This is a genomic window from Sphaerisporangium corydalis (genome assembly GCF_025506355.1).
Lineage (GTDB): Bacteria > Actinomycetota > Actinomycetes > Streptosporangiales > Streptosporangiaceae > Sphaerisporangium > Sphaerisporangium corydalis.
The window spans coordinates 1-108,927 of record NZ_JANZYP010000025.1; the positions used below are offsets into that span (position 1 = coordinate 1).

100 protein-coding genes and 2 riboswitches are annotated in these 108,927 nt (G+C 71.4%); of the genes, 49 read left to right on the forward strand and 51 right to left on the reverse strand.

Annotated features, from left to right (window positions below; all coding sequences use genetic code 11):
* Positions 1-381: 381 nt before the first annotated feature.
* Positions 382-2,673: a hypothetical protein gene (locus NYZ98_RS18620; protein ID WP_262844079.1), complete on the reverse strand. Its 2,292-nt coding sequence runs from the start codon at positions 2,671-2,673 to the stop codon at positions 382-384.
* Positions 2,674-3,058: 385 nt separating this feature from the next.
* Between NYZ98_RS18620 and NYZ98_RS18625 the strand changes: the two genes are divergently transcribed.
* Positions 3,059-5,149 carry an ATP-dependent DNA helicase gene (locus tag NYZ98_RS18625; protein ID WP_316249580.1) on the forward strand — a complete coding sequence of 697 codons (2,091 nt, stop codon included), beginning with the start codon at positions 3,059-3,061 and terminating at the stop codon, positions 5,147-5,149.
* A gap of 93 nt (positions 5,150-5,242) precedes the next feature.
* On the opposite strand, the gene NYZ98_RS18630 is transcribed toward NYZ98_RS18625, so the two are convergent.
* The 9 genes from NYZ98_RS18630 to NYZ98_RS18670 all read right to left on the reverse strand — a co-directional run bounded on the left by NYZ98_RS18630 (position 5,243) and on the right by NYZ98_RS18670 (position 12,848).
* The gene (locus tag NYZ98_RS18630) at positions 5,243-6,004 is read right to left on the reverse strand and encodes an SGNH/GDSL hydrolase family protein (RefSeq protein ID WP_262844080.1); all 762 of its coding nucleotides are present in this window, start codon (positions 6,002-6,004) and stop codon (positions 5,243-5,245) included.
* Complete coding sequence (gene aroQ, locus NYZ98_RS18635) at positions 6,001-6,465, reverse strand: type II 3-dehydroquinate dehydratase (RefSeq protein WP_262844081.1); 465 nt, start codon at positions 6,463-6,465, stop codon at positions 6,001-6,003. Before aroQ ends, NYZ98_RS18630 begins: the two co-directional genes overlap by 4 nt.
* Positions 6,462-7,535, reverse strand: coding sequence for a 3-dehydroquinate synthase (aroB, locus tag NYZ98_RS18640; protein WP_262844082.1), 1,074 nt, complete (start codon positions 7,533-7,535; stop codon positions 6,462-6,464). The genes aroQ and aroB overlap by 4 nt, the downstream gene beginning before the upstream one ends.
* Before the next feature lie 37 nt (positions 7,536-7,572).
* Positions 7,573-8,079, reverse strand: coding sequence for a shikimate kinase (locus tag NYZ98_RS18645; RefSeq protein ID WP_262844083.1), 507 nt, complete (start codon positions 8,077-8,079; stop codon positions 7,573-7,575).
* Positions 8,076-9,254 carry a chorismate synthase gene (aroC, locus tag NYZ98_RS18650; protein WP_262844084.1) on the reverse strand — a complete coding sequence of 393 codons (1,179 nt, stop codon included), beginning with the start codon at positions 9,252-9,254 and terminating at the stop codon, positions 8,076-8,078. Before aroC ends, NYZ98_RS18645 begins: the two co-directional genes overlap by 4 nt.
* A gap of 72 nt (positions 9,255-9,326) precedes the next feature.
* On the reverse strand, positions 9,327-10,013 hold the full coding sequence (locus NYZ98_RS18655; RefSeq protein ID WP_262844085.1) for a prepilin peptidase: 687 nt from the start codon (positions 10,011-10,013) through the stop codon (positions 9,327-9,329).
* Between the two features lie 33 nt (positions 10,014-10,046).
* A complete protein-coding gene (locus NYZ98_RS18660) occupies positions 10,047-10,622 on the reverse strand; it encodes an SseB family protein (protein ID WP_262844086.1) in 576 nt (191 codons plus the stop codon).
* Positions 10,623-10,706: 84 nt separating this feature from the next.
* Entirely contained in the window at positions 10,707-11,813 is a 1,107-nt protein-coding gene (bar, locus tag NYZ98_RS18665; RefSeq protein ID WP_262844087.1) for a barbiturase, read from the reverse strand.
* Positions 11,814-11,939: 126 nt separating this feature from the next.
* Positions 11,940-12,848, reverse strand: a complete 909-nt coding sequence (locus tag NYZ98_RS18670; protein ID WP_262844088.1) for a carbamate kinase — start codon at positions 12,846-12,848, stop codon at positions 11,940-11,942.
* Positions 12,849-13,086: 238 nt separating this feature from the next.
* On the opposite strand from NYZ98_RS18670, the gene NYZ98_RS18675 reads away from it, so the two are divergent.
* Positions 13,087-13,428, forward strand: a complete 342-nt coding sequence (locus NYZ98_RS18675) for a hypothetical protein (RefSeq protein ID WP_262844089.1) — start codon at positions 13,087-13,089, stop codon at positions 13,426-13,428.
* Here the strand turns inward: NYZ98_RS18675 and NYZ98_RS18680 are convergent.
* Positions 13,389-14,378: a DUF418 domain-containing protein gene (locus NYZ98_RS18680; protein WP_262844090.1), complete on the reverse strand. Its 990-nt coding sequence runs from the start codon at positions 14,376-14,378 to the stop codon at positions 13,389-13,391. The genes NYZ98_RS18675 and NYZ98_RS18680 overlap by 40 nt on opposite strands.
* 136 nt (positions 14,379-14,514) lie before the next feature.
* Here NYZ98_RS18680 and NYZ98_RS18685 point away from each other — a divergent pair, with 136 nt between their 5' ends.
* From NYZ98_RS18685 to NYZ98_RS18710, 6 genes are read left to right on the forward strand one after another with little or no spacing between them, the layout of a single operon-like run.
* Positions 14,515-15,702, forward strand: coding sequence for a pyridoxal phosphate-dependent aminotransferase (locus NYZ98_RS18685; protein ID WP_262844091.1), 1,188 nt, complete (start codon positions 14,515-14,517; stop codon positions 15,700-15,702).
* 59 nt (positions 15,703-15,761) lie between these two features.
* Entirely contained in the window at positions 15,762-15,965 is a 204-nt protein-coding gene (locus tag NYZ98_RS18690) for a ribbon-helix-helix domain-containing protein (RefSeq protein WP_262844092.1), read from the forward strand.
* Positions 15,962-16,342, forward strand: a complete 381-nt coding sequence (locus NYZ98_RS18695) for a type II toxin-antitoxin system death-on-curing family toxin (RefSeq protein WP_262844093.1) — start codon at positions 15,962-15,964, stop codon at positions 16,340-16,342. Before NYZ98_RS18690 ends, NYZ98_RS18695 begins: the two co-directional genes overlap by 4 nt.
* Positions 16,343-16,391: 49 nt before the next feature.
* Positions 16,392-17,213 carry a carbon-nitrogen hydrolase family protein gene (locus tag NYZ98_RS18700; protein WP_262844094.1) on the forward strand — a complete coding sequence of 274 codons (822 nt, stop codon included), beginning with the start codon at positions 16,392-16,394 and terminating at the stop codon, positions 17,211-17,213.
* A gap of 37 nt (positions 17,214-17,250) precedes the next feature.
* Positions 17,251-17,682, forward strand: coding sequence for a hypothetical protein (locus tag NYZ98_RS18705; RefSeq protein WP_262844095.1), 432 nt, complete (start codon positions 17,251-17,253; stop codon positions 17,680-17,682).
* Positions 17,679-18,107 (forward strand): hypothetical protein, encoded by a 429-nt coding sequence (locus tag NYZ98_RS18710; RefSeq protein WP_262844096.1) that lies wholly within the window; start codon positions 17,679-17,681, stop codon positions 18,105-18,107. Before NYZ98_RS18705 ends, NYZ98_RS18710 begins: the two co-directional genes overlap by 4 nt.
* Before the next feature lie 76 nt (positions 18,108-18,183).
* Here the strand turns inward: NYZ98_RS18710 and NYZ98_RS18715 are convergent, their stop codons facing one another.
* The 3 genes from NYZ98_RS18715 to NYZ98_RS18725 all read right to left on the reverse strand — a co-directional run bounded on the left by NYZ98_RS18715 (position 18,184) and on the right by NYZ98_RS18725 (position 21,267).
* On the reverse strand, positions 18,184-19,740 hold the full coding sequence (locus tag NYZ98_RS18715; RefSeq protein ID WP_262844097.1) for an acetyl-CoA carboxylase carboxyltransferase subunit alpha/beta: 1,557 nt from the start codon (positions 19,738-19,740) through the stop codon (positions 18,184-18,186).
* A 61-nt stretch (positions 19,741-19,801) separates the two neighbouring features.
* Positions 19,802-20,959 (reverse strand): CaiB/BaiF CoA transferase family protein, encoded by a 1,158-nt coding sequence (locus tag NYZ98_RS18720; RefSeq protein WP_262844098.1) that lies wholly within the window; start codon positions 20,957-20,959, stop codon positions 19,802-19,804.
* Between the two features lie 164 nt (positions 20,960-21,123).
* A complete protein-coding gene (locus NYZ98_RS18725; RefSeq protein WP_262844099.1) occupies positions 21,124-21,267 on the reverse strand; it encodes a hypothetical protein in 144 nt (47 codons plus the stop codon).
* 302 nt (positions 21,268-21,569) lie between these two features.
* On the opposite strand from NYZ98_RS18725, the gene NYZ98_RS18730 reads away from it, so the two are divergent.
* Positions 21,570-22,448, forward strand: coding sequence for a DUF2786 domain-containing protein (locus NYZ98_RS18730; protein WP_262844174.1), 879 nt, complete (start codon positions 21,570-21,572; stop codon positions 22,446-22,448).
* Positions 22,449-22,660: 212 nt separating this feature from the next.
* On the opposite strand, the gene NYZ98_RS18735 is transcribed toward NYZ98_RS18730, so the two are convergent.
* Positions 22,661-22,948: an SHOCT domain-containing protein gene (locus NYZ98_RS18735; RefSeq protein ID WP_262844100.1), complete on the reverse strand. Its 288-nt coding sequence runs from the start codon at positions 22,946-22,948 to the stop codon at positions 22,661-22,663.
* 431 nt (positions 22,949-23,379) lie between these two features.
* Between NYZ98_RS18735 and NYZ98_RS18740 the strand changes: the two genes are divergently transcribed.
* Positions 23,380-25,281 carry a DUF6571 family protein gene (locus NYZ98_RS18740; RefSeq protein ID WP_262844101.1) on the forward strand — a complete coding sequence of 634 codons (1,902 nt, stop codon included), beginning with the start codon at positions 23,380-23,382 and terminating at the stop codon, positions 25,279-25,281.
* Positions 25,282-25,868: 587 nt separating this feature from the next.
* The gene (locus NYZ98_RS18745) at positions 25,869-26,171 is read left to right on the forward strand and encodes a hypothetical protein (protein ID WP_262844102.1); all 303 of its coding nucleotides are present in this window, start codon (positions 25,869-25,871) and stop codon (positions 26,169-26,171) included.
* Between the two features lie 69 nt (positions 26,172-26,240).
* On the opposite strand, the gene NYZ98_RS18750 is transcribed toward NYZ98_RS18745, so the two are convergent.
* The 4 genes from NYZ98_RS18750 to pip all read right to left on the reverse strand — a co-directional run bounded on the left by NYZ98_RS18750 (position 26,241) and on the right by pip (position 29,903).
* Positions 26,241-26,660 (reverse strand): hypothetical protein, encoded by a 420-nt coding sequence (locus NYZ98_RS18750; RefSeq protein ID WP_262844103.1) that lies wholly within the window; start codon positions 26,658-26,660, stop codon positions 26,241-26,243.
* Between the two features lie 167 nt (positions 26,661-26,827).
* Positions 26,828-27,976: a DUF418 domain-containing protein gene (locus NYZ98_RS18755; RefSeq protein ID WP_262844104.1), complete on the reverse strand. Its 1,149-nt coding sequence runs from the start codon at positions 27,974-27,976 to the stop codon at positions 26,828-26,830.
* Between the two features lie 349 nt (positions 27,977-28,325).
* Entirely contained in the window at positions 28,326-28,811 is a 486-nt protein-coding gene (locus NYZ98_RS18760) for a hypothetical protein (RefSeq protein WP_262844105.1), read from the reverse strand.
* A 132-nt stretch (positions 28,812-28,943) separates the two neighbouring features.
* Entirely contained in the window at positions 28,944-29,903 is a 960-nt protein-coding gene (gene pip / locus NYZ98_RS18765; protein ID WP_262844106.1) for a prolyl aminopeptidase, read from the reverse strand.
* Positions 29,904-30,094: 191 nt separating this feature from the next.
* Here pip and NYZ98_RS18770 point away from each other — a divergent pair, with 191 nt between their 5' ends.
* Both NYZ98_RS18770 and NYZ98_RS18775 read left to right on the forward strand, forming a co-directional pair.
* A complete protein-coding gene (locus NYZ98_RS18770; protein WP_262844107.1) occupies positions 30,095-32,350 on the forward strand; it encodes a glycoside hydrolase domain-containing protein in 2,256 nt (751 codons plus the stop codon).
* Positions 32,351-32,532: 182 nt separating this feature from the next.
* A complete protein-coding gene (locus NYZ98_RS18775; protein ID WP_262844108.1) occupies positions 32,533-33,147 on the forward strand; it encodes a TIGR03086 family metal-binding protein in 615 nt (204 codons plus the stop codon).
* Positions 33,148-33,216: 69 nt separating this feature from the next.
* On the opposite strand, the gene NYZ98_RS18780 is transcribed toward NYZ98_RS18775, so the two are convergent.
* Together NYZ98_RS18780 and NYZ98_RS18785 are read right to left on the reverse strand one after the other, a co-directional pair.
* On the reverse strand, positions 33,217-35,208 hold the full coding sequence (locus NYZ98_RS18780; protein ID WP_262844109.1) for a hydantoinase B/oxoprolinase family protein: 1,992 nt from the start codon (positions 35,206-35,208) through the stop codon (positions 33,217-33,219).
* Complete coding sequence (locus NYZ98_RS18785) at positions 35,205-37,403, reverse strand: hydantoinase/oxoprolinase family protein (RefSeq protein WP_262844110.1); 2,199 nt, start codon at positions 37,401-37,403, stop codon at positions 35,205-35,207. The genes NYZ98_RS18780 and NYZ98_RS18785 overlap by 4 nt, the downstream gene beginning before the upstream one ends.
* A 169-nt stretch (positions 37,404-37,572) precedes the next feature.
* Here NYZ98_RS18785 and NYZ98_RS18790 point away from each other — a divergent pair, with 169 nt between their 5' ends.
* Together NYZ98_RS18790 and NYZ98_RS18795 are read left to right on the forward strand one after the other, a co-directional pair.
* Positions 37,573-38,817 carry a YncE family protein gene (locus NYZ98_RS18790; RefSeq protein ID WP_262844111.1) on the forward strand — a complete coding sequence of 415 codons (1,245 nt, stop codon included), beginning with the start codon at positions 37,573-37,575 and terminating at the stop codon, positions 38,815-38,817.
* Between the two features lie 69 nt (positions 38,818-38,886).
* On the forward strand, positions 38,887-39,552 hold the full coding sequence (locus NYZ98_RS18795; protein ID WP_262844112.1) for a thymidine kinase: 666 nt from the start codon (positions 38,887-38,889) through the stop codon (positions 39,550-39,552).
* Positions 39,553-39,627: 75 nt separating this feature from the next.
* Here NYZ98_RS18795 and NYZ98_RS18800 read toward each other — a convergent pair whose 3' ends face one another.
* Positions 39,628-40,530, reverse strand: coding sequence for a serine/threonine-protein kinase (locus NYZ98_RS18800; RefSeq protein ID WP_262844113.1), 903 nt, complete (start codon positions 40,528-40,530; stop codon positions 39,628-39,630).
* A 72-nt stretch (positions 40,531-40,602) separates the two neighbouring features.
* On the reverse strand, positions 40,603-41,286 hold the full coding sequence (locus NYZ98_RS18805) for an SRPBCC family protein (protein ID WP_262844114.1): 684 nt from the start codon (positions 41,284-41,286) through the stop codon (positions 40,603-40,605).
* A 283-nt stretch (positions 41,287-41,569) separates the two neighbouring features.
* On the opposite strand from NYZ98_RS18805, the gene NYZ98_RS18810 reads away from it, so the two are divergent.
* A complete protein-coding gene (locus NYZ98_RS18810) occupies positions 41,570-44,464 on the forward strand; it encodes an AfsR/SARP family transcriptional regulator (protein WP_262844115.1) in 2,895 nt (964 codons plus the stop codon).
* Between the two features lie 132 nt (positions 44,465-44,596).
* Here the strand turns inward: NYZ98_RS18810 and NYZ98_RS18815 are convergent, their stop codons facing one another.
* The 3 genes from NYZ98_RS18815 to NYZ98_RS18825 are packed head-to-tail and all read right to left on the reverse strand — an operon-like array spanning position 44,597 to position 47,332.
* Positions 44,597-45,781 (reverse strand): tetratricopeptide repeat protein, encoded by a 1,185-nt coding sequence (locus NYZ98_RS18815; protein WP_262844116.1) that lies wholly within the window; start codon positions 45,779-45,781, stop codon positions 44,597-44,599.
* 11 nt (positions 45,782-45,792) lie between these two features.
* Entirely contained in the window at positions 45,793-46,524 is a 732-nt protein-coding gene (locus NYZ98_RS18820; RefSeq protein ID WP_262844117.1) for a hypothetical protein, read from the reverse strand.
* A gap of 58 nt (positions 46,525-46,582) precedes the next feature.
* A complete protein-coding gene (locus tag NYZ98_RS18825) occupies positions 46,583-47,332 on the reverse strand; it encodes a Crp/Fnr family transcriptional regulator (RefSeq protein ID WP_262844118.1) in 750 nt (249 codons plus the stop codon).
* A 296-nt stretch (positions 47,333-47,628) separates the two neighbouring features.
* Between NYZ98_RS18825 and NYZ98_RS18830 the strand changes: the two genes are divergently transcribed.
* The 3 genes from NYZ98_RS18830 to cydB all read left to right on the forward strand — a co-directional run bounded on the left by NYZ98_RS18830 (position 47,629) and on the right by cydB (position 51,320).
* The gene (locus NYZ98_RS18830; protein WP_262844119.1) at positions 47,629-48,645 is read left to right on the forward strand and encodes a polysaccharide deacetylase family protein; all 1,017 of its coding nucleotides are present in this window, start codon (positions 47,629-47,631) and stop codon (positions 48,643-48,645) included.
* 171 nt (positions 48,646-48,816) lie between these two features.
* Positions 48,817-50,304 (forward strand): cytochrome ubiquinol oxidase subunit I, encoded by a 1,488-nt coding sequence (locus NYZ98_RS18835; protein ID WP_262844120.1) that lies wholly within the window; start codon positions 48,817-48,819, stop codon positions 50,302-50,304.
* Between the two features lie 11 nt (positions 50,305-50,315).
* Entirely contained in the window at positions 50,316-51,320 is a 1,005-nt protein-coding gene (gene cydB, locus NYZ98_RS18840) for a cytochrome d ubiquinol oxidase subunit II (protein ID WP_262844121.1), read from the forward strand.
* A 136-nt stretch (positions 51,321-51,456) separates the two neighbouring features.
* Here cydB and NYZ98_RS18845 read toward each other — a convergent pair whose 3' ends face one another.
* The 5 genes from NYZ98_RS18845 to NYZ98_RS18865 form a co-directional block, all read right to left on the reverse strand.
* The gene (locus tag NYZ98_RS18845) at positions 51,457-51,894 is read right to left on the reverse strand and encodes a peptidase inhibitor family I36 protein (RefSeq protein WP_262844122.1); all 438 of its coding nucleotides are present in this window, start codon (positions 51,892-51,894) and stop codon (positions 51,457-51,459) included.
* Between the two features lie 206 nt (positions 51,895-52,100).
* The gene (cutA, locus tag NYZ98_RS18850) at positions 52,101-54,491 is read right to left on the reverse strand and encodes an aerobic carbon-monoxide dehydrogenase large subunit (RefSeq protein WP_262844123.1); all 2,391 of its coding nucleotides are present in this window, start codon (positions 54,489-54,491) and stop codon (positions 52,101-52,103) included.
* Entirely contained in the window at positions 54,488-54,976 is a 489-nt protein-coding gene (locus NYZ98_RS18855; RefSeq protein ID WP_262844124.1) for a (2Fe-2S)-binding protein, read from the reverse strand. The genes cutA and NYZ98_RS18855 overlap by 4 nt, the downstream gene beginning before the upstream one ends.
* 24 nt (positions 54,977-55,000) lie before the next feature.
* Complete coding sequence (locus NYZ98_RS18860) at positions 55,001-55,900, reverse strand: FAD binding domain-containing protein (RefSeq protein WP_262844125.1); 900 nt, start codon at positions 55,898-55,900, stop codon at positions 55,001-55,003.
* A complete protein-coding gene (locus NYZ98_RS18865; RefSeq protein ID WP_262844126.1) occupies positions 55,897-57,273 on the reverse strand; it encodes a uracil-xanthine permease family protein in 1,377 nt (458 codons plus the stop codon). The genes NYZ98_RS18860 and NYZ98_RS18865 overlap by 4 nt, the downstream gene beginning before the upstream one ends.
* Before the next feature lie 1,043 nt (positions 57,274-58,316).
* On the opposite strand from NYZ98_RS18865, the gene NYZ98_RS18870 reads away from it, so the two are divergent.
* Positions 58,317-59,153 carry a helix-turn-helix domain-containing protein gene (locus NYZ98_RS18870; protein WP_262844127.1) on the forward strand — a complete coding sequence of 279 codons (837 nt, stop codon included), beginning with the start codon at positions 58,317-58,319 and terminating at the stop codon, positions 59,151-59,153.
* The gene (locus tag NYZ98_RS18875) at positions 59,144-59,350 is read left to right on the forward strand and encodes a DUF397 domain-containing protein (RefSeq protein ID WP_262844128.1); all 207 of its coding nucleotides are present in this window, start codon (positions 59,144-59,146) and stop codon (positions 59,348-59,350) included. Before NYZ98_RS18870 ends, NYZ98_RS18875 begins: the two co-directional genes overlap by 10 nt.
* Before the next feature lie 168 nt (positions 59,351-59,518).
* Here the strand turns inward: NYZ98_RS18875 and NYZ98_RS18880 are convergent, their stop codons facing one another.
* The 8 genes from NYZ98_RS18880 to NYZ98_RS18915 all read right to left on the reverse strand — a co-directional run bounded on the left by NYZ98_RS18880 (position 59,519) and on the right by NYZ98_RS18915 (position 66,107).
* Entirely contained in the window at positions 59,519-59,770 is a 252-nt protein-coding gene (locus tag NYZ98_RS18880) for a ribbon-helix-helix domain-containing protein (protein WP_262844129.1), read from the reverse strand.
* A gap of 134 nt (positions 59,771-59,904) precedes the next feature.
* A complete protein-coding gene (locus NYZ98_RS18885) occupies positions 59,905-60,357 on the reverse strand; it encodes a hypothetical protein (protein ID WP_262844130.1) in 453 nt (150 codons plus the stop codon).
* A 431-nt stretch (positions 60,358-60,788) separates the two neighbouring features.
* Entirely contained in the window at positions 60,789-61,169 is a 381-nt protein-coding gene (locus tag NYZ98_RS18890; protein WP_262844131.1) for a hypothetical protein, read from the reverse strand.
* A 59-nt stretch (positions 61,170-61,228) separates the two neighbouring features.
* The gene (locus NYZ98_RS18895) at positions 61,229-62,095 is read right to left on the reverse strand and encodes a DUF5753 domain-containing protein (protein WP_262844132.1); all 867 of its coding nucleotides are present in this window, start codon (positions 62,093-62,095) and stop codon (positions 61,229-61,231) included.
* 8 nt (positions 62,096-62,103) lie between these two features.
* The gene (locus NYZ98_RS18900; protein ID WP_262844133.1) at positions 62,104-62,553 is read right to left on the reverse strand and encodes a DUF6879 family protein; all 450 of its coding nucleotides are present in this window, start codon (positions 62,551-62,553) and stop codon (positions 62,104-62,106) included.
* A gap of 40 nt (positions 62,554-62,593) precedes the next feature.
* Positions 62,594-62,839: a hypothetical protein gene (locus tag NYZ98_RS18905; RefSeq protein WP_262844134.1), complete on the reverse strand. Its 246-nt coding sequence runs from the start codon at positions 62,837-62,839 to the stop codon at positions 62,594-62,596.
* A 357-nt stretch (positions 62,840-63,196) separates the two neighbouring features.
* Complete coding sequence (locus NYZ98_RS18910) at positions 63,197-64,168, reverse strand: DUF389 domain-containing protein (RefSeq protein WP_262844135.1); 972 nt, start codon at positions 64,166-64,168, stop codon at positions 63,197-63,199.
* Positions 64,169-64,541: 373 nt separating this feature from the next.
* A complete protein-coding gene (locus NYZ98_RS18915) occupies positions 64,542-66,107 on the reverse strand; it encodes a PucR family transcriptional regulator (protein WP_262844136.1) in 1,566 nt (521 codons plus the stop codon).
* 154 nt (positions 66,108-66,261) lie between these two features.
* On the opposite strand from NYZ98_RS18915, the gene NYZ98_RS18920 reads away from it, so the two are divergent.
* From NYZ98_RS18920 to NYZ98_RS18935, 4 genes are all read left to right on the forward strand, one after another.
* Positions 66,262-67,158, forward strand: coding sequence for a DUF2877 domain-containing protein (locus tag NYZ98_RS18920; RefSeq protein WP_262844137.1), 897 nt, complete (start codon positions 66,262-66,264; stop codon positions 67,156-67,158).
* A gap of 86 nt (positions 67,159-67,244) precedes the next feature.
* A complete protein-coding gene (locus NYZ98_RS18925) occupies positions 67,245-68,627 on the forward strand; it encodes an FdrA family protein (protein ID WP_262844138.1) in 1,383 nt (460 codons plus the stop codon).
* Between the two features lie 8 nt (positions 68,628-68,635).
* On the forward strand, positions 68,636-70,006 hold the full coding sequence (locus NYZ98_RS18930; RefSeq protein ID WP_262844139.1) for a YlbE family protein: 1,371 nt from the start codon (positions 68,636-68,638) through the stop codon (positions 70,004-70,006).
* A gap of 226 nt (positions 70,007-70,232) precedes the next feature.
* Complete coding sequence (locus tag NYZ98_RS18935; protein ID WP_262844140.1) at positions 70,233-72,767, forward strand: protein kinase domain-containing protein; 2,535 nt, start codon at positions 70,233-70,235, stop codon at positions 72,765-72,767.
* Here NYZ98_RS18935 and NYZ98_RS18940 read toward each other — a convergent pair whose 3' ends face one another.
* Together NYZ98_RS18940 and NYZ98_RS18945 are read right to left on the reverse strand one after the other, a co-directional pair.
* Positions 72,768-74,336, reverse strand: coding sequence for a metallophosphoesterase family protein (locus NYZ98_RS18940; protein WP_262844141.1), 1,569 nt, complete (start codon positions 74,334-74,336; stop codon positions 72,768-72,770).
* An 80-nt stretch (positions 74,337-74,416) separates the two neighbouring features.
* Positions 74,417-76,030 carry an FAD-binding oxidoreductase gene (locus tag NYZ98_RS18945; protein WP_262844175.1) on the reverse strand — a complete coding sequence of 538 codons (1,614 nt, stop codon included), beginning with the start codon at positions 76,028-76,030 and terminating at the stop codon, positions 74,417-74,419.
* A 97-nt stretch (positions 76,031-76,127) separates the two neighbouring features.
* Here NYZ98_RS18945 and NYZ98_RS18950 point away from each other — a divergent pair, with 97 nt between their 5' ends.
* From NYZ98_RS18950 to NYZ98_RS18960, 3 genes are all read left to right on the forward strand, one after another.
* Positions 76,128-77,663, forward strand: a complete 1,536-nt coding sequence (locus tag NYZ98_RS18950) for a glycerol-3-phosphate dehydrogenase/oxidase (RefSeq protein WP_262844142.1) — start codon at positions 76,128-76,130, stop codon at positions 77,661-77,663.
* Positions 77,664-77,850: 187 nt separating this feature from the next.
* Positions 77,851-78,705, forward strand: a complete 855-nt coding sequence (locus NYZ98_RS18955) for a sucrase ferredoxin (protein ID WP_262844143.1) — start codon at positions 77,851-77,853, stop codon at positions 78,703-78,705.
* Between the two features lie 112 nt (positions 78,706-78,817).
* The gene (locus NYZ98_RS18960; RefSeq protein ID WP_093171423.1) at positions 78,818-79,129 is read left to right on the forward strand and encodes a WhiB family transcriptional regulator; all 312 of its coding nucleotides are present in this window, start codon (positions 78,818-78,820) and stop codon (positions 79,127-79,129) included.
* 154 nt (positions 79,130-79,283) lie between these two features.
* Here NYZ98_RS18960 and NYZ98_RS18965 read toward each other — a convergent pair whose 3' ends face one another.
* The 5 genes from NYZ98_RS18965 to NYZ98_RS18985 all read right to left on the reverse strand — a co-directional run bounded on the left by NYZ98_RS18965 (position 79,284) and on the right by NYZ98_RS18985 (position 84,757).
* Positions 79,284-79,940 carry a phosphoribosyltransferase gene (locus NYZ98_RS18965; RefSeq protein ID WP_262844144.1) on the reverse strand — a complete coding sequence of 219 codons (657 nt, stop codon included), beginning with the start codon at positions 79,938-79,940 and terminating at the stop codon, positions 79,284-79,286.
* A gap of 145 nt (positions 79,941-80,085) precedes the next feature.
* A complete protein-coding gene (rsgA, locus tag NYZ98_RS18970) occupies positions 80,086-81,186 on the reverse strand; it encodes a ribosome small subunit-dependent GTPase A (RefSeq protein ID WP_262844145.1) in 1,101 nt (366 codons plus the stop codon).
* Between the two features lie 220 nt (positions 81,187-81,406).
* On the reverse strand, positions 81,407-82,660 hold the full coding sequence (gene glyA, locus NYZ98_RS18975; protein ID WP_262844146.1) for a serine hydroxymethyltransferase: 1,254 nt from the start codon (positions 82,658-82,660) through the stop codon (positions 81,407-81,409).
* A 23-nt stretch (positions 82,661-82,683) separates the two neighbouring features.
* A riboswitch (ZMP/ZTP riboswitch) is annotated at positions 82,684-82,764 on the reverse strand.
* On the reverse strand, positions 82,763-83,773 hold the full coding sequence (locus NYZ98_RS18980) for a YihY/virulence factor BrkB family protein (protein ID WP_262844147.1): 1,011 nt from the start codon (positions 83,771-83,773) through the stop codon (positions 82,763-82,765). (Overlaps the previous riboswitch by 2 nt.)
* A 171-nt stretch (positions 83,774-83,944) precedes the next feature.
* Entirely contained in the window at positions 83,945-84,757 is an 813-nt protein-coding gene (locus NYZ98_RS18985; protein WP_262844148.1) for a TIGR03084 family metal-binding protein, read from the reverse strand.
* Positions 84,758-84,838: 81 nt separating this feature from the next.
* Here NYZ98_RS18985 and NYZ98_RS18990 point away from each other — a divergent pair, with 81 nt between their 5' ends.
* The 8 genes from NYZ98_RS18990 (at position 84,839) to NYZ98_RS19025 (ending at position 91,613) form a co-directional block, all read left to right on the forward strand.
* Positions 84,839-84,964, forward strand: a complete 126-nt coding sequence (locus tag NYZ98_RS18990; RefSeq protein WP_262844149.1) for a hypothetical protein — start codon at positions 84,839-84,841, stop codon at positions 84,962-84,964.
* 295 nt (positions 84,965-85,259) lie between these two features.
* On the forward strand, positions 85,260-86,942 hold the full coding sequence (locus NYZ98_RS18995; RefSeq protein ID WP_262844150.1) for a nitrite/sulfite reductase: 1,683 nt from the start codon (positions 85,260-85,262) through the stop codon (positions 86,940-86,942).
* 34 nt (positions 86,943-86,976) lie between these two features.
* The gene (locus NYZ98_RS19000; protein WP_262844151.1) at positions 86,977-87,120 is read left to right on the forward strand and encodes a DpnI domain-containing protein; all 144 of its coding nucleotides are present in this window, start codon (positions 86,977-86,979) and stop codon (positions 87,118-87,120) included.
* 75 nt (positions 87,121-87,195) lie between these two features.
* A complete protein-coding gene (locus tag NYZ98_RS19005) occupies positions 87,196-87,924 on the forward strand; it encodes a phosphoadenylyl-sulfate reductase (RefSeq protein ID WP_262844152.1) in 729 nt (242 codons plus the stop codon).
* Positions 87,925-88,049: 125 nt separating this feature from the next.
* Complete coding sequence (locus NYZ98_RS19010; RefSeq protein WP_262844153.1) at positions 88,050-88,946, forward strand: sirohydrochlorin chelatase; 897 nt, start codon at positions 88,050-88,052, stop codon at positions 88,944-88,946.
* Positions 88,947-89,081: 135 nt separating this feature from the next.
* Positions 89,082-89,405, forward strand: a complete 324-nt coding sequence (locus NYZ98_RS19015) for an ATP-binding protein (protein ID WP_262844154.1) — start codon at positions 89,082-89,084, stop codon at positions 89,403-89,405.
* A gap of 564 nt (positions 89,406-89,969) precedes the next feature.
* Complete coding sequence (locus NYZ98_RS19020) at positions 89,970-90,746, forward strand: class I SAM-dependent methyltransferase (protein ID WP_262844155.1); 777 nt, start codon at positions 89,970-89,972, stop codon at positions 90,744-90,746.
* Positions 90,747-90,845: 99 nt separating this feature from the next.
* A complete protein-coding gene (locus NYZ98_RS19025; RefSeq protein WP_262844156.1) occupies positions 90,846-91,613 on the forward strand; it encodes a hypothetical protein in 768 nt (255 codons plus the stop codon).
* 139 nt (positions 91,614-91,752) lie between these two features.
* On the opposite strand, the gene NYZ98_RS19030 is transcribed toward NYZ98_RS19025, so the two are convergent.
* Entirely contained in the window at positions 91,753-92,052 is a 300-nt protein-coding gene (locus NYZ98_RS19030) for a helix-turn-helix domain-containing protein (protein WP_262844157.1), read from the reverse strand.
* A 261-nt stretch (positions 92,053-92,313) separates the two neighbouring features.
* Here NYZ98_RS19030 and NYZ98_RS19035 point away from each other — a divergent pair, with 261 nt between their 5' ends.
* From NYZ98_RS19035 to NYZ98_RS19045, 3 genes are read left to right on the forward strand one after another with little or no spacing between them, the layout of a single operon-like run.
* Entirely contained in the window at positions 92,314-93,195 is an 882-nt protein-coding gene (locus NYZ98_RS19035; RefSeq protein WP_262844176.1) for an SPFH domain-containing protein, read from the forward strand.
* Positions 93,192-93,434: a hypothetical protein gene (locus NYZ98_RS19040; RefSeq protein ID WP_262844158.1), complete on the forward strand. Its 243-nt coding sequence runs from the start codon at positions 93,192-93,194 to the stop codon at positions 93,432-93,434. Before NYZ98_RS19035 ends, NYZ98_RS19040 begins: the two co-directional genes overlap by 4 nt.
* A 9-nt stretch (positions 93,435-93,443) precedes the next feature.
* On the forward strand, positions 93,444-94,067 hold the full coding sequence (locus NYZ98_RS19045) for a GOLPH3/VPS74 family protein (protein ID WP_262844177.1): 624 nt from the start codon (positions 93,444-93,446) through the stop codon (positions 94,065-94,067).
* Between the two features lie 76 nt (positions 94,068-94,143).
* Here NYZ98_RS19045 and NYZ98_RS19050 read toward each other — a convergent pair whose 3' ends face one another.
* The 3 genes from NYZ98_RS19050 to NYZ98_RS19060 form a co-directional block, all read right to left on the reverse strand.
* Positions 94,144-95,004: a DUF1707 SHOCT-like domain-containing protein gene (locus NYZ98_RS19050; protein ID WP_262844159.1), complete on the reverse strand. Its 861-nt coding sequence runs from the start codon at positions 95,002-95,004 to the stop codon at positions 94,144-94,146.
* Positions 95,005-95,085: 81 nt separating this feature from the next.
* Positions 95,086-96,033, reverse strand: coding sequence for a maleylpyruvate isomerase N-terminal domain-containing protein (locus NYZ98_RS19055; RefSeq protein WP_262844160.1), 948 nt, complete (start codon positions 96,031-96,033; stop codon positions 95,086-95,088).
* A 2-nt stretch (positions 96,034-96,035) separates the two neighbouring features.
* Positions 96,036-96,563 carry a sigma-70 family RNA polymerase sigma factor gene (locus tag NYZ98_RS19060; protein WP_262844161.1) on the reverse strand — a complete coding sequence of 176 codons (528 nt, stop codon included), beginning with the start codon at positions 96,561-96,563 and terminating at the stop codon, positions 96,036-96,038.
* 111 nt (positions 96,564-96,674) lie between these two features.
* On the opposite strand from NYZ98_RS19060, the gene NYZ98_RS19065 reads away from it, so the two are divergent.
* The 3 genes from NYZ98_RS19065 to NYZ98_RS19075 all read left to right on the forward strand — a co-directional run bounded on the left by NYZ98_RS19065 (position 96,675) and on the right by NYZ98_RS19075 (position 99,314).
* A complete protein-coding gene (locus NYZ98_RS19065; protein WP_262844162.1) occupies positions 96,675-98,357 on the forward strand; it encodes an acyl-CoA dehydrogenase family protein in 1,683 nt (560 codons plus the stop codon).
* 145 nt (positions 98,358-98,502) lie between these two features.
* Complete coding sequence (locus NYZ98_RS19070) at positions 98,503-98,838, forward strand: ArsR/SmtB family transcription factor (RefSeq protein WP_262844163.1); 336 nt, start codon at positions 98,503-98,505, stop codon at positions 98,836-98,838.
* The gene (locus NYZ98_RS19075; RefSeq protein ID WP_262844164.1) at positions 98,838-99,314 is read left to right on the forward strand and encodes an SRPBCC domain-containing protein; all 477 of its coding nucleotides are present in this window, start codon (positions 98,838-98,840) and stop codon (positions 99,312-99,314) included. Before NYZ98_RS19070 ends, NYZ98_RS19075 begins: the two co-directional genes overlap by 1 nt.
* A gap of 25 nt (positions 99,315-99,339) precedes the next feature.
* Here the strand turns inward: NYZ98_RS19075 and NYZ98_RS19080 are convergent, their stop codons facing one another.
* Positions 99,340-100,218 carry a LysR family transcriptional regulator gene (locus NYZ98_RS19080; RefSeq protein WP_262844165.1) on the reverse strand — a complete coding sequence of 293 codons (879 nt, stop codon included), beginning with the start codon at positions 100,216-100,218 and terminating at the stop codon, positions 99,340-99,342.
* Positions 100,219-100,387: 169 nt separating this feature from the next.
* Positions 100,388-100,489, forward strand: a riboswitch (guanidine-I (ykkC/yxkD leader).
* A 48-nt stretch (positions 100,490-100,537) separates the two neighbouring features.
* Here NYZ98_RS19080 and NYZ98_RS19085 point away from each other — a divergent pair.
* The 7 genes from NYZ98_RS19085 (at position 100,538) to NYZ98_RS19115 (ending at position 108,927) form a co-directional block, all read left to right on the forward strand.
* The gene (locus NYZ98_RS19085; protein WP_262844166.1) at positions 100,538-101,683 is read left to right on the forward strand and encodes an agmatinase family protein; all 1,146 of its coding nucleotides are present in this window, start codon (positions 100,538-100,540) and stop codon (positions 101,681-101,683) included.
* Positions 101,680-102,672, forward strand: a complete 993-nt coding sequence (locus NYZ98_RS19090; protein ID WP_262844167.1) for an ABC transporter substrate-binding protein — start codon at positions 101,680-101,682, stop codon at positions 102,670-102,672. Before NYZ98_RS19085 ends, NYZ98_RS19090 begins: the two co-directional genes overlap by 4 nt.
* Positions 102,673-102,712: 40 nt before the next feature.
* On the forward strand, positions 102,713-103,567 hold the full coding sequence (locus tag NYZ98_RS19095; RefSeq protein WP_262844168.1) for an ABC transporter permease: 855 nt from the start codon (positions 102,713-102,715) through the stop codon (positions 103,565-103,567).
* Entirely contained in the window at positions 103,564-104,331 is a 768-nt protein-coding gene (locus NYZ98_RS19100) for an ABC transporter ATP-binding protein (RefSeq protein ID WP_262844169.1), read from the forward strand. The genes NYZ98_RS19095 and NYZ98_RS19100 overlap by 4 nt, the downstream gene beginning before the upstream one ends.
* A gap of 40 nt (positions 104,332-104,371) precedes the next feature.
* Complete coding sequence (locus NYZ98_RS19105) at positions 104,372-104,800, forward strand: OsmC family protein (protein ID WP_262844170.1); 429 nt, start codon at positions 104,372-104,374, stop codon at positions 104,798-104,800.
* A 352-nt stretch (positions 104,801-105,152) separates the two neighbouring features.
* Positions 105,153-107,276, forward strand: a complete 2,124-nt coding sequence (gene glgX / locus NYZ98_RS19110; protein WP_262844171.1) for a glycogen debranching protein GlgX — start codon at positions 105,153-105,155, stop codon at positions 107,274-107,276.
* 205 nt (positions 107,277-107,481) lie between these two features.
* Entirely contained in the window at positions 107,482-108,927 is a 1,446-nt protein-coding gene (locus NYZ98_RS19115) for a S8 family peptidase (protein WP_262844172.1), read from the forward strand.

The window sequence follows — 108,927 nt, forward strand, 5'->3', positions numbered from 1 at the left end:
CCCTCAACACCGCCCCCCAACCCCACCCCACCCCAAAACCACCCTGAACCCCGACTCGCCACGACCACCCTGAACCCCTGGGCACCCCGCAGCACCAAGCGGACACCGCCCCACAGCACGCTGGAACCGGCCCTACGACGCTCCCGCCCCGTCCCCACGCTGCGCCATCCGCCCAAGCCGCCTTGCGCCACCATCCGCCCAAGCCCGCTTTGCGCCACCCGGCTCGTGCCGGGACGGCCCGGTACGTCCCACCCGCCACAGGGCTTTCATAAGGGCGCCGCGACGGTGGGAAGTAGGACGGCGAAATCGGCGCCCTGTGCGGCGGGTCAGGGGGCCGGGGTCACCACTCGCGGTTGTGCGGGAGTGGGGGTGGGGTGGGGGTTACCAGTCGCGGTTGTGGTCGCGGGAGCGGGGGCGGCGGCCGTCGTCGGCGTGCTGGCGGTCCTCGGGGCGGACCCGCTCACCCGTGCTGTACATCGGGTCGTTGACGTACGGGCGGGAGAGCTGGGGGTCGGTGGAGTCCGGGGGCCGGGGGGCCAGCGAGCCGAGGCCCAGCGGGTCGGAGGGGTCCACCGCGGCTGGGCGCGTCGCCTGCTGCCAGTCGTATCCCGAGGGCTCCTCGCGGTACGCCTGGCCGGGGCGGCCCGCGGACGGGGACCCGAAGGGCAGGGAGTCGTTGACGATCATGTTCTCTCTCGGCACGGCATCCCCGTGCTCACCGGCGTAGCGGGCCCCGCCGTACTCCGGCAGGGGCGGGTACTCCGGCGTGGAGCCGTAGCTCGGCGGAGCCGAGTAGTCCAGCGCGGGCGTGCCACCGTACTCGGCGGGCGCGAAGGGATCGCCCGGCCGTCCGTAACCGCCGGACACCGAACCGAAATCACCACCGCCAGGCACCGCACCGAACTCGCCACCGCCAGGCACCGCACCGAAGTCTGCGCCACCGGGCACCTGGCCGAACTCACCACCGGGCACCGGACCGAACTCGCCACCGGGGACGGACCCGAACTCACCACGAGAAGCGGACCCGAAGTCGCCACCAGGGACGGACCCGAACTCGCCACCAGAGACGGACCCGAAGTCGCCACCAGAGACGGACCCGAAGTCGCCACCGGGGACGGACCCGAACTCACCGCCAGGAGCGGACCCGAATTCGCCACCAGGGGCGGGACCGAACTCGGCGCCGCCGGGGACAGGACCGGCGCCGGGGGCTCCGTAGCCTTCCCTCGGCGCGTACTCGCCCCGCGAACCGGGCGAGCCAGGCGGGAAGCCGCCGGGCATGCCGAAATCGCCCTTCGGCGCGAACTCAGAGGAGGTGCCGTAGTCACCCCTCGGGCCGGGCTTCGACCGGCTGGACTTCGGCGGGCCGAACTCGGAGGGGGCGAAGTCGGACGCGGTGTAGTCCGCCGGGGTGCCGTAGTCGGCCTGCGGCCCGAACCGTCCCGGGGACCCGGGCGGCGTCCCGTACTCGCCCTGCGGCCCCTGCTCGCTCTGAGAGCCGTACCCGTTCTCCCCCTGGGGACCGTATCCGTTCTCCCCCTGAGGCCCGTACCCTTTCGGCCCCTGCTCGCCCTGGGGGCCGTACCCGTTGGGGACCCGCTGGCCGGTCCTCGGCCCGAGCTCGTCCTGGGGGCCGTATCCGCCGCGAGGCGTGAGGCCGGCCGGCGGCTCGAAGTCGCCGCGGGGCGCGTAGTCGTTCGCGGGACCTCGGCCGGCGACCTGGGCCTGCTCGCCGAGCGCCGCGTACCCGCCGGTGAGCGTGAAGCCCTCCGGGGGGGTGTAGTCGGGGTGGACGCCGTAGTCGCCGGCGGCCTGCGGGCCCGCGGCGGGCACCGGGACCGGGATCTGCTGGCCGGCGGGGGGAACCTGCTGGGGGGCCTGCTGCGGGACCAGGCCGAGCGCCGGAAGGCCCGCCTGCGCGGCGAACTCGGGCGGCACGGTGTAGTCAGGTCGTACGGAATAGTCCGGCTGGGCCGGGAAGTCAGGCTGCGCCGGGAAGTCGGGCCGCGCGCCACGGCTCTGCCGGGAGGGCCGGCCCTGCCGCGCGGCGAGGTCACCCTGGGGAATGGGCCGCCCGGCGAGATCTCCCTGGGGGACGGGCCGCCCGGGGTGGTCGCCTTGGGGGACGGGCCGCCCGGCGAGGTCGCCCTGCGGGAGGTCGAGGTCGGCGGGACGGGCGCGGGAGGCGACCAGCTTGTCGGCGGCCGGTACGGCGCCGCGCGCGACCAGCACGTCGTTGGGGCTCAGGGCGGCGGGGGGGACCGCGGCCCGGTCGTCGTGCGCGTACGCCCCGGCGGCGGCGCGTCCGGGAAGCGCCTGCTCGTCGGGGTAGTCGGGGTAGTCGCCCTCGTCGTCGGAGGCGCCGGCCGGGCGGGCGTACTGCCCCGTGCCCGGATAGTCGGGGTATTCGGGATACTCCGGCTGTTCGGCGTCGTCGGCGTACTCCTCCTCCCCCTCGGCGTACTCGCCGCCGGCCTCCGCGTATCCCACGTCCAGGGTGTCGAGGAGGCGGCCGACGTCGTCCATCGGCATGCGGAAACTGGCGGAGCACATCTCGCCCCGCCAGAGGCTGAGGACCAGGGTGCCCTCGTGCCAGGTGACCCGGAGAACACGCTCCTGGCCACGGGCGTCGAAGAACACCTCACCGAACGATGGCAGTGGGACAACTTCCGACATGGCAGACATCGTGCTTTAACCAGCCTTTATTCGTCCACTCGACCTCAGAAACCCTACCGAACCGTGCACGTCATCGTCATGGCAGATCCCATAGGTCACTCCTGACGCGCTGCCCTCCGGCGGGCAGGCGGTTGGTAGATCATCGTTGACCCCCCCGGGACCTGGCCACGCCAGTCTGCCACGCGAACCGCCGCGCGGGTTCCGGAATGCCGAGATGAACCCGGAACGCACCGCGCGCCGTCTGGCCGCTCCGGGCGCGGCGACCCCCCGGGGGCCGGTAGCGTTCCGTGTCGTGCTCGACGACTCTCTCAGTGCCTCCGACGACGTCCTGGACGACACCGACGGCACCGCCGGCGAAAGCGACCCCTCCGGCGACGAGGAGGAGATCCTCGAAGAGGAGGACGATCTCCCGGAGGTGGAGGAGCTGCTGAGCGCCGCCGTCGCGGGGGTGGGCGGGACCGAGCGCCCCGGGCAGGTGACGATGGCGCGTGCCGTGCGGCACGCCATCGACAACGACGAGCACGTCGCCGTCCAGGCCGGCACCGGCACCGGCAAGTCCCTGGCGTACCTGGTGCCCGCGATCCGCCACGCGATCGAGTCGGACAGCGCCGTCGTGGTCTCCACCGCCACCATCGCCCTCCAGCGCCAGCTCGTCGACCGCGACCTCCCCCGGCTGTCCGAGGCCCTCGCCGAGTCCCTTCCCCATGAACCACTGTTCGCCATCCTCAAGGGAAGGCGAAACTATCTTTGTCGCTACAAAGTGACGGCCGCGTGGCCCGAGGAAGAGGACGACCAGCTTTTCGACCCCCGCGAGGTCAGCGCCACCGGCCGCATGATCCAGCGCATCCAGGACTGGGCCGACGAGACCGAGACCGGCGACCGCGACGAGCTGGTCCCGGGGGTCAGCGAGCAGGCGTGGCGGCAGTTCTCGGTCAGCGCCAAGGAGTGCCTCGGCGCGCAGCGGTGCCCGAGCGGCTCCGAGTGCTTCGCCGAGCAGGCCAGGGAGCGCGCGGGGCGCGTGGACGTGGTCGTCACCAACCACGCCCTGCTCGCCATCGACGCCATGGAGGACTTCACGGTCCTGCCCGACCATGACGTGGTCGTGGTCGACGAGGCCCACGAGCTCGTCGACCGCGTGACCAGCGTGGTCACCGACGAGCTGTCGGAGGCTGCCGTCGCCTCGGCCGTGCGCCGCGTCGCCCGCCTCATCGAGCAGCGCGTCGCCGACCGCCTGCAGGAGGCCGGCGAGGACCTCAAGGCGCTGCTCGCCGCCGCGCCGCCCGGCCGGCTCGACCAGCTCCCCCAGGTGCTCGGGGACACGCTCTCGGTCCTGCGCGACGCCGCGTTCGGGTGCATCACCGCGCTCGGCCCGCGCGGCGACAACCGGAGCGGCGGCAGGAACGACGACCCGGAGAGCGCCGGGCAGCGCAAGGCGGCCTTCACGGCGCTGGACGACGTCCACGACACCGCCGTGCGGATCCTGGAGGCCTTCGGGGACGGCGCCGAGGTCGACCGGGCCGAGGTCGTGTGGCTGGACGGCGCGACCGACCGGCGGCCCGCGCAACTGAAGGTGGCGCCGCTGAGCGTCGGCGGCATGCTCCGCGACAAGCTGTTCGCCGACCGCACCGTCATCCTCACCAGCGCCACGCTGGCCCTCGGCGGCACGTTCGACGGCATGGCCCGCCAGTGGGGCCTCGGCCCGGCCCGCCCGCCCGGAGAGCCCCAGGGCCAGGACGACGCGTCCGGCCAGGCCGCCCCCGGCGCCGCCGTCCAGCAGGGGCCTCCCCGGGCCGAGAAGACGCCCAAGCCGTGGACGGGCCTGGACGTCGGCTCGCCGTTCGACCACGCGCGCAGCGGCATCCTGTACATCGCCAAGCACCTTCCCCAGCCGGGGCGCGACGGCCTTCCCAAGGAGTACGTCGACGAGATCGCCGAACTGATCGAGGCGGCCGGCGGGCGCACGCTCGGGCTGTTCTCCTCCATGCGCGCCGCGAAGGCCGCGACCGAGGCGCTGCGCGAGCGCATCGACACTCCGCTGCTGTGCCAGGGCGACGACTCCACCTCGCTGCTGGTCAAGCAGTTCGCCGAGGACCCGGCGACCTGCCTGTTCGGCACGCTCTCGCTCTGGCAGGGGGTCGACGTGCCCGGCCCATCGCTCAGCCTGGTGATCATCGACCGCATCCCGTTCCCCCGGCCCGACGACCCGCTGGCCTCGGCGCGGCAGCGGCACGTCGCCGCGAAGGGCGGCAACGGCTTCATGGCGGTGGCCGCCACGCACGCCGCGCTGCTCCTCGCGCAGGGGGCGGGCAGGCTGCTGCGCGGCCAGTCCGACAAGGGCGTGGTCGCGGTCCTGGACCCCCGGCTCGCGACGGCCCGCTACGGGAGCTTCCTCAAGGACTCCCTGCCCCCCTTCTGGACCACCACCGACCCCGCCAAGGTCCGCGCCGCCCTCCGCCGCCTCACCACCGCCCCCTGACCCACCCGCAAGGGCACACCGCATCCGCGGCTCCGGATGCTCGGGGTCGGCGGCGTCACGCGAGGACCCGCCGCGCAGGCGGCGGGCGCCCGGTCAGGCGTAGGGCTTCAGGTCGGGGCGTTTGGGGTCGACGGCGTCGCCGGAGGATCTGCCGGTGAGGCGGCGGCCCACCCAGGGCAGGAAGTGCTCGCGGAGCCACAGCCGGTCCTCGCGGAGCTTCACCGCGCGCCCGACCCGGTCGCGGGCCGGCCAGGTGTGGCGCCACTGGTCCTGCGACGGAACCCCGAGCACCTCGCACACCTTCGCGGCGACCAGGCGGTGCCCCACGTCGTTCATGTGGAGCCGGTCCTCGCTCCAGGCCCGCCAGTCGCGGATGGGCTGCATCGACCACTGGTCGACCACGTGGCAGCCGTACAGGTCGGCGATCGACCGCACGTGCAGGTAGAACACCGCGAACCGCCCGCGGAACCGGCGCATCAGCGGCATGTCCCGGGGGTCCACCCCGGTGAACAGCACCACGTCCGCCCCGGTGCCCCGCAGGTCCCGCACGGCGCGCGCGAACGTCTTGGCCATGCGGTCGGGGTCGGTGCCGGGGCGCAGCAGGTCGTTGCCCCCGGCGCAGAAGCTCACCAGGTCGGGCTTCAGCTCGATCGCCGCCGGCACCTGGTGCTCCACGATCTGGTCGAGCAGCTTGCCGCGCACCGCGAGGTTGGCGTACCGGAAGCCGGGCTCCAGCTCCGCGAGCCGCTCGGCGACCCGGTCGGCCCAGCCCCGGTAGTGCCCGTCCCGGCCGGGGTCGTTGAGCCCTTCGGTGAAGCTGTCGCCGAGCGCGACGTAGGAACCGTACGCCCTCACCGGCCGTCCTCCGCGATGGCACGCAGCGCCAGCTCGTACGACCGCAGGCCGAACCCCGCGATCGTGCCGGAGGCGACGGCGGCGACCACCGAGACCAGGCGGAACTCCTCGCGCGCGGCGGGGTTGGAGATGTGCACCTCGATCAGCGGCGCCGTGCGCTGGGCGATGGCGTCGCGCAGCGCGTACGAGTAGTGGGTGAAGGCGGCGGGGTTGAGCACGACGGGGATCGACCCGTCGGCGGCCTCGTGGAGCCAGGACACCAGCTCGGACTCGTCGTCGGTCTGCCGGACGTCGACCGCCAGGCCGAGCTCGCCGCCGAAGCGGTGGCACAGCGCGACGAGGTCGTCGAAGCTCGCCGTGCCGTACACGGAGGGCTCCCGGGTGCCGAGCCGCGCCAGGTTCGGCCCGTTGAACACGAACACCCGTCTCGGCGCGCCCTCGTCCTTGGTCACATCGGTCATCGCGCGACCTCTCGGTAGGCGGCTTCGAGCAGCTCTTCTGGGGGGTCCTCCAGGCGGGCGACCTTGCCGATGTCGTCCAGGACCACGAATCGCTGGCTGGCGCCGCGGTTCTTCTTGTCGACCCGCATGTGCTCGCGCAGCTCGGGCCATGCCTCCAGGCGGTAGGCCGTCGGGAGGCCGACCGAGGTGAGGATCGACCGCGTGCGCTCCACGAGGCCGAGGCCCGCGTGGCCGGACAGCCGGGACAGCTCCGCGGCGTAGACCATGCCGATCGCCACGGCCTCGCCGTGGCGCATGTGGTAGGACTCGACGCGCTCGATCGCGTGGGCCAGGGTGTGGCCGTAGTTGAGGATCTCCCGCACGCCGGACTCGCGCAGGTCGGCGCCCACGACGTCCGCCTTGATCTGGATCTTCCGTTCGATCAGCGCCCGGGTGTGCCGGCCCTCGGGGACCCGGGCGCCCTCGGGGTCGTCCTCGACGAGGAGCAGGATCGTCGGGTCGGCGATGAACCCGCCCTTGATGATCTCGGCGAGCCCCGCCACGTAGTCGTCACGGGGCACCGAGACCAGGGTGGCGAGGTCGCACAGGACCCCGGCGGGCGGGTGGAACATGCCGACGAGGTTCTTGCCCTCGGGGGTGTTGATGCCGGTCTTGCCGCCCACCGCCGCGTCGACCATGCCGAGCAGGGTGGTGGGCACCTGGACGACCTTGACGCCGCGCAGCCAGGTGGCCGCGACGAAACCGGCCAGGTCGGTGGTCGCGCCCCCGCCGACGCCGACCACGGCGTCCGAGCGGGTCACGCCGTACCGGCCGAACGCCGACCACAGCTCGGCGGCCACCTCGACCGACTTGGCCCGCTCCCCGTCGGGGACGGGAAGCGCCACGACGGTGTGACCGGCCGCCTCCAGCACGCCGCACACCGGCCGGGAGATCTCCGGGAGGCTCGCCGGATGGACCACCGCCACCGTGCGGACGTCGTCCCCCAGCAACCCGGGCAGCTCACCGAGCACCCCGGCCCCGACGACGACGTCGTACGGCCGCTCCCCCTTGACCCGGATCCGGCTGGTCACCGAAGCCCCTCCACTTCGCTGACGAGTGTTCGTGGGTTCACGCCGGCAGGTCCTTCGCGATGTCGTCGGCGATCTCCTCGGGCGCGCGCCCGTCGGTGATCGCGATGATCGAGGAGAGCCGCTCGTAGACGGGGCGGCGTTCCTCCATGAGCTTCTTGAGCCGGCTGCGCGGGTTGAGCACCAGCAGCGGGCGCGCCTGGGCCAGGCCCACGCGCTGCACCGCGTCCGACAGCCCCACCTGCAGGTAGACCACGACGTGCCCGGCCAGCAGTTCCTGGGTCTCCGCCGCGAGAATGGCCCCGCCGCCCAGCGCGAGCACCCCTTCGTGCTCGGCGAGCGCCCGGCGCACGGCCGCCGCCTCCAGCTCGCGGAACCGCTCCTCGCCGTCGTCGAGGAAGATGTCGGCGACCGGCTTGCCGGCCACGGCCTCCACGTCGGCGTCGGTGTCGCGGAAGCCCGTGCCGAGCCGCTGGGCCAGCAGGCGCCCGACGGAGGACTTGCCCGACCCCGGCGGGCCGATCAGCACAGCTCTGGGAGTGGTCACTTGATCACCATCGAGGAGAGGTAGCCGGAAAGGTTGCGGGCGACCTCCTCCACGGAGTCGCCGCCGAACTTCTCGACGGCCGCGTCGGCGAGCACCAGCGCGACCATCGCCTCAGCGACGATACCGGCGGCCGGGACCGCGCACACATCGGACCGCTGGTTGATCGCCTTGGCCGGCTCGCCGGTCAGGACGTCGATCGTGGACAGCGCCCGGGGCACCGTGGAGATCGGCTTCATGGCCGCGCGGACGCGCAGGGGCTCGCCGTTGGTCATGCCCCCCTCGACGCCGCCCGCCCGGTTGGTGATCCGGCGGACGCCCTCTTCGGTGTTCTCGATCTCGTCGTGGGCGCGCGAGCCCCGGCGGCGCGCGGTCTCGAACCCGTCGCCGACCCCGACCCCCTTGATCGCCTGAATGCCCATGAGCGCCCCGGCCAGCCGCGAGTCGAGGCGCCGGTCCCAGTGCACGTAGCTCCCGAGGCCGGGCGGCAGCCCGTACGCGACCACCTCGACGACGCCGCCGAGCGTGTCGCCCTCCCGCTTGGCGAGGTCGATCTCCTCGATCATGGCCGCGCCCGCCTCGGCGTCCAGGCAGCGCGCCGGGTGCTCGTCGACGGCGGCGAGGTCGCCGGGGGCGGGGATGACCCCGTCCGGGGCCTCGGCGGTGCCGATGGCGATGACGTGGCTGACGATGTCGACGCCGAGGGCCTGCTTGAGGAAGTTGCGGGCGACCTGGCCGAGGGCGACCCGGGCGGCGGTCTCGCGGGCGCTGGCCCGGTCGAGGATCGGCCGGGCGTCGTCGAAGCCGTACTTCTGCATGCCGGACAGGTCGGCGTGGCCGGGCCGGGGGCGCGACAGCGGGGCGTTGCGCGCCAGGGCGGCGAGCTCGTCGGGGTCGACCGGGTCGGCCGACATAACGGTCTCCCACTTGGGCCACTCGGTGTTGCCCACGCGGATCGCGACCGGGCTGCCCTGGGTGCGGCCGTGGCGCACGCCGCCGACGATGGTCACCTCGTCCTGCTCGAACTTCATCCGCGCGCCGCGGCCGTAACCCAGGCGGCGCCTGGCCAGCGCCCTCTCGACGTCGGCGGTCGTCACCTCGACGCCCGCGGGCATCCCTTCGAGGATGGCGACGAGCTCGGGGCCGTGGGACTCACCTGCGGTCAACCAGCGCAACATGATGACAAGTCTTCCATGCACGGCCCACTGCCATCGCCCCCGTCCGCCGCCCTGTGGATAACTCGCGTCCCATCAGCGGACGAGGGCCGCGAGGGTGCCGAGGAGGATGAAGGGGCCGAGGGGGAACTGGCTCTTCAGCGTCCCCCGGCGGGTGACCAGCAGGCCGATCGCGTACAGGGCGCCGAGGAACTGGCCGCCCGCCGCGCAGACGAGCCAGGCGTCCCATCCGAGTGATCCGGCGAGCATCCCGGCCAGCCCGGCGAGCTTGACGTCGCCGAGGCCGAGCGCGCCGGGGCGGGCGAACCACAGGACCGCGTAGAGGCCGCCCAGCGCGAGCCCGCCGAGCAGCGCGTCCAGCAGGTGGCCCGTGGGAGCGAGCAGGGCCACGAGGATCGGGTACGAGGGGAGCGTGATGGCGTCAGGCAGCCGCCGCGTGCGCCAGTCGATCACCGACAGCGCGCACCCGGCGAGCGCGGCGTACGACCAGGCGGCGAGCGCGGCCTCTCCGGCGAACCGCCAGGCGACCAGCCCGCAGGCGGCGGCCGTGGCCACCTCGGCCAGCGGCGGCCACCCGGGAACCGGCCTCGCCCGGAACGCCCCCGAGAAGGCCCTCCGCGCCTCTCCCCAATGGCCCGCCCCCTCCTCTGCCCGGGCGGGAGGGTCATCGTCGTCCGGGTACGGGCGGAAGCCGGCGGCGAGCGGGCGGATGTAGCACCCCGCGACCAGGCCCAGCACGACCGCTCCGACGACGAACTCCACCCGCCGACCCTAATCTCCCCGCGGTGCGACGGGTCAGGGTTTCTGCCTGCGGAAGCGGGAGAGCAGACCGCGTCTGGGGGCGGGCAGGCGGGCGGCGGTCACGTCGGCGTGCTCGGACAGGTCACGCAGCAGGGCCTCGACGCCGTCCCGCTCGCCGGTGACCCGGCCGATGGCGGCCAGGGCGCGCAGCATGCCCGCCTCGATCGCGAACGGGACCGGGCCGGCCACGTCGACCACGACGGCGGCGGCCCCCTCGCCGATCGCGGCCCGGCAGACCTGCGGCGTGGTCGCCTGGATCGGCCGGGCGTCGCCGCGCCAGAGCTTCAGCGACGCGGCGCCGGTGAACGCGGGCACCGCCTTCCTGCCGTCGGCGCCGACCAGCACCGGCAGCGCCATCTCGCTCTCCTTCTCCCGCCTGAGCCCGTCCTCGCCCGTCTCGGACTCGGTCAGCAGGGCGACGACGGGCACCAGGAGGCGGGCCGTGCTCAGCGCGGCGGCCACGACGGCGGCCTCGGCCGTGCCGGCGGCGTACGCGGCCAGCGCCGCCGCCACGGAGGCGTCGGCGCCGCCGTCGTCGCCGGGGACCAGGGGCTGCGGAATGCTCGGCACGACCAGCGAGCGTACCCGTCGCCACCGCCCACCGGTCATCCGGCGACCCTCCGGAGTGTCCCGGCGGCCCGGAGGGCGCGAGGGTCAGCCGAGGTCGGCGATGGCGGCCACGGGGCCGCCGCCCGAGGGGCCCTGGTGGACGGCGGCGACCGAGACGAAGACCGCCGGGTCGCCGGTGACGCTCGCCGCCACCCCGCCGACCGTGGCCTTGATCTGCCGGTGCCAGTGCACGTCGGAGTCGTCCAGCATGATGTTCCTGCGCCCGCGCACCCGCCCGCTCGGGTCGGCCTCGCACTTCATGAACACGTTGACCAGCTTGCCGCCGAGGTCGCTCGGGTGCGGCCGGTCGGGCAGGTCGATGCCGCTGGACCTGATCGCCTCCCAGATGCCGTCGGCGTCCAGGGCGTCCTTCATGACGCTGTGCCCGATGCGGTACCGCCCGCCGATGCCGCGCACGTTGCCGACCACGACGATCTGCGCGCGGTCGAGCTCGACGCCCGAGGAGCACGAGGCGACGCTGGAGTACAGGGAGAGGTCCTTGTGGATCTGGTCCGCCGCAGGCGTCTCGATCTCGCCGAGGGCCACCGCGATGCCGAGCGCGGTGGTGGAGTTGGAGATGTCCATGGACGGCCCGGTGTCCTCGATCACGACCTCCTGGCCGCGTGACTTCGCCTCGGTGATCGTGGCGAGGGTGAGCAGCGGCGTCTTGGTCTGGACGTAGTGGACGTCGGCGGGATCCTCGATCCCCGCGATCTTCATGGCCTCGCGGACGCCGGCGGCGACCTTCTCGACCATGGCCGGGCGGCCGATGTCCTCGGGCAGGATGACGTCGCTCATCGCGACGCCGACCGAGACGCGCGGCTCGTCCGACGGCTCGGCCCGCGAGGGGTCCACGGTCGCGAAGATCGTGGCGTGCGGGCTCAGCACCCCGTCGGTGCCGCCGGACCACACCAGCGGCACCTGCGCGACCTCCTCAGGGGTGCGGGTGCCCCGGGCGACCAGCACCTCACGGAACGCCCGGTCGGCGAGGATGCGAGTGTAGTCGTTGACCCCGCCGTTGCCCTCGGTCTTGCCGATCACGGCGAGCACCCGGTCTGCCTCGATCACCCCGCTGTCGATGAGCTCCGCGAGCCCCGAGGCGTCGGTGACGCTCTCGATGGCGACCTTGCGCACCTCGATCGGTTCCGGCATATCTCCTACCTCTCGGTCGTCGTGTCCGGGACGCGGTCTCGCCGCGTCCCCGTGGTCAAGCCTGTCAGTCGCCGTGCCCGGGAAGCCGGTCCCGCCGCGTGCCCGAAGCCGTGCGCCGGGCGGGGGTCACCGTCCGACGACGGTGCCGACGCCGCCGGTCAGCGCCTCGCCGATGTGCTCGAGCGAGGTGATCACCGCCCGGCCGCCGCGTTCGGCGAACCGCAGCGCCGCCTCCACCTTGGGCCCCATGCTGCCACTGGCGAAATGCCCGGCCTCCTGGAAGGCGCGCAGCTCGCCGACGGTGACCCGCCCGATCGGGCGCGCGTCGGGGGTGCCGTACCCGGCCACGGCCGAGGGCACGTCGGTCGCGACGACGAGCACGGTCGCCTGTACGGCCCGCGCGAGCACCGCGGCGGCGGTGTCCTTGTCGACCACGGCCTCGACGCCGCCGAGCGAGCCGTCGGCCCTGCGGACCACGGGCACTCCCCCGCCTCCGGCGACCACGACGGTGAACCCTGCGTCCATCAGGGCGAGCGCGGCGGGCGCGTCGAGGATCTCCAGCGGCTCGGGGGACGCCACGACCCGCCGGTGGCCCTTGCCGGGGAAGGCGCGCCAGGTCTGGCCGAGCTCCTCGAACCGGCGCGCCTCGGCCTCGGTGAAGTACCTGCCGATGGGCTTGACCGGGTCGAGGAACGCCGGGTCGCCCGCGTCCACCAGCGTCCGGGTCACCACGACGGCCGTGCGGTGTCCGAGTGCGTTGAGTATCAGGACGCCGATCGTCGCCTGGGTCTGCGCGCCGCACCAGTCGAGCGGGACGGGGGGCACGACGTCGGCGGCGAGCTGGTTCTTCAGCAGCAGGTTGCCCACCTGGGGCCCGTTGCCGTGGGTGAGGATCACCTGGTGGCCCGCGGAGATCAGCGCAGCGACGTGCGTCATGGCCCGTTCGACGGCCTGCCGCTGATCGTCCGGCGACGCGTTCCCGTCGGGACCGGTCATCGCGTTGCCGCCCAGAGCGATCAGTACGCGTTCACCCACACGACGAAGCTATCCAGCGCGGCCGCCCACCTCATTGGCGATGATTGCCCATGAAGTGCGATTCCTTGATGAGCATTCGCCAGGGTCGAGCCACCTTCACCGCAGCCGGCGTCCTTCCGGGCGAGATCACGCCACCCTCTCTGTGCCAGATCGACCCGGCGTGCAGGTTTCGCATCGGTTCTGTAGATGATCGACGTGAATGTCGCCACGCGCCGGGGTTCCGGGGCACAATCGGGGCGTGGAGCAGCCCCAGAGACTAGAGCGTGACGAAGTCGCCGCCGCGATGTCCGCGCGGCGCGAGCTCGGCCCCCAGTACGAACTCGAGCTCGCCGAGTCGCTCGTCGACCGCGTCAACGCGGTGATCGACTCACGGCTCGCCGTGCGTGGACCCCAGCGCCCGGGTCCCGACTGGGCGCAGATGGCCCTCGGCCTCGGATCGCTCGCCCTGTCGGTCCCCCTGACGGCGATCGTGTCGAGCTCCACCACGAGCACCCTCCCGCTGATGCTGATCTTCGGTCTCATCGCGTGCGTCAACCTCGCCTACGCCATCGGCAAGCTCGGCGGCCACCGCCGCGACTGATCCGCGGCGGGCCCGCGCCGGTTGGGGACCGCCTCCCACCAGGTGAGGCACCGCCACGCCCACTCCAGCGGGCCGTACCTGTACCGGGCCAGCCACCACCGCGCGAAGGCGACCTGCCCGGCGATCGCGACCGCCGCGACGGCGAGGACGCTCAACCTGCTGCCGTCCCCGGCGAGCAGGGGCAGCGCCAGCAGGATCACCAGCGTCCCGGACAGGTACGCGGTGAGCGCCATCCGGCCGAGCGGCTCCAGCACCGCCAGGGAACCGGGCCTGTGGCGGAACAGCAGCAGCACGCCCGTGCAATAAGCGATGGCGCCGGCCAGCCCGGCGATCGGGTACACGCTCACGGTGTAGGGGAAGCCGAACATCTCGGGGTGCCGCCACAGGTACGCCCACGCGCCGGCGAGCAGCACGGCGAGCGTGGCGGACGCGAGGAAGACGGGCTTGAGCGCGCCCGGTCTCAGGTCGAGGTCCACCACCCCCATGCCGAGCAGGAAGAGCCCCGGGACCAGCCAGACGCCGCCGGCGTGCGCGAGCACGGCCCACACCGTGGCGCCGGTCCCCGCCAGGAGCAGTGACGGCCGGTTCAGGTAGGAGGCGGGCAGCAGCACCACGGCCCCGATGATCGCGTACGGCAGGAGCACCTCGCCGGGGTTGACGAGCTGGTGGAGCAGCCCCAGGCCGGCGAGCACGGCCAGGCGGCGCAGCAGGACCAGCCTCGGGTACCGCGTCCTGCCGGCGGCCGACCGGAGGAACAGCACGAAGCTCACGCCGAAGAGGAACGAGAAGATCGGGAAGAACCTGCTCTGCAGGAGGTTCTCGGCGACCCAGTCGACCGGGGTCGTGTCGTGCGGCCCGATCTGTTCGACCGTGTGCTGCCAGGTGTTGACCAGCGTGATCCCGCAGACGGCGAAGCCGCGCAGCACGTCCAGCTCCCGGATCCGCGTCACCCCGTACGACCTCCGCGACCCGTGCCACGGGAACCGCCGCCGCGTCGCATGGCCCAGGAGCGTATGCGTCTATCAGGGGGAAAACCGACAATCACTCGACGAGGTTAACGTGAGGCGGGCCGATAGGCTGTCCGGCGTGAAGGAACCTCTGGTCGCCCGCATGCGCGAGTTCGGCACGACGGTCTTCGCCGAGATGACGGCCCTCGCCGTTCGGACCGGATCGATCAACCTCGGGCAGGGCTTCCCCGACACCGACGGGCCCCCGGCCATGCTGGAGCGGGCCGTGGCGGCGATCCGGGAGGGGGCCAACCAGTACCCCCCGGGTCCCGGCGTCCCCGAGCTGCGGCAGGCCGTCGCCGGTCACCGCAAGGAGCACTACGGGCTCGTGTACGACCCCGACGGCGAGGTCCTGGTGACCGTGGGCGCGACCGAGGCGCTGGCCGCCTCCGTGCTCGCGCTGTGCGAGACCGGCGACGAGGTGGTCGTCTTCGAGCCCTACTACGACTCCTACGACGCGGCGATCTCGCTGGCCGGGGCGGTTCGCAGGCCCGTGACGCTGCGCCCGGACGACGGCCGCTTCACCTTCGACCCCGACGAGCTGCGCGCCGCCGTCGGCCCGCGCACCCGGGCGATCCTGGTCAACTCACCGCACAACCCCACGGGCACGGTCTTCACCCCCGGCGAGCTGGCGGCGATCGCCGCCGTCTGCCAGGAGCACGACCTGGTGGCGATCAGCGACGAGGTGTACGAGCACCTGACCTACGACGGCCTGACGCACATCCCGCTCGCCACCCTGCCGGGCATGCGCGAGCGCACGATCATGATCTCCTCGGTGGGCAAGACCTTCTCCGTCACCGGCTGGAAGACCGGGTGGGTCTGCGCGCCCGCCGAGCTGGTGCGCGCGGTCCAGACGGTCAAGCAGTTCCTCACGTTCACCGCCGGCGCCCCCTGGCAGCTCGCCGCCGCGTACGCCCTGCGCGAGGAGCTCGGCTGGGTCGCCGGGCTCCGCGACGCGCTGGCCACCAAGCGCGACCGGCTCATGGCGGGCCTGTCGGCGGCCGGGTTCGGCGTGTACCGCCCCTCGGGGACGTACTTCGTGCAGACCGACATCCGCCCGCTCGGCTTCACCGACGGCCTCGACCTGACCAGGCGGCTGCCGGAGCTGGCGGGCGTCGTCGCCATCCCCACCCAGGTCTTCTACGACCATCCTGAGCGCGGCAGGCACTTCGTCCGATTCGCCTTCTGCAAGAAGGACGAGATCATCGACGAGGCGGTCGCCCGGCTGAGCAGGCTCCACGGGAAATCACCTGACAACATTCTGTAAATAGTCATACACTCACCGTGTCCAATATCACCGTGATACCGGATGCGTACCGTGGAGGTATGGCCATGACGCTTCGCCTCAGTGACCAGCGGAACGAGGCCCTGCGCCGCCGCGCCGACAAAGAGGGCCGCAGCGTGGAACAGGTGGTGAACGCGGCCGTGGACGAGTACCTCGCGCGCCACGACGCCGACGAGGAGGTCCGCCGGCTGGGGGTCGCCGCGGCCGGCCGCTGGCGCACCGTCCTCGACCGGCTCGGCGAATGACGCGCTACCTGACCGCGGAGCAGGTGATCGACCTCGCCGGGATCACGATCGACGGGCCCGCCGAGCTGCGTGACGCCGGGCTCCTGGACTCGGCGGTGCACCGGCCCCAGGCGTCCATGTTCGGCCACGAGGCCTACCCCCACGTGATGACCAAGGCGGGCGCGCTGCTGCACTCCCTGGCCGTCCACCACCCGTTCGCCCGCGGCGACCGGCAGGTGGCGTGGGTGGCCACCGTCGTCTTCCTGGAGGTCAACGGCGTCCTGCTCGACGCGGGCGACGACGCGGTCCACGACCTGGTCTCGGCGGCGGCCTCGGGCGGGTTCGCCGAGGTGGACGAGATCGCCAGGATCCTGTGGGGTTTCGTGGCGCCGTCCTGACCGCACGCGCGTCCTTCGCCTCGCGGGCCACGGCCCTTAGGCTTGGACGGTGACCCGCATCGCCCTGTGCCAGATCCCGGTGTCCGAGGATCCGAAGACGAACCTCGAGCGCGTGCGCGACGCGCTCGGAAGGGCAGCCTCACGAGGCGCCACCCTGGCCGTGTTCCCCGAGGCCACGCTCACCCGCTACGGCAAGGGCATCATCGAGTCCGCCGAGCCGCTCGACGGCCCGTTCCTCACGGCCGTGGCCGACGCCGCGCGTGCGCACGAGGTCGCCGTCGTCCTCGGCACCTTCGAGCCGGCCGGCGACCGGGTGAGCAACACCGCCGTCGTCCTGGACCGGCGCGGCCGGCTGCTGGCCGCGTACCGGAAGATCCACCTGTTCGACTCCTTCGGCGCCCGCGAGTCCGACCTGGTCACGCCCGGTGACGCGCCGGTGGTCGTGGAGGTCGAGGGGCTCCGTCTCGGCCTGGTCACCTGCTACGACGTCCGCTTCCCCGAGCTGACCCGCGCCCTGGTCGACCTCGGGGCCGACGCGTTCGCCGTGATCGCGGCGTGGGGCGGCGGGCCGCTGAAGGAGGAGCACTGGACGACCATGGTCAGGGCGCGGGCCATCGAGAACACCATGTGGACGGTCGCCGTCGGGCAGGCGCCGAACCCCGAGGCCAGGGACGGTTTCGGCATCGGCAGGAGCATGCTGGTCGACCCGATGGGGGTGGTTCGCGCCGATCTCGGCCCCGGGGCCGTCGTCCAGGTCGTCGAGATCGACCCCGCCGAGACCGAGCGGGCGCGGGCCACGCTCCCGAGCCTTTCGCACCGGCGTCCAGATATTTATCGTGCCGTGCCGAACGCCGAGGTCGGCAGATCGTAAAATGCGGGATGTGAGCGAGCCGGCGCGAAGTACTCAGATGCAAAAAGTCATCCCGCCTCGGCTGCTGGTGCCCTATCTCGCGGGCCAGCGCACCATCATCTCGGGTTACGTCTACCGCGTCCAGGACTGCTCCCGGCTCTCCAGCCCGGAGCAGCTCGTCTCGGCGCTCGACCTCTCCTTCGAGGGCTCGGAGCTGGAACCTTCGGTCTCCGAGCTGTACCTGCTGCGATGGCGCGTCCGCGACACCGACACCTACGTCGTCCCCTATGGCCCGCATATGGGTGGAGATTGGAATGATTCACCACCTTTTGCCGGAAACGGTTTCACCACGTCGCGCCAGCACGTGGTCCCCCAGTTCCACACCACCCCGATGCCCATCCCCGCCGGTGCGGAGATCCAGCACCTGACCGCCCGGGGCGAGCGCCGGTTCGCCGAGTACGACGGGCTCACCTGGCGGCGCGCGGCATGAGCGACATCGAACCCGTGGGCCTCGGCTTCATCGCCCACCAGAACGACCAGACCTACGCGGCTGCCCTCGGCCCGGGACCCGACGACGTCATCCTGTTCAGCGAGGAGTCACGCAAGGGCTTCGACCGAGTCGGCGGCTACTGGCGCCGCCAGGTCCGGCGCACCGACCTCGAATGGCTCGTCCTGCTGCGCACGGTGGGCGCGTTCGGCGGCGAGCCCTGCGTGGTGCTCGACGAGGACGACGACGGGCTGCACATCGCCTACACCGGCCACAGCGGCCTCAAGGCCGAGGCGCTCGGCTACTGGATGGTCGACCACGGGGCGTACGAGGTGGTCGTGCCGCACGACGAGGTCCACTCCATCCGCGTCGAGCGCATCCCGATCCCGTGCCAGCCCGCCCAGGGCGCGAGCGTCTCCGGAGTGTGACCCGGGGCCCCTACCCACCGGGGGTCAGGCGGGTCCGGTTCGCGGGACCAGGCCGGGTTCGGCGTCCGCCTCGGTGTCAGACCGGTCCCGTCTCGCCGCCGGTGGGCGGGGCCGCCGCGCCGAGGCGGCGGTAGCGGGCCAGGCGGGTCGCCAGCCGGTCCCCCGGAGTGCGTTCCATCAGGCCGATGATCTCGTACTCCAGGGTCCGGGCGACCCGCGCGCAGAACGCGCCCGGCTCGTAGGCGGCGTCCGGGAGCTCCGGGATGATCCGGTCGACGATGCCGTCCCGCTTGAGGTCACGCGCCCGCACCCCCTGGGACTTGGCGATCTCCGGGGCGAAGTCGATGGTCCGGTACAGCAGCGCCGACGCGCCCTCGGGAGGCAGCGGCGACAGCCAGCCGTGCTGGGCGCAGAGCACCCGGTCGGCGGGCAGCAGGGCCAGCGCGGCGCCGCCCGCCCCCTCGCCGAGGAGCAGGCAGACGGTCGGCGCGTCCAGCATCACCAGGTCGGCGAGCGAGCGGGCGATCTCGGCGGCCAGCCCGCCCTCCTCGGCGGCCTTCGACAGCGCCGCGCCGGCGGTGTCGATCACCGTGACCAGCGGCAGCCCCAGCTCGGCGGCCAGGCGCATGCCCCTGCGCGCGACCCTCAGCCCGGCGGGGCCGAGCTGGCGTCCGGCCTGCTGCTGGCGGCGGTCCTGGCCGAGCACGACGGCCGGGGCCGCGCCGAACCTGGCGAGGGCGAGCAGCAACCCGGGGTCGTTCTCCCCCACGCCCGTGCCGTTCAGCGGCGTCACGTCGGTGGCGCCCAGTTTGAGCAGCGCCCTCACCCCCGGGCGGTCGTCGCGGCGGGACCTGCTGATCACCTCCCACGCCTCGACGGCGACGTCCCCCTCCTCGGGCTCCGGCCCCCGGGCGGCGCGCCCGCCGCGCTCGGCCAGCCGCCTGGCGTCCCTGGGCGCGCACAGAATGGTGAGCGCGCGCAGGGCGACCCCGCGCGCGCTCTCGGCGGACACCACCGCGTCGACGAGACCGTGCCTGAAGAGGTTCTCCGCGACCTGGACGTTCTCGGGGAACGGGTACCCGTGCAGGGACTCGAAGACCCTCGGGCCGAGAAAGCCGATGAGCGCGCCCGGCTCGGCGGCCGTGAGGTGGCCGAGCGACCCCCACGACGCGAACACCCCGCCGGTCGTCGGGTGACGCAGGTACACGATGTACGGCAGGCCGGCGGCGCGGTGCGCGGTCACGGCGGCGCTGATCTTGATCATCTGGACGAACGCGAGCGCGCCCTCCTGCATACGGGTGCCGCCCGAGGCGGGGGCGGCGAGCAGCGGCAGCTCCTCGGCCGTCGCCCGCTCGACCGCGCGGACCAGCCGTTCGGCCGCGACCACCCCGATGGACCCGGCGAGGAACGAGAACTCGCAGACCATCACCGCCACGCGGCGGCCTCCCAGCGTCCCCTCCCCGGTCACCACCGACTCGTCGTACCCGGTCTTGGCGCGCGCGGAGGCGAGCTCCTCGGCGTACGGCGACCCCGGCGGCGCGGGGTCGGGCGCCGGCTCGTCCCACGACCGCCACGATCCCGGGTCCAGGACGGTGTGAATGAGCGTGTTGGCGTCCGGGCGGGTGAGGCTCATCGCCGCCCTCCCCGCGTCCCCTCGCGCGCCCGCGGGGTCACCACTGTCAGCACCTGCGGGCTCACCCTTCCCGCTTCGCCAGCCAGTCGAGCACGGCCTGGTCGTCCTGGCCGAGCGCGGGCGGCGCGCGATGCCCGGCCGGCGGGTCGCCGTCGAACCTGAGCGGGGATCCGGGCAGCTCGATGGGGCCGAGCACGGGGTGCTCCACCGTGACCACGAGGTCCTGCGACCGCACCTGGTCCCAGCCGTAGACCTCGTCCAGGGAGCGGATCGCCCCGGCGGGGATGCCCGCGTCCGCGAGCGCGACCAGCCAGTGAGCGCGGTCGTGGCCGGTCAGCGCCTTCTCGATGTCGGCGATCAGCTCGTCGCGGTGCGCGAACCGCTCCCGGTTGACCGCGTACTTCGGGGTGGCGGGGTCGATGCCGAGAAGCGGGGCGAACTTGGCCCACTGAACGTCATTGGCCACCGCGATCTGGATCATCCCGTCGGAGCAGCGGAACGCGCCGTACGGGGCGATCGAGGCGTGGTGGTTGCCGCCGGCCCCCGGGACCTTGCCGCCGACCGTCCAGGCCGTCCCGTGGTAGGAGTGCACGCCCACGACCGAGGCGAGCAGCGAGGTGCGGACCACCTTTCCCTTGCCGGTGCGCGCCCGCTCGTACAGGGCCGCGACGACGCCGTAGGCGCCGTGGATGCCCGCGAGCAGGTCGGCGATGGAGGCTCCGACGCGGTACGGCTCGTCGGGCGAGGGGCCGGTGAGGCTCATCAAGCCCGCCTCGCCCTGCGCGATCTGGTCGTATCCGGGGCGCCCGCCCTCGGGCCCGTCGTGGCCGAAGCCGGTGATCGAGAGGATCACCAGGCGGGGGTTCAGCTCGTGCAGCCGCTCGACGGGGAAGCCGAGGCGGTCCAGCACGCCCGTGCGGAAGTTCTCGACGAGGACGTCGCTCTGCCCGACCAGGCGGGTGAGCAGTTCCGCGCCTTCTTCGGACTTCAGGTCGAGGGCGATGGAGTGCTTGTTGCGATTAGCTGAAAGGAAATACGTGGAAATATCGCCCGAAGGGCCGACAAAAGGGGGGCCCCAGCCGCGCGACTCGTCGCCGCCTCCGGGGTGTTCCACCTTGATCACCATGGCGCCCAGATCACCCAGCATCTGCGCTCCGTGCGGCCCCGCCAGGGCACGGGACAGGTCGAGCACGACGATGTCACTGAGAGGTCCCTGCAAGGTCAGCCTCCACGAGGGTCAGGGGGAGATCGCGGCCCAGGGCCATGGACCCCCATTATCCCGATCACCCGCCCGGCCGGGCGGCCCAGGTCGCGGGGTTCACAGCGGATCCACCGCGAACCCCACCCGGCCGCCCCTCCTCACGCCTCCCAGAAGGCCCGGCCTCAGTGGGTTCTGCGCGCCCGCCACTTGTCCATGAAGTCGCGCAGCTTGCGCTGGTTGCGCGGGTCCCTGGCCATCGTCTTCGCCTTCTCCATGTGCTCGTGGCCCTTGGGGCTGCGTAGATAGTCCTTAATCCGGTCAACCATCGATGCCATCTCAACCACCACCGTGTGTCGGTCAATGTTTCCAATGAACGGCTACCCTCAGCGCCCCCCACCAATCACGCATTGCACCCACTAGCCACAAAAACAGGGCAACTAGTGACGCTCGGCAAACACATCCCCGACATTCCCACCCCCACCCCACACCACCCCCTACTTCCTCCCCCCGACCACGACCCACGATCGATAGTCTGAACGACACCCTCGACCGCCAGGGCGTCAACTGTCGAGGCGCCGCCAAGGAGGAACGTCCGCTGACCAGCACCGACCGGCCGGACAGAGCCAGGATCCTTGAGCGGGTACGGCGACTGCTGGACCTCGCGGAGCATCCCGGCACCGGCGAGGAGGAGGCGGCGGTCGCCTCCGCGCACGCCGCCGCCCTGATGCTCAGGTACGGCCTCGACTCCTCCGCCGTACGACGCGGGACCACCGGCCGCTCGGAGACCATCGACGGCATCGAGTTCGAGGTCTCCAACCGGGGCGGCCACGCCCGCGAACGATGCTGGGCCCTCCACCTCGTCTGCGACGCGCTCGGATGCAAGGGCGCGCAACACTGGACCGCTGTCAAGGGCCGCGGCATCCGCGGCGCCGGCCGCGTCACCATGACGGTCATCGGCCCCGAACCCGTCCTGGACGGCCTGCGCATCCTCCTCCCCTCCCTCACCCTCCAAATGGAGAACCACCTGATACCCGCCCTCCACCACTTCACCACCACCGCCCCGCACCACCTCGACACCACCGGCCCCCCCAGCGGCGCCGGCGACGTCCACTCTCCTGGCGACGGCGACGTCCACTCTCTTGGCGACGGCCCCGGCCTGAGCGTCGCGAAGGCCCGGCGCGCCCAGGCGGCCACCGCCTTCCGCCGGGCCTTCTACGTGGGCTTCGGATCGGGCGTCGCGACCAAACTCCGCGCCCGCGTGGCCGAAGTGTCCGAACAGATCAAGGGAACCGGAGCCGAACTCGTCCTCCTGGACCGCACCGCCCTCGTCCAGGCCGAATTCGCCCGCCGCTACCCCGGCCTCAAGAAGGCCCGCTCCACCCCCCTGGACCCCACCGGCTACACCTCCGGCCGCCAAGCCGGCCACCAAGCCGACCTGAACGACCGCACCCTCAGCGACCTACCAGCAAACGAACTCCCCCCAATCCCCTCACCCCCCACGCCCTAGCGACACCCACGATCCAACGATTGCTTCGGTGTCAGGCCCCCCGCCCACACCATCGCGCCGGGCCACTCGACCCCCCACATCGTGCTGTCCACTGCTCGGCGCCGGGCGGTGAGGGCCGGGGGGTGAAGTCGGCGCCGTTGTGCGGCGCGCAACCCCGGGAGGGGGTGAACGCCGCACCTGTCATTCGGACCGGCTGCCACTGGCGGCCGGAATCACGCCACGCCACCGCGCAGTACGGAGAGACGCTCGTAGTACTCGTCGTCGCTCAGCTCACCGCGTGCGTACCGCTCGGCCAGGATCTTCTCCGCCGCCGCGGTCGGGGGCACGGACGCCGAACGCCCGCCGCCCGCCCAGGGGACCGTACGACCCGCGCTGGTGAACGGGTTCCAGCCGTGCCTGCGGGCTCGGAAGGCCAGCACTCCCAGCGTCACCCAGAACAGTGCCCAGAAAACAGGGATGATCGGCCACCATGGCCCCGGACCCCAGTGTGCGTAAGGCATTTCGCGTCTCCTCTGATCGGATGCCCTCACACTGCTCCTCCGCGACGCCCCTGCCATCGCCCCCACGTCGCGCCCCGCCCTACGCCGCCACATGTAACGCGCCCCGCGCCCACTACTCCCCCGGTCGTACACCGAAGCCCCTGGACCCCTCCGCGCCCGCCCATACCTCTCGCCCGCACATCATCCGTTACCTGCAACCACGCCGTATTTAAAAGCAGAAGCGGCTTAAAATCCCCTTCGAGAAGTAACGTCGCTGAAAGTCGCCGGAGCACAATCCATACGATTCCCGCTGGTCATGTCAATTCAGCGAAGGACTGGGTTAGGTTGGTCGTCCGGCAACAGGGGCGTCGGAGGGGCGAGTACGCATGGGCACAATGCCGCCAGGGACCGGACCGCTGTCCCCTGGGTTCTCGGGGATCGATCCGGCACTGATGGACGGCTTCATCACCGAGATGGAACACGCCCGTGGCGTCATCAGCGAGCACACGGCCGCCATCCGCCAGACCTTCGCCACCGAGGGCGTCCCCGCCACCTCCCTGGACCCCATCGCCGAGATCGAGCACTGGATCGACACCCACCTCCCCGACCTCCGCCGCCGCACCAAACTCGCCCACGAAACCACAAACCTCCCCAACTGGTCCCCTACCGGCCCCGGCGCCCTGATCCCATACCAGGAACAACCCCTCCTCCCTGCCACGGAAGCCCGCCGTCAGGGCACCGATCTCGCTACGAAGTACAAGGAGCTGAAGTCGAACTCCTGGTACTCCCCGAGCCGTGACGAGGATTTCAGGGAGATCGTCAACACCCTCGCCGCTCACGTGAACGACCCTGAGTACACCGCCGCCTTCTTCGCCGCCCTCGGCACCAAGGGCACCCGCGAACTCCCCATAGTGCTTCGCAAGAACCTCGCCCCCGGCGACGGTGCCTTAGCACCCGCCCGACCCGACGACGACGTGCTCCGCACCGTCGGCCTCGCCTTGGCCACCGCCGTGTCGGCCGGGTCCGGCATACCCGGGTTCTCACAGGTAAAAGATGGATTGCGTAAGACGGCTCCGGAGCCAGAGCAAGTCGCAACCAGCCTGTTGTTGAGTGCCGGCAAGTTCCCCACTGAATGGCTGGCACAGGTCGCGGTCGCCAACGGTCTGCGAAATCCGCGCAAAGTCACACCTGGTGTCCTCAATGCCCTGGCCAACAACCCAGCTGCCGCACGCCTCGCCCTGAACAGCGTGACCGACAACGATCCGGTCAAACTCAAGAAATACCTACAAGCTCTGACCCACCACACCAGCGCCCTTGGCGCATGGCCAGCCGAGGTCAACGCCTTCGGCCGCATGCTGGCCGCCGCCTCCGGCGCCTATGACGAGAGAGACGGCAAACACAGCCGGGAAGCGGCAACCTTCGCCTTCACAGTGATAACGGCCCTGGGTGGCATGGAGGTCGGCGAACCGGCCCGCATAAACATGGCAGAAATCGCTGGCGCGTATGCCACCGAGATTATGGAAGGCGCCAATCTTGGAGACACGAATCATCTTCTAGACAGCGCCTTCAGTGATGTGACGTCACGTATTCCCGGACTGGATCCCCAGTTCCGCCTAAGCCCCAAAGATACTTACCGGTTCCTCAAAACCTTTACCGACTCCACAAACCATCAAGTCCCCTTCCAAGCGGGGATGGAGATTCTGACCACGCGCCTGATCGGCGAGGCGGCTCCGGTAGCAATAAAGAGTAGCAAACTCACCGTACTAGACGATACATTCGCGGCACTGGGCAATGTACGCGGACTCCAGTTGGCAGCTCAAGAAGTACAAGGTCAGAAACAAGATAATGCGGACGAGGCCTTCGACAAGGTAACGAGCTTCTTGATCGGTACAGGTATAGGATTCACCGGACTCGTACCACCATTTGAGACAATGCCACTGGTATGGACAACTTTCAGTACCCTTGAGGCAGGAGCAGATACCTTCAAGCCGGAAAAAGAGACCGAGACCGATAAGATTCGCAAAGCCGATGATGAACTGACCCTCGGACGACGTTACATCATAGCCCAGTCCCTAATGGCCGCAGGTTTCACTCCGAAGATTTGGCCCAGCGAATACCAAGCGGATCATCCGGCTAGCATCCGTATCGCTGATACCAACGGCCTCCCTCTCCCCTTCGCGGCCATTGCAAAGAAGGGTGAACCCGGACTCGACGAACTGGACCGCTGGTTTATGGAAAACGGATTGGGCGGCACTGATGATCTATCGCTGGGAAAGGTGTCCGAGCGGCTGGCAGATCATTATAACGGCCAGAAAGCTGTTTCCACCCCCCGGGCAAGATTCTATGACAACTAGTCACGACACCGGCAGACACTCGGTCTCCCCGGCGACGGTGTACACGCCTCCACCAGGTGAGTTAAAAGTCAGCACCGTCCTCGTTGATCTATTTACCGCCCGAATTGGTGTTCCGGGAGGCCCAGCGGATGCGACCTGATAATCTGCCACACGATCCAAGGCGCCGACCAAGAGTGCATTTAGGGCTTCAGGATCGTCACTTCCCACCGAATCTCGGCCAGTGGCGGCGAAAGTCTGCCTAGCCTTGCCGTCCCCGCATGGCTTGTCGATCCCACCGGCATCAGTAACCTTCACCTCGACCGCCGTCCGCTCCTTCAGGAGTTGAAGAATGTGGGACTTTAGGGTTTGACCGGCTTGGGCGGCGGTGGGGCCATCGTCGGGCGCACAGCCGAAAAGGACCAAGCTTGTGGCAAATATGACCGCAACCACCTGACTTCGGAGCCTTACCTGACTGGACAGGACGAGCATCGTCTTTGCCTCCATGTCTGGCCGGACTCGTCTTCATCCCACATAATCTCAGTGAGAACCTCTGCGCCACCTAGTATCTACATCCTCCCAGAGCCTCTCATCGCAGCAGGAGTCCTTCGTTGCCTATCGACGACGACTTGGTGCCGAACCCAAGACACCGCGACCTGGAGGCGGCGCTTGCTGCTGTGCGGGCGCATGTTCGGGTGTTGGAGACGGCGCTTGATCGGGCGTGTGCGCAGTTCGGGGGGCAGGCGGTGTGGGTGGGGCCGACGGCGCGGGCGTTCGGGGAGGAGCTGAACGGGCGTAGGAGCCGGATCAAGACGGCGGCCGAACACGTCCTCGCGGAGTTGGAGGCCGAACTCCGTTCCACGCCGAGCAAGATCTCCAGGGCGACGGCGGCCAGCCTTGGCGGCTGGGGCTAGTGCGGTTGGTACGTCACGTGGCAAGCAGGCATGTCAGTGCATCAAGTGGCACGCAGGCGTGTTGGCGCTTCATCTGGCAGGGAGGCATTCTGTCTCTCCTTGTACTGAGTACTCGCCCACTTCGCGCGAGTTCAGTACCAGTAAGGTGGCCGTTGCCTTGTCTTCGACTTTTATGTCGCTGTTTTCAGGGTCACCGGGGAGGACAGAGTATTTGGCGACCCGGTCCAGCGCTCCGAGCATCATCTCGTTGAGTGCGGTCGGCTTCGTGGTCGAGATGAGGTCTCGGCCGGTCGCGGAGAAGGTCTGCTTGACGCCGCTACCGCAGGGAATGTCTTTGCCGCCGGAATCGGTGACGGTCACGTCTTGAGCGTTTCGTTCCTTGAGTAAGCGAAGGATGTGATTTTTGAGGCTTTGGCCCGCCTGCGCGGCGGTGGGCGCGTTACCGGGCACGCAAGCGGAGAGGGTCAGGAGCAATACGGTCAGTGACAAGGCCGCACAAGAGCGAAGCATCATGGAACTGGGCGGAGCATGCATCGTCATCGCCTCCGCGTCTGGCCGGAACCGTGTTCGTGCCACTAGTTCCAGTGGGAACTCTTGCGCCATCTAGTATCTACGCTCTGATCGCGGCAGGGCTGGCAGCGAGGGGGCGCCGGTGGTCAGGGGGTTGGTCTGGTGGTGTGGGGGCGGTAGGTCAGGCGGCGTAGGAGGGTTTCCAGGGGGCCGCGGTGGCCGGTCGCGCGTAGGAGGTCGGCCAGGGCTATCGACAGGGCCCAGACCGCGATCGCGATCAGGAGGGTCGCGGCGAAGCTGATGTCGTCGTGCAGGGCCAGGGTGAAGGGGTAGAAGAGGGTCACCCACACCACGGCCTGGAACAGGTAGAACGTTAGCGACCGCTGCCCCAGCGCCGCCATGGCCGTGGCCAGGCGGCCGTGCCGGGTCCTGACCGCGACGAGCCCGACGGCGGCCGCCATGGCGATGCCGCCGGCGTACCCGGTCAGGTCGTGCGCGATGGCCACCGACCATCCGACGGGTGCCGAGGTGGTCGTCCAGGCTCCTGCGGCCATGAGCGCGGCCGGAAGCCGGCCGATGATCGCAAGGCCGAGGCCGAGCACGGCGACGCGGCGCAGCAGGGGTACGTGGCGTTCGGGGTCGTCGAGGAGGCGGCGCCTGGCGGCCAGGATGCCGGCCAGCATGGCGGGCACCACGATCACGGTGGACACGATGGTCTTGCCCGGCCACGAGGGGATGCTCGCGACGAGGTGGGCCCCGAAGGTCGGCTCCATGATCTCCGCGATGGTGGACGGCTTGGACTGGGCGGCAACGCTCTGCCAGGCCAGCAGCAGGGTCGCGGGGACGAGCGTCAGGACGCCGGTCCACCACAGCACCGTCGCCCTCGCCCGCACGAGGGGGGCGAGCACCAGCAGCGTGAGCCCGTACACCGCGATGATGTCGATGGGCACCAGCAGCACCGTGTTCGCGAATCCGATGGCGATCAGCCCGAGTGCGCGGCGGCGCATCAGCTTCTTCGTGGACGTCCAGTCTTCGCCCCTGGCGTGCTGCCGGTACGCGAGCTGCCCGAGCCCGTAGCCGAACAGGAACACGAACATGTTGCGGGCCTGGTTGTCGGCCAGCAGGGACTTGACGAACGTGGCCACGGCATCGAGGGCGGCCGGGCCGGCGTTCGAGGTGTCGACGAAAGCGGGCGCGTGGGACAGGGCGATCAGCAGGAGCATGAATCCGCGTGCGAGGTCGGGGGCCGGCGATCGCACGGTCACGCCGGGGGGTTCGGTGACGGCCGTGCTCACTTGGACCCCTTGGAGGGAAACCCGATGGAGGGGACGTCAGCGATGACGTCGGCCGGGGAGAGCGATGTGATCATTCCAGACCTTCTCGGGAGACATGGTTCGCGTTCACGTCATCATGAAAGCTAATTTGCTTTCATGATTCTGTCAATTGATTTTCCCTTGTATACGGCATATTTGCAATGAGAGTGAAGGTGAATGCACATTGGCTTGCAATGAGATGGCGTCGAATGCAAGACAGGAATCTTCACCACGGTCCGGAGGTGTTCGCGGACGTGGTGGTGCACAGCCGATCAACGGCCGTCGGCGTCGCGCCTCTACTTGATGGAGGAGGTGTCCGGCCGGCAGGGGTTCATCGAGGAGCGTCCCCACAGGGTGGTGTGGTTCGCTCTCCTCCTCGCAGCACCGGTGCGGCAGGGGGCGGGTTCTTGAGGGTCCGCCACAGAGGGATCGCGGAGGTCAGGACGAACAGGCCGAACAGGGTGATCGGTAGTAGTCCTACCGGGCGCAGCAGCCGGGTGGGGTCGTCGTGTAGCCAGGGCCAGGAGACGTACCAGTTCGCGGTCACGTCCGCCGCCATGACGATGCACGCGAGCAGGACGCCCACCGGCCGGGACAGCACCAGCAGGGCGACCACCAGCGGATCGAGGACGACGAGCCCGACGAAGAACACCTGGAGCGGCGGCGGTGCGAACGACGCGTAGGCGTGTACGCCGCCTCGGACGAGGTCGAGCACGTGCGCGCCCGTCCCCTCGGCGAAGCCGAGCGCGTACACCACCAGCGCGCAGCGTGCCCACAACGGCCGCCCGGCCCAGCGCTCCCGCAGGCTTTCATTCATCACCCGCAGCCTACGTAGAAGCGTGCGAGTCAGGCTTAGGAACTCCTCGCAGGGCCCTTTACAAAGTAATATGAAATATCACGACCTGTCCTAATTCGCCGCCGCCCCCACCCACATCGGCTCATGACCAGGTCAGCGGCGGGCGAAGTGGTCGGTGGTCTGGATGAGGCGGTCGAGGATGCCGGGTTCGGAGTAGGCGTGGCCGGCGTCGCCGATGAGGTGGAACGCGGCTTCCGGCCAGGCGCGGTGCAGGTCCCAGGCGGTCCGGGCCGGGGTGCACATGTCGTACCGGCCCTGCACGATGACGCAGGGGATGTGCCTGATCGTGTCGATGTCGCGGAGCAGCCGGCCTTCCTCGAAGAAGCCGTTGTTGACGAAGTAGTGGTTCTCGATCCGGGAGAACGCGACGGCGTAGTCGTCGTCGGAGTGCGAGGCGATGATCTTGGGGTTGGGTCGCAGGGTGATCGTCGAGCCCTCCCAGACGCTCCACGCGCGCGCCGCCGGCAGCCGTACCTCCGGGTCGGGGTCGTTGAGCCGGGCGTGGAAGGCGGTCAGCAGGTCGCCGCGCTCGTCCTCCGGGATCGGCGCGACGTAGCTCTCCCAGAGGTCGGGGAAGACCAGCGACGCCCCCTCCTGGTAGAACCACCGGAGCTCCAGGGGTCGCAGCGTGAAGATGCCGCGGAGCACCAGTTCGCTCACCCGATCGGAGTGCGTCTGGGCGTACGCGAGCGCCAGCGCGCTTCCCCACGAGCCGCCGAACACCTGCCAGCGGCCGATGCCGAGGTGCTCGCGCAGCCGTTCCATGTCGGCGACGAGGTGCCATGTCGTGTTGTGCTCCAGCGACACGGCGGGGTCGCTCGCGTGCGGCCGGCTGCGCCCGCAGTTGCGCTGGTCGAACAGCACGATGCGGTACGCCTCGGGGTCGAACTGGCGCCGGTGGTCGGTGGTGCAGCCGCCGCCGGGCCCTCCGTGCACCATGACGACGGGTTTGCCGCCGGGGTCGCCGCAGACCTCCCAGTAGACCTGGTTCCCGTGGCCGACGTCGAGCAGGCCGGAGTCGTAGGGCTCGACCGGTGGATAGAGGGTCCTCATGACCGGCCATTTTCGCAGCGTGGCGGCACCGGAACACCGGGTTCCGGCAGGGGTGGGGGGTTTCTGGGGGTGGTGGGGGGCAAGCGTGGAGGGAGCGCCATAGCCAGGGTGGTGGGGATCACTTAGCGTTGGCGCGGAGCGGCCTGTTCGATGCGGTTACCGGTGTGCGGGAGGAAATCGCGGTGGACCAGATGGTTCTCAGAACACAGCAGTGGGTCAACTCCGTTTACGAGAAGGTCACCGGATACCAACCCGTCCCAGAAGACGGCAGAACAGGCTGGGCCACTGTGCGGGCCCTCGTGCGGGCCCTGCAGCACGAACTGGCCGTCACCCCGCTGAGTGACACGTTCGGATCGGCCACCCTGGACGCGCTCACCGCGCGGTCCCCCGTCATCGGCGCGGGCACGGCCAACGAGAACCTCATCAAGATCGTGCAGGGCGCGTTGTACTGCAAGGGGTACGACGGCAGCGGGATCTCCGGCACCTACGACCTGGCCACCGGCACCGCCGTCGCCGCCGTGAAGACGGACATGGGTGTGGACGGCGCCTTCCCGGCGCCGGGTGTCGTGCCGAAAGTGCTCAGGGCGCTGCTGACGATGGACGCCTATCGCCAGGTCAAGGGTGGATCGGCCCGGATCCGGGAGGTCCAGAGGTGGTTGAACTCCGCGTACGCCGGCCGCCGTGACCAGCCCATCGTGGCGTGCGACGGGCGCTTCTCCCGAGACGCGCAGAGGGCGCTGCTCCTGGCGATCCAGTACGAGCTCGGAATGGACGACGACACCGCGACCGGGCGGTTCGGCGAGCGGACCCAGGCCGGGATCAGGGAGCAGGCGGTCCTCGGTCCCGGCGCCACGGACGGGGAGAAGCGTTTCGTCCGGCTGTTCCAGTCGGCGATGATCGTCAACGGGTGGGACCTGCCCCTCGACGGGTCCTGCTCCCCTGTCGTGGCGGACACCGTCCTGCTCTTCCAGCAGTTCGCCCGGCTGCTGCCCGCCAACGGCATCGCCGGGTACCAGACCTGGGCGTCGTTGCTGGTGAGCCACGGCGACGCCACCCGCAGGGGGACGGCCTGCGACTGCGTCACCGCGATCACCCCGGAACGGGCGGGCACCCTGCGGGCCGAGGGGTACACGACCGTGGGCCGGTACCTCACGAACACTCCCGGCACCACGTTCAACAAGAAGATCCAGCCGGGCGAGCTGGACGCCATCGCGGCGGCCGGGCTGACGGCGTTCCCCATCTTCGAGACCGGCGGCCGCACGAGCGGGTACTTCTCCCCCGAGCAGGGGGCCGAGGACGCCCTCACGGCCCTGGAGGCGGCCCGCGGTCACGGGTTCGCGCGCGGGACCACGATCTATTTCGCCGTCGACTTCGACGCGCAGGTAGGCGACGTCACCCAGCGGATCATCCCCTACTTCCGGTCGCTCGCCACGCGCATGAAGCACTACTGCGACGAGTACCGGCCGGGTGTCTACGGGTCACGCGACGTCTGTGGTCGTCTGGCACGGGATGGGCTGACGGTGTCGAGTTTCGTCGCCGACCTGTCGAGCGGTTTCGGCGGCAACCTCGGCTTCCCGCTGCCGGACGACTGGGCGTTCGACCAGATATCGACCATCACCGTCGGCTCCGGATCCGGCGGCATCGAGATCGACAACGACATCGCCTCGGGCCGGGACGCCGGGCAGGCGGCGTTCGCGGTGCCGCCCCGGGCGAGCGCCCCGCTCGACACCGGTTTCGACATGTCGCGCCGTGAGGCGCTGCTGGAGGATCTGGCGGCGTACCTGGCGTCCATCGGCATGGCGGACAAGCCGCTGGTCTGGCCGAACTCCACCGAAGCGTCCCTCGACACCGTGCTCCGGCAGGACTCGCTGATCACCGGTCTGAGCCGGGTGTACCGGATGCGCAAGGCGCTCATCCAGAGCCCGATGTTCTGGGAGACGCGCAGGCTCACCGCCGAGGACGCGCTGGCCGATCTCGCGGTCACCGCCTACTACGGCTACCGCGCCGAGCTGGAGGCCTGGCACGAGCTGCCGCCCGGCGAGAGGACGACCACGCCCGTGCCGGTGCCCCCCTTCCTGCAGAAGGACGACGCGAGCGCCGGGTCCGGGCGGATCTTCGCGCGCACCGCGATCGCCGCGCACAACCACGCCGTCGGCGCGGGCCTCATCGAGGGCGAGCCGCTGGACCCCGACGACTGGCACGTGATGCGGGACATCCGGCGGCGGCTCCGCGACGACCCCGAGTACACCGCAGGCACCATGCCCCAGGTGATCGCCATGGCTGCGAGCGAGGCGGGCGTCGACGCCGACCCGCTGTCCTACGACACCGACGGGCTCAGCGCGGTGCTGGCCCGCTACCACGGAACGGGCGAACAGGCGGAACAGTACGGACGCGAACTGTCCGGCGTCTACGCCGTCTTCGAAAAGTACAACGCCACCCTGCGCTGAGATCCGTATGAATTGATCCACGGAGGCGCCGTGCAGCGACTCGATGACAGCGGGCGTGGACGACCGCGCGGGCGAATCCACGGCGGTGCCCGTGTACAGGCCGTGCGGGCGTCCGTTCCGGGATATACGTGACGTCCGATACCCGCCGGTCCGACCGGCCGGTCGCGGGCAGACTGTGTCGTATGTCCGACACCTTCGACGGGATCATCGACCGGTTCGTGCTGTCCAGCGCTGGTTTCGCGCGGGTGCTCGGCGCCGTGCCGTCCGAGCAGTGGAGCCGGCCGACACCCTGCTCGGAATGGGATGTGCGGCAGCTTGTCAACCACATGACCAGGGGAAACCTCAACTACGTGTTCCTGCTCCAAGGTGGCGGGCGCGCGGAGTTCCTGCGTCTGCGGGACGCCGACGCGCTGGGTTCCGACCCGGTCGGCGCCTACACCCGGTCCGTACGGGCGTGCGCCGAGGCGTTCGGCCGGCCCGGTGCCCTGAGGCAGGTTCTCGACTATCCCCTGGGCGAGGTGACCGGACGGCAGGCGCTCGCGGTGCGCACCACCGACAGCGTCGTTCACACCTGGGACCTCGCCCGGGCCGTCGGTACCGACGACGAACTCGACCCGGGCCTGGTCGCGTGGATCGACGACCATCTCGACGCTATCTACTCCGGCTTGTCGGAGTCTCCTACCGATGCCGACACGACCCACCGGTTCTTCGCCGCTCCCGCCGGCGAACCGGCTTCCGGCGCCTCGCGGCAGGACCGGCTCCTGTGGCGGATGGGCCGGAACGCCGACACCAGATAGGCGGGGCGAAGGCCGCTCCTTCGCGACCTCGGCCACGGAGGACGGGGGAGCCGGATCGAAGGACGGGTGTCAGGGGAGGTCGACGTCGGCGTGGGATCGGCCGCCGGACAGGGTCGGGTAGCCGGGGCCCCGGTCGAAGAACGCGGGGGGCGGCTCGGCGCGGAGCCGGGCGCGAAGCGCTTCCGTGGCGCCGTCGTCGACCTGGAGTTCGTCGGACCGGGGACGAGCGCCCGGGCCGCCGGGCGGATCGCCGTCGGCGCCACCCCGCGGATCAGCGCCCGGGCTGCCGGGCAGGTCCCCGCCGGCCCTCGGATCGGGATCCGGGACGCCGGGCAGGTCGCCGTCGGCGCCGCCCCGCGGGTCAGGGTCGGGGGTGGCAGGGGTGTGGAGGACGACGCCGTAGGCGGTGCGGGCCTCGGCGGGGGAGACCTTGCCGTCGCGGACGTCCGCCGCGACCAGTGACGGGTCGCGGTCGTAGGGTGAGCCCCAGCCGCCGCCGCCGGTCGTGCGGACCCGGACGATCTCCCCGGCGCGGACGGGGAAGTCGTCGACCAGGCCCTCCATCTCCGTGTCGCCGACGGTGACCAGGAACGGGCGCCCGGCCCTGCCGCCGTTCACCCCCCAGCACGCGAGGATCGACCGGTCGGCGATGGACATGAACGAGGCGTCACGCAGCATCCGGATGTGCTTGTCGTACCCGAGCCCGCCCCGGTAGAGGCCCGCCCCGCCGGAGTCGCGGGCGAGCCCGAGGCGTTCGACCAGGAACGGCCAGCGCGACTCGGCGAACTCGACGGGGATGTTGCGCGAGTCGGGGACGACGTGGATCGTGTCCTCCCCGTCGGCGTACCACCGCCCGCCTGAGCCGCCGCCGAGGACCTCGCGCATGAGGTACGGCCGGCCCTCGTGGTCGTCCCCGTACACACCGGTGTAGCGGATCGTCTCCTGGTCGGCGGGCATGCGCCCGCCCGTGGCCTTGGCCAGCACCCCGGCGAGCACGCCGAGCAGGCGCAGGATGACGAACGTGCGGGCGTTCGTCGGCGCCGGGAAGATCGGCGTCAGCAGGGTGCCCTTCTCGGGGAACCGCATCTCGATCAGCGGGACGACGCCCTCGTTGACGTCCAGTTCCGCCATCCGCTCGGGGGTGTCGGCGAGGTTGCGGAGGATGGGGGCGAGCCACTTCTTCAGGAACACCCCTCCCGCGTAGTCGCCGGCGTGGTTGATCGGGCCCTTGGCCTGCGGCGAGGTGCCGGTGAAGTCGATGACCAGCGGCCTTTCTGCGGCGTGGTCGACGGTCAGGGTGATGCGCTGGGTGTGCAGGCGTGGCTCGTCCACGCCGTCGTGCTCGGCGTAGTCCTCCCAGACGTGCACGCCCTCGGGGATCTTGGCCAGCAGTTCCCTGCGGAACGTCTCGGTGGTCTTGGAGATGATCGCGTCGAAGCACGCCTCGACCGCCGCCCTGCCGTACCGGCCGAACAGCTCGCCGAGCCGGCGGGCGCCCATGAGGCAGGCCGAGCACTCCGCGTCCAGGTCGCCGGCCAGCGAGTCGGGCATGCGGGTGTTGCGCGTCATGATCGTCAGCGCGGCGCGGTTGGGCACGCCACGGTCCCACAGCTTGATCGGGGGGACCATCAGGCCCTCTTCGAAGGCGCTGCGCGCGTTGGAGGGCATCGACCCGGGTACGGAGCCGCCGATGTCGTCGTGGTGGCCGAACGCCTGGACGAACGCGACCACCTCGCCGTCGTGGAACACCGGGACCGTGACGCACAGGTCGGGGAGGTGCCCGATGCCGCCTTCGGAGAGGTAGACGTCGTTGTGGAAGAAGACGTCCCCGGGGTTCATCTCGGCGACCGGGAAGTCGCGCACGATGGGCTGCACCAGGGCGGAGTACGAGCGGCCGGTCAGCTTGCGCAGGCGCACGTCGTGGATGCCCGCCCGGAAGTCGTGGGCGTCGCGGATCATCGGCGAGCGCGCCGTGCGGGCGATGGCCGTCTCGACCTCCATCTCGACGGACGCGAGCGTCCCCTCGACGATCTCGACCAGTACCGGGTCGACCGCTGTCATTGCCCTGCCCCGTCCTGTGCGACCGACCTGCCCTGTCCTACCGAACCGTCTCGTACGACTGAACCGTCTCGTACGACCGAACCGTCTCGTACGACCGAACCGTCTCGTACGACCGAACCGTCTCGTACGACCGGACCGTCCTGGGTGAGTGCCGCGCGGCGGACCACGAGGTTGGCGTGGGCGTCGACCTCGGCGGTGAAGCCGGGGTGCAGCGGCAGCGTGGAGCCGTACTCCTGGATCACCGCGGGCCCGGTGACCACGTCGCCGCGCCGCAGGTCGCCGCGCCGGTGGACGGGCGCCGCCCGCCAGCCGCTCCCCTGGAGGTCCTCGTCGAAGTACACCGCACGCTCGCCGGGAGGCGGCGGCGCCCCTCCCCCGGGCGGGGGCAGTTCGGGGATGACGGGCCGGGTGATCGGGCCGATGCCGGAGACCCGCAGGTTGACCCATTCCACGCCGTGCCGGGGGTCGTCGCGGTAGCCGTACCCGTAGAGCCGGTGGTGGGCGTCGTGGAACCGGTCGAGCACCTCGTCCCGCCAGGAGGGGTCGACGGGCCCGGCCGGCGCGGGCACCCGCACCTCGTACGCCTGGCCGTAGTAGCGCAGGTCGGCGCTGCGCGCGTAGACGTGCCGCTCGCGGGGGAATCCCTCGCGGTCGAGGGCGTCCGCCGCTTCGGCCTCCAGCTCGCCGAGGATGGCGGCGGCGGTCTCCAGGGACGGGTCGCGGGTCACGTGCGTGCGGACGTAGTCGTTCTTGACGTCGACCGTGAGCAGCCCGAACGCCGACACATTGCCGGGGTTGGGCGGCACGACGACCGCGGGAACGGACAGGATGTCGATGAGGCGGCAGACCAGCAGCGGCCCCGAGCCGCCGAAGGCGACCATGGGGAAGTCCCGCACGTCGAGGCCGCGTTTGACGGTGATCTGCCGGATGGCGTTCGACTGGTTGAACGCGCTGATCTCCAGGATGCCGACGGCGGTGCGCTCGGGCGTGAGGCCGATCTTGCCGGCCAGCGCCTCGACGCCGGTCCGCGCGGCTTCGGCGTCCAGGGGGATCTCGCCGCCGAGCAGGTGGGGCGGCACGCGGCCGAGGTACACGTGGGCGTCGGTGACCGTCACCTCGGTGCCGCCGTTGCCGTAGCAGATGGGGCCGGGGTCGGCGCCCGCGGACTTGGGGCCGACCTTGAGCGTGCCCTCGGGGGAGGTCCAGGCGATCGACCCGCCGCCCGCGCCGACGGTCACGATGTCGATCATCGGGATCTTGCACGGGTACCGGCCGATGGACCCTTCGGTGGTCAGGGACGGCTCGCCGTCGACGACGACGGCCACGTCGGTGGAGGTGCCGCCGCCGTCGAGCGTGATGACCGACGGGTGGCCTGCGGCGCCGGCGATGAGCGCGGCGCCCAGGGCGCCCGCGGCCGGGCCGGAGAGCACGGTGGTGATCGGCTGGTGGACGACCTCGGCCGCCGACAGCACCCCGCCGTTGCTCTTCATCACCGAGAACGGCATGCCGAGGCGGGTCGCCAGGTTCGCGATGTACCGCCGCATGGTCGGCTTCACGGCGGCGTCGACCAGCGTCGTGACGGAGCGCTCGTACTCGCGGTACTCGCGCAGCACGTCGCTCGACAGGGACACGACGGCGGCGGGGTGCTCGCGCTCCAGCACCTCCAGCATGCGCCGTTCGTGCGCGGGGTCGGCGTAGGAGTGCAGGAAGCACACCCCGATGGCGGTGATGCCCCGTTCCCGGAACCAGCGCGCCGCCGCCACGGCCCCGGCCTCGTCGAACGGGCGCACCTCGCGGCCGAGGTGGTCCAGGCGCCCGCCGACGGTGCGCACGCGGTGGACCGGGACGATGCGCGGGGGTTTGACCCAGAAGTAGGAGTTGCCGTAGCCGTCGGGGACGCTCTGCCGGGCGATCTCCAGGATGAACTCGAACCCTTCGGTGGTGACGAATCCCAGGTCGAGGGGGCGGTCTTCGAGGAGCTGGTTGGTGGCGACGGTGGTGCCGTGCACGATGCCGCCGATGTCGGAGAGGCTCCGGCCGGAGAGGACCTTGTGGACGCCGTTCATGAACCCGTCCGCGGGGTTGGCCGGGGTGGAGGGGGTCTTGGTCGTCGTGATCTCACCGGTCTGCTCGTCCACCGCGACCACGTCGGTGAACGTGCCCCCGGTGTCGACGCCGATACGGACGCTGCGCATGCCTTCAGTGTCTACTGAACGCGCCGGGCCGCCGGATTCAGCAAGATTGGCCAAGGAATCAACCTTTCGTCAGCAGGTCTCACCGTCCGGCGGTCGGCTCCGCGCGGGCCTGATCCGCATCGTACGCACGGACGTGGAACCTCGTCCCCGCGCGGACGGTAGGACAGGCATGGAACGACGCGACTTCTTCAGAGCGGCGGGCGGCCTCGCCGGCGCCGCGGTGCTCACGTCCTGCGCGGCCCGCCCGGCCGCCGCCCCGCCGAAGGCGAGCACGCCCGCGGCCGCCCACCTGCTGTTCGCCGACGTGTCGGCCCAGGTGGCGGCCTTCGACACCCGATCGGGCACCACGCTCTTCTCCGCCGCGCGGCCGATCCCCGCGGCGGCCTGGGACTACCTGTACACCGTGTCCCCGGCCGGCGAGCTGGTCACCCTCGAGGCCGGGACCGGCAAGGAGACCTCCCGCACGGCCGTGCCGCCGGGCCTGGTCGCCCGCGCGGTGTCCCAGGCCGGGAACGCGGTGGCGCTCGGCGCGCCCGCGCCCGCCGATCCGTACGGCGCCCCGGGGCGCAAGGAGACGACGCTGGTCATCGCCGACCCGGCCGGGCGCACGGCGCCCAAGGTCGTGCGGCTGAAGGGCAACTTCGAGCCGGACGGCTTCTCCGGCGGCGGGGAGGTCCTGTTCGTACTGGAGTACCTGCCCGCGACGGCGCCGGAGAGCTACCGCGTACGGGCCTACGACATCGAGTCGGGCACCCTCGGGCCGCTGCTCACCCGCAACAAGACCCCGGTGCCGAAGGGCGACGAGGAGACGATGCGCGGCGAGGGGCGGGCCGCCGTGCTCTCGCCCGACCGGTCACGGCTCTACACGCTGTACACCCACCAGCAGAACCACCTGCACACCCGGGACCTGGTGGCCGGGCGGAAGACCGGCGTGCACGCGTTCGTGCACGTGCTGGACCTCAACCAGCGGTGGGCCTACTGCCTGGACCTTCCCGAGCCGTTCGGGCACGGGCCCGCGGCGGGCCACACGCTGGCGGTGTCGGCCGGGTCCCTGTACGTCTACGACGGGGCCAGCGGCACGGCGGTCCGCGCGAGCACCGACTCGCTGGAGATCGTGACGAAGGCGTCGCCCGGCGCGTCCCCCGGGACCGCGGCGGCCGCCCCGGCCCGCGAATCGCTCTACATCGCGGCCGGGACGTCCCTGCGGGCGGTGGACCCGATATCGCTCGCCGTCCTGCGCGAATGGCGGCTGCCGACCGCCAACCGGGGCGTCGCGGCGGGGCCGGACGACCGCGGCGTCTACGCGGGCGTCACCGACGGCGTCCTGCGGTTCTCCGGCGCCGGGCAGCCGTCCCGCCTGCCGTTCCCCGGCATCACCTGGCTGCGCCACGCCTCCGCGCCCGTCGCGGGGTGAGCGCTCTTACGCGACCGAGGTGTGCGGTCCGGTCCCCCGCCGGAGGGCCGGACTGTATGCTGACGCCCCGTGAGCGAAACGTCCGCCTTGTCGTCCACGCCCGCGCATCCTCGTCGTGACGGGGTGCTGAGGTTCTTCCACGGTCCGATGGACTGCGGCAAGTCCACGCTGGCGCTGCAGATGAACTACAACCACGGCCGCCAGGGCAGGCGAGGCCTGGTGCTCACCAAACACGACCGCTCGGGCGGCGCCAAGGTGACCAGCCGCATCGGGCTGGGCCTCGACGCCATCGAGGTGGACGACGACCTGGACCTGGTCGAGCTCGTGATGGCCAGGGACGGCGTCGACTACCTGATCTGCGACGAGGCGTGTTTCTACACCGTGGCGCAGATCGAGCAGCTCGCCGACCTCGTCGACGGGCAGGGGGTCGACGTCTACGCGTTCGGCCTGGCCTCGGACTTCCGTTCGCGGATGTTCCCGGCGGCACAGCGCCTGTTCGAGCTCGCCGACGAGGTGTCCCGGCTGCAGGTCGAGGTGCTGTGCTGGTGCGGGCGCGAGGGCCGGATGAACGCGCGCGTCGTGGACGGGGTCATGGCGCGCACCGGCGAGCAGGTCGTGATCGGCGACACCGACGGCTCCCAGGTGCACTACCGCGTCCTGTGCCGCCGCCACTACCGCACGGGCGACATCGACGCCGCCCACGAGGCGCGGCGGCTCTCCCCCACGCCTTCCTGAGGACGGCGGCCCTTCCAGGCGTACGCCAGGGGCCTTCCGGGCGTACGTCAGGGGAGCGGTTCTTCCAGGCGTAGGTCAGGGGGCGGAGGAGATGTCGTCCATGCGGGCCGCGAGCTGGAGCGGGTCGCCGCTGAGCAGGGCGGAGGTCGCGCGCCACCAGGCGAACCACTCGCCGCTGCGCCACATCCAGTCGACGCGCTCGACGGCGGCGATCACGTCCCCCTTGGCCTGCCACCTCGGCCCGACGTGCTCGCCGGTGGCGCCGTGGCGCAGCGCCCACTGGCGCAGCTGCTCGGCGGCGTGCTGGTCGACGGTGACGGCGTAGGGGTCGGGGTCCTCGCCGGGGAGAGGGTGGGGGCCGAGGCCGGCGGCCACGCCCCAGCTCCACTGGGCCTCGGCGGGCCGGGAGTACCGCAGGGAGGAGAAGTCGAGGTCGGACCCGGTCGTGCCGTCCGGCCGCGGGGCCACCTCGGTGTCGAGACGGCCGCCCGCGTCGAACGCGACCACCAGGCGGGCGCCGGGCAGGGCGTCGTCCGGCAGGGCGACGCGGTCCTCCGCCTGCCAGGAGTTGAGGTCGACCGTCCCGATCGGGGTGCCCCACGCCAGGTCGGCGGTGTCGTCGGCGATCCAGGCGGCCAGCATCTCAAGGACGGTGAGGTCGGTCCACGGCTCGATGGCCGTGGTGGCGGTGAGCACCTCGTCGGGCGCGGGGATCTTGCCGCCCCGGCCGGTGGACCACCAGCCGGTGCCGAGTGCGCTCGTCCCGACGAGCAGGCCGGCGACGGCCGCGAGCTCGGACGATCTTCTGGTGAGTACGGCTCCCTGCGCCAGCTCGGCGCAGCGGGCCAGGCGCTTGTCGCCGAGCACGGTCCTCGCCTCGTTCAGCAGTGACCGGGCCGTCGGCTGCCGCTCGCCCAGCAGGTCGTGGATCAGCCGCCGGGCCTCTGCTCGGGCATCTTCCGCACGAAACTCCCGCATAACACCACGTTACGCCGATAGATCCTCTATCGCGAGATTCCGTAACAACCCTGGAATCTATCTGGGACCGGACTACCGCCGCCCGCCGGTGCGGCCGAGGAGCCAGCCGATCACGGCGCTGCCGAGCGCGACGCCCGCGCCCATCCCGAAGGCCGTGAGCACCGGCCATACGGGGGTGCCGCGACGCTCGGCGGGTCGTTCGAAGACGGTCGCCGGGGCGGCGCCGCGCGCGGTGTCCGGGGTCACGGCCGCCCCGTCCGTCGCCAGAACACCTGGAGCTCCAGCAGGGACCAGCGTCGTCCCGGCCGGCGTGGGACCGGCCTGGAGGTGGTGCTCGACCGCGCTGAAGAACTCGCCGGCGGTCTTCTTGGCGACCGAGCCCAGCATGCGCTGCCCGACGCCGCCGATCATGCCGCCGACGACGGCCTCGGCGTCGTAGTCGACCCGGGTCGAACCGCCGTCGACCTCGCTCAGCCGGATGCGCACGGTGGCGTCGACCGTGCCGGGGGCGCCGGAGCCCCGGGCGCGGAGCGTGAAGCGCTCGGGCTCCTCGGGCTCGGACAGGGCCACCTCGCCCTGGTAGACGCCCTTGATGGAGGCGACCCCCGCGCTGACCGTCATGCGGTAGGTGTCGCCGCCGGTGGCCTCCAGCCGCTCGCACCCCGGGATGGTCCGCACCAGGACCGCGGGGTCCTGCAGGGCGGCCCACACTTTGCCTCGGTCGACCCCGACCACGGCACTGCCGACGACCTTCAAAGGACACCTCCGATGCCGAGAGACTAGAGACTCGCCCGCGCGGCGGATAAGGGCAACATCTGCCCGCCGCCACCGCCGTGGCTCGTCAGGTCTCGACGGCCTGAATCCGCCTGTCACCCGTGAAGGTCACGCTAACACCGCAGGCGCCGCCATTCGCACCACCGACAATATTTCAGGTCGGCTGCAAATTGTGAGCACCCTTCGCCTTTCTCGGCTTTCGGGATATAACTACCGAATCGGTCCGCAACCTGCGGAGAGTGGACGCTCAAAGGGACGGAACATCGTGAATGCTCGACCTACGGGGCTTCACTTCTCTGTCCTCGGGCCACTGGAGGCCTCCCGTGACGGGGAGCGGCTCGACCTGGGAGGCAGCCGCGTCAAGGCGGTGGTCGCGACGCTGCTGATCGCCCAGGGCAAGGTGGTCACCGTCGACCGCATCGTCGAGGCGGTCTGGGGGCGGCAGGCGCCCAACAGCGTCATGGCGAGCCTTTACTCCTACATCACCAAGCTGCGCAAGACCCTCGAACCCGCCCGCCCGTCCCGGGCGCCCCACGGCATCCTGGACCGCCAGGGCCCGGGGTACGTGCTGCGCGTCCGGCCCGAGTCGGTGGACGCCGAACGCTTCGCCGCCATGGCCGATCACGGCGCCCGGCTGCTGGGCGAGGACCCCGGGGCGGCGGCGGAGAGCCTGGAGGCGGCGCTCGCGCTGTGGCGGGGGCCCGCGTACGTCGACCTGGGCGAGAGCGAGGTGGCCATGGCGGAGATCGCGCGGCTGGAGAACTCCCGGCTGTCGGCCCGCCAGGACCACGCCGCCGCCCTGCTGGCCATGGGCGCCGCCGTCCCCGCCGTGGGCGCGCTGGAGGCGCTGGTCCGCCAGCACCCGCTCGCCGAGCGCTCCTGGGAACTGCTGGCCCTCGCGCTGTACCGCAACGAACGCCAGGGGGACGCGCTGGCCACCCTGCGGGCCGCGCGCGACCGGCTGGTCGACGAGCTGGGCGTCGACCCCGGCCCGTCCCTGCGCGCCATGGAGGCGGCGGTGCTCCGGCAGGACCCCGGCCTGGACTGGCGGCGCCCCCGGGAGGTCGCGGCGGTCGCCGAGCCGGCCGTGCCCCGCGACACCCAAGGCCCCCGGCTGCCCGCGCCGCTCACCCGCCTGGTCGGCCGGGAGAGGGAGGTGTGCATGGTGCGCGGGCTCCTCGCGGAGCACCGCCTGGTGACCGTCACCGGGCCTGGCGGCGCGGGCAAGAGCCGCCTGGCCCTGGAGGTCGCCCGCGAACTGGCGGACGAGGACCACGAGGGCGAGGGTCCGTGGCTGGCCCTCCTGAGCGACGCGGCCGGGGAGGCGCCGCTCCCCGGGGTCATCGGCGCGGCCATGGGCACGGCGACCGCCACCAGCGCGGACGACCTGGCCGCCGCCATCGGCGACCGCGAGATGCTGCTGGTCCTGGACAACTGCGAGCACGTGGTCGACGCGGTCGCGGGCCTGGCCGAGAGCCTGCTGTCCCGGTGCCCCGGCCTGCGCCTGCTGACCACCAGCCGCGAGCCGCTGGCCATCGCCGGCGAGGTGATGTGCGACCTGCCCCCGCTCGACCCCGGCGGTACCGCCGCCGAGCTCTTCGCCGAGCGCGCCCGCGCGATACAACCCGGCTGGCGGCCCAAGCACGCCGAGCACACGCTGATCTCCCGCGTCTGCCGCGAGCTGGACGGCCTCCCGCTCGCCATCGAGCTCGCGGCGGCCCAGACCCGGGTGCTGTCGCTCCAGCAGATCGACGAGGGACTGACCGACCGTTTCACGCTGCTCGCCTCGGGGTCGCGGACCGCCCCGGCGCGGCACCGCAGCCTGGAGGCGGCCGTCGAGTCGAGCGTGCGCCTCCTCACCCCGGCGGAGCGGCGGCTGCTGGACCGTCTGAGCCTGTTCGAGGGCGGGTTCGACCTGTCGGCCGCCGAGCGGATGGACGACCGGCCGTCGGTGCTGCCCGAGCTGAGCGGGCTGGTCGCCAAGTCGCTGCTCACCGTGGACGGCACCGGCACGCCCCGCAGGTACCGCATGCTGAACACGATCCGCCAGTACGCGCTGCGCGCCCTGCCCGGCGACGAGCGGCACCGCTGGGCGGACCGGCACCTCGCCTGGGCGGTCGAGCTGGCCGAGACCGCCGACCGGCGGCTGCGGACCTTCGACGGCGAGGCGTGGATGCGCCGGCTCCGCCACGAGCGGGCGAACATGCGGTCCGCGCTCGGCCACGCCCTGGCCACCGGCGACGGGGACTCCGCGCTGCGCATCTCCACCGCGCTGGCCTGGTACTGGTACCGGGCCGCCAACGTGCACGAAGGCATCGGCTGGCTGTCCGAGGCCCTGGACGCCGCCGGCGCCGCCCACCCGGGACGCGGCCAGGCGCTCATCGGCCGGGCGCTGCTCCACTACCTCGCCGGGGACCCGATCACCGGGAACGACGACGTCGAGATCGCGCTGCGCCAGGCCGAGGCCACCGGCGACATCGAGGTCATGGCGCGCGCCCTGCCCTACCGGGCGTACTTCCTGCAGCTCAGCGGCGACCCGAGCCAGGCGCGGCTCGCGCTCGCCGAGGGGTGGAAGCACGTACGGGCCGCCGGCCTGCCCTGGGTGGAGGCCGAGCTGATGATGGTGCGCGGGCAGATCACCCGGGTCGCCGGGGACCCGGCGCTCGCCGCCGGGCAGCTCGTGCAAGCCGCCGACATCGCCGAGGCGTGCGGCCACGACTGGGCGTACTGCTCGGCGGGGTGGATCGGCGCCAAGGTCGCCATGGACCTGGGCGACGCGGACCGCGCGGTGCAGCAGGCGGCGCGGCTGGTGGCGCACCTGGACCGCACCGAGGACGTGACCTCGTGGCTGGCCTGCGCGCACGTGCTGGCGGGCGCGCTCGGCATGGCCGGCCGGGGGATGGAGGGCGCCGTGCTGCTCGGCACCGTGTCGGCCATCGGGTCGAGGGTCGGCTACTCCCCGCAGCTCATGGACCCGCTGGACGGCCCGCGCAACGTGGCCGCCGTACGGGCGCCGCTCGCGCCGGAGGCGTTCGACGAGGCGACGGCCATGGGCGCCAGCCTCACCAAGGAGGACGCCACCGCGATGGCCCGCCGCCTCATCGTGCACAGCCCCGGGGAGGACGACCACCGGACGGTCCTGCGCCCGCGCCGCTCCTGAGGACGATCATCGGACCGGCCTGCGCGCCCGCGCCGCTCTTGAGGACGACCCTCGGACCGGCCTGCGCCCGCGCCGCTCTGAGGACGACCATCGGACCCTCCTGCGCCCGCGCCGCTCTGAGGACGCCCCCGTTCACCGGTCGCGGTTCATCGCGGTGCCGCCATTGAGGGTGTAGGCGCGGCCGGCGCCGGACACGACGGCGCCGTGACCGGCGGGCACGCCGGTGTAGTAGTGGCGGTCGCCGCTCCCCGGCCGTTCCCGGTCCGCCCGCCGGTGCTCCCACGCGTCCAGGCGGCGGCGCAGCTCGGCGCGGTCGATGAGGCGCGCCTCCCCCATCGCGGCCAGCGTCAGGCTTCCGTACTCGCTGGAGAACGCCCCGCTCAGCAGGTGCGCGATCAGCCGCCGGTCGGTGCGGCGCACCTTGGAGACCGCCTCGCGGATGTGCCGGCGGAAACCGGCCAGGTCGTGCAGTTCCTCGTCGATGACCGCCTGGTTGACCGGCGGGCAGGGGCTCTCGGGGCACAGGCGCGCGGCCCGGCCGAGGAGGTCCCGCGCCCGGTCGTGGTCCTTGGGCGGCACGAGCCGGATGAGCGCCGCCTCCACCAGCAGGTCCCCGGCCGCCTGCCGCGCCTCCTGTCCCGCACCGGGTGGGGCGATCAGGGTGTGGCCGTGTTCGAGCAGCCCGCAGGCGGCGTCCCTGTCGGTGTCGGCGATCAGGCGGGCCAGGGCGGTCCACGCCTCGACCACCAGCGGCCGGTGGGCCAGCACGGTGCGGAACGCCCGCTGGGCGCCGGTGTCGTCGCCCATCTCCGCGAGGCAGGTGCCCAGCAGGTACCAGGCCGTGGGCACCGGATCGGCGCCCGGGTCGGGGAACGCGTTCACCGACGCGACCAGCTCGGCCGCCGCCTCGGAGTACCGGCCGAACGACAGGTGCAGGCGGGCCCGCTGGATCGTCACGCGAGCCCGCGTGCGCGGATCGGAGGTGGCCATGACCGCCAGGTCCAGCGCGCGCGCCGCGTCCTGAAGGCTCACCCCGTGGTCGATCCAGATCTGCGCCGCGTTCGTCAGGACCACCGGGTCGTTCGGCGACATCTGCAGCAGGGCCCCGTACCGCCGCAGCGCCTCGGCCACCAGCCCGTTGGCGTGGTGCCAGAGGGCCGCGTCCAGCGCGTCCGCGTACTCCCGCCGCGCGTCGGCCGACCCCCAGCGGTCCCCCCGGCCGAGCGAGGCGCGGTGCGCGTGCAGGGCCCGCACGACGGCCAGGCCGGCGACGGCGATGAGCGGCCCCGCCCCGTTCCGCGCGTCGTCGCCGTCCATGCCCGCTTCCGTCAGTACTCGTCGATGTTGACGATGGGCCCGAACCGGCCGGCCCGCTCGCGGGGCGGCGCGAGGACGGGGCGGGCGGGGTGCGGGAGGTCCAGCGCGGGCGCCGAGTCCGGGACGCTGATCCACGCGTCGGTGGCGACGTCGCTCGAACGCACCCTGACGTGGTGGAACATGTGCTTCCTCAGGTCGCGGTACTCGTGCTCGATCACGTCCTCGAAGAGCTGCGCGGACACGATGACGGCCAGGTCGGCGCCGGGGTCGCGGGCCAGCGCCGCCCCCAGCTCGTCGCTGTCGCGCAGCCGGCAGACCATGGTCACCGCCCGGCCGGCGAACCCGCCGTCCCCCACCCACGTCGGGCCCTGGTGGAACGCGACGCGCAGCCGCAGCCGCTCGGCGGCGTCCGCGCCGAGGTGGCGGTTGTGCTTGCGCAGGGCGACGCGCAGCTCGCCGACGAACCCGGCGATGACCCGCGCCTCGCTCACCCCCGAAGGCAGCAGGAGCAGCAGCCCGTCGCGCTGCTCCTGGCGGAACATGACGGTGGCGGTCCCCTCCTGGACGGGGGTGCCGTGCTCGGCGGCGTAGAGCCGGTCCAGCCCCGCCTCCCTGCCCGCCTCGGCGATCACCTCGGCGAGCCGGCGCTGGATCTCCCGCTGCTCGGCGCCGGAACGCGTGTCGTACTTGTCCACGTCCAGGGCGATGCACAGGCGACGGACTTCTCCGCTCAGGTCGTTCACCGTTCGTCTCCTTCGGGCGAGGCGGGGGTGCCGGAATCTCCACAGCGTCCCGCCCCGGTCACGCCGGAACCTCATAATCCAACGGGTTGTCGCCAAGTCCGGCGAAAGTCTGCAGCCTGCGGATGTCGTGGACGACGATGCGGCGGTAGCCGGTGCCGAGCACGCCGGCCCTGCGCAGGACGGTGAGCGCCTTGTGCACGGTCGGGTCGGCGGCGCCCACCAGCGCCGCGAGCTCCGGCTGGGTGAAGGCCACCCCGATCATGACGCCCTCGCGCACCGGCTCGCCGTACGTCCACGCCAGCTCGACGATGACGCGGGCCAGGCGCGTGAGGGTGGAGAAGGTGCCGTACTCGACGCGGCGGCGGGTGGTCCACCGCACCTTGTTGACCACCGCCCGGTTGACGGCCAGCGAGACCTCGGGGCAGCGCCTGAGCATCGACACGAAGGCGTCCTGGGAGATGAGCTGCGCCAGGCACGGGCCGGCGGCGGTGACGGTGGCCGCCCTCGGCTGCCCGTCCAGGGCCGCGAACTCCCCGACGAGGTCCCCGCCGACGCGGATCCCGAGCAGGGCGACCTTGCCGCTCTCGGTGTTGGCGGTCACCTTGACGCAGGCGTCCACGAGCAGGAAGACGTCGGTCGACCGGTCGCCCTCGAGGATCATCGTCTCGCCCGCCGTGAACTGCCTCGGGCGCCCCAGCCCGAGCATCTCTTCCCTGGCTCCCTCGCTCAGGCCCCCGAGCAGGCTCCCCCGGGGCCAGTTCCCTACCTTGCGGATCACACGGCGCCGCCTGGGTTCGGGGCCGGTCATGGTCGTCCTCCCTGGTGGTCGATGGCCGGCCGTGCGGGGCCGGATGGTTGAAGCCCGGACCCCCGCCCGGGCGGTACGACAGGGCCGGCGGCCACCTCCGCGCCGATCCGCAGAGGTGACGGCCGTTCCGCCCGGAGGGCGGCCGTTTCCGGGCACGATCCGGGCAGTGTTGATCTGTTCTGATTTCAACTATGGGAGCCGGTCCTTGCGGCGTCCTTGCGGCAAGGAGGGGCCGTGAGCGGCCGGGGACCGCCGATGTACGGCAAGGGATCATCGCGGTGGGAGGATGGCGGACCATGACCTGGGGGCGAAAGGCGTTACACGTCGCGATCGGATGCGGACTTATCGTGATTTGTCCGGCGAGCGTCGTCGTCCCGCCCGCCGCACCGGACGCGGCGGCACCGCGCCCGGCGGCATCGTCCTCCCCCCTCGCGCCCACCGCCCCCGCGATCGGCGCGACCGCGCCCACGCCGGGCGCGAGCGTCCCCATGGCCACCGCCACGACCGGCGCGACCCCCGGGGTCTCCCCGCGTCCGGTTCCCTCGGCGGGCGTGGCCTCGCCCGCCACGCCGCAGGCCGCGCTCCCCCGGCCAGGCGAGGTGCGCCGCCTGCGCGGACAGGGCGACGGGCCGCCGGTGGTCACGGCCGTGCCGACCAGGCGCAAGGTCGTGTTCCTCACCATCGACGACGGCTGGGAGCAGGACCCCGGGTTCGTCGAGCTGGTCAGGGAACGCCGGGTGCCGATCACGGTGTTCGCGATGCGCGACGCGGTGGAGGCCAGGGGCGTGCCCGACGCCTCGGCCGCCGGCGGGCACTACGTGGGGGCCGGCAAGTGGGCCTACTTCCGCGAGCTGCGCGACCTCGGGGTGCCGATCGAGGACCACACGCTGACCCACCCGGACCTGTGGCGGCTCGGCTACGCGGGCCAGAAGGCCGAGATCTGCGGTTCCGCCAAGGTCATCGCAAGGGAGACCGGCCGCCGTCCCACGCTGTTCCGGCCGCCGTTCGGCAGCTACGGGGCCATGACGGTGCGCGCCGCCAAGGCGTGCGGCCAGTCGGCGGTGGTCCTGTGGACGGCCAGCGTGCAGCCGGGCGGGAAGATCTCCTACCAGACGCCCGACAAGCGGCTGCACCCCGGCGACATCCTGCTGATGCACTTCCGCGCCCACCTGGCCAGGGACTTCAGGATCCTGCTCGACAAGATCGAGCGCCGCGGTTTCGAGCTCGGCGACCTGAGCGCCTACCTCCAGGCGATGGGCGTGCGTGCCCCGGCTCCCCCGGGCGGCGTAGCGCGCGATCAGCCCGTGGGGTGACGCGCCGGGCGTGACCGGTGGCCGACCATGGGACGTGCCGCCGGACCCGTGCGCAGGGGTGTGACGAAGATCGCAGGACCCGCGGCACCTTCCCGCCCTTTTGCTCTACAGCTTGTAGTACTACTAGAAGTAGAACTACAGCCTGTAGAGCTCCTGATCCGTGAGGGGACCATGGACGCGTTGGATCTGGCACGGTGGCAGTTCGGGGTCACCACCGTGTACCACTTTCTCTTCGTACCCCTGACGATCGGCCTCGGCGTGTTCGTCGCCGGGCTGCAGACCGCCTGGCACCGCACGGGCAAGGAGCACTACCTCCGGCTGACCAAGTTCTTCGGGAAGCTCTTCCTGATCAACTTCGCCATGGGAGTGGTCACCGGGCTCGTCCAGGAGTTCCAGTTCGGGATGAACTGGAGTGAGTACTCGACGTTCGTCGGCGACGTGTTCGGGGCCCCGCTGGCGCTGGAGGCCCTGCTCGCGTTCTTCCTGGAGTCCACGTTCCTCGGTCTGTGGATCTTCGGCTGGGACCGGCTGCCCAAGCGGATCCACCTGGCGTGCATCTGGGCCGCCGTCCTCGGGTCCAACCTGTCGGCGTACTTCATCCTCGCCGCGAACGCCTGGATGAAGCACCCGGTGGGCTACGAGGTGGTCGGCGGCCGGGCCCGGATGACCGACATATGGGCCGTGCTGACCAACTCGACGGCGCTCGCGCAGGTCCCCCACGTGATCGCCTCGGCGTTCATCGTGGCGGGCGGGTTCGTGATCGCGGTCAGCGGCTACCGGATCCTGCGCGAGCGCCGCTCCGGCGGTGAGGCGGCCGGGACGGACGCCGCCGGCGCTTCCGCCGAGCCTGGCGGCGTATCCGCTGAGCCTGGCCACGTCCCCGCCGAGCCGAGCCGCGCCTCCGCCGGGCCCGCCCTGTGGCGGACGAGCCTGCGGGCCGCCCTGGTCATGACGGCCATCGCCGGGGCGGTGGCGGCCGGCACCGGCGACACCTCCGGGCGGCTGCTGCACGAGCAGCAGCCGATGAAGCTGGCCGCCGCCGAAGGGCTGCGGCACGACCAGCGGGGCGCGCCGTTCTCCGTGGTGCCCGGCCTCCAGGTGCCCAAGGTGCTCAGCCTGCTGGCCGCGCACGACCCCGGCGCGCCGGTCCAGGGCATGGACGACATCCAGCGGCGGTACGAGCGGGTGTTCGGCCCCGGCGACTACCGGCCGAACGTCCCGGTCGTCTTCTGGTCCTTCCGGGTCATGATCGGCTTCGGCCTCGGCACGGTCGCGCTCTCGGTACTCGGGCTCTGGCTGACCCGGCGCCGCCGCGCGGTCCCTGACCTGTTCGCCCGGGCGGGCCTGCTCGCGCTCCCGCTGCCCGTCCTGGCCATGGTCGCCGGATGGCTGCTCAGCGAGATCGGGCGGCAGCCCTGGACCGTCCAGGGCGAGCTGTTCACGGCGGCGAGCGTGTCGCCCGGGGTCAGCCTGACCGAGGTGGCCGTCTCCCTGTCGATCTTCACGGTCCTGTACGGCGCGCTCGCGCTAGCCGAGGCCCGGCTGCTGATCCGGCACGTCAAGGCCGGGCCCGAGCCCATGGCGCCGGCCGCCGATCCCCATCTGCCCGACGACGCCGGCGCGGGTGCCGCCCGGCTCGAACCGACCCTGATGTACTAGGAGACCCCGCCATGGAGCTGACCACCGTCTGGTACGTGGTCGTCGCCTTCCTGTGGACCGGCTACTTCGTGCTCGAAGGCTTCGACTTCGGCGTGGGCGCGCTGCTGCCGCTGCTGTCGCGGGACGAGGGCGAACGCAAGCAGATGCTCGCGACGATCGGCCCGGTCTGGGACGGCAACGAGGTCTGGCTGATCACCGCCGTCGGCGCCATGTTCGCGGCGTTCCCCGTCTGGTACTCCGGGCTGCTCAGCGGCTTCTACCTGCCGCTGGTGGCGGTGCTCGTCGCGCTCATCGTGCGCGGCGTGTCGCTGGAGTGGCGCGGCAAGGTCGAGGCGCGCGAGCGTGCGCTGTGCGACGCGGGCATCGTGGCCGGCAGCGGGCTGACCGCGTTCCTGTGGGGGGCCATCTTCGGGAACCTGCTGTACGGTACGGTCGCCGCGACCGCGCTCGGCGGGGCGTTCTCGCTGGCCCTCGCCATGCTGCACGGCGCGGTGTTCGTCGCGCTGAAGACCGCGGGGCCGCTTCGGGACAGGGCGCGCCGCGCCGCGCTCGGCGCCTCGGCCGTCCTGCTCCCGCTCGCCGCCATCTCGCTCCCCGCCCTCCCCTCGGCCGGGACGGCGGGCACGTCCACGTCGGCGCGCACGTCCGAGGCGGCGGGCGCGGCGCTCGCGCCGGGTGGCGGGGCCGGGGAGGCGCTCGCGGGCTGGACCGCGCACCCGCTGCCGTGGGCGGCGGCCCTGGCCGCGATGCTCGCCCTGGCCGCCGCCGTGGCGCTGATCTGGCGCCGCCGCGAGGGGTGGGCGTTCACCGCGACCGCCGCGTCCATCGTGCTGGCCACCGTCGCGCTGTTCGGCACACTGTGGCGGGCGCCGCTCCCCGGCCTGACCCTGGCCGAGGCCGCCTCGGGCCCGTACACGCTCGGCGTCCTGACCTGGATCGGGCTGGTCGCCCTGCCGTTCGTGCTGGCCTACCAGGGCTGGACGTACTGGGTGTTCCGTAAGCGCGTCACGGTCTGAGACGCCCTCGGCCCGCCACGGAAGGGCGCGCGCCTCGGGCCGGCGAGGGAGCGCGGCGGGCGCGCGCCTCGGGCCGGCGAGGGAGCGCGGCGGGGGGGGGGGGGGGGGCGGCGCCCCCCCCCCCCCCGCCCGGTGGTCAGCAGTTCGGGGCCACCGCGTCGATCCTGCGGCCGAAGTTGGTGTCGTAGGCCTTGGCGTAGTCGCCGGAGTTCACCCCGCGGCGCTCCAGCGGGTCCCAGTCGATGAAGCAGCCGGGGGCGTTCGCGTAGAAGGAGTAGACGTGGTCGTGAAGGTTCGCCGGCATGTCGCGGTAGCCGTTGGACGGCATCCAGCGCCACGGCACGCCGGCGAAGTCACGGTCGCGCCAGAAGCAGATCTCTCCGGCCCCGCACTGCTCGGCCGCGCGCCGCAGGGCCGCCGGCCGACCGCCCTCCGACTGCCGCGCCGCCGACCGCTGGGAGCCGGCGCCGGACGGCGCCGCCTCCGCGGGGGCCGGGGCGGCGAAGGCGGCCATCGCGACCGCGATGGCGCCCGCCGCCGCGGCGAGACGTGCTCCACGTGTCTTTTCCCGCACTCGGATTCCTCCTCGTTTCCGGTGATGCCGGTGCCCTGCCCGGGGGGAGATCACCGGCCGTTCCAGTCACGCAATGTAGCAGTCCGAGCACGAAGAGTAATGAATCCTTCTGGTCATAGCGATGCGGCGGCAAAGTAGGGGAACTCCAGCCCAGCGGACAGCTATGGCGGCGTCACCACCGCCGGACGCGCACGTGGCCGGACATGTCAGGACGTCGCGCGTCCCCGCAGTTCGTGCAGCTCAGAGGGAGAAATCGGCATCCGGTCGATGGTGATGCCCTCGGCGTCCTCGATCGCGGCGGCGATGACGGCGGACACCGGGATGACCCCGGCCTCGCCCGCTCCCTTGATCCCCAGCGGGTTCAGCGGGGAAGGCGTCTCCAGGTGCGCGGTCTCGATGAACGGGACCTCCGTCGCGTACGGCATCAGGAAGTCCATGAACGAGGCGTTCAGCAGCTGCCCGTGCGCGTCGTAGACCATGCGCTCGTACAGCGCGCCGCCGACGCCCTGCGCCACCCCCCCGTGGATCTGCCCCTCGACGATCATCGGGTTGATCAGCCGGCCGCAGTCGTGCACGACCGCGTACCGCAGGATCTTGATCTCCGCGGTGTCGGGGTCGGTCTCGACGATGGCCGCGTGCATGCCGGAGGCGAACGTCGAGCGCACCGGCGAGTAGTAGTCGCGGCCCTCCAGCCCCGGCTCCTCCCCCTCCGCCACCGGCGGCCGGTCCATCGAGGCGGCACCGGAGAACTGCGTGGCCCGCTTGGCCTCCTCGTCGAAGGCGTACCGCAGCGGGTTGGACAGCACGGCCACCGTCGCCAGCGCGATCGAGGCACCGGGGTTCCCGGCCACGCGGACCATCCCGTCCTCGATCTCCAGGTCGCGGGGGTCGGCCTCCAGCGCCTCGGCGGCGATGCGCAGCGCCTTGTCGCGCACCTTGCGGCACGCCAGGGCGATGGCGTTGCCGCTCATCACCGCGGCCCGCGAGGCGAACGTGCCGACGGCGTACCCGAAGCGGCGGGTGTCGCCCGTCACCACCGAGACCCGGTCCAGCGGCACCCCCAGCTCGGTGGCGGCGATCTGCGCGAAGACGGTCTCGTGGCCCTGCCCCTGCGAGGTCAGGCCGGTGGAGACGTGCACCCGGCCGTCGGAGGTCACCTGCACGTGGCCGCCCTCGTACGGGCCGACGCCGGTGCCTTCGACGTAGCAGCCGAGCCCGATGCCGATCGTGCGCCCCTCGGCCGCCGCCTCCGCCTTGAGCGCCGCGAAACCGTCCCAGCCGATCAGCTCTTTGATCATCCGGAGCGACTCGGGGTAGTCGCCGCTGTCGTAGATGAGCGGGCGGCCGTCCTGGAAGATCAGCCCCTGGTCGTAGGGGAAGTCGCCTGGCTGGATGAAGTTGGCCGCGCGCACGTCCGCCCGGTCGAGGCCGAGGTGGGCGGCGATGCGGTCCATCGTGCGCTCCATGCAGAACACGCCCTGCGGGCGCCCTGCGCCGCGATAGGGGGTGACCTGCACGGTGTTGGTGTAGATCGAGGAGAACTCCACCCGGTAGGCGCCGATGCGGTACGGCCCGAGAAGCTGGGTGGCGGTGATGATCGGCACGATGATGCCGTACGGGGTGTAGGCGCCGTGGTCGTGCAGGATCGTGACGTCCAGGCCGAGGATCCGGCCCTCGCCGTCGAAGCCGACCCGAACGTGCTGCACCTGGCCCCGCTCGTGGGCCGAGGAGATGAAGTGCTCGCGCCGGTCCTCGGTCCACTTGACCTCCCGGCCGAGCAGCATCGCCGCCCACGGGACCAGCACCTCCTCCGGCCACGGGTGCACGATCTTCACGCCGAAGCCGCCGCCCACGTCGGGCGCGATGACCTCCACCGACGGCAGCGGCAGGCCCAGCTTCGCCGCGACCGCCATGCGGACGCTGGTCGAGGTCTGCGTGGAGGAGTAGACGCGCAGCGACCGGTCGTCGGGGTCCCAGCGGGCGTACACGCCGCGCCCCTCCAGCGGCATGGAGGCGCTGCGCTCGAAGTCGAGCCGGAACGCCAGGGTGTGCGGCGCCGCCTCGATGGCTTCGCGCGCCCCGGCGCCGCTCGCCGAGGGGACCTCCTGGACGAGGTGGGCGCCGAGGTTGCCCGGCACGTCCTCGTGGACGAGGTGGGCGCCCTGCGCCGCCTCCTCGATGCCGACGACCGGCTTGAGGAACTCGTAGTCGACCTCGATGAGCGCGGCGGCGTCCTCGGCCAGGTAGCGGTCGCGCGCGACGACCATGACCACCGGCTCCCCGACGTGCCGCACGATGTCCCTGGCGAGCGGGTAGGCCGTGCGCCCGTGGGTCAGCGCCGGGTGCGGGATGAGCAGCGGCAGCGGGTCGCGCACCCTTTCGGGCAGGTCCTCCCAGGTGTAGATCGCGACCAGGCCGTCCACGTCCACGGCGGCCGACACGTCGATGTCGCGGATGCGGGCGTGCGCGTGCGGCGACCGGACGAACGCGGCGGCGAGCGCGTCCCGCCCGAGGTCGTCGACGTACCGCCCCTGGCCGGTGATCAGCCGCAGGTCCTCCCTGCGCTGGACCCGCTCGCCGAACAGCTTCGTCGTCACGCCTCATCACCCATCAGCTCGGCCGCGCGGTGGACCGCCTTGACGATGTTCTGGTAGCCGGTGCAGCGGCACAGGTTGCCCGAGATGCCCTCGACCACCTCGTCCTCGGTGGGCGCCGGGTTGTCGCGCAGCAGCGCGGTCACCGTGCACAGGAACCCCGGGGTGCAGAAGCCGCACTGCAGCGCGTGGCATTCGGAGAACGCCCGCTGCACCGGCGACAGCTCCCCGCCGGGCCCGCTCAGCCCCTCGACGGTGGTGATCTCGTGCCCGTCCACCGAGACGGCGAAGGTCAGGCACGACCGCACGGGGTCACCGTCCAGCAGGACCGTGCAGCAGCCGCAGACGCCGTGCTCGCAGCCGACGTGGGTGCCGGTCAGGCCGAGCTCGTGGCGCAGGCAGTCCGACAGCAGCCGCCGTCCGGGGACCTTCGCCTCGCGCACGACGCCGTTGACCGTAAGCGTGATCTCGTGCAGGGCCTCACTCACCGCGGGCCTCCCGTCCGTCTTCACTCACCGCGGGCCTCCCGTTGCGTCGTCCCGATCTTCGGTGGCCTCCTGGGCGGCGATCCGCAGCGCCCGCGCGGCCAGCACCCCGGTGAGGTGCCGCCGGTACCCGGCCGTCGCGTGGATGTCCCCCTCGGGGTCGATCAGGTCCCGCACGGCGCGCGCGACCGCGTCCCAGTCGTCGGAGGCGGCCGGCCGGTGGGCGCACACCTCGGACATGTCGAGCAGGACGGGGACCGGTCCCGCGCTCACGCAGGCCACCCGGGCCGAGGCGATGCGCAGGTCCTCGTCGAGGACGACCACGGCGGCGGCGCCCGCCATCGCGTAGTCGCCGTGCCGGCGCGCCACCTCGCAGAAGGCGCTGCCCGCGCGGGCGGGCAGTGCGGGGAAGAACGCGGACACCGCCAGCTCGCCGGGCTCGGTGGCCGACTCCAGCGGGCCGGTGAAGAACTCGCCCGCCGGCACGTCACGCTCCCCGCCGCCGTGCCGCGCCAGCCGCACCGACCCGTCGAGGACGGTCAGCACGGCGGGCAGCTCGGCCGAGGGGTCGGCGTGCACGAGGCTGCCGACCACGGTGCCGCGGTTGCGGATCACCGGGTGGGCCACCAGCCTGAGCGCGGCGCCGAGCAGCGGCTGGGCCCGCGCGACGGCCGCGGAACGCTCGACGGCCGCGTGCCTGGCCAGCGCGCCGACCCGGACGCCGCCGTCCCGCACCGCGATGGTGTCCAGGGACGTGACCCGGTTGATGTCGACCAGGTGGGACGGCGCGGCCAGGCGCATGTTGAGCAGGGGGATCAGGCTCTGGCCGCCGGCCAGCACCTTGCCGTGCGGCCCCGCCCCGGCGAGGACCTCAAGGGTCTCGCCGAGGGTGCGGGGCGCGTGGTAGTCGAACGCCGAGGGCTTCACGTGCCGCTGCCGCTCCCTTCCGCCAGGGCGGGCGACGCCCCGGAGTCGCCGCCGGCCGGTGTGCGCCCGGATATCGCGCGCAGCAGGTGGTACCCGCCGAGCACGACGATCGTGCCGAGCGCGATGCCGGCCAGCGAGAAGTCCTTGGTGATCTGGTGCGACACCGGGCCGATGGCCAGGATGATGCCCGCTCCGATCGGCACCATGTTCACCGGGTCGGAGAAGTCGACCCGGTTCTCGATCCAGATCTTCGCACCCAGCAGGCCGATCATGCCGTACAGGATGACGGTGATGCCACCGAGCACGCCACTTGGCGTGGCCGCCACCAGCGCGCCGAACTTCGGCACCAGGCCGAACCCGATGGCCACGACGGCCGCGATGTAATAAGCGGCCGTCGAATAGACCCGCGTCGCGGCCATGACCCCGATGTTCTCCGCGTAGGTGGTGGTGGGAGAGCCGCCCGTCGCGCTCGCCACGACCGTTCCGAGGCCGTCCGCGAAGATCGCGCGGCCGATCAGGGGGTCGACATCGACTCCGGTCATCTCACCGACTGCCTTGACGTGCCCGACGTTCTCGGCGATCAGGGCGATGACGGCGGGGAGCACCAGCACGATGGCCGACATGGCGAACTGCGGAGGATGCATCGCCGGCCACCCGAACAGGTCGGCATCCGAGACCGACTGGAAGTTCACCCGAGGGCCGGTGACGTTCTGCCCGGAGAGTGGATCATGTGCCGTGATGTTTCCGATGATCTTGTCTGCCCCGATGGACAGCAGGAATCCGATGACAAGACCGAGCAGGATGCCGATGCGGCCGATGAACCCCTTGAAGGCGACGATGATCACGCCGGTGACGACCATGGTGATCAACGCGATCCACGGGTCGTGCCACCAGTAGAAGTCGGCCACGACGTAGGCGAGGCCGAAACCGATCAGCATGACGACCGCCCCCGTCACCACCGGGGGAAAGATCTTGTGGATGATCTGGATACCAAGATAGTGAATCGCGACGCCGCAGAGCGCGAGCACCGCCCCGGCGACCAGGATCGCGCCGGTGACGGTCCCACTGCCACCTCCGGCGGCGTTGATGGCCGCCACCGCTCCTACGAAAGACGCCGACGTACCGAGGTAGCTCGGGATCTTGCCCTGCACGATCAGCAGGAACAGGATCGTGGCGACTCCCGACATCATGATCGCAAGGTTGGGATTCAGTCCCATCACCACGGGGAACACGAACGTCGCTCCGAACATCGCGATGACGTGTTGCGCGCCGAATCCGACCATGCGTGGCCAGCTCAGCCGCTCGTCGGGCTTGACCACCTCCCCGGGAGCCAATGAGCGCCCGTCGCCGTGCAACTTCCATCCGAAGGCCATGAGAGCCCTTTCTTACCGGGCCGGGGGTCGGTGGCCACCCCGCAGGCGGACCTCCGCGGCATATCGCACTTCGTACTTGCCGGGCACATTAGACCCGTGAACCGTGGTCCACATGGTAGGGAACTGCCAAACGTACCCGACCGACCCGCACTCCTCTTGCGCACCGCCCCCCACCACAGGCAGTGAACAGGGCCCTCGCTCCCCTCGGACCGTCGCCCTGTCAGGGCACGTGCGGAAACACCTGCCACGATCTCGGCGCGGGCTCGCCACTCCCCTCAAACGACAGCCGGTCCAGGGAGCGGGAGTCAACGCCACCAGGAAATAAGGGCCTCGCTCCGCTCGGACTGTTTTCTCGGAGCTTCGCCGTATCAAGGCGGCCGCGAGACCGCCGGCAAGGATCCCGGCGAAGCTCTCAGAAAACCGCCCGAGCGTAGCGAGGCCCTTTCGCGGTGGCCTCAAGAGGCGTCACGACCTCCAGCGCCGGGAGACCCTGGCACCAGGCGCGACCGCCTCACCCGCGCCTACGCCGAACTCAACCAGCTCACCGGCTGGCTCCACCACCTCGCCGCGCAAGACAAAGGGCCTCGCTCCGCTCGGACTGTTTTCTTGGAGCTTCGCCCTATCAAGGCGGCCACGAGACCGCCGGCAAGGATCCGGCGAAGCCCTCAGAGCACGGCCCGAACGGAGCGAGGCCCTTTTCGAGGTGCTTCAAGAGCCCGCCGGGTAAGTCCCCGATCCACGCCTCCGAGCCGGGCGCCTCGCCGCACTGCCGCAGCCCGGTCGGCCCGGGCCGCCGGACGTGACCCCCTCGATCCCTTTTCACTCGTCCCGCCCCTCACTCACAGAAGCCAAATCACTTTTCTTTTCCGCCCTGCCGGATAAACATGGCGTGTGCTTAGATTGCCTTCACGACCGGTGATTCCAGGCCTGATCGGCGGCCCAGAAGATGACCGGTTAAACCGGCGGCCGGTTTAATCAAACCTCGGACCGGAATCGCCACCCAAGATAAAAAGCCCGATTTTCTCTATTTCGAGAGGATCGCCATGACCGTGGAGCAATTCCCCGACCCCGGGTCCCCTCGCGTGCTGTTCGGCACCGAGATGCGCCGCCTGCGCGAGGCCGCTCAGCTGTCACAGGCCGCCGTGGCCACCCGCCTGGGATGCACACAGACCCAGGTGAGCCGCCTGGAGGCCGCCACCAGGACGCCGTCGAGATCCGACGCCGAGCGGCTGGACCGGCTGTTCGGCGGGGACCGCGCAGACGGCGGCACCTACTTCGCGGGACTGCGCCGCCGCATCGTCGCCCGCCCGAGCGGCCCTATCTGGTTCGAGGGCTGGGCCGAAGAGATCGAGCCCACGGCCCTCGTCCTCCGCTCCTGGGACCCCCTCCTGGTCCCCGGCCTCCTCCAGACCGAGGCATACGCGCGACAGTTGTTCAGTCGCGGCCCGAGAGCGGTCCCCGAGGAGGTGGAAAAGCGGGTCGAGGCCCGCATAAGGCGCCGAAGGATCTTGGACGTACAAGACCCTCCTCTGGTCCTTGTCCTGATCGACGCGGGCGTACTACGCCGCCGGGTAGGCGGGGCAGAGACGATGAGGGAGCAACTCGGCTATCTGCTCGAAGTCGCCGAACGACCTGCCGTGACCATTCAGGTCGTCGATCCCGACTGTCTGGCGGGGATGGCCGGGGCCTTCATGATTGCCGAGCTTCCGAACGGGCAGCCAGACGTGATCCATGCGGACTCACCGGTCCAGGGGCAGATAACAAGCGAACATGAATTCGTATTTTCCATCCGAAACCGATACGAATCCGTGAGGGCGTGGGCCTATCCTGAGCATGTATCCCTGAGAATGATCGAGGAAGTGAGACGGGAATGGACCTGAGCACCGCCGTGTGGCGGAAGTCGTCACACTCCTCCGACAACGGTGGGCAGTGCGTCGAAATCGCGGTCAATCTTCCCGGCGTGGTCGCGGTACGTGACAGCAAGATTCCGGATGGACCTAACCTTATTTTCGGTCCCTCCGAGTGGCGATCCTTCGTCATCGGCGTCAAGGCAGACAGCTTCAGCAATCTGTCCTGACTTGTCGGGTATTCACCCCTGCAGCGGGTGACCGGGAATTCGATGAGGACCTAGAGTCCTGGGCCTAAAACTGTGGTGTTCAAGGGCCTCGCTCCGCTCGGACTGTTTCTAGGAGCTTCGCCGTATCAAGGCGACTACGAGACCGCCGGCAAGGATCCGGCGAAGCCCTCAGCGCACGGCCCGAACGGAGTGAGGCCCTTCGATGGCGGCGGGGATCTCCTCGCGTGTGACAGGCTCGCCGCTCCCCTCGAACGACGGCCAGGCGAAGGGTTCGTCGTCCCAGACACGGCCGGCCATGGCGGCGAGGCGAATGCCCACACGGATGATCTCCGCCTGCGGGACTCCACGGCGCCTGGCCGCTTCCCTGATGAGCGCCAGGTCGTCCTGATCGGCGTAGACGCTCGTCCTCCTCATGGACATACGCAGACGCTAACTCAAGGACGGTCCCGAGGCGGCCAGGCGCGTCCCCCCGGTTGGCACATTCGCACGAGCCCAGGTTCGGCGAAGCTCTCAGAAAACAGCCCGAGCGGAGCGAGGCCCTTTTCGAGGTGGCTTCAAAGATCCGACTCGCTCACGGGGGCGGCCAGGTAAGCCCACAGCCGGTGGCCTGTATGGGGCGAGCCCTGATAGCCGGCGCGGTCGGCCAGCACGGCCACGATGCACAGGCCCCGACCGCACTCCTCGTCAGCATCCCGCTGCCCATCCTGGTCCCTGAACAGCGGCGCCCCCACTCCACCAAGATCGAAAAAGGACCTCGCTCCGCTCGGACTGTTTTCTAGGAGCTTCGCCATATCAAGGGGCCACGAGACCTCTAGAAAGGATCCGGCGAAGCTCTCAGAGCGCGGCCCGAGTTGAAGAGGCCCTCCGATGGCGGCGGGGATCTCCTCGCGTGTGACAGGCTCGCCGCTCCCCTCGAACAACGGCCAGGCGAAGAGTTCGGGCTCGTTCAGCTCGCGCGGGTCCCGCGTGGCCTCCGTCGCGCTTTTGTCTTGGGTGATGATGGTCACTGCTTCCTCCTGTGTTCGCTAGCGGATTGGGTTGTGCCCGATCACCTGCTCTCGCCGGACGTTCGCCGGCTGGTGCCGAAACCGAGGGAGCCCCCTCGCCTCCCAGAATGGGGGGCTCCCCGGCATCGGCCCCGACAGACGGGGGCTAGGGAAGATTTCACCCGCCTGCCGAGACGTTTATAAGGCGCTGCGGAGTCGCCGGACCTGCTGAGGAACGGCTGGAGCGACAAGCCCCTCAATACGGCACTGGTCCTCAAGCAGCTTCCTCACATCGTCGGCCATAACGCCGCACACCACGTGCGACAAACCCCTCCGCTGGGCCCTTTCAGAGACCCGCCCGATGCGGAGAGCGATGATTCCTCCGGCGCCGTCCATGAAAGTCCACCGCTTGCCATATGCAGCCTCCAGCTCGGCCAGCCCGGCGATGGCGGTCACGCGTCGGCCGCCAGGATCAGATCAGCCGCCCGCTGCGGGCTCTGCTGGTTGACGGTGTGCATGCCAGGTCGATCACCTCTCAGGGTCACCAGGTAGCACCCGGACCGGGCACCGACGTTGACCATGGCGACCGGCTGGCCGTCGCCACCGGGGACGACCAGTTCGGGGCCGAGGCGCGTTTGAAGCCTGCGGGAGGGCCTCTCGCTGGACAGCTTCAGGCGGATCGTGCGGACCGCGAAAGACCGGACTCCCCGCGCTGCCAATAGACGCTGCACGAGGTCCAGTGCTTCATTGTGTTTTTCCGCTGTTGACTCGGAGATCCCGTCGTCCTCGACCCAGTCGGGTCGGAGGTCTGTAGCTGTCTGTCCGGTCGCCATGGATCGAAGGTAGGAGTGGGCGATTCCGAAGCTCTACGAGTGTGCGGAAACTTGCGAAATCAAGTCAGCCGCCCGATCGCGGCTGTGATCAGCGCCCGTGCTGGAGCGCCGTACACGGCCGTCTCTGCCAGGCGGGCGAACCCCTTGACGTACATGTCCACTTCGTGGGGCGCTGTGATCGTGAGGGACGCTGAGAGAAGTTCTACGAAGACACGGTCGTCGTCGAAGATGTTGAACGCCTCACATGTCCACATCTGGCGAGGCGCGGTACGGGGGATCACTCCGAGTGAGACCGAGGGCAAGGCCATGAGGGCTAGCAGGTGCCCAAGCTGACCGGCCATCACCTCGGCGTCCGCTATCGGGTAGTACAAAACTGAATCCTCTATCAAGACCGCAAAACGCCGGCTTCCTTCAAACAGCACGCGCGAGCGCTCCATGCGCGCAGACACGGCGCTGTCAAGGTCATCGGGCCCGTCAGCCGTGCCATGGAATGCGCCGAAGGCGGTCAGCATCGCATGGGCATAGCCGGGAGTCTGGAGAAGCCCAGGGATCACGTTGGAGCAGTAAACGCGGAAGTGGCGAGTTGCCTGGTAGAGCGGAATGCCCGATTGCTGGATGTGCCGGAGCCCTGCCCGGTGGCGGCGTCGCCACTCGACGTACATGGAGCTGGCCGACCGTGCCGCCGCGATCAGGTCGGGGATTTGATCCTCTTCCCCGCACGCCCTACACCAGGCCCGTATGTCGGAGTCCGAAGGGGCCTTGTGCCCGTGTTCGATCCGGGATGTCTTTGACTCGTGCCATCCGGCCGCCGCCGCGAGGGCGCGGGCCGTCAGGTCGGCGTCCTGGCGCATTTCGCGAAGGCGGTGTGCGAGGTCTTGTCTCGCTTGGCGGGCGCTGGCGTAGGGTGACGGCGGCGAACTAGACATGGCTTGAATCAGGTGAGCCGGTACTCCGCGTGGTCGATTGCCCGTTCCCAGACGGCATCGAACGCTGCGAGGCACAACCGGATCACTGCGGGATCGTCGGTCAGCTCATCTCCAAGGTAATCACCCACACCGGAGAAGTACCCGAACCGCACCAGGTGGTCGTCAAAGACCCAGAAGTCGTTACCCGGCAGCGCCAAGTCCGATGCTTGCCTCCGAGGAAGCCAGCGCAGTTGCTCACCAGCAGGGATGTTGACCGCGTCACCCAGGTCATACTCATGCCTGATGAAGTCGGTCACGGGCTCAGACACGATGCGGGCGCGGCGCATTGGGACGCCGCGGCCGACAGTCGCCCGCACCAGGCGCATCCATTGTTGCCAGCGGTCCTCTGACGGATCGATCTTGCCGTCTGACTTCCAACGAAGAAACTGAGTGTCATCGGGGGTGTAGGCATCGCGCATCTCTAGATGCACGGCAGATCGACGGCATCCGTAAAGGAGGTCAGCGAACGTCATCGACTGGTTGGGCACTGCACGCCTCCAACAGAATGTCTCTCATGCGAGCCGGGATGCGGACGATTCTCTCGTGCTCCAGGATCGCGCTGCGAGCTGCGATCTCTGCTCGCTCGCCCGGATCTACAACCTCCCACCCTTGGATCACAAAGGAGCCGTCCCGCTCATCGATCCAGACGGAGGGGCAGTTCGCGTCGCCGGTGTTGGGGTCGATGCCGACGAACCGTAGCGCCATGCTGGCCTCCCGGGCCCTTAAGTATGCGACTACTTGCGACTTTGCCGAGCCTGACTGCATGCCCTGGAGTAGTCAAGTACCCCCAGGATGGAGGCCGCCCATGGTGAAGTGCTTCACGGCGGTCGAGGTCAGCGCCGGCCACTATGCGACCTTCGTTCGCGTGGACGGACTGGCGGCCCGTGTCCTAGCACGGTTCGGCCCAGCGCGTGCTCGCGAGGCCCGTCGTTTGAGCCACCTCGTACCGGGATCCGGCGAAGCTCTAAGAAAACAGTCCGAGCGGAGCGAGGCCCTTTCGAGGCGGCTTGGGAGCCGCCGGCCCGCATGAGGCGGATCCATGGGCGGGGTCCATGTCCCGGCTCATCTGTATAAGGGAGGCCGGGGGGCTCGTGGTCGTTCTGGGATGGGGACCGACAGGCCGTATCGGGACCAGAGCAGGCGTTGCATGAGCAGGGTCAGCGTGCCGGCCACGACCATGCCGGCGATGTTGACGGCCAGCTGGAGGGCGGAGGCGCCGACGTCGTCCCAGGCGCCCAGGGCCATGGCGACGGAGGCGTACCCGGCGGCCGGGACCGTGGTGACGGAGATGAAGACGCCGACCAGGGCCGACGACTTGCCCGCGGTGATCGACAGCACCCCGGCGGCGCCCGCGAGCAATGCCACGATGAAGGACCATTTGTCGGGCTTGACGATGAACTCGACCTCTCGGTGTCCGGCGAGTATGCCCGCGTCGATCCAGCCCAGCCAGTGCGACACCAGGGCGAAGGCGAAAGTGATCGCGATCGCGACGCCGAACCCGATCGCCAGGGCCCGGAGCGCCTTGCCGATCAACGCGGGGCGGCGGTGCAGCAAGCCGAAGCAGATGGCCGCGATCGCGCCGAACTCCGGACCGAGCACCATCGCGCCCACGATCAGGATGGGCGAGGCGACCACCACGCCGATCGCGGCGATCTGGGTGGCGATGGCGAGGAAGGCCAGGAACGCCCAGCTGATCTGCGAGTCGGCGTCCACGCGCCGGGCCAGGTCCTCCCAGACGACGGCGTCCTCCCCCGAGCCCGGGGCCTCCTCCTTGGCCCGTTCGGCGACGTCGGACAACGACAGGTCCACGGCCTCGACCGCGATCGACCCGGTCGAGGGCAGGCCCAAATCGGTCAGGCGTTCGATCACCCCGTTGGCGGCCTCCCGGGCGATGTCGCAGAGCACCAGGTCACCTGGCGGCTCCTGGGCCGCACCCGCCAGCACGACGAGGTTGGTCAGCCCGGTCGCCTCCCGCAGCATGGCGACCACCTCGGAGGTGCGCTCCGAGGGGCTGATCACACGCAAGTGCAGCACGCGCAAACCCTACTGACCGAGTACGCCACCATGGGCGCCGACTTCTCAACCCGGCACAACAGCCACGCGTGACCGAAGCACCTTTCGCTCCAGCCCGGCGAAACCCTCCGAGCGAAGCGAGGCCCCTTTCGAGGTCGCTTCACGCAGCCGATCGTCGGGGCGGTCGGATAGGCCGGCAATCGGGCGTGCCCCGCCGAGGGCCGGCGAAGCTCTGAGAAGACAGCCCGAGCGAAGCGAGGCCCATCTCAAGGTCGCCTCACCTGGCCGATCGTCAGGGCGGTCGAACAGGCCGGCAGTCGGGCGTGCCCTGCCGAGGGTCGGCGAAGCTCTCAGAAACGGCCCGAGCGGAGCGAGGCCCATTTCGAAGGGCCTTTCAGATGCCGCGCATGCGGAGGACGTGGAGGGCCAGGGTGAGGTTGAGGCGGAGGTGGGCGTCCTCGGTGAAGTTGCCGAGCATCCGCTCCAGCTTGCCGATGCGGTACCGCAGCGTGTTGTAGTGGAAGTGCAGCCGCCGGGCCGTCTCGGCCACGTTGAGGTTGGTCTCCAGCAGCACCTGGAGCGTGCGTCGCAGGTCGGCGTTCTCGGCGTCCTCGTCCAGGGCCAGCGGCCCGAGCGTCTCCCGTACGAACGAGTGCAGTTCGGCGGTGTCGTTGACCAGTGACAGCAGCCGGTAGACGCCGAGCTGGTCGAAATGGGCGACGGCGCCGGCGCCGTGGAGCTGGCGGCCCACCCGGGCCGCCTTGAGCGCCTGGCCGTAGGCGTCGGGCAGCAGTTCGGCGCCCTGCGCGGTCCTGCTCATGCCGGTGGAGAAGGTGGCGGGCCGGCAGTCGGCGAAGGCCGCCACCGCGTCCTTGGCCAGGCGGGCCATGTCGACCCCCGACCCGACGATGGCGACGACCTCGTGGGAGAAGCCCGCGACGGCGCCGCGGGGGTCGTGCCGGCGCAGGGCGGTGACCCAGGCGGCGAGCAGCCGGTCGGGGGGCAGGTCCCATTCGGGGTCGATCTCGGCGACCAGCACCCCGACGGGCCGTTCCAGGTCCCACCCGAACGCGCGGGCGCGGGCGGCGACCCGGGACCCGCCACGGCCGGTCAGGACGTCCCGAAGGAAGTCGGCGCGGTACTTGCTCTCGACGGCGGCAACCGCCTCCTGCCGGGTCACGACCAGGGCCGCGACCGTTGCGGCACGTTCCAGAATGCCGATGTCGCCGTCCTGGATGGCCCCGCCGGGCCGGTGGGCGACGATGCGCCCGTGGTGGTGGCCGCCCGCGACGACCGGGACGACGGTGTACTCCCCGCCGGAGACCGCCGGGGACGCGCGCAGCACGGTGGTGTCCCCCGCCGCTTCGAGGACGTGCCCGGCGGGGTCGACGACGGCCACCGCCACGTCCAGGAGGCCGGCCACCTCGGCGACGACCTCCCGCAGCCCGCCGCCGGCCAGCACGATCTGGACGAGCGCCCGGTGGGCCTCCTCGGTGCGGGCGAGCAGCGCGGCCTGCCGGTTGAGGATGTCGGTGAGCACCTGGTTGAGGATGTCGTCGAAGCCGACGTCGTTGGGGAGCAGGATCAGGGGGAAGCCGAGCCGGTCGGCCTGTTCGACCATCTCGGCGGGCAGCTCGTCGACGTACCTGCCGAGTTTGATGCCGAGCGCCGCCAGACCGCGTTCGTCGAGGTCGGTGACGAGCCTGCCGAGCGACTGCGGGGTGTTGCGCAGGGGGTAGCCGGTGGTGAGCAGGAGCTCGTGGGGCTTGACCCACGCGAGGATGTCGGGCACCTCCATGACGTTCAGTCGCTGGACGATGCGGTCGAGGCCGGCCTTGCCGCCGATCAGCCGGGCTCCGGCCAGTGTGGAGACGCCGAGGACCTCCCCCACGGACACGCCGTGAATGATGGTGCCCGTGGAGGCCAAACGCATCGCCGGGGGTGATGGGTCAGCAGTCATGGTCATGCTCCAGGGTGGAACGTTGTTTCAGAGATTCTGACGGAACAGCCTGTCTGTCAACAAGAGCCAACTGTCCGCAGAACTGTTGTCATCTTTCTCCGTACGGCCCCCTCCAGGACCGTTCTACGGTCTCCCCAGACTCGCGGGAGGCCGAGTGACACTGGGCACGCGTTCACGGATCCAACATCGCACGCCGTCACGGTCCAAAACGTTCGGCGCGGCGAGCACCGCGCTGCGCCCGGCGCTCGAGTCGGCGCGGCGGCCGGCCCGGGTGCTGGCGGTGTTCCCGCTCGGCGTCTACCTGGAGATCAGGACCGACGTGGAGCCGTTCGTCGTGGCCGTGGTCAGCGGCGAGGCGACGCGGCTGCCGAACGCCGTGGTGCTCGCCGACCCGCTCCCGGTGATCTCCGCCGGGAACGAGGCCGCCGTGGGCGACGGGTCGATCGAGATCGGCCGGCTCACCATCCGCGTGCGCCGCTGGTGGGACCCGGCCCCGGCCCTCGGGCCCCTCGACCTGGACAAGCTGTCGCGGGCGCTGCCGAGGTTCGAGGAGATCTGCCTGTCCTCGGCCCGCCGTCCCGGGCTCGACCCCGGGGGCGCCGGGGCGTTGCTCGCCAGGGGCTGCGCCGAAGGCTCGCTGACGGCGGCCATCACCGCGACCGAGCAGCTCATGGGCCTCGGCCCGGGGCTGACGCCGAGCGGCGACGACATGCTCGCGGGCGTGATGGTCGCCTTGCGCCAGTTCGGCCGCGCGACGGGCGTGGCCAGGGCCGTGTGGCTGGCCGACTGGCTCGCCGCGACGGTGGCGTTCGACGCCCGCACCCGCACCACGCCGATCTCGGCGACCCTGCTCCACTGCGCCGCCCAGGGCCAGGCGTGCGCCGAGGCCCTGGCCGTCCTGCGCGGGCTGGCCGGGCACCAGCCGCTGGAACCGGCCGTGCGCCGCCTGCTGCGGCTCGGCCACACCTCGGGCGCCGACCTGGCCTGGGGCCTGCGCACGGGCCTGTCCTCGGTGATCGCCCTCGGCGGGAGATTATCCGCGGCCCGCTGACATACCGGGGTGAGGCCTCCCCGCGGCGAGCAGGGGGGCGATGATCGACGTATCAGGCATTCTGACGAGGGGGCGGTGAGCGATCGTTGACCACGAGCACCGATCTGGTGGAGGTGCGCGCCGGGCTCTATCACGACTCGGTGAGCCTGATGCGGATCAGCCAGGCGCTGGGCGGCCGGCCGGGCGTCACCGTCGCGGTGGTGGCCATGGCCACCGAGCTGAACCTCGGCCTGGCCAGGGACGTCCACTTCGAGATCCCCCCTGCGGGCCCGACCGACCTGCTCATCGCGATACGGGCCGAGTCCGGCGCGGCGCTTCAGGACGCGGCCGAGGAGCTCGACCGGCAGTTCGCCGCCCTGGCCAGGGGCGGCGGCCGTGGGGGGCCAGCGGCCGAGAGCGCGCCGCGCACGACCCGGTCGGCGGCGCGGGCCTTCGACGCCACGGTCGCGCTGGTGTCGGTGCCCGGCGAGTACGCGTTCGCCGAGGCGATGGACGCGATCGACGCCGGGCTCTCTGTGATGATCTTCAGTGACAACGTGCCCGTGGAGCAGGAGGTCCTGCTGAAGGACCGCGCCAAGGAGCGGGGCGTGCTGGTGATGGGCCCCGACTGCGGCACGGCGGTCGTGGGCGGCGCGGGCCTGGGCTTCGCCAACGTTCTCAGGCCGGGTCCCGTCGGCGTGGTCGCCGCGTCCGGCACCGGCGCCCAGCACGTCACCTGCCTGCTCGACCACGCCGGTGTCGGCGTCAGCCACGTCCTCGGCGTCGGCGGCAGGGACCTGTCGTCGGCGGTCGGTGGCCGGTCCACTTTGGTGGCGCTCGCGGCCCTGGACGCCGACCCCGCCACCGAGCTCATCGTCCTGGTCTCCAAGCCACCGGCCCCCGAGGTGGCCGAGATCGTGGACCGGGCGGTCGAGGGCCTGTCGACACCCGTGGTCACCGCCCTGCTCGGACCCGGGCGCGACCACCTGACCTCGGCGGCCGAGCGGGCCGTGAGCGCCCTCGGCGTCCCGGTCCCCCAGTGGCCCTGCTGGACCGTCCCGCAGCCGGTGGGCTCGGAGCTGTCGGGGCTCTATTCCGGCGGCACGCTGTGCGCGGAGGCGCGGATCATCGCGGGCACCGGCACGTTCACCGACTTCGGCGACGACGAGTACACCCAGGGCAGGGCCCACCCGATGATCGACCCGAGCATGCGCCTCGAAGCGCTCGCGCGCGCCTCCGGGGTCGTGCTGCTGGACGTGGTGCTCGGCCACGGCGCCGAGCCCGACCCCTCGTTCCGGCTGGCGCCCGCGGTCCGCGCGGCCCGCGACCGGGGGACGGCCGTGGTGGTGGCCCTGGTTGGCACCGACTCCGACCCGCAGGGCCTGCTCCGCCAGGCCGAGGCCCTGGTCGTGGCCGGGGCGTCGGTGTTCACCTCCAACGCGGCCGCCGCCGGGCACGCCGCGAGCCTGATCGGGAGTGGTGCCCTGTGAGGTTGTCCATGCTCGACGGCGAGCCCCGCGTGATCACCACCGGCGCCGCCGTCCTGGCCGAGGCCCTGGACGACCAGGCCGTCCCGCGCCTCGGGGTCGACTGGCGGCCCCCGCTCCCCGGCACCTCCGCCGCGCTGGCCAAGGTGCTGGCCGATCCACGGCGCGAGCGCGCGAACGAGGTCGCGGTGGGGCGGCTGCTGTCCGCACGCCCGGCCCTGGTGGGGGTGCGTCCCGCGCGCGAGGTGCTGGACCTGCCGCCGCGCACGTTCTTCCACGCAGGGCCGCCCATCGACTGGGAGCGCGCCTCGGGCCCGATGCGCGGGGCGCTGATCGGCGCCGCGCTCTTCGAGGGGCTGGCCGGGGACGCCGAGGAGGCCGAGCGGCTGCTGCTGTCGGGAAGCGTGCGGCTGGACTCCTGCCACCACCACCGCACCGTCGGGCCGATGGCCGGGGTGGTGAGCCCGTCGATGTGGATGTTCGAGGTCGTCGACGGCGAGCACGGCAGCACCGCGTACTGCTCGCTGAACGAGGGGCTCGGCAAGGTGCTGCGGTACGGCGCCTACGGTCCCGAGGTCGTCGAGCGGCTGCGCTGGATGGGCGACGTGCTCGGGCCGGTGCTCGCGGGGGCGCTGGCGGTGAGCGGGCCGATCGACCTGCGGTCGCTGATCGCCCAGGCGCTCCAGATGGGCGACGAGCTACACAACCGTAACCGCGCGGCCACATCTCTGCTGGTCCGCGAGATCGCGCCGGCGATCGTGGACGCCTCGCCCGAGCACGCCGCGTCCGTGCTGCGTTTCATCAACGGCAACGACCACTTCTTCCTCAACGCGGGCATGGCCGCGGGGAAGGTCAGCGCCGACGCCGCGCGGGACGTCCCCGGGTCCTCGCTGGTGGTCGCCATGGCGCGCAACGGCACCGACTTCGGCGTCCAGGTGTCCGGGCTGGGCGACCGGTGGTTCACCGGTCCCGCCGGGGTGCCCGACGGGCTCTACCTGGGCGCGTACGGGCCGGACGACGCCAACCCCGACATCGGCGACTCCACGATCACCGAGACCTCGGGCCTCGGCGGGTTCGCCATGGCCGCCGCTCCGGCGATCGTCCGTTTCGTCGGCGGCGACGTGTCGGACGCGATCGCCGCGACCCGGTCGATGTACGAGATCACCCTGGCCGAGCACCCGGCGTACCAGATCCCCGGGCTGGGTTTCCGGGGGACGCCCACGGGCATCGACGTCGCCCTGGTGGCGCGGACGGGGCAGCTCCCGATCGTCAACACCGGCATCGCGGGCCGCGTCGCGGGAACGGGGCAGGTCGGGGCCGGTCTGGTGAGCCCGCCGGCCGAGGCTTTCACCTCGGCGCTGGCCGCTCTCGCCGATACGTAGACTGCGCTTGAATTCCCATTGACGCGCGTTTGACCCTAATATCAGTGGCCAGCCTCACCGTCTTGACGACGCACATGATCAATTTATGAGGATATGACGCGGACGAGCGTGAATTGGGGACCGCGGTATGACGACCGATCGCGCGCTTGGGAGGGCGCCCTCAATGACCGAGGGTAATAGCCCCCTGGGAGGCGCCGGGGTCGCGCCAGAGGGTCAGGGACGGCTCGTGGGCCGGCGTTACCGCCTGCTCTCTCCGGTCGGCCGTGGCGGCATGGGCATGGTCTGGCACGCCCATGACGTGCTGCTCGACCGCGACGTCGCGGTCAAGGAACTGATCCTGCCCTTCGGTCTCGACCACGCGGGCAAGCAGGTCGCCCACCGCCGCATGCTGCGCGAGGCCAGGTCCGCCGCCCGGCTGAGCCACCCCGGCATCGTCACCGTCCACGACGTCGTCGAGGAGGACGGCCGTCCCTGGATCGTCATGGAGCTGGTCCGCGCCTGGTCGCTGGAGCAGGCCGTGCGCCAGAGCGGGCCGCTGCCCGTCGTGCAGGCCGCCGAGATCGGCGTCCGCGTCCTCGACGGGCTCCGCCACGCCCACGCCGCCGGCATCCTGCACCGGGACGTCAAGCCCGGCAACGTGCTGCTCACCGCCGACCGCGTGGTGCTCACCGACTTCGGCATCGCCGCCATCGAGGGCGACGTCACCATCACCCAGACCGGCCTGCTCATGGGCTCGCCGGCCTACATCCCGCCGGAGCGGCTCCAGGGCCGCCCGATCACGCACGCCGCCGACCTGTGGTCGTTCGGCGCCACGCTGTACGCCGCCGTCGAGGGCCGCCCGCCCTACGAGGGGCCCGACGCGGTGGCCGTACTCGGCGCGGTGCTGACCCAGGAGCCCAACCGCCCGCAGCGGGCCGGGGCGCTCCTGCCGATCATCGAGGGCCTGCTGCGCAAGAACCCCGCCGACCGCATGCCCGCCGCCCAGGCCGCCGACCTGCTGGAACGCGTCCTGCGGACCCACGGCTCCGGGCTGTCGCCGCGCGGGGAGCGCCCCGGCTCCACGCCGTTGCCCACGCAGGGCGACTCGACTCCGGTGCGCATGCTCCCTCCGCTCGACCCGCCTTCGGGGCCGATGCCGTCGCGCATCGTCGAGACCCCCTCGGGGCCGGTGCGCGTCCCGTTCGACCCGGCCGCCGACGCCGACGCCGGGCGTCCCGACATGTTCCGGGCGCATGTGCCGAGCGACTCCGGCGCGCACAGCCTGCCGCAGGGGCTGCCCGCCGGGTACGACGCGCTCGACGGGCCCACCAGCACGATGACCGGCCCCTTCGGCGTGCAGCAGGGCCAGGTGCCGCAGGGCCAGGCGGCCCGGCCGAGCCCCTACGACGCGCTGCGCAGCCCCTCGGGTCCCCAGCCCAACCCGTACGACGCCATGAGGAGCCAGTCGGGTCCCCAGCCCGATCCGTACGACGCCGTGAGGAGCCAGTCGGGTCCCCTGCCCGACCCGTACGACGCGCTCAGGAGCACGACCGGGCCGCAGCCCGAGCCGTACAACACGCTGCGCGGCGCTTCGGGCGGCCAGCCGAACCCCTACGACGCGCTCCGGAGCCAGACGGGCCCCCAGCCCGGTCCCTACGAGTCGCCCGGCAGCACTTCAGGACCTCAGCCCGGCCCGTACAACGCGCTGAACAGCACTTCGGGCCCGTACGAGGCGCTGAGCGGCCCTTCGGGGCCCCAGCCCGGCCCGTACGAGGGCCTGACCAGCCCGTCCGGACCGCAGCCGAACCCGTACGACGCGCTCAAGAGCGCGAGCGGGCCGCAACCGCTGGAGGCGTTCGACGCGCTGAGCGGCAACGCGCTCACCACCGGCCCGCACCGCGCCCAGACCGGCCCCCACCGCGACTCGCTCGTGGCCGGCGACACCGGGTCACGGGTGTGGCCCGCGCGCCAGGGCGGCAACCTCGCCAGCGAGCTGGCCAGGGACTTCACCAGCGACTCCTTCGCCGGCCCGAGGCCGGGCACCGGGCCGCAGGACCCCGACACCCGGCCGCGCCGCCGCCGCGCCGATGACGACGATGACGACGACTCCCGCGAGGGACGCTCCCCCGTCCTGCTGGTCCTGGCCGGCGTCGGTGTCGTCGGCGTGGTGGCCGCCCTGCTGTTCGTGCTGTGGCCGACCGGCTCCCCGCAGGACGACGTCGCCACCCCGCCGGTGGCCACCGCCGCGCCGACCGACCAGCCCTCGACGCTGGCCGCCCCCGAGGACCAGCCCTCGGCGCTCGCCGGCCCCGACGACCAGGTGGCCCCCACCCAGATCCCGTCGACCTTCCGCTCCCAGACGCAGGTGGGGGTGTCGGTCGCGGTCCCGAAGGACTGGACGGCGTCCACCTCGGGCGACACGGTGACCTACATCGGCCCCAAGAGCTCCGGGCGGCGCATCCAGATCAAGAAGGTGCCCTCGACCGGCGACGACGGGCTCGCGGTGCTCACCAAGGCCAAGGACGAGGCGACGCTCACCGACTACGCCCAGGCCAGGCTGGAGTCCTCCTCGTTCGGTGAGGAGGACTGGCAGGCGAGCGTGTGGGAGTACACCTACACCGCGCTGAACAACGTGACCACGCACGCCGTCACCCGGCACATCACCATCGACGACAAGACCGCCTACGAGGTCACCATCACCGCGCCCGACGCCGAATGGGGCCAGGCGGAGAACCGCCAGACCATGGCGATCCTGTGGAGCAGCTTCAAGCCCGTCTCCTGATCAGGTGAGCGGGATCGCGACCTCGTCCTCCAGCGGCGGCTCGATCTCCTGCGGGCGGCAGCCGGTGGCGGCGAAGCAGCGGATCCGCAGCGTGCCGTCCTGGACCGAGACGTGCAGAAGGCTCTTGAAGAACGGCGGGGTGTCCCAGTCGGACAGCTCGGAGAACCAGCGGTGGAACGTGCGGCCCACCGGCAGGCGGAACGGCATGGGCCAGCCGCCGAGGATCCGGGCCGCCCACCGCATCCGCGCCGTGATCCGCACGGGCCCGCCCTGCCGGACCGGCGCCGTGGCGCCCGGCGAGGCCGGCGTCCCGTCGCCGGTGCCGACCGGGCGCGGCGGGGTGTTGCCGATCTGCCGGGACATCAGCGTCAGGCCCTCGTCGGGCGAGAGGTAGAGCCAGCGCAGGCGCCAGCGGCCCCGGTAGAGGTTGCTGTAGAACGACAGCGAGTCGCCGCGCAGCGGGTAGCACTTGAAGTCGTCCTCGTGCACGCCCCCGACGTCGACCCTCGGGATCGTGTGGGTGGCGTGCATGAACGCCCCGCCGCCGCCGGACACGATGTACTGGATGACCCGGTCGCCCACCTTGACCGGGTAGCGCTGGTAGTTGTGGGTGTCCCCGCCGATGGCCGCCACGTAGTTGCTCGCCGGGTCCCTGACGATCTCGTCGACCGTGCCGCCGTCCTCGATGGGGCAGGGGTGGTACTCGTTGCGGTCGTAGATCGGCTTGCCGGTGATCAGGATCTTGGGCCGGGGGTCGGCCGACACCTGGCGCAGCCACGCGCCCTGGTCGCGGTCGATGCCGCCCTTGATGCCGGTGTCGATGCCCACCAACAGCAGGCCGGGCAGGTCGATCACCCAGTACGGCGCGGGCTGCACCGCTTGCTGGGCGGGCAGCGACCGGCGGGTCATGGCCTCGGCGAACTTCGGCTCGTCGGCCGTGTCGGGCTTGGTCCAGAGCAGGCCGCGCACCCCCGAGGGCGACAGCGAGAACCCCCGCCGGCGCGCCTCCAGCGCGGGCGCCTCGCAGAAGACCCGCATGAAACCGCCCAGCCCGTCGTACCAGTCGTGGTTGCCGGGGACCGCGTAGATCGGGGCGGTGTAGTCCTTGTACGGGCGGAAGAACTTGTCGTCGTACTCGTTGACCGAGCCGGTGGGGTAGATGACGTCGCTCGCCACGACCGTGAAGGCGGTGCCGGCGCCGAGGGTGAGCAGGCCGGGCACCACGGCGTACTGGGAGGCGTCGCCCTCACCGGTGTCGCCGACGACCAGGAAGCTGTAGTCCCCGCTCCCCACATCCGGCTTTATCCGGAAATCAGGGTCGACGCCGTGTTCCCGGCGGGCCGCCACCCAGCGGCGGCGCACCTCGTTCGAGGGGTCGCCGAACAGCTGCGCGAGGATCTCGTTGCGCGAGCGCCACAGCGTGCGGGGCGTCAGCCAGGAGAAGCTCACCTCGTTCGGGCGCAGCGCCTGGAACGCTCCCATCTCCTGGCAGGACCACCCGGCGCCCTCTTCCGACACCCGGGACGACACCCGCCTGCCGCGCGCCGCCGCCCGCTCCACATCGACCATGACCCTATCTTTGCCATGATCGTCCCCGAACGCCTACCGGATCGGCCAATCGGCACCATCCCGGCATGCCGCCCAGGGTGTCAGGACCCCGGGGGCCCTTCGGGGATCAGGATGCCCGGGTTGAGGATGCCCGCCGGGTCCAGGCGCTCCTTGACCGCGCGCAGGACCTCCACGCCCAGCTCGCCGATCTCGTCCGCGTACGCCTCCCGGTGGTCGCCGCCCACGCCGTGGTGGTGGGAGATCGTGCCGCCCGCCAGCCCGATCGCCTCGTTCACGGCCTTCTTGGCGATGTCCCACTGGGCGAGGGGGTCGGCGCTCTGCGCGGTCACGACGGTGAAGTACAGCGAGGCGCCCGTGCCGTACACGTGGGACAGATGGCACATGACCAGCGGCGCGCTGCCGGGACCCGTCCCGCCGGCCGTCCCGAGCGCCACGCTCAGCACGAGCCGCACCGCGTCGTACAGCCTCGGGATCCCCGACCAGAAGCAGGCCGTCTCCAGGGTCTCCACGGTCGCCCCCGCCGCCAGCAGCGCGTCGCGCAGGTAGGGCGCGGCGAAACGGCCGTGCGCCCACGCCTCGCCGGGCTCGGGCCCGAGGTAGACCCCGCCCATCTCCGACAGCGTCGCCGCCGTACGCTCCCGGCGGTGGGCGACGTCGCCCGCCTCGCCCTCGTACCCGACGACGGCCAGGCAGCCCGCGTCGGACCTGAACCCGCCGATCTCGCCGGGCTTGGCGAGGCCGACCATGGTCTCGGCCTCGTCCGACAGGCGCAGCACGGTCGGCATCGGCCCCTCCTGGGCCACCCGCCGCAGCGCCGCCGTCCCGGCCTTGAACGAGGGGAACCGCCAGCCCTCGTAGACCTTCTCTGCCGGGGCGTGCCGCACGCGCAGCCGCAGGGAGGTGATGACCCCGAAGGCGCCCTCGGAACCGAGGACGAGCTGGCGCAGGTCGGGCCCGGCGGCCGACTTCGGCGCCCGCCCGGCCTCCAGCGTGCCGCGCGGGGTGGCGACGGTCACCCCCATCACCATGTCGTCGAAGCGCCCGTACCCCGCCGAGGCCTGGCCGCTCGACCGCGCCGCGGCGAAGCCCCCCAGGGTGGCGTACTCGTAGGACTGGGGGAAGTGGCCCAGGGTCAGCCCGTGCCGGGCGAGGATCATCTCGGCCTGCGGGGCGCGCAGGCCCGGCTCGAAGTCGGCGACCAGCGACTCGGCGTCCAGCGACAGCATGCGGTTGAGCCGGGTCACGTCCAGGGCGACCACGCCGGCGAAGCCGCACCGCGAGGCCACGAGCCCGCCGACGACCGAGGTGCCGCCCCCGAAGGGCACGACGGCGACCCGGTGGTGGGCGCAGACGCGCAGCACTTCGAGGACCTCCTCGTGCGACCCGGGCAGCAGCACGGCGTCCGGGGCCTCCGAGCCGTCGCCGTCGCGCATGCGCAGCAGGTCGGGCGTGGACTTGCCCCGGGTGTGCCGGATCCGGGCGTCGTCGTCGAAGCGGACGTTGGCGGCGCCGACGGCCCTGCGGAGATCGGCCAGCACCAGCGGCGACAGGGCGACGGCGTTCAGCCTGACCTCACCGAAGCTCGCCGCGGGCCGCGCGGGCTCGCGCACGCCCAGCAACTCGCTCAGCAGCTTGCGTACGGGTGCGGGCAGTCCGGTGGCCTTGGCGGGGTCGCCCCAGCCGGACCAGAGCATGGGCTCGGCAGCGCTGTCGGGAGTTTCCACGTCCTACACTTTGACACGCCCGATTGTGGTATCCCCTCCGGGCGTCCCCGTGAGAGGTGCCGGCCCCATGCAGACCCCCGCTCCCCCATCGCCGGGCGATCCCGTCCCGGGGTCCTCGCTCAACGCGGCGCGGCGGGCCAGGGAGCTCGCGGAGGCGCGCGAGACGGTCGTGGACGTCCTGGTCGTCGGCCTGGGCGCCACCGGCGCCGGCGCCGCGCTCGACGCCGCCTCCCGCGGCCTGTCGGTGGTGGCCGTCGACGCCCACGACCTGGCGTTCGGCACCTCGCGGTGGAGCTCCAAGATGATCCACGGCGGGCTCCGCTACCTCGCCAAGGGCCAGGTCGGCGTGGCCAGGGAGAGCGCCGTCGAGCGCGGGATCCTGCTGCGCCACACCGCTCCGCACCTGGTCACCGCCCAGCCGTACGTGCTGCCCCTCACCCCGGAGGTCTCCAGGGGCCAGGCCGGGCTGATGATGGCCGGGTACCGGCTCGGCGACCTGCTCCGCGCCTCGGCGGGCACCCCGCGGGCGACGCTCCCCGGCCCGACCCGGGTGCCGGCCTCGCGGGCCCGCGCCCTGGTGCCTGCCCTGCGCGGGCACGGGCTGCGCGGCGGGCTGGTGTCCTTCGACGGGCGGGTGGTCGACGACGCCCGGCTGGTGGTCGCGATCGCCAGGACCGCCGCCGCGCACGGCGCCCGGGTGCTCACCCGCTGCCGCGCCCTGTCGCTGTCCGGCGACGGGGCCGAGGTGCGTGACGAACTGGGCGGGGACACCTTCACGATCCGCGCGCGCAGGGTGGTCAACGCGACGGGCGTGTGGGCCGGGGAGCTCGTCCCGTCGGTGTCCATGCGGCCCTCCCGGGGCACCCACCTGGTGCTGCGGCCGGGCGCGCTCGGTGATCAGCGCGCGGGCATGCACGTGCCGATCCCGGGCGAGGGGGCCCGGTTCGTCCTGGTCCTGCCCCAGCCCGGCGGCCGCGTCTACGTGGGGCTCACCGACGAGCCGGTGGAGGGGCCGATCCCCGACGTCCCCGAGGCGCCCGAGGGCGACATCGCCTTCCTCCTCGAGGTTCTCAACTCGGTTCTGGAGACTCCGGTGGCCCGCGCGGACGTGGCGGGCGCCTACGCGGGGCTGAGGCCGCTGCTGAACGCCGAAGGGCGCACGGCCGACCTCTCCCGCAGGCACGCCATCCTGACGGCCCCTGACGGCGTCGTGACGATCGTCGGCGGAAAGCTGACCACCTACCGCCGGATGGCCGAGGACGTGGTGGACGCGGCGTTCCCCGGCGCGCCCCGCAGCCGCACGGCCCGGCTGCCCCTGGTGGGGGCGGGCCCCCCGGCGCCCGGCGGCGGGGTCCCCGGCCGGCTCACCGAGCGGTACGGCTCGGAGGCGGCGGCCGTGTACGATCTCGCGCGGCGCGACCCCCGCCTGGCGGAGGTCCTGCCGCTGGGGGTCACCCTGGCCGAGCTGGTGTGGGCCGTGCGTCACGAGGGGGCCCTGGACGCGGGCGACCTGCTGGACAGGCGCACCCGCATCGGGCTGGTGCCCGAGGACCGCGAGGCGGCGCTGCCCGCGGCCGGGCGGGCGCTGCGCGACCACGCCTGACCGCCCGGAGGCGGCATACCCGGGCCCAGCGTAGGGGCCGGGACGGATGACCACCCCTGAAACCTGTACTTGTGCGTCGATCACCCCTACCCGTTAGGTTAGTCTTACCTAAGTCAGTCGGGGAGGACGTGTGACCGAAACTCGGGCCCGGGGGTGCGACCACCCCATCGGATGCCACACAGGCGAGGTGCCGACGCTGGCGAGCGCGACCGTCGCGGCGCGGTTCTGGCTGCTCGTCGAGCACGCCGGCCCGTGGGCGTCCCATCTGCCCGAGTGCGAGCTACCCTCCGAGGTCCACGAGCTGATCGCGCGCGCGGCCGATCTCGGGGTCCGTGCCCAGCTCATCCGGCGTCCGGGGCGCCGCTCCGCCGTCCGCGGGCCGGTCAGGATCCTGGTGGCCGACACCACGGCCGAGGTCCCCTGGGTGGCCGAAGGACGCTTCGAGGACCCCAGAGATCTTGACCTGGGATCTCTCTTGCGCGGAGTGGTTCCAGCGTCCTGCATACTGGTTAAGGAGCCGGTGTTCCTGGTCTGCACGCATGCCAGGCGCAACGCGTGTTGTGCCCGCATTGGCCTTCCCATCGCGCGGGTTTTGGGTGAAACCCTGCCGGGAAGAGTGTGGGAAACCACTCATGTGGGCGGCGATCGCTACGCCGCTAACCTTGTGTGCTTGCCACACGGGCTTTACTACGGCAGCATGTCTCAGGCTGCCGCGATCGCGGCGGCAAACGCGTACCGGCACGGCGAGATCGTTCTCGACCGCTTCCGGGGACGCGCGGGCATCCCTGAGCCATCGCAGGCCGCCGAGCATTTCGTCCGGGCACACACGGGCGATCTCTCGGTAGGCGGAGTGGCCGTGGAATCCACCAGGTCGGACGGTGACGTCACCGAGGCGATTGTGCGCCACGAGGACGTCCGGTTCCGGGTTGTGGTCGAGCGGACGGTTTTCGCGCCATGCGGTATGGCGTGCGCCGACACGATCATGACCTACCGGCTGGCGGCGCTGGAGCACATCCAGTGCGGCACGCCTGTTCTGACCTGAGGCTCCTTCGGAGCCGGGAACACCACGGACGACCAAGGCGTTGGAATCAGGGACGCCATATGCGTCCAATGCGGCACAAACACGAAATACCTCTCACCTAAGGTGGTTTCTCATGTCTCAGGTACGTCGGCAGATCGCCCGCCCGCGCCCCAGCTGGGGTTGGCAGGATGACGCCGCGTGCCGGGGAGAGGACCTTGTGCTGTTCTTCGGTCCCGACGGCGAGCGTCAGCCGGAGCGCGACATCCGCGAGCGCAAGGCCAAGGCCATCTGCGCACAGTGCCCCGTCCGCGCGGAGTGCCTCGACTACGCCCTTTCACGGCCGGAGAAGTATGGCACGTGGGGCGGGCTCAACGAGGACGAGCGCGCGTCGGAGCGCCGCCGGCGCATGCGGCGTGCCGCCAGCGCCGGCATCAGTGCCGCCTGAACCTCCACCGGCATGCATTCCCCGGCATGATCATGCGGCTTCTCCGCTCCTGTACGCCTCCAGGGCCGCAGTTGCCGCATGATCATGCGGGTGTCCCCCTCCCGGGCGGCGCCCACCGATCTCCCCCGTCCCCTACGTAGGCGAAACCGTACGTTCACCGCCTTTGCCGCAGCAGGCGGAGAACGTCGGCGTCCGTCAGCTGGTCGAACCGCACGTACCGCTGACCGACCGCGTGGAACCCCGGCGGGGCGGCGATGACGACCACCTCGTCCGCCTCGTCCCTCAGTTCCGCGACCGTCCTCGGCGACCCCACCGGCACGGCCAGCACCAGCCGCCGTGACCCGGCCGCCCGCACGGCGCGCAGCGCGGCGCGGGCCGTCGCCCCGGTCGCCAGCCCGTCGTCCACCACGACGACGTCCCGCCGGGCCAGGCGCGGAAGCCGTCGCTCCCCCCGGTAGGCGGCCACCCTCCTGTCCAGCTCGCGCCGTTCGAGCTCGACCACCGGCGTCACGTCCGCGGGTGTGATCCCCAGCCGGGACAGGAACTCCAGGTCGAGCACGGGTTCGCCGCCCTCGGCGAGCGCGCCGACCGCCAGCTCGGGCTGCCGTGGATGGCCGATCTTGCGGGTGACCAGGACGTCCAGCGGGGCGCCGAGCCGTTGCGCGATCGGCGCCGCCACGGCCACGCCGCCGCGCGGCAGGGCCAGGATCACCGGGTCGGCGAGGCCGAGCCGTGCCAGCTTCTCGGCGAGCAGGGTGCCCGCCTCCGCCCTGTCGGCGAAGGGGAGGGACACCCGCCGACTCGCGCCCATGCCCCCTTTCGTACCCTTTCGCGACCACCACAAGCCGCGTCGGCGGCGCGGTTCCCCCTCGGCCCGCGTACGGCACGGCCCCCGCCAGTGCCGTGCGCGGGTGACCGGCCGCCTCCGGGGACGGCGGCCGGTCGCGAGGGACGCCTCAGGGGCGGCCCTTCCCGCGCATGGACTTGTGGATGATCTTCCATTTGCGGGTCTGCTCGGACCGGAGCCGGGCGTCGGTGCGCCGCGCCATCCAGGCCGCCTCGCGCTGGAGCTTGTACCAGCTCTCCAGCCGGCGTTCCGGCAGTTCGCCGGATTCGACGGCGGAAAGTACGGCGCAGCCGGGCTCGCTCTCGTGGACGCAGTCGTCGAACCGGCACCCCTCGGCCAGCTCCTCGATGTCGGCGAACACCATGTCGACGCCCTGGCTCATCTCGTACAGGCCGACGCGGCGGATGCCCGGCGTGTCGATGACCAGGCCGCCGGCGGCCAGCGGGATCAGCTCGCGGTGGACGGTCGTGTGCCTGCCCCGGCCGTCACCGGCCCTGACCTGCTGGGTCTCCATCACCTCCTCGCCGGCCAGCGCGTTGACCAGCGTGGACTTGCCCGCGCCCGACGCGCCGAGGATCACGGCGGTGCGCGACCCTTCGAGATGGCCACGCACCACCTCGACCCCCTCCCCCGAGATCGAGCTGACGGCGTGCAGGTCCACCCCCGGCGCGGCGGCGGCCACGTCGGCGAGCAGGCCGTCGAGGTGCTCCCCGACGAGGTCGGACTTGGTGATCAGCACGACCGGGCGGCCCCCGCTCTCCCAGGCCAGGGCGAGCAGCCGCTCGATGCGCCCGAGGTCGGCGAAGTCGGTCGCGTGCAGGGCGGGCTCGGCGACGAAGACGACGTCGACGTTGGCGGCCAGCACCTGGCCCTGGGAGTCGCCGGACAGGCCGCCCCGCGAGACCCTGCGCACCCCGCCCCGGACGAACGCGGTCCTTCTCGGCAGGATCGCGTCGAGCTCGTAACGGCCCTCGGGCAGCAGGGTGAGCGCGGCCCAGTCGCCCACGCAGGGCAGCGCCACCGGGTCGTCCACGGTCGCCCGGCGCAGCCGGGCCGCGTACTGGGCGTTGTGGTGGCCGTCGGCGGCGATGACGTCGGCGACGCCGCGGTCGACGCGGGCCACGCGGGCGGGGACGGTGCCGCCCGGAAGATCGGCGGCGAGGGACTCGTTCCAGCCGAGAGAAAGAAGATCATGACCGGGAGTGGTCACTTGAGGCACCCTTCGGGAACCGGGTGCCCGCAGCTTCAGCGCGTAGGGGACACCCGGGAGGAATCGGACATAGAGGTACTCAGAAAGGTCCTCATATTCCTCACCTCCGAAGCGTCGGGACCGCCTTGTTCAGAAGCGGCGAAGCCGGGCCCACTTTATCGCGGGCCCGGCCCCTCCGGGCAACACATTTTACCGTCGGCCGAGGCCGGGCGGTCTGCCGTCAGCTCAGGCCGGGCGCGGGGAACTTGCCGGTCAGCTCGCTGACCTCGCCGTGCACGCGGGAGATGACCTCGTCGGCGTCGCCCTTGGCGAGGGCGGTGACGACCTCGTCCATCCACGCGCCGATCTGCCGCATCTCGTTCTCGCCCATGCCCCGGCTGGTCACCGACGGGGTGCCGATGCGCAGCCCCGACGGGTCGAACGGCTTGCGCGGGTCGAACGGGACGGTGTTGTAGTTGGTCTCCAGCCCGGCCAGGTCCAGGGCCTGCGCGGCCGGCTTGCCCGCCACGCCCTTGGACGTCAGGTCGATCAGGATGAGGTGGTTGTCGGTGCCGCCGGAGACCAGGTCGAAGCCCCGGCCCGCCAGCTCCTCGGCCAGCGCCTTGGAGTTGGCGACCACCTGGCGGGCGTAGGCCCTGAAGTCGCCGGTCGCCGCCTCGCGGAGCGCCACCGCGATCGCGGCCGTGGTGTGGTTGTGCGGGCCGCCCTGCAGACCGGGGAACACGGCCTTGTTCAGCGCCTTGGCGTGCTCGTCCGAGGTGGCCATGAGCATGGCCCCGCGCGGGCCGCGCAGCGTCTTGTGCGTGGTGGTGGAGATGACGTCGGCGTGCCCCACCGGCGAGGGGTGGGCGCCGCCCGCGATCAGGCCGGCGATGTGGGCGATGTCGGCGGCCAGCACCGCGCCGACCTCGCGGGCGATCTCGGCGAAGGCCGGGAAGTCGATCGTGCGCGGGATGGCGGTGCCGCCGCAGAAGATCAGCTTGGGGCGGTGCTCCAGCGCGAGGGCGCGCACCTCGTCCATGTCGATGCGGCCGGTGTCGCGGCGCACCCCGTACCGGACCGGGGTGAACCACTTGCCGGTCGCCGAGACCGACCAGCCGTGGGTGAGGTGGCCGCCGAACGGCAGTCCCATGCCGAGGACGGTGTCGCCCGGGTTCAGGAACGCCATGTAGATCGCCAGGTTGGCCGGCGAGCCGGAGTACGGCTGGACGTTGGCGTGGTTCACGCCGAACAGCGACTTGGCGCGCTCGATGGCGAGGGTCTCGACCTGGTCGATCACCTGCTGGCCCTCGTAGTAGCGCTTGCCCGCGTAGCCCTCGGAGTACTTGTTGGTGAGGACGGTCCCTGTCGCCTCGAGCACGGCCCTGGAGACGTAGTTCTCCGAGGGGATCAGCTTGACGGTGTCGGCCTGGCGCCGCTCCTCCGCCTTCACCAGCTCGGCGATCTCCGGGTCGACGTCGGAAAGAGAACTCATGGCCCTGCCCTTCGTTGGACTCCGGCGAAGACCCAGGCGCTCGGCCCTCGCCCTACTCGCTCCCTGGTGGTGACCCACCCCAGACGCGCCAGTCACGTCGGGTTAGACGATAGCGGACTCACCGTTTCTGCTGGTTCCCCTAGTGGGCCACAGGCGGTCGAACTCGGCGTTCAGCGTCGCGCCGATGAGGACCGCCAGGGCGGTGATGTAGAGCCACAGCAGGACCGCGATCGGGGCGGCCAGCGAGCCGTAGATGGACAGCGGGGTGAACCACGCGGCGAGCACCTCGCGCAGGACGGCCGCGCAGACGATCCAGATGAGCAGCGCGAGCAGCGCCCCCGGCACCTCACGCCACCAGCGGGTCCGTTCGGGCACGCTGACGTGGTATAGCAGCGTGAGCACCAGCACCGACCCTATGACGACCACCGGCCAGTAGAACACCGCCACCACGGCGCTGTACTGCGGGAACGCGCCCGACAGCAACGTCGGGCCGATCACCAGCACCGGGATCACGATCAGGCCGATCACCAGGGCCGCCAGGTAGAGCCCGAACGACAGGATGCGCGTGCGGATGATCCCCCGCGTCTCGCCGAGGCCGTAGGAGATCGAGATGAGGTCGACGTAGACGAACAGGGCCCGCGAGCCCGACCACAGCGCGAGCAGGAAGCCCACCGAGATCAGCGAGACCTGGCCGCCCCTGAGCACGTCGTCGAGCAGGGGCTTGACCACCCGGTCGACCGTGCCGCCGGTGAACAGCAGGTGGGCCTGGTCCAGCACCCAGCCCCGGGTCTCGGCGATGGTGTCGGGGCCGAGGACGCCGCTGAGGTGGCCGAGCAGGCCGATCAGGCCGAGGACGAACGGCGGCAGCGACAGCAGCGCGAAGAACGCGGCCTCGCCCGCCAGGCCGGTGACCCGGTAGTTGAACCCGGCGACCGTCGTCGCCTTGGTCAGCGCCCAGACGCGGGAACGGCGCGCGACGCGGAAGGCGCGGGTGCCGCGGACCGCCGACAGGCCGGCGGTGGCGTTCTCCCTGGCCTTGGCCCTGACCAGTCTCCAGCGAGGCCGCCGCCCCGAGGGACCGGACGACCTGGTCGGAGCGTTGGTGGACGTCATGGAATCCAAAGGTGTTCGCAACATGGCTCTACCACGACCCCACCCTGCAGCGTTGTCCGTGCGTGGCGACTACCCCGTAAGGCGCGATCCTATCCGGGCAGGGATCGGCGACCCCTCATTCTAGCCATTCCGGACAGGTAACGACCCGCCCAAGCGAGGCCCGCGACCAGGTCACTGAGGCTCGCCCAGGGCCCTGGTCCTGCCGGGCGTGCGGCCCTCCCCCGGCGGCCCGGCGAACGCCTGCGCGACCGACATCCACGCCTCGGCCGTGGCGCCCCGCACCTCAAGGGCCGCGTCGGCGCGGTGGCAACGCTGGGTGACCAGCAGGCAGAAGTCGAGCGCCGGGCCCCTCACCAGGTCGGCGGCGTCCTCGGGGCCCTGGCTCCACGGCGTGCCGCCGGGCAGCGTCAGCTCGACGCGCACCGGGCCCGGGGGCGGGTCCATCCCCCGCATGACGAACCCGTACGGCATGGCGCGGACGCCGAGCAGCGCCACGTGCCTGAGCCGGGCGGTGGGCACGCGGGTGATCTCCAGCGCGTCCGCCACGTCCTGCCCGTGCGCCCAGGTCTCCATCAGGCGCGCGGTGACGAAGGAGGCGGCCGACATGTCCGGCCCGTACCACGGCAGCCGCGCCTTCGGGTCGAGCTTCTCGAAGGTGTCCAGGCCGCGGGCGCGGGCCGTGCCGAACCACTCCAGCACCTGGCCGGGCGCCAGGGTGCGCGACGCGACGGCGATCTCGTCCACGGCGGAGTCGCCCCGGGCCATCAGGGCGGGCAACGACGCGCGGAAGCCGTCGGGGTCGGTCGCGGCCGTGGTCGCCGCGTCGTCGAACCAGGCGAGATGGCTGATCTGGTCGCGTACGGCCCAGCCACGCGCGGGCGTCGGGCGCTCCCACCCCGAGGGGTCCAGCGACCGGATCATGGCCGTCAGCTCGGCGCTCTCCGCCCGGAGATCGGCGAGCAGCTCGGACATGGAGACGGCCATGCGCACCTCCGGGTCACATGGGGGGTTCGCGCCAGCGTAACCGAATCATGTTCTTGAAGGAACAGGAGGAAAATCGCAGGTGTGATCTGCGCCGAATGCAAGGACGACCGGCACGACGAGTGCCCGGGCGGGTCCTGGTGCGACTGCCAGCACCGGCCTTCCGACGAGCCCCACGAGCCCGCGCCGGCCTGGCCGAACAGCGGCTGAACATGCCCCGATGTCCAAAGTGTGGACCTGATGTTGGACATCCGGCGGGCGGCGGGTATCGTTTGGGCCATGCCAGCGGACCCGCTTCTCGTCGTGCGACGCCACGTCGACTTCCTGCGTGTCCGCAGTGCCATCTGTAGTGACGCCCGTTGATCGTCGCCCACTGTTGACTTCTGCCAGCACGGGCGCGTGACAGGCGTCACTTTCTTGTACCCCCGCACTCAATGTCGAGGCGGGAGGCTGCCTGCTCACGTGTGCGTGTGAACCCGATGACCTTCTCGGCAAAGGACGCACCATGACCAGCCCGCCCCGGCCTGCGAACCGCCACCACAAGCGCCCGCGAGGCGAAGGCCAGTGGGCTCTCGGTTACCGTGAGCCGCTGAACAAGAACGAGGAGAACAAGAAGAACGACGACGGGCTCAACGTCCGCCAGCGGATCATCGACGTCTACTCCAAGAGGGGCTTCGACTCGATCGACCCCGCCGACCTGCGCGGCAGGTTCCGGTGGTTCGGGCTCTACACCCAGCGCAAGCCGGGCATCGACGGCGGCAAGACCGCGATCCTGGAGCCCGAAGAGCTCGACGACCGCTACTTCATGTTGCGCGTCCGCATCGACGGCGGCCGGCTGAACCTGGCCCAGCTCCGCACGATCGCCGACATCGCCAACAGGTACGCCCGGGGCACGGCGGACGTCACCGACCGGCAGAACATCCAGCTCCACTGGATCGAGGTCGAGTCGGTCCCCGCCATCTGGGAGGCGCTGGAGGCCGTCGGTCTTTCGACCATGGAGGCGTGCGGCGACACCCCGAGGGTCATGCTCGGCTGCCCGCTGGCCGGCATCGACGCCGACGAGGTGATCGACGCCACCCCTCAGATCGAGGACACGGTCGCGCGGTACATCGGCGACCCCGCGTACTCCAACCTGCCCCGCAAGTTCAAGTCGGCGATGAGCGGCTGCCCGGCCCACTGCACCGTCCACGAGATCAACGACATCGCGTTCGTCGGCGTGGTGAACGAGCAGGGCGAGAAGGGCTTCGACCTGTGGGTCGGCGGCGGGCTGTCGACCAACCCCATGCTGGGCAAGCGGCTCGGCACGTTCGTCCGCCCCGAGCAGGTGCACGAGGTGTGGGCCGGGGTGATCGGCATCTTCCGCGACTACGGCTACCGGCGCCTGCGCCACCGCGCGCGCATCAAGTTCCTGGTCAACGACTGGGGGCCGGAGAAGTTCCGCGAGATCCTGGAGAAGGAGTACCTCCGGTTCCCGCTGCCCGACGGCCCCGCGCCCGAGCCGCCGCGCGGCGGGCGGCGCGACCACGTCGGGGTGCACAAGCAGAAGAACGGTGACTTCTACGTCGGCTTCGCCCCCAAGGTGGGGCGGCTCGACGGCGACCGGCTCAACCTGATCGCCGACATCGCCGAGCGGTACGGCTCCGACAGCGTCCGCACGACCGTCGAGCAGAAGATGGTCATCCTGGACATCGCCCCCGACAAGGTGGACGGCGTCGTCGCCGACCTGGAGGCCGCCGACCTGCAGGTCAACCCGAGCACGTTCCGCCGCCAGACGATGGCCTGCACGGGCATCGAATACTGCAAGCTGGCGATCGTCGAGACCAAGGGGCTCGCCTCCGACCTCATCGACGAGCTGGAGCGCCGCCTGCCCGGCTTCACCGACCCCCTGACCATCAACGTCAACGGCTGCCCGAACTCCTGCGCCCGCATCCAGGTCGCCGACATCGGCCTGAAGGGCCAGCTCATCACCAACGAGGGCGGCGAGCAGGTGGAGGGCTTCCAGATCCACCTGGGCGGGTCGCTGGGCGTCAACCCCGGCTTCGGCCGCAAGGTCCGCGGGCTCAAGGCGACCGCCGGCGAGCTTCCCGACTACATCGAGCGGGTCCTGAAGAACTTCCAGAGCCAGAAGGACGACGGGGAGACCTTCTCCGCGTGGGTCCAGCGCGCCGAGGAGGCGGACCTCAAGTGAGCTCCCTGAGCGGCCCGTGGGACGGGGGGACGTCGTGACCGAGCGCGCGGTCCCCTTCCACTGCCCGTACTGCGGCGAGGAGGACCTGGAGCCCTACGAGGGCGACGGCGGCTGGTACTGCCGGTCGTGCGCCCGGGCCTTCAAGCTGAAATTCCTCGGCATCGGCGTGCGTTCATGATCGGCGGCGAGCCGCGGGCTCACCTTGGCCCGGCGGCGCCCTCATCCCCTGACGAACGAGAGAAGTGAGCAAGCCATGACACTGGTGGAGATCGAAACGGGCTTGGAACGCCAGCGCGGTGTGCTCGACCTGCGAAGCATCGTCGACTCGGCGGCCGAGTTCCTGGAGGAGGCCTCCGCGCGGGAGATCATCCGCTGGGCGGCGGCGACGTTCGGCGACCGGCTCTGCCTCACCTCCTCGATGAGCGACGCCCTGCTGGTCGACCTGGTCAGCCGGGTGAAGCCCGGGGTCGACGTGCTGTTCATCGACACCGGCTACCACTTCGCCGAGACGATCGGCACCCGCGACGCCGTGCAGCAGGTGTACGACGTGAACGTCATCAACGTCACGCCGTCGCGCACCGTCCCCGAGCAGGACCGCGAGCTCGGCCCGCGCCTCAACGGCCGCAACCCCGACCTGTGCTGCTACCTGCGCAAGGTCGAGCCGCTCAACCGCGCGCTGGAGCCGTACCTCGCGTGGATCTCCGGCATCCGGCGCGACGAGTCGCCGAGCCGGCTGGGCACCAAGGTCGTCGAATGGGACGCCAAGCGCCAGATGGTCAAGGTGAACCCCATCGCGCGCTGGACCCAGGACGACGTCGACAACTACATGGCCGACAACGGCGTCCTCATCAACCCGCTGCACTACGACGGGTACCCCTCGATCGGCTGCGCGCCCTGCACCCGCCAGGTCGCCCCCGGCGAGGACCCCCGCAGCGGCCGCTGGGCCGGCCTGGGCAAAACCGAATGCGGCATCCACCTCTGACCCCCATCCCACCGCCCTCCCTCCGGGACCACCCGTCGCCCCCGGAGGCGGCCAGGCCGGGGACGGCGCCCTCTTCTCTTGAGGTTCAGGGCCCATGGTCCCTGAGGTCGCCGGTCCGGACACGGATGATCTCTCCGGTCCAGCGGAGGCCCATTCCACTGGTCGCGGTGGCGCACGGATCTCGTGACCCCAGGGCGTCCGCGACGGTCGAGGCCCTGCTCGACCAGGTGCGGCTCGCGCGCCCCGGGCTGCCCGTCCGCGTGGCCTACCTCGACCACTCCCGGCCGTCGCTCGCCGAAGCGCTGGCCGGCCTGGACGAGGCCGTGGTCCTGCCTCTGCTGCTCACCGAGGCCTACCACAGCCGCGTCGACATCCCCTCGGCGCTCGGCGAGGTACGCGCCGCCCGTCCCTGGCTCCGCGTCCACCAGGGATCGACCCTCGGCCCGCACCCCCTGCTGATCAGTGCCATGGAGCGGCGCCTGGCCGAGGCCGGCGTGGAGATCGGCGACCCCGGCACCGCGGTCGTCCTGGTCTCGGCGGGCTCCAGCGACCAGCGCGCCAACGCGGTGATCGCCCGGCTCGCCCGCACCTGGGCCCGCACCCGCCCCTGGCACTCCGTCACCCCCGCCTACGCCTCCGCCGCATCCCCCACCCCCGCCGCCGCCGTCCACACCCTCCTCAACCCCGACCCGGGCCCCAACCTGGGACCCGACCTGGGACCCGACCTGGGACCCGACCTGGGATTTGGCGGCCCGCACACAGCCCCCCTTCCCGAGGCCCATCCCCACCTCACCACCCATCACCTTCCCGACGGCCGCCCCTCCCGCGTCGTGGTCGCGCCCTACCTCCTCGCCCCCGGCCACTTCGCCGACAAGGTCCGCCACACCACCCTCACCGCCGGCGCCCAGACCACGGCCGCCCCCCTCGGCCCCGCCCCCGAACTCGCCGCCCTCCTCCTCGCCCGCTACACGGAGTCCGTCCAGGCATTCCAGACCACCACCACGGCATCCGCGAGCACCTGACGACGTCATCCTTGTCTCGCGACGGGCTGACCGAGTGGCATTCTGGAGGCCCATCAGCGGACCGGTGCCCGCTTCCGCCCGGCGGACCCGGCTCTGGGTGCGCGATCCCTCCTGGCGCATCGCGCAGGTGGGCCGGTGAGGGCGCTCGGCCTGCTGGGGCAGGTCGACGTGCCGGCGCGACTCGCGGCCGTCCCGAGGGCACGGCGGTGCGTGCGTGAGTTACTGGGCGGTACCGGCCACCCGCAGACGGACGACGCCCTGCTGCTCGTCACCGAACTCGTCACCAACGCCGTGCGGTACTCCGACTCGGAGCGATGCCCGGCCGGGCGGGTCAGCATCGCCGTCGCCGACCACGACGGAATGCTCCACATCGACGTGATCGACGCGGGTTCGTCGGACAATCGACCCACGCTCTGCCTGGAGACCCGTTCCGAGAGCGGGGGCGGGCGCGGCCTCTGACTGCTCCAGGAAGTGGCGACGACCTGGGGCTGGTACGAGACCGCGACCGGACGCGTGGTCTCGTACCAACTCGCCGGCAAGTGACACACCCGCCCGCATCCCAGGGCCGGGTCGTACCAGGATTTCCGCGAGCCGGACCGAGGCCGGCGGAAATCACGATGCCGTGCGGCGCGACCGCGTACATTGGAGGAGTCGCGAAAGCGATCACAGGCTTACCCGGGGCTTCTGGCCCCCGAGGGCGTGGTCCACAGATCGCGCCCTCTTTCTTTCCCCGACTCCCCGACTTCCCGAGACCCGAGGCTGGGACGCCCTGCAGTCGCTGCTCACCGAGGCCCCCGAGCCCGACGAGCGAGAGAACGTCGTGGCGGGGTGCGCGGCTACTGGAGGTTTCCTTCTGCTCCACCACGATCTGGAGCCCACGACTTCTCGTTCCTTAGCGATGCTAAGGTGAGGCCTTAGCACCGCTAAGGGCGGTGTGATGGTGAAGAGCGGCCGACGATGGACACAGGAGCGGGAGACGGCGTGGGTGGGGAGAAGGTCGGGCTTGGGGGGGCTAAGGAGACGATGCTGGCGACCTTGTACGGGAGGGCGCTGGACAGTCGTTCGGTGGAGCCGATCTTGGGGGATCGGGAGGCCGAGGCGTTGGTGGGGCGGATCGATTACGACTTTCGTAAGACGGGGGTCGATGCGACGTCGGCGGCCGGTATTGCGCTGAGGGGCAGGACGCTGGACGACTGGACCGCTGGGTTCCTGGCCGAGTGCCCGGAGGCCACGGTGTTGCATCTGGCCTGCGGGCTGGACACACGGGTGTTCCGGTTGCGCCCCTTCGCGCCGGCGCGCTGGTTCGACGTCGACCATCCTGAGGTGGTCGCGTTGCGCGAGCGGTTGCTTCCCCGGCCCGAGGGTGCGTACACGATGATCGGCGCCTCGGTCACCGACGACGGCTGGCTGGAGGAGGTGCCCGCCGATCGTCCGGTGGTGGCCGTCTTCGAGGGCCTGACGATGTACCTGCGCGAGGAGGAGGGCAGACGGCTCATCCAGCGGATCACCGCGCGGTTCCCCAGCGGGGTGCTCCTGTTCGACTGCTACGGCCCGATGGGGATCCGGTTGCAACGGCTGGTGCCCGCGGTGCGCAACTCCGGCGCGACGCTGCACTGGGGCGTCGGCGACCCCTACGAGATCGAGGGGTGGCACGAGGGGCTGACGTGCGTGGACGCCCTGCGCAGTGTGGACATGCCGGGGGTGGAGAGGATGCCCCGCTCCGGGCGCGTGAGCATGTGGGTGCTGGCGCACCTTCCCGGCTTCAGGAACGTCGGCCGCATCCTGCGCTACCGGTTCTGAGAGATACGAGGGGCGGGGCGGAGGGAGTTCGCGGATAAGCGCTAGTTGATCCACGATTCGCATGGGAGCATGGGAGCGGATCTAACGAGAGGCGACCGCATGATGGACGGGGCCGCGGGATTAGGCCTCACCTTCCTGCTCGCGCTGGTCTCGGCGACCGTCTTCCTGGTCCTGCGCTGCCAGCGTCTCGGCCGGCCGTTCGGCCCGAGCAGCCGGTGGCTCGCCCTGCTGGTGATCGTCCTGACGGCGGTGGCCACGACGGCGGTCGCCCTGCTGGTGACCGGGGTGAGCGACAAGCTGCACGCCCTGGTGGGGGTCGTGGCCCCGAGCGGGCTCTGGCTGGGGTACATGCGCCAGCGCCAGGACGGGCGCCGCTCGCTCGCGCAGGAGATACTCACGTTCTGGCTGGCGTCACTGCTGGAGCGGCTGCACCAGACGATGGCGGAGGACCGCGAGATCTGGTGCGAGGGGCGGATCGACGACTCCTGGACCGTGCACGAGCTGAGCATGGCCGCCGAGCACTACCACGAGCGCATCCGCCAGCGGATGTCGGTGGAGGAACGGCGCAAGGAACGCGTCCAGGCCCGGCTGCAGGCGATAGAACGGCGGCTGGACGTGGCCACGCTCATCGAGGACAGCGTGGGCAGGTCGAAGGTGATCGCCGCCCTCGGCGGCTCCGCGGTGACCAACAAGGTCCGCTACCAGCGCTATCTCAACGACTTCGGGCGGCTGCACGGGGTGCTCGTCCACGACGCGGAGCGGGAGCTGTCGCGCCTGCTCGACTCGGCGTACCGGTGCGGGCTGCGTTCGCTCCCGCGCTACGACCCGGCCGTGCTCGACCTGACCAGGGCCCGGTCGCATCCCTGAGCCGAGCTCCCGGAGTGCTGGTGGCAGACCCGCGTGCCCACGAGGCCGGCGGGCACCAGGGCCTGAACCGGGCCGCACCGCGGACGGGCCGGGCGACGTCACGCGTCGACAGTGCCCGGCACCCAGGAGCCCGGTGGGGTCAGCGGTCCTCGAGGAGTTCGCGGGTGACGCCCAGGGAGTTCAGGCTGAACTCGAAGCGGGTGCCGAGCGCGTCCAGGACGGCGCCGACGGTGCGCAACGTGAGGTTCTCGTCGCCGGACAGGATCTGGCTCACCCGGCCCGCGGACACGCCCATGAGGGCGGCGAGGTCGGCTCGGGAGATCTTGTGCTCACGCATGTACCACGTGATCTCGTCGGTGATCTCCTGGGCGAGGCCGCCGGGCTCGGCCGACTGCCGCTGCTCAAAGGCGGGGCGATCCGCCTGCCGTCGTAGGGCCATAGCCAGCTCGCTCTCGTCCTGTCACTTCCACTGACTCAACATTAGGTCTACCTAAACCTTTAGTCAAGCCTAAAGCCCAATGGCCCGCCGCGCGCACCCATCGCGATCCTCGACCCCAGCGAGGCCATGACGCGACCCCGGCCAACGACCCCTGAGAACGAGGGCTTGAAAAGTGATATCACTTTGCTATGGTTGTGCCATACGCGAAGGGTCGAAGGGAACGGGGTTGTGGTGGAGAACATCGACAAGGTCGCCGTGCGGATGCCGGCGCCGCAGGTGAGCGAGCGACGGCCGATCAGCCTGTCGGGCTGGCCCGTGCTGGGCATCACTCTGATCATGGCCGTCATCGGCGTGCTGCTGGTGAACCAGGGGAACCAGAACGAGGCCGTCCTGCTGGCCACGCTGGGGATCATCCTGCTCGTGGTCGCGTGCCTGCTGCTCACCGGCCTGATGGCGATCGCGCCCGGCGAGGCCAGGGTCGTCCAGCTCCTCGGCCGCTATCTCGGCACGGTGCGCACGGACGGGCTGCGGTGGGTGGTCCCGTTCACCATGCGGCGCAAGATCTCGACCAGGATCCGCAACCACGAGACCGACGTCGCCAAGGTCAACGACGCCGACGGCAACCCGATCGAGATGGCGGCGGTCGTGGTGTGGCAGGTCGAGGACACGGCCAAGGCGGTCTTCGAGGTCGACGACTTCGTGGAGTTCGTCGCCATCCAGACCGAGACGGCGGTCCGGCACATCGCCGGCAACTATCCGTACGACTCCCACGACAACGGGCAGCTCTCGCTGCGCGACAACGCCGACGAGATCACCGGCAAGCTGTCGGCCGAGATCTCCGCGCGCGTCGCGTCCGCCGGGGTGAAGGTCATCGAGTCACGGATCACGCGCCTGTCGTACGCACCGGAGATCGCCCAGGCCATGCTGCGGCGCCAGCAGGCCGGCGCGGTGGTCGCGGCACGCAAGCAGATCGTGGAGGGTGCGGTCGGCATGGTCGAGGCGGCCCTGCTGCGGCTCGACGCCGCCGACGTCGTCGAGCTGGACGACGAGCGCAAGGCCGCCATGGTGAGCAACCTGCTGGTCGTGCTCTGCGGTGACAGGGACGTGCAGCCGGTCGTCAACACCGGCTCCCTGTACCAGTGACGGAACGCAAGAAGATCCTGCTCCGGCTCGACCCGGCCGTCCACGACGCGATCACCCGGTGGGCGGGCGACGAGCTGCGCAGCACGAACGCGCAGATCGAGTTCCTGCTCCGCCGGGCCCTGGCGGGCGCGGGACGGCTCCCCGGCGAGGCCGGGCGGATACCCAAGCGCGGCCGGCCGCCCAAGGCCGATGACGGCGCCGCCGGTGGTGGCACCGAAAGCGACGACGGAGAGGAATGACCGGTGGAGATGCCAGAGTCGCTGTACGAGCGGATCTATCTTCTCGCCTACGACACCGAGCGGGGACAGATGGCCGAACGCTGGCATCTCGACCTGCTCATCCGGGCCGCCGTCCTGGCGGAGCTGATGATCCAGGGCCATCTCGCCGACGCGACCGGCGGCCCGGTCGTGCGGACGCCGGCGCTGTCGGACCCCCTGCTCGACGGCGTCCTGCAGCAGATCGCCCACTCGCGGCGCCGCAGCTGGCAGCACTGGGTGAGCAAGGGCTCGCGCGCCACCGTGCGCGGGGTGCGCGAGCGGCTGGAGTCCGGCGGCTGGATCCGCGTGGAGCACGGCCGGTTCCTCGGCGTCCTGCCCACGACCAAGGTGAGCGTACGGGACACGCGCGTGGTGAAGGGCCTGGTCTCGACGGCCTCGACCGCGCTGCGCGGCGGGCAGCCCGCCGCACGGCTGGACCCGAGGGACGCGGCGCTCGCCGCCCTGGCGGCGACGGTGCGGCTCAGGACCGTACGGCCCCGCGCTCAGTGGCGGGCCGTGCGCGGGCGGAGCGACGAGCTGTCGGAGGTGGTCGCCCCGGTGCCGCGGGCCCTGCGCAAGGCCATCCAGGCCGCCGCGGCGGCGGCCGCTGGCTGACCCCCACGGACCGGCCGGACCTCACCGACCGGCCGGTCCCACGGGCTGGACGGGTCTCCCCACGGACCGCCGGGTCCTACGGGCGGGGCGGGTACGGCGGGTACGGGGGCTCGGGGGGTGGCGGGGGCATGGGAGGGCCGCCGCGGCGGCCTTCCCGGCGGTACTGGCGGGCCTGCTGGCGCTGCTCGCGCAGGCCGAGGTGCAGGTCGCGCATCGCGTCGTGGTGGCCGCGCTGCAGCTCGCGGTGATGTTCCCGCAGCGAGCGCAGGCCCTCGCGGGTCTCCGAGCGCAGGTCGGCCCGCCGTTCCAGCAACCACTCGCTCCAGGCGAACAACGACCGCTTGATCGGCTCGGCGTGGGAGTCACCGATGATCTTGACATCGCCCATCACCGCGTACGCGCGGACCCGGACCACCGGGACGTTCTGCCCGGGCGGCGCCTCCATGACGTTCACCTTCTTGTCGCCCATGATCGCGACCCCGCTGAGGTCGACGTCCACGCCGTCCGGCACGATGATCTTCACGTCGCCCATCACGGCCGTGGCGACGATGTCGATCTCGTTGGAGCGCACTTCGGCCTCGCGCAGGTCGATGGTGACGTCGCCCATCACCGCGACGGCGCCGATCTCCTGGTCGACCTTCCACTTGCCGCGCCGCTTGGTGTCGCCCATGACCGCGACGTACCAGCGCCGGCTCCTGCCGGTGGGCCGGGCGGCGGGGAAGGCCGGGGACGCGGCTCCGCGGGGGACGCTCGCGCCGCCGGGCAGGTCGGCGGTGACCTGGGCCAGCTCGGCGTGGGTGACGGCGAGGTAGGCGGCCTCGGTGCGCTCGGTCAGCTCCGACAGCGTCAGACGGCCGTCGACGGACGCCTCCCTGAGCTGTTCCACCACGGCTTCACGCTCGGCGTCCGAGGCGCGCATCCCACCCGGATCGTTCATGACACGAATCTAGCGCGCCTTTCCCGCCGGTCCGATCCTCCGTAAGGAGGAAACCGGGAGGACCGGTCGGAGGGAATGGTGTCAGGGCCCGGACAGGGCGGGCGCGGTCGCGAGGACCAGCCGGGCCAGTTCGGCGTCCCCCTCCAACTGCGCGGGGAACGTCGCGGGGGCGCCCCGGCCGCCGAGCATGAAGCAGAAGGCGACCACGTCGCAGGTGATGGCGGCGTGCGCGGGCGAGCCGTCGTCGGGGGTGGCGGGGCGGGCCACGTCGAGCGGAACGTGCCATGCCCCTCCCCCGGGGCCGGTGAGCGTGAGCCGCACGGCGCGGTCCCCGCCGTCCACCCCGGACAGCAGCATCGTCCACGGCAGCAGCCGCGCGCAGAAGTCGGCGGTCGGCCGGATGTGCTCGGTGATCGGGCGCGGCAGGGCACGGCCGAGGACCTTGGCGGCGTCGTCGGTGTGGATCCAGGTCTCCAGCATGCGGGCGAGCAGGTGGTCGGCCACCGGGAAGCTCATGCCGCCGGGATCGATGGGCGTCGACGGCTCCATCGGGGCGGCGTGCGCGTAGATCGCCTCGGCCTGGTCCAGCCAGTCGGCGCGGGTGCGCTCGGGCGTGAGGCCGTCGGCGTAGGCGATCATGTCGGCGGTGCGGGTCAGGACCTCGTTGGCGGCCAGCGGCGGCCCCGCGACCGGGGCGCCGATCGCCGCGGCGACCAGGCTGTCGGTGGCGGCGAGGTGGGCGACGAGCTGCTGCAGCGTCCAGCCCTCGACGATCTTCTGGGTCCAGTCGGCGGGCGAGGCGGAGGCCAGCAGGGCGTCCATGGCGGCGACCCGGCCCGCGAAGGAGGAGACGAACCCCGTGGTGACGGCGGGACGACGGGCCGAGCGGGCGGCGGTCAGGAGCCGCGCCCGGGCGCCCGAGGGCGCGCCGGTGATCGACTCCGTCTCGGACGTCACGTCGAGACGCAGGCGGGTGACCGGGTCGGAGGTCCCCGGGACCTCCTCTCCCGGCCGCGAAAGGTGTTCCATCGTCACACCTCCTTCTCGGCGAGCTCGTCGGCGAGCCTGCGGAGGCCCAGGCGGATCCGGGACTTGACCGTGCCCTCGGGCAGCCCGAGTTCCTCGGCCGCCTGACGATACGTACGGCCACGGTAGTACGCGAGTTCGATGGCCTCGCGCAGCCCCCCGGGGAGCTTGCTGACCGCGACGCGCACCCGGGCGGCCTCGTCGGCGGCGAGCACCCAGTCCTCCAGGGGGCTCGGCTCCGGCTCGGCCATGCGGGGGCCGAGCGCCGACACGCGGTGGCGCTCCTCGGTGCGGACGTGGTCGACGGCGCGCCGGTGGGCGATGGTCGCGAGCCACGACCGCAGCGAGCCCCGGTCGGGGTCGAAGGCCAGCGGGCGCTCCCAGAAGGTGACGAAGACCTCCTGGACGATGTCCTCGGCGACCACCCGGTCCCGGGTCACCCGCATGGCGAGCCCGAGGACCAGTGGGTACAGCCGGTCGTGCACCTCGCCCAGGGCGCTCGCGTCCCCGCCGACGACGCGTTGGTGAAGCAACCGGTCGTCGGTTGATCCAGGCGCCTCCACCGGCCCCACCCCTCCTCGGTTCGCGACCCGAGCATCCCACTGTTCCTGGGAAATGTTGAGATGGATGAAGAAGCGCGCATCATGAAGCGCGCAGCGAAAACGGACAACCACGCGTCGACCCGCCCGGAGGCTCCCTTGACGCACGACGTCTTCAACCAGGTCCCCCCGCTCACCGGTCACGATGTGTCCGCGGACCCTGCCCTCGTTGGGGGAGTGAAACGTGAGGACGCCGACTGGGCGCTCGGCGAGCTGCGCACCCTCGGGACGCTGGCGGGGTCGGCCAGGGCCCAGGAGTGGGGCCGCCTGGCCAACGAGTGCCCTCCGGTGCTGCGCACCCACGACCGGTACGGGAACCGGATCGACGAGGTGGAGTTCCACCCGGTGTGGCACGAGTTGATGGCGGTGGCCGTCGGGCACGGCCTGCACGCCACCCCGTGGGCCTCGCCCCGGCCGGGCGCGCACGTCGCCCGCGCGGCGAAGTTCTACGTCTGGTCCCAGGTGGAGGCCGGGCACGGCTGCCCGATCTCGATGACGTACGCCAGCGTGGCCGCGCTGCGGCACACCCGCGCCCTGGCCTCGGAGTGGGAGCCCCTGCTGGTGTCGCGGAACTACGACTTCGGCCTGCGGCCGGCCGCCGCCAAGCGGGGGGCGCTGGCGGGGATGGCGATGACCGAGAAGCAGGGCGGCTCGGACGTGCGCGCGAACGCCACCAAGGCGGAACCGCTCGGCGACGGCACGTACGCGATCACCGGCCACAAGTGGTTCAACTCCGCGCCCATGTGCGACGTCTTCCTCGTGCTCGCGCAGGCCCCGGGCGGCCTGTCGTGCTTCCTGCTCCCCCGCGTGCTGCCGGACGGCTCGCGCAACGCCATGCGGATCATGCGGCTGAAGGAGAAGCTCGGCAACAGGTCCAACGCCTCGGCCGAGGTGGAGTACGAGGGCGCGGTCGCGTTCCTGGTCGGCGAGGAGGGCCGGGGGGTGCGCACGATCATCGAGATGGTGAACATGACCCGGCTCGACTGCGTCATCGGCTCGGCGGCCGGCATGCGGTACGGGGTGACGCAGGCCGTCCACCACACCTCGCACCGCAAGGCGTTCGGCAGGGAGATCGCCGAGCAGCCGCTGATGCGCAACGTGCTCGCCGACCTGGTGCTGGAGTCCGAGGCGGCCACCGCGGTCATGGTGCGCCTGGCGGGCGCGACCGACAAGGCGATCCGCGGCGACACCGGCGAGGGCGCGCTGCGCCGCACGGCGCTGGCGGCGGCCAAGTACTGGGTGTGCAAGCGGGCCCCCGCGCACGCGGCCGAGGCGCTGGAGTGCCTGGGCGGCAACGGGTACGTCGAGGAGTCGCAGATGCCGAGGCTGTTCCGCGAGTCCCCGCTGAACGGGATCTGGGAGGGGTCGGGGAACGTCGCGGCGCTGGACGTGCTGCGATCCACGGCCAAGGAACCCGAGACCCTCGACGCCTTCTTCACCGAGGTGGGCCTCGCCGCGGGCGGGGACCACCGCCTGGACGCCGCCATCCGCGAGGCCAAGGACTCCCTGACCGACACCGCCACCATCGAGTACCGTGCCCGCAGGGTCGTCGAGGGCCTGGCCCTCGTCCTGCAGGCGTCCCTGCTGGTCAGGCACAGCCACCCCGCCGTCGCCGACGCCTTCTGCGCTTCCCGCCTGGACCCCGGCCGGGGCCTGGCCTTCGGCACCCTCCCCTCCGGCCTGGACCTCGACTCGATCATCGACAGAGCCACCATGAAGATCGCCTAGCCGAGGCCGGGGTGGTCCGGACGAACCCACCCGGACCACCCGCCGCGCACGAGCCACGGCGGGCAGCCCGCGCGTACCGACGCAGGGGACGACGTGAATACTTTGCTCTTGCGCTAAGTGTTTGCGTTCGGGCATACTTAGCCGCATGGCACAGTATTCGGTGGAGCTCGACGGTGTGTTCGTCGCGCTCGCCGACCCGACGCGGCGGGGCGTCATCCGGCGTCTTGGCCGTGGCCCGGCGAGTGTGGGTGATCTCGCCGCCGAGTTCCCGATGACCCTTCCCTCCTTCATGAAGCACGTGCGGACGCTGGAGGCGAACGGGCTGATCCGCACGGTGAAGCTCGGCCGGGTGCGCACCTGCGTGCTCAACCGCGACCGGCTCGCTCTGGTCGACGGCTGGCTCGCCGAGCAGCGCCGGCTGTGGGAAGAGCGCACCGACCGGCTCGAACTCCTTGTCACCGATCAGAAAGAGAATCAATGATGAACCCCGATCTTGACCTGACCCTGCAGCGGGTCATCCGCGCCCCCCGCGCCGCGGTGTGGAGCGCGTGGACCGATCCGTCCAGTTTCGAGAAGTGGTGGATCCCCGCGCCGAGCGTTTGCCGCGTCGACCGCCTCGACGTCCGGCCCGGTGGCGGACTCGTGACGCGGCTGAGCGACGACGGGGTGGACTTCTTCCCGCACATAGACGCGAGCTTCCTCGTCGTCGACGAACTCGAGCGGATCGTGTTCACCAACGCGATCGACAGCGCCTGGCGCCCCGCGAGTCCCGCTCCGGTGCCCATGACGGCCGAGATCACGCTGAGCGATCACCCGGACGGCACCGACTACCGGGTCATCGTCCGGCACGGCGATCCGGCCGCCCGCGCCCGCCACGAGGAACTCGGCTTCCTCGACGGCTGGGGCCTGGTCACCAAGCAGCTCGCCGTGCTCGCGGAGAGCAGGCCCACGCGGTGAAGATCACCCCGCCTCGTCGCCGGACTCAGGTGGCAGGGGGCACCGAGCGGTAGGCGGAGGTGGCGATGCGGGTGAAGGAGCGGACGAGCGGGTCGGCGTTGTCGGTGTTCCAGGCGACGACCAGGCGGCTGCGCGGCATGTCGGTCAGCGGGACGGACGTGAGGCCCTCGGGCAGGGCGTGGGCGAGGGGCGTCAGGCCGATCGTGCCGTTCCAGAGGACGGCCTGCAGGCACTCGTGGGCGGTGCGGACGATGGGCCCGTCGCGAAGCTCTCCGGCCGGCGTGGTGCCGGTCCAGTAGGCGTGCCAGATGGGATCGGTGCCCTCGGGCAGCCGGAACCACTGGCGGCCGGCGAGGTCGCGCAGGCGCAGGGTGCCTCGGCGGGCGAGCGGGTCGTCGGTGCGCAGGACCACCCCGACGGGGTCGGAGCGCAGTACGTGGGTGCTGATCCCGGTGTCGTCGAACGGCGCACGGGTGATGGCGACGTCGACGAGCCCGGCGCGCAGGCCCGTGGTCGGGTCGGTGAAGTCGGCCTCGCGGATCCGGACGCGGACTCCGGGGTGACGCTTGCGGAACGCGGCGGCGAGGCGCGTGCCGGCCTGTTCGGCGCTGTCGGCGAGCGTGCCGATGGTCATGGTGACGGTGCCGGCCGCGGCGACGACCCTGGCGCGGGCCCGCTCGGCCCGTTCCAGCAGCGTGCGCGCCTCCTCGTACAGCGCGACGCCGGCGGCGGTGAGCGTGGCGCCGGTGGACGAGCGGTGCAGAAGGACGGCGCCGAGATCGGTCTCCAGTTGCCTGATCGCCCGGCTCAGCGGCGGCTGGGTCATGTGCAGGCGGAGGGCGGCGCGTCCGAAGTGGCGTTCCTCGGCGACGGCCACGAAGTAGCGAAGCACGCGTAGGTCCATTACCGGGAACGATACCCGCGCGGTATCGCGTGCGTAATCGGGTCGGGTATCGGATGCTTCGAGCACCCCGCCCGGCGCCCGGTGCGTAGTACGTCACCCAGCCGCTACGGGCGGGAAACCCAGGGGTAACAGCCTGGCTATGTCATGAGAGGGACTCACCGTCTGTGCGGTGGGGCGCACCTAGGGTTCCGCCCTCCCGGCCGGTGAGGGGCTGGTCCGAGAGGTGCAGACGGCCGAGGCCGTTCCACGGCGGGACAAAAACCCGGGAGACAGTCATGTCGGCTGCCTCCTGAGTGGGGCGTTCTCGAAAGGGAGTGCCGTGGGCCACCTCCACGACAACTACGGACCCGAGGCCCGCTACGCCGTCGAACGCGAGGCCGGGCTTCCCCAGACCATGCACCAGCGGGAGATCGAGCGGGGGCTGGAGCTGGGCCTGCCGGGCGCGGACTCCATCGTCGACCGGACGATCCCGACCTTCTCCCGGGGAGAGCTCCCGCACTTCGCCGGGATCAACACCTTCCTGAAGGCGCCCTACCTGGAGGACGTGCGGCGCTGCGGCGAGTTCGACGTGGCGGTGCTGGGCGCCCCCTTCGACGGCGGCACGACCTACCGCTCCGGTACGCGCTTCGGCCCGCAGGGCATCCGCAAGATCTCGGCCCTGTACGGGCCGTACAGCTTCGAGCTGGGCGTGGACCTGCGCGAGTCGATCACGATCGCCGACCTCGGGGACATCTTCACCATCCCCGCCAACATCGAGAAGACGTTCGACCAGATCAGCAAGGCGGTGTCGCACGTCTACGAGAGCGGCGCCTTCCCCGTCGTGCTGGGCGGCGACCATTCGATCGGCTATCCGACGGTCCGCGGCATCGCCCAACACGTTTCCGGAAATGTCGGCATCATTCACTTCGATCGGCACGTCGACACGCAGGAGACCGACCTCGACGAGCGGATGCACACCACGCCGTGGTTCCACGCGACCGACATCCCGAACGTGCCGCCGGAGAACCTGGTGCAGATCGGCATCGGCGGCTGGCAGGCGCCCCGTCCCGGCGTGAAGGTGGGCAGGGAGCGCGGCACCACCATCATGACCGTCACCGACTGCGTCGAGATGGGCATCGAGGCCGCCGCCGAACGCGCCCTTGAGGTCGCCTGGAACGGCGCCGAGGCCGTGTGGCTGTCGTTCGACGTCGACTGCCTGGACGCGGCGTTCGTGCCGGGCACCGGCTGGCCCGAGCCGGGCGGGTTCCTGCCCCGCGAGGTCCTGAAGTTCATCCAGCTCATCGCCGGCGCCAAGCCGCTCGCCGGGATCGAGGTGGTGGAGTGCGCTCCGCCGTACGACCACGCCGAGATCACCGCGCTCATCGCGACCCGCGTCATCTGCGACACCCTCGGGTGCCTCGTCCGCGCCGGCCACCTCCCGAAGCCCCCCGCCACGCCCCAGAAGCCCGAGAGGGGAGCCGCATGACACTCAGGCGCCTCATCCTGCCCGCCGCCGTCCTGCTCGTCCTCAGCACCGCCTGCGCCGGCGAGAAGGCCGCCGCCCCCACCGCCTCCGCCGCCGCCGTGTCCAAGGTCAAGCTCGGCTTCAGCGCGTGGCCCGGCTGGTTCCCCTGGCAGGTGGCCGAGGAGCAGGGGCTGTTCGCCAAGAACGGCGTCGAGGTGGAGCTGAAGTACTTCGACAGCTACACCGACAGCCTCAACGCCCTGGCGACCGGCAACATCGACGCCAACAGCCAGACCCTGAACGACACCCTGGCCTCGGCCGCCGGCGGCGCCAAGGAGACCGTGGTCCTGGTCAACGACAACTCCACCGGCAACGACCAGATCATCGCCCGTGACGGCCTGAAGAGCGTGGCCGACCTCAAGGGCAGGACGGTGGCCGCCGAGCAGGGCACCGTCGACCACTACCTGCTGCTGCTCGCGCTGCGCAAGGCCGGCCTCACCGAGTCCGACGTGAAGTTCCAGCCGCTGCCCACCGACGCGGCCGCCGCCGCGTTCGTCGCGGGCCGGGTGGACGCGGTGGGCGTCTTCGCCCCGTTCACCACCACCGCGCTGAAGCGGCCGGGCAGCACCGCGATCGCCACCTCCTCCGACTTCCCCGGCGCCATCCCCGACCACCTCGTGGTGACCAGGGACATGGTGGACACCGACGCCAAGACCGTGCAGGCGCTGGTGAACACCTGGTTCGACACCCTCGCCTGGATCGGGGCCAACCGGCCCAAGGCCCTTGAGATCATGGCCAAGCGCGCGGGGGTCGGCGTCGCCGACTACGAGACCTACGACAAGGGCACCACGATCTTCACGCTGGAGCGGAACCGGGCGGCGTTCGCCGATGACCTGCCGGCCAGTGCCAAGCAGATCTCCGACTTCCTGGTCGCCAGCAAGCTCGTCGACACCGCCCCGTCCCTGGACGGCCTGCTCGAACCGAAGTTCGTCCAGGCGGTCCAGCCATGACCGGCCGGCTTCACCCGCGATCCGTCCAGGCGGTCCGGCCATGACGGGCCGGACCGCCGCCGCGGAGGCCGGCGCCGCCCCGGAAGCGGCCGCGCCGGGCGGCTCCCGGCCCGGGCGGCGGATCCGGCCGCTGAACTCGGCCGTGCCCGCCCGCGTCGCCTGGGCCCTGCGCGCCCTGTCGGTGGCCGGGCCGGTCACGGCGTGGTGGGCGCTCAGCGCGAGCGGGCTGGTCGACCCCACCTTCCTGCCCTCCCCCGCCGCCGTGTGGGCGGCGGGGACCGACATGGCGGCGAGCGGCTCCCTGTGGACCGACCTCGGGGCGAGCCTCGGCCGCATCGGGCTCGGCTTCCTGCTCGCGGTGCTGATCTCGGTGCCGCTGGGGTTCACGATGGGCGCGCTCCCCTGGGCGCAGGCGCTGCTCGAACCGGTCATCGGCCTGCTCCGCTACCTGCCGGCCTCGGCGTTCATCCCGTTGCTCATCATCTGGCTGGGCATCGGCGAGGCGTCCAAGGTCGCGCTGCTGGTCCTCGGGGTGGTCTTCTTCAACACGCTGATGACCGCCGACGTCGTACGGCAGGTGCCCCGGCGGCTCCTTGAGGTCTCGGCGACGCTCGGGGCGGGCCGCGTGCGCGTCGCCTCGCGGGTGGTCTTCCCGTACGCGCTGCCGGGCATGATCGACGCGATGCGGGTCAACGCCGCCGCCGCGTGGAACTTCGTGGTCGTGGCCGAGCTGATCGCGGCGACCTCCGGGCTCGGCTACCGGATCACCCGGGCGCAGCGGTTCCTGCAGACCGACCGGATCTTCGCGATCCTCGTGGTCATCGGGCTGATCGGCCTGACGATCGACATCACGCTGCGCCTGGTGCGCGCACGCGTCGGAAGGTGGGCGGCATGACGTTGCGCCTCGAAGGGGTGGGCAAGGAGTTCGAGCCCGGGGTCCCGGTGCTGGCGGACCTGGACCTCACGATCGCGCCCGGCGAGTTCGTGTGCGTGGTCGGCGCGAGCGGGTCGGGGAAGTCGACCTTGCTGTCGATGGTCGCCGGGCTGACCTCGCCGACCTCCGGACGGGTGCTTCTGGACGGGCGGGAGGTGACCGGCCCCGGCCCCGAACGCGGGCTGGTGTTCCAGACGGCGTCGCTGTACCCGTGGCGGAGCGTGGCGCGCAACGTCGCCTTCGGGCTGGAGTCGCTGGGCGTCCCTCGCGAGCGGCGCGAGGAGCACGTCGGCCGGCTGCTCACGGAGGTGGGCCTGGCCCCGTTCGCCTCGGCGCTACCGGGACGGCTGTCGGGCGGGCAGCAGCAGCGGGTCGCCATCGCCAGGGCGCTCGCCTGCTCGCCGCGCGTGCTGCTGCTCGACGAGCCGTTCGGCGCGCTCGACGTGCAGACCAAGGAGGACATGCAACTGCTGATCCGCCAGGTGTGGCAGGACGTGGCGACGACCGTGATCATGGTCACCCACGACGTCGAGGAGGCGGTGTTCCTCGGTCAGCGGGTGCTGGTGCTGTCGTGCGACCCCGGCCGGATCGCCCGTGACCTCACCGTCGGCCTGCCCACCGCCCGGTCGCTGGAGGACAAGCGCTCGCCGGCGTTCCTCGCGTTGCGCGCGGAGGTGGAGGATCTCGTACGAGCCGAGCACCGGGCTCACCAGGCGCGCGTGTAGGTTCGGCTACGACGAGTTCCGTACCGAAGGGATGATCTCAATGGCGACGACACGTACCGCGACGACCCAGTGGAAGGGCGCGCTGCTCGACGGTTCGGGCACCGTCTCGCTCGACACCTCGGGGGTCGGGACGTTCGACGTCTCGTGGGCCTCGCGGGCCGAGCAGGCGAACGGGAAGACGAGCCCCGAGGAGCTCATCGCGGCGGCGCACTCCTCCTGCTTCTCGATGGCCTTGTCGCATGGGCTCGCCCAGGCCGGCACGCCGCCGCAGCAGGTCGAGACGAAGGCCGACGTGACCTTCCAGCCGGGCGAGGGCATCACCGGCATCGTGCTGTCGGTGCGCGCCCAGGTGGCCGGCCTCTCGGCCGAGGACTTCCAGGCCGCCGCCGAGAACGCGAAGGCCAACTGCCCGGTCAGCAAGGCCCTCACCGGCACGACGATCACGCTGAACGCCGAACTGATCGGCTGACGACCCGTGCCGGCCCCCGCGTGCGCCTGTCACGCGGGGGCCGCTTCGTTCCCGCCCCGGGCTTTACGCCCGTTTGTATGGATATAAGGTCATATATCCGTTTCAATGGGTGTCTAGCGTTCGTGGCGGAAGTTGCCGTGATCTGTGGGATAGGCACCCCTAGACGTGCAAAAGATCTGGCAAATCGGGGTCACGGCCCTAATATCGACAGTAGAGCCGGAACGTATGCATCCAGGGAACGTGGCAACGGAGCCTCCACCGGAGAGGAGCTGGCCTGGCACCGGATCACGCCAGGAGACAAGGCACGCGATCGAGCTGCACCGCGGACGTTCCACGACCACAATGAGGCTACATGCGTGAGGTCTGGCCCGGAGAGCCGTACCCGTTGGGCGCCACCTGGAACGGCGTGGGCACGAGCTTCTCGCTCTTCTCCGAGGTCGCCGAGCGGATCGAACTCTGCCTCTTCGACGACGCCGGCACCGAGACCCGCGTCGACCTGCCCGAGGTCGACGGTTTCGTCTGGCACGGCTACCTTCCCGGCATCATGCCCGGCCAGCGGTACGGCTACCGCGTGCACGGGCCGTACGACCCCTCCTCAGGGCACCACTGCGACCCGGCCAAGCTGCTGCTCGACCCCTACGCCAAGGCCGTCGAGGGCGAGGTGCACTGGGACCGCTCGCTGTTCGCCTACGAGTTCGCCGACCCCGGCCACCGCAACACCGAGGACAGCGGCCCGCACATGCCCAAGAGCGTGGTGGTGAACCCGTTCTTCGACTGGGGCAGCGACCGCCTCCCCCGCACGCCGTACCACGAGACCGTGATCTACGAGGCGCACGTGCGCGGGCTGACCATGCGGCACCCCGCGCTGCCGGAGGCGCAGCGCGGCACCTACGCGGGCCTCGGCCACCGCGCGGTGATCGACCACCTGCGCAGCATCGGCGTGACGGCGGTGGAGCTGATGCCGGTGCACCAGTTCGTGCCCGAGCACGCGATGGTCGCGCGCGGCCTCACCAACTACTGGGGCTACAACACGATCTCCTTCCTCGCCCCGCACAACGCCTATTCGAGCGCCGGGCAGCGCGGCGGGCAGGTGCTGGAGTTCAAGGCGATGGTCAAGGCCCTGCACGAGGCGGGCATCGAGGTCATCCTGGACGTGGTGTACAACCACACGGCCGAGGGCGACCACATGGGGCCCATGCTGGCCTACCGGGGCATCGACAACCGGTCCTACTACCGGCTGCTCGACACCGACCGGCGCCTCATGCTCGACTACACCGGCTGCGGCAACTCACTGAACGTCCGCTCGCCCCACGCCCTGCAGCTCATCATGGACTCGCTGCGCTACTGGGTGACGGAGATGCACGTCGACGGCTTCCGGTTCGACCTGGCCGCCGCCCTCGCCCGCGAACTGCACGACGTGGACCGGCTGTCGTCGTTCTTCGACCTGATCCAGCAGGATCCGGTGATCTCCCAGGTGAAGCTGATCGCCGAGCCGTGGGACGTCGGCCCGGGCGGCTACCAGGTGGGCAACTTCCCGCCGCTGTGGACCGAGTGGAACGGCAAGTACCGCGACAGCGTGCGCGACTTCTGGCGCGGCAGCCCGTCGGTGCTCCCCGAGTTCGCCTCACGCCTCGCGGGCTCCTCCGACCTGTACGCCAACAGCGGGCGCCGGCCGGTCGCCTCGATCAACTTCGTCACCTGCCACGACGGCTTCACCCTGACCGACCTGGTGTCCTACAACGACAAGCACAACGAGGACAACGCCGAGAACAACCGCGACGGCACCGACGACAACCGGTCGTGGAACTGCGGGGTGGAGGGGCCGGTCGAGGACCTCGCGATCGTCCTGCTGCGCCGCCGGCAGCGCCGCAACCTGCTCACCACCCTGTTCGTGTCCCAGGGCGTGCCGATGCTGCTGCACGGCGACGAGATCGGCCGCACCCAGCACGGCAACAACAACGCCTACTGCCAGGACAACGAGATCTCCTGGGTCGACTGGTCGCTGCTCGGGTCCGAGTCCGACATGCTGGACTTCATCCGCACGCTGGCCAGGTTCCGCAGGAAGCACCCCGTCTTCCGCCGCCGCCGCTTCTTCCAGGGGACCTCCCCCGAGGGCGACGTCCGCGACATCGTGTGGCTCACCCCGTCCGGCACGGAGATGACCTCGGGCGACTGGCACAGCGGGTTCGGCAAGGCGATGGCCGTGTTCCTCAACGGCCAGGCCATCAGCGAGCCGGGGCCGCGCGGCGAGCGCATCACCGACGACTCGTTCCTGCTGGTCGTCAACGGCCACCACGAGGACATCACGTTCTCCCTGCCGGGACCGGAGTTCGGCCCCGGCTGGCAGGCCGTACTCGACACCGGCGACGAGGGACCCGACTACGAGCGGTCCACCGGCGAGATCTGGCCTCCGGGCAAACCCCTCCCGGTCACCAACCGCTCCATCCAGATCCTCCGCTCCACCGCCACCCCCTGAGCCGTCCCTCCTCTCTTCCTGGTCCCCGCTCCCTTCCTTGAGGGTGGTCGGCGGACGGGTGACCCGATCAAGGTGTTTACAGAGAGTAGCGTTGGCCGGGTGGGGGTAACTGATCGTTAGATTCCATGATCAGTGGTTGCGCTCAGCCACGGCAGCCGATTGCGAGAGGGACGCGATGACCATCCGCCCCACCATCAGGACCCATGTGAGCAGGGGAACGTGGACCCGGATACCGGGTGCGGCGGTCCTGCTCGGCTCGCTCGTCGCGGGCCTGCCCGCCGCCCCCGACATGCCGGCCGGACCGGGCGCACCAGGTGTCCCGGGCGGAAGCGAGGCCCCCTGGGTGCCGGGCGGACCGGGGGCGGCGAGCGGACCGGGCAGGCCGGGTGCGCCAGGCGGGCCGGGCGGGCCGAGTGCACCGGGGGTGCCGGGCGGGGAGACCGGGGGGCGGGTGACGGTGTCGCGGGCCCCGGCGGGCAGCGCCATCCCGGGCCGGTACATCATCCGGCTGCGCCCCGGCGGGCTGGCGGCCGATGTGATCATCCCGACCGGGGTACGGCCGTTGTACGTGTACCAGAGCGTGTTCAACGGGTTCGCCGCGACACTCACCCCCGAACAGGTCAACGAGGTGCTGGGCCACCCCGAGGTCGCCGCGGTCGAAGAGGACGGCCTGGTCCGCGCCTTCGGCGACCACCCCCCCACCCCCCAGGCACCAGACCACGGCGCACCCGCCGCCTGGCGGGATCGCGGAGGGCCGGGTGCGGGGCGGGGTGCGGGGGGCGGGGGGCCCGCCGTGCCCTGGGCGGCGGGGCGTGGGGCGCCGACGCTGTCGTGGGGTCTGGATCGCATCGACCAGCGGCGGCTGCCCCTGGACCATTCCTTCACCGTCGCCCACGACGGCACCGGGATCACCGCCTACATCCTCGACAGCGGCATCTCGGCCTCCCGCGCCGAGTTCACCGGCCGCCTGACCCCCGGCTACAGCGTGATCAAAGACGGCAAAGGCACCACCGACTGCCTGGGACACGGCACCTTCGTCGCCGGCATCGTCGGCGGCGCCACCTGGGGAGTGGCCCGCAACATCCACCTGGCCCCGGTCCGCGTCCTTGACTGCAAAGGCGCCGGAGCCTTCTCCGGCATCATCGCCGGACTCGACTGGGTCGCCAAGAACGCCATCCGCCCCGCCGTCGCCAACGCCTCCCTGGGCGGCGCCAAATCCCCCGCCGTCAACGAAGCCGCCAACGAACTCACCCGCTCCGGCGTCTTCCTGGCCGCCGCCGCCGGCAACAGCTTCGGCGACGCCTGCGAGGTCTCCCCCGCCGGCGCCCCCGCCGTCCTCACCATCGCCGCCTCCACCATCACCGACACCCCCGCCGAATTCAGCAACACCGGCCCCTGCGTCGACCTGTTCGCCCCCGGACTCGACATCATCTCCGCCACCCCCGGCACCACCGCCCCCGGCACCAAAACCGGCGACGGCACCTCCTACGCCGCCCCCTTCGTCACCGGCGTCGCCGCCCTGTACAAACAAGCCCACGGCGACACCCCCACCGCCACCCTCCAGAACTGGCTCGTCGACAACGCCACCACCACCCTCACCGCCGTCCCCGCCGACACCCCCGACCGGCTCCTCTACACCAACGGCCTGTGA

Excerpts from the sequence above, each read along its gene's own strand:
- NYZ98_RS18875 (WP_262844128.1), top strand. The coding sequence starts at position 59,144 with ATGGACCTGAGCACCGCCGTGTGGCGGAAGTCGTCACACTCCTCCGAC.
- glyA (WP_262844146.1), bottom strand. The coding sequence starts at position 82,660 with ATGAGTTCTCTTTCCGACGTCGACCCGGAGATCGCCGAGCTGGTGAAG.
- NYZ98_RS19075 (WP_262844164.1), top strand. The coding sequence starts at position 98,838 with ATGAACCCCGATCTTGACCTGACCCTGCAGCGGGTCATCCGCGCCCCC.
- NYZ98_RS19065 (WP_262844162.1), top strand. The coding sequence starts at position 96,675 with ATGAAGCGCGCAGCGAAAACGGACAACCACGCGTCGACCCGCCCGGAG.
- cydB (WP_262844121.1), top strand. The coding sequence starts at position 50,316 with ATGGAGCTGACCACCGTCTGGTACGTGGTCGTCGCCTTCCTGTGGACC.
- NYZ98_RS18895 (WP_262844132.1), bottom strand. The coding sequence starts at position 62,095 with ATGTCTAGTTCGCCGCCGTCACCCTACGCCAGCGCCCGCCAAGCGAGA.
- glgX (WP_262844171.1), top strand. The coding sequence starts at position 105,153 with ATGCGTGAGGTCTGGCCCGGAGAGCCGTACCCGTTGGGCGCCACCTGG.
- bar (WP_262844087.1), bottom strand. The coding sequence starts at position 11,813 with ATGCCGGAACCGATCGAGGTGCGCAAGGTCGCCATCGAGAGCGTCACC.
- NYZ98_RS18785 (WP_262844110.1), bottom strand. The coding sequence starts at position 37,403 with ATGCGCAGCGTCCGTATCGGCGTCGACACCGGGGGCACGTTCACCGAC.
- NYZ98_RS18710 (WP_262844096.1), top strand. The coding sequence starts at position 17,679 with ATGAGCGACATCGAACCCGTGGGCCTCGGCTTCATCGCCCACCAGAAC.
- NYZ98_RS18760 (WP_262844105.1), bottom strand. The coding sequence starts at position 28,811 with ATGAATGAAAGCCTGCGGGAGCGCTGGGCCGGGCGGCCGTTGTGGGCA.
- NYZ98_RS19100 (WP_262844169.1), top strand. The coding sequence starts at position 103,564 with ATGACGTTGCGCCTCGAAGGGGTGGGCAAGGAGTTCGAGCCCGGGGTC.
- NYZ98_RS18950 (WP_262844142.1), top strand. The coding sequence starts at position 76,128 with ATGCAGACCCCCGCTCCCCCATCGCCGGGCGATCCCGTCCCGGGGTCC.
- aroQ (WP_262844081.1), bottom strand. The coding sequence starts at position 6,465 with ATGACCGATGTGACCAAGGACGAGGGCGCGCCGAGACGGGTGTTCGTG.
- NYZ98_RS18995 (WP_262844150.1), top strand. The coding sequence starts at position 85,260 with ATGACCAGCCCGCCCCGGCCTGCGAACCGCCACCACAAGCGCCCGCGA.
- NYZ98_RS18915 (WP_262844136.1), bottom strand. The coding sequence starts at position 66,107 with ATGACTGCTGACCCATCACCCCCGGCGATGCGTTTGGCCTCCACGGGC.
- NYZ98_RS18900 (WP_262844133.1), bottom strand. The coding sequence starts at position 62,553 with ATGCGCGATGCCTACACCCCCGATGACACTCAGTTTCTTCGTTGGAAG.
- NYZ98_RS18800 (WP_262844113.1), bottom strand. The coding sequence starts at position 40,530 with ATGCGGGAGTTTCGTGCGGAAGATGCCCGAGCAGAGGCCCGGCGGCTG.
- NYZ98_RS19095 (WP_262844168.1), top strand. The coding sequence starts at position 102,713 with ATGACGGGCCGGACCGCCGCCGCGGAGGCCGGCGCCGCCCCGGAAGCG.
- NYZ98_RS18705 (WP_262844095.1), top strand. The coding sequence starts at position 17,251 with ATGCAAAAAGTCATCCCGCCTCGGCTGCTGGTGCCCTATCTCGCGGGC.
- NYZ98_RS18865 (WP_262844126.1), bottom strand. The coding sequence starts at position 57,273 with ATGGCCTTCGGATGGAAGTTGCACGGCGACGGGCGCTCATTGGCTCCC.
- NYZ98_RS18775 (WP_262844108.1), top strand. The coding sequence starts at position 32,533 with ATGTCCGACACCTTCGACGGGATCATCGACCGGTTCGTGCTGTCCAGC.
- NYZ98_RS18690 (WP_262844092.1), top strand. The coding sequence starts at position 15,762 with ATGGCCATGACGCTTCGCCTCAGTGACCAGCGGAACGAGGCCCTGCGC.
- NYZ98_RS18945 (WP_262844175.1), bottom strand. The coding sequence starts at position 76,030 with ATGCTCTGGTCCGGCTGGGGCGACCCCGCCAAGGCCACCGGACTGCCC.
- NYZ98_RS18740 (WP_262844101.1), top strand. The coding sequence starts at position 23,380 with ATGGACGGCTTCATCACCGAGATGGAACACGCCCGTGGCGTCATCAGC.
- NYZ98_RS19030 (WP_262844157.1), bottom strand. The coding sequence starts at position 92,052 with ATGGCCCTACGACGGCAGGCGGATCGCCCCGCCTTTGAGCAGCGGCAG.
- NYZ98_RS18940 (WP_262844141.1), bottom strand. The coding sequence starts at position 74,336 with ATGGTCGATGTGGAGCGGGCGGCGGCGCGCGGCAGGCGGGTGTCGTCC.
- NYZ98_RS18830 (WP_262844119.1), top strand. The coding sequence starts at position 47,629 with ATGACCTGGGGGCGAAAGGCGTTACACGTCGCGATCGGATGCGGACTT.
- NYZ98_RS18985 (WP_262844148.1), bottom strand. The coding sequence starts at position 84,757 with ATGGCCGTCTCCATGTCCGAGCTGCTCGCCGATCTCCGGGCGGAGAGC.
- NYZ98_RS18725 (WP_262844099.1), bottom strand. The coding sequence starts at position 21,267 with ATGGTTGACCGGATTAAGGACTATCTACGCAGCCCCAAGGGCCACGAG.
- NYZ98_RS18715 (WP_262844097.1), bottom strand. The coding sequence starts at position 19,740 with ATGAGCCTCACCCGCCCGGACGCCAACACGCTCATTCACACCGTCCTG.
- NYZ98_RS19070 (WP_262844163.1), top strand. The coding sequence starts at position 98,503 with ATGGCACAGTATTCGGTGGAGCTCGACGGTGTGTTCGTCGCGCTCGCC.
- NYZ98_RS18835 (WP_262844120.1), top strand. The coding sequence starts at position 48,817 with ATGGACGCGTTGGATCTGGCACGGTGGCAGTTCGGGGTCACCACCGTG.
- NYZ98_RS18790 (WP_262844111.1), top strand. The coding sequence starts at position 37,573 with ATGGAACGACGCGACTTCTTCAGAGCGGCGGGCGGCCTCGCCGGCGCC.
- NYZ98_RS18965 (WP_262844144.1), bottom strand. The coding sequence starts at position 79,940 with ATGGGCGCGAGTCGGCGGGTGTCCCTCCCCTTCGCCGACAGGGCGGAG.
- NYZ98_RS19010 (WP_262844153.1), top strand. The coding sequence starts at position 88,050 with ATGATCTCTCCGGTCCAGCGGAGGCCCATTCCACTGGTCGCGGTGGCG.
- NYZ98_RS19090 (WP_262844167.1), top strand. The coding sequence starts at position 101,680 with ATGACACTCAGGCGCCTCATCCTGCCCGCCGCCGTCCTGCTCGTCCTC.
- NYZ98_RS18960 (WP_093171423.1), top strand. The coding sequence starts at position 78,818 with ATGTCTCAGGTACGTCGGCAGATCGCCCGCCCGCGCCCCAGCTGGGGT.
- NYZ98_RS18905 (WP_262844134.1), bottom strand. The coding sequence starts at position 62,839 with ATGGCGCTACGGTTCGTCGGCATCGACCCCAACACCGGCGACGCGAAC.
- pip (WP_262844106.1), bottom strand. The coding sequence starts at position 29,903 with ATGAGGACCCTCTATCCACCGGTCGAGCCCTACGACTCCGGCCTGCTC.
- NYZ98_RS19055 (WP_262844160.1), bottom strand. The coding sequence starts at position 96,033 with ATGGAACACCTTTCGCGGCCGGGAGAGGAGGTCCCGGGGACCTCCGAC.
- NYZ98_RS18620 (WP_262844079.1), bottom strand. The coding sequence starts at position 2,673 with ATGTCGGAAGTTGTCCCACTGCCATCGTTCGGTGAGGTGTTCTTCGAC.
- NYZ98_RS19105 (WP_262844170.1), top strand. The coding sequence starts at position 104,372 with ATGGCGACGACACGTACCGCGACGACCCAGTGGAAGGGCGCGCTGCTC.
- NYZ98_RS18735 (WP_262844100.1), bottom strand. The coding sequence starts at position 22,948 with ATGCCTTACGCACACTGGGGTCCGGGGCCATGGTGGCCGATCATCCCT.
- NYZ98_RS19025 (WP_262844156.1), top strand. The coding sequence starts at position 90,846 with ATGATGGACGGGGCCGCGGGATTAGGCCTCACCTTCCTGCTCGCGCTG.
- NYZ98_RS19035 (WP_262844176.1), top strand. The coding sequence starts at position 92,314 with ATGCCGGCGCCGCAGGTGAGCGAGCGACGGCCGATCAGCCTGTCGGGC.
- NYZ98_RS19045 (WP_262844177.1), top strand. The coding sequence starts at position 93,444 with ATGCCAGAGTCGCTGTACGAGCGGATCTATCTTCTCGCCTACGACACC.
- NYZ98_RS18930 (WP_262844139.1), top strand. The coding sequence starts at position 68,636 with ATGCTCGACGGCGAGCCCCGCGTGATCACCACCGGCGCCGCCGTCCTG.
- NYZ98_RS18980 (WP_262844147.1), bottom strand. The coding sequence starts at position 83,773 with ATGACGTCCACCAACGCTCCGACCAGGTCGTCCGGTCCCTCGGGGCGG.
- NYZ98_RS18815 (WP_262844116.1), bottom strand. The coding sequence starts at position 45,781 with ATGGACGGCGACGACGCGCGGAACGGGGCGGGGCCGCTCATCGCCGTC.
- NYZ98_RS19050 (WP_262844159.1), bottom strand. The coding sequence starts at position 95,004 with ATGAACGATCCGGGTGGGATGCGCGCCTCGGACGCCGAGCGTGAAGCC.
- NYZ98_RS18890 (WP_262844131.1), bottom strand. The coding sequence starts at position 61,169 with ATGGCGACCGGACAGACAGCTACAGACCTCCGACCCGACTGGGTCGAG.
- NYZ98_RS18870 (WP_262844127.1), top strand. The coding sequence starts at position 58,317 with ATGACCGTGGAGCAATTCCCCGACCCCGGGTCCCCTCGCGTGCTGTTC.
- aroC (WP_262844084.1), bottom strand. The coding sequence starts at position 9,254 with ATGTTGCGCTGGTTGACCGCAGGTGAGTCCCACGGCCCCGAGCTCGTC.
- NYZ98_RS18770 (WP_262844107.1), top strand. The coding sequence starts at position 30,095 with ATGGTTCTCAGAACACAGCAGTGGGTCAACTCCGTTTACGAGAAGGTC.
- NYZ98_RS18780 (WP_262844109.1), bottom strand. The coding sequence starts at position 35,208 with ATGACAGCGGTCGACCCGGTACTGGTCGAGATCGTCGAGGGGACGCTC.
- NYZ98_RS18695 (WP_262844093.1), top strand. The coding sequence starts at position 15,962 with ATGACGCGCTACCTGACCGCGGAGCAGGTGATCGACCTCGCCGGGATC.
- NYZ98_RS18825 (WP_262844118.1), bottom strand. The coding sequence starts at position 47,332 with ATGACCGGCCCCGAACCCAGGCGGCGCCGTGTGATCCGCAAGGTAGGG.
- NYZ98_RS18880 (WP_262844129.1), bottom strand. The coding sequence starts at position 59,770 with ATGTCCATGAGGAGGACGAGCGTCTACGCCGATCAGGACGACCTGGCG.
- NYZ98_RS19080 (WP_262844165.1), bottom strand. The coding sequence starts at position 100,218 with ATGGACCTACGCGTGCTTCGCTACTTCGTGGCCGTCGCCGAGGAACGC.
- NYZ98_RS19020 (WP_262844155.1), top strand. The coding sequence starts at position 89,970 with ATGCTGGCGACCTTGTACGGGAGGGCGCTGGACAGTCGTTCGGTGGAG.
- NYZ98_RS19005 (WP_262844152.1), top strand. The coding sequence starts at position 87,196 with ATGACACTGGTGGAGATCGAAACGGGCTTGGAACGCCAGCGCGGTGTG.